The 110,289-nt window shown below is 68.0% G+C and carries 113 protein-coding genes and 1 tRNA gene (2 of these 114 running past the window's edge); 41 read left to right on the top strand and 73 right to left on the bottom strand.

Annotated features, from left to right (window positions below; all coding sequences use genetic code 11):
• On the top strand, nt 1-948 hold the 3' portion of the coding sequence (locus tag ACGFH6_RS32055) for an MFS transporter (protein ID WP_393391382.1). The gene continues 282 nt to the left of window position 1, outside the view; 948 of the gene's 1,230 nt are visible here — the last part of the coding sequence; its start codon lies off the left edge, out of view; it ends in the stop codon at nt 946-948.
• A 187-nt stretch (nt 949-1,135) separates the two neighbouring features.
• Here ACGFH6_RS32055 and ACGFH6_RS32050 read toward each other — a convergent pair whose 3' ends face one another.
• Nucleotides 1,136-1,894 (bottom strand): alpha/beta hydrolase, encoded by a 759-nt coding sequence (locus ACGFH6_RS32050; RefSeq protein ID WP_393391381.1) that lies wholly within the window; start codon nt 1,892-1,894, stop codon nt 1,136-1,138.
• A 217-nt stretch (nt 1,895-2,111) separates the two neighbouring features.
• On the opposite strand from ACGFH6_RS32050, the gene ACGFH6_RS32045 reads away from it, so the two are divergent.
• Entirely contained in the window at nt 2,112-2,996 is an 885-nt protein-coding gene (locus ACGFH6_RS32045) for an alpha/beta fold hydrolase (protein ID WP_393391380.1), read from the top strand.
• 11 nt (nt 2,997-3,007) lie between these two features.
• Here ACGFH6_RS32045 and ACGFH6_RS32040 read toward each other — a convergent pair whose 3' ends face one another.
• On the bottom strand, nt 3,008-3,874 hold the full coding sequence (locus ACGFH6_RS32040) for a phosphotransferase family protein (RefSeq protein ID WP_393391378.1): 867 nt from the start codon (nt 3,872-3,874) through the stop codon (nt 3,008-3,010).
• Nucleotides 3,875-4,002: 128 nt separating this feature from the next.
• Between ACGFH6_RS32040 and ACGFH6_RS32035 the strand changes: the two genes are divergently transcribed.
• A complete protein-coding gene (locus ACGFH6_RS32035; RefSeq protein WP_393391377.1) occupies nt 4,003-4,521 on the top strand; it encodes a hypothetical protein in 519 nt (172 codons plus the stop codon).
• 24 nt (nt 4,522-4,545) lie between these two features.
• Here the strand turns inward: ACGFH6_RS32035 and ACGFH6_RS32030 are convergent, their stop codons facing one another.
• The 5 genes from ACGFH6_RS32030 to ACGFH6_RS32010 form a co-directional block, all read right to left on the bottom strand.
• Nucleotides 4,546-6,369 carry an AMP-dependent synthetase/ligase gene (locus ACGFH6_RS32030; protein WP_393391375.1) on the bottom strand — a complete coding sequence of 608 codons (1,824 nt, stop codon included), beginning with the start codon at nt 6,367-6,369 and terminating at the stop codon, nt 4,546-4,548.
• 143 nt (nt 6,370-6,512) lie between these two features.
• On the bottom strand, nt 6,513-9,278 hold the full coding sequence (locus ACGFH6_RS32025; RefSeq protein ID WP_393391373.1) for a BTAD domain-containing putative transcriptional regulator: 2,766 nt from the start codon (nt 9,276-9,278) through the stop codon (nt 6,513-6,515).
• A 91-nt stretch (nt 9,279-9,369) separates the two neighbouring features.
• Nucleotides 9,370-10,395, bottom strand: a complete 1,026-nt coding sequence (locus ACGFH6_RS32020) for an aspartate-semialdehyde dehydrogenase (RefSeq protein WP_393391371.1) — start codon at nt 10,393-10,395, stop codon at nt 9,370-9,372.
• 96 nt (nt 10,396-10,491) lie between these two features.
• Nucleotides 10,492-10,677 carry a tautomerase family protein gene (locus ACGFH6_RS32015; RefSeq protein ID WP_393391369.1) on the bottom strand — a complete coding sequence of 62 codons (186 nt, stop codon included), beginning with the start codon at nt 10,675-10,677 and terminating at the stop codon, nt 10,492-10,494.
• Nucleotides 10,678-10,730: 53 nt separating this feature from the next.
• Nucleotides 10,731-12,233, bottom strand: coding sequence for a sodium:solute symporter family protein (locus ACGFH6_RS32010; protein ID WP_393391367.1), 1,503 nt, complete (start codon nt 12,231-12,233; stop codon nt 10,731-10,733).
• Nucleotides 12,234-12,373: 140 nt separating this feature from the next.
• On the opposite strand from ACGFH6_RS32010, the gene kduI reads away from it, so the two are divergent.
• The 3 genes from kduI to ACGFH6_RS31995 are packed head-to-tail and all read left to right on the top strand — an operon-like array spanning nt 12,374 to nt 14,766.
• Nucleotides 12,374-13,210: a 5-dehydro-4-deoxy-D-glucuronate isomerase gene (gene kduI / locus ACGFH6_RS32005; RefSeq protein WP_393391365.1), complete on the top strand. Its 837-nt coding sequence runs from the start codon at nt 12,374-12,376 to the stop codon at nt 13,208-13,210.
• Entirely contained in the window at nt 13,207-13,968 is a 762-nt protein-coding gene (locus tag ACGFH6_RS32000; RefSeq protein ID WP_393391363.1) for an SDR family oxidoreductase, read from the top strand. Before kduI ends, ACGFH6_RS32000 begins: the two co-directional genes overlap by 4 nt.
• Before the next feature lie 33 nt (nt 13,969-14,001).
• Nucleotides 14,002-14,766 (top strand): IclR family transcriptional regulator, encoded by a 765-nt coding sequence (locus ACGFH6_RS31995; RefSeq protein WP_393391361.1) that lies wholly within the window; start codon nt 14,002-14,004, stop codon nt 14,764-14,766.
• Here the strand turns inward: ACGFH6_RS31995 and ACGFH6_RS31990 are convergent.
• The 4 genes from ACGFH6_RS31990 to ACGFH6_RS31975 are packed head-to-tail and all read right to left on the bottom strand — an operon-like array spanning nt 14,763 to nt 17,136.
• Nucleotides 14,763-15,542, bottom strand: coding sequence for an ABC transporter permease (locus ACGFH6_RS31990; protein ID WP_393391359.1), 780 nt, complete (start codon nt 15,540-15,542; stop codon nt 14,763-14,765). The two genes, ACGFH6_RS31995 and ACGFH6_RS31990, sit on opposite strands and share 4 nt — an antisense overlap.
• A complete protein-coding gene (locus ACGFH6_RS31985; RefSeq protein WP_393391357.1) occupies nt 15,543-15,830 on the bottom strand; it encodes an ABC-2 family transporter protein in 288 nt (95 codons plus the stop codon). It abuts the gene before it with no gap.
• Nucleotides 15,782-16,309, bottom strand: coding sequence for a hypothetical protein (locus tag ACGFH6_RS31980; RefSeq protein ID WP_393391355.1), 528 nt, complete (start codon nt 16,307-16,309; stop codon nt 15,782-15,784). Before ACGFH6_RS31980 ends, ACGFH6_RS31985 begins: the two co-directional genes overlap by 49 nt.
• On the bottom strand, nt 16,306-17,136 hold the full coding sequence (locus ACGFH6_RS31975; protein WP_393391353.1) for an ATP-binding cassette domain-containing protein: 831 nt from the start codon (nt 17,134-17,136) through the stop codon (nt 16,306-16,308). The genes ACGFH6_RS31980 and ACGFH6_RS31975 overlap by 4 nt, the downstream gene beginning before the upstream one ends.
• 50 nt (nt 17,137-17,186) lie before the next feature.
• Between ACGFH6_RS31975 and ACGFH6_RS31970 the strand changes: the two genes are divergently transcribed.
• The gene (locus ACGFH6_RS31970; RefSeq protein ID WP_393391351.1) at nt 17,187-17,924 is read left to right on the top strand and encodes a MerR family transcriptional regulator; all 738 of its coding nucleotides are present in this window, start codon (nt 17,187-17,189) and stop codon (nt 17,922-17,924) included.
• Here the strand turns inward: ACGFH6_RS31970 and ACGFH6_RS31965 are convergent.
• The 4 genes from ACGFH6_RS31965 to lepA are packed head-to-tail and all read right to left on the bottom strand — an operon-like array spanning nt 17,909 to nt 22,579.
• On the bottom strand, nt 17,909-19,120 hold the full coding sequence (locus ACGFH6_RS31965) for an MFS transporter (RefSeq protein WP_393391349.1): 1,212 nt from the start codon (nt 19,118-19,120) through the stop codon (nt 17,909-17,911). The two genes, ACGFH6_RS31970 and ACGFH6_RS31965, sit on opposite strands and share 16 nt — an antisense overlap.
• The gene (locus tag ACGFH6_RS31960) at nt 19,117-19,743 is read right to left on the bottom strand and encodes an MOSC domain-containing protein (protein WP_393391347.1); all 627 of its coding nucleotides are present in this window, start codon (nt 19,741-19,743) and stop codon (nt 19,117-19,119) included. The genes ACGFH6_RS31965 and ACGFH6_RS31960 overlap by 4 nt, the downstream gene beginning before the upstream one ends.
• A 44-nt stretch (nt 19,744-19,787) precedes the next feature.
• Nucleotides 19,788-20,693: an aminoglycoside phosphotransferase family protein gene (locus ACGFH6_RS31955; RefSeq protein ID WP_393391345.1), complete on the bottom strand. Its 906-nt coding sequence runs from the start codon at nt 20,691-20,693 to the stop codon at nt 19,788-19,790.
• Nucleotides 20,693-22,579, bottom strand: coding sequence for a translation elongation factor 4 (lepA, locus tag ACGFH6_RS31950; protein ID WP_393391343.1), 1,887 nt, complete (start codon nt 22,577-22,579; stop codon nt 20,693-20,695). Before lepA ends, ACGFH6_RS31955 begins: the two co-directional genes overlap by 1 nt.
• A 114-nt stretch (nt 22,580-22,693) precedes the next feature.
• Here lepA and ACGFH6_RS31945 point away from each other — a divergent pair, with 114 nt between their 5' ends.
• Nucleotides 22,694-23,593: a hypothetical protein gene (locus ACGFH6_RS31945; RefSeq protein ID WP_393391341.1), complete on the top strand. Its 900-nt coding sequence runs from the start codon at nt 22,694-22,696 to the stop codon at nt 23,591-23,593.
• 123 nt (nt 23,594-23,716) lie between these two features.
• Here the strand turns inward: ACGFH6_RS31945 and ACGFH6_RS31940 are convergent, their stop codons facing one another.
• Complete coding sequence (locus tag ACGFH6_RS31940) at nt 23,717-26,707, bottom strand: S8 family serine peptidase (protein WP_393391339.1); 2,991 nt, start codon at nt 26,705-26,707, stop codon at nt 23,717-23,719.
• A 93-nt stretch (nt 26,708-26,800) separates the two neighbouring features.
• Between ACGFH6_RS31940 and ACGFH6_RS31935 the strand changes: the two genes are divergently transcribed.
• Entirely contained in the window at nt 26,801-27,253 is a 453-nt protein-coding gene (locus tag ACGFH6_RS31935; RefSeq protein WP_393391338.1) for an SRPBCC family protein, read from the top strand.
• A gap of 143 nt (nt 27,254-27,396) precedes the next feature.
• Nucleotides 27,397-27,657 carry a 30S ribosomal protein S20 gene (gene rpsT / locus ACGFH6_RS31930; protein ID WP_360447226.1) on the top strand — a complete coding sequence of 87 codons (261 nt, stop codon included), beginning with the start codon at nt 27,397-27,399 and terminating at the stop codon, nt 27,655-27,657.
• 386 nt (nt 27,658-28,043) lie between these two features.
• Here the strand turns inward: rpsT and holA are convergent, their stop codons facing one another.
• The gene (holA, locus tag ACGFH6_RS31925; RefSeq protein ID WP_393391335.1) at nt 28,044-29,042 is read right to left on the bottom strand and encodes a DNA polymerase III subunit delta; all 999 of its coding nucleotides are present in this window, start codon (nt 29,040-29,042) and stop codon (nt 28,044-28,046) included.
• 73 nt (nt 29,043-29,115) lie between these two features.
• Here holA and ACGFH6_RS31920 point away from each other — a divergent pair, with 73 nt between their 5' ends.
• The gene (locus ACGFH6_RS31920) at nt 29,116-29,679 is read left to right on the top strand and encodes an isochorismatase family protein (RefSeq protein ID WP_393391333.1); all 564 of its coding nucleotides are present in this window, start codon (nt 29,116-29,118) and stop codon (nt 29,677-29,679) included.
• 83 nt (nt 29,680-29,762) lie between these two features.
• Here the strand turns inward: ACGFH6_RS31920 and ACGFH6_RS31915 are convergent, their stop codons facing one another.
• From ACGFH6_RS31915 to ACGFH6_RS31905, 3 genes are all read right to left on the bottom strand, one after another.
• Nucleotides 29,763-31,682: a ComEC/Rec2 family competence protein gene (locus ACGFH6_RS31915; protein ID WP_393391331.1), complete on the bottom strand. Its 1,920-nt coding sequence runs from the start codon at nt 31,680-31,682 to the stop codon at nt 29,763-29,765.
• Between the two features lie 520 nt (nt 31,683-32,202).
• A complete protein-coding gene (locus tag ACGFH6_RS31910) occupies nt 32,203-33,120 on the bottom strand; it encodes a helix-hairpin-helix domain-containing protein (RefSeq protein ID WP_393391330.1) in 918 nt (305 codons plus the stop codon).
• 250 nt (nt 33,121-33,370) lie between these two features.
• Complete coding sequence (locus tag ACGFH6_RS31905) at nt 33,371-34,213, bottom strand: DegV family protein (protein ID WP_393391328.1); 843 nt, start codon at nt 34,211-34,213, stop codon at nt 33,371-33,373.
• Nucleotides 34,214-34,261: 48 nt separating this feature from the next.
• On the opposite strand from ACGFH6_RS31905, the gene ACGFH6_RS31900 reads away from it, so the two are divergent.
• Nucleotides 34,262-34,789, top strand: a complete 528-nt coding sequence (locus tag ACGFH6_RS31900; protein ID WP_393391326.1) for a pyridoxamine 5'-phosphate oxidase family protein — start codon at nt 34,262-34,264, stop codon at nt 34,787-34,789.
• 671 nt (nt 34,790-35,460) lie between these two features.
• Here the strand turns inward: ACGFH6_RS31900 and ACGFH6_RS31895 are convergent.
• From ACGFH6_RS31895 to ACGFH6_RS31875, 5 genes are all read right to left on the bottom strand, one after another.
• A complete protein-coding gene (locus ACGFH6_RS31895; RefSeq protein ID WP_393391324.1) occupies nt 35,461-38,022 on the bottom strand; it encodes an ATP-binding protein in 2,562 nt (853 codons plus the stop codon).
• A 169-nt stretch (nt 38,023-38,191) separates the two neighbouring features.
• Nucleotides 38,192-38,398, bottom strand: coding sequence for a hypothetical protein (locus ACGFH6_RS31890; protein ID WP_393391322.1), 207 nt, complete (start codon nt 38,396-38,398; stop codon nt 38,192-38,194).
• A gap of 100 nt (nt 38,399-38,498) precedes the next feature.
• The gene (locus tag ACGFH6_RS31885; protein WP_393391320.1) at nt 38,499-38,918 is read right to left on the bottom strand and encodes a secondary thiamine-phosphate synthase enzyme YjbQ; all 420 of its coding nucleotides are present in this window, start codon (nt 38,916-38,918) and stop codon (nt 38,499-38,501) included.
• Between the two features lie 48 nt (nt 38,919-38,966).
• Nucleotides 38,967-41,447, bottom strand: a complete 2,481-nt coding sequence (leuS, locus tag ACGFH6_RS31880; protein ID WP_393391319.1) for a leucine--tRNA ligase — start codon at nt 41,445-41,447, stop codon at nt 38,967-38,969.
• Between the two features lie 168 nt (nt 41,448-41,615).
• Nucleotides 41,616-42,230 carry a TetR/AcrR family transcriptional regulator C-terminal domain-containing protein gene (locus tag ACGFH6_RS31875; RefSeq protein WP_393391317.1) on the bottom strand — a complete coding sequence of 205 codons (615 nt, stop codon included), beginning with the start codon at nt 42,228-42,230 and terminating at the stop codon, nt 41,616-41,618.
• An 81-nt stretch (nt 42,231-42,311) separates the two neighbouring features.
• Here ACGFH6_RS31875 and ACGFH6_RS31870 point away from each other — a divergent pair, with 81 nt between their 5' ends.
• Nucleotides 42,312-42,770: a hypothetical protein gene (locus ACGFH6_RS31870; RefSeq protein ID WP_393391315.1), complete on the top strand. Its 459-nt coding sequence runs from the start codon at nt 42,312-42,314 to the stop codon at nt 42,768-42,770.
• A gap of 4 nt (nt 42,771-42,774) precedes the next feature.
• Here ACGFH6_RS31870 and ACGFH6_RS31865 read toward each other — a convergent pair whose 3' ends face one another.
• From ACGFH6_RS31865 to ACGFH6_RS31830, 8 genes are all read right to left on the bottom strand, one after another.
• Nucleotides 42,775-43,659 (bottom strand): LLM class flavin-dependent oxidoreductase, encoded by an 885-nt coding sequence (locus ACGFH6_RS31865; protein ID WP_393391313.1) that lies wholly within the window; start codon nt 43,657-43,659, stop codon nt 42,775-42,777.
• Nucleotides 43,660-43,809: 150 nt separating this feature from the next.
• Entirely contained in the window at nt 43,810-44,700 is an 891-nt protein-coding gene (locus ACGFH6_RS31860) for a helix-turn-helix domain-containing protein (RefSeq protein WP_393391311.1), read from the bottom strand.
• Nucleotides 44,697-45,464, bottom strand: a complete 768-nt coding sequence (locus ACGFH6_RS31855; RefSeq protein WP_393391309.1) for a phytanoyl-CoA dioxygenase family protein — start codon at nt 45,462-45,464, stop codon at nt 44,697-44,699. Before ACGFH6_RS31855 ends, ACGFH6_RS31860 begins: the two co-directional genes overlap by 4 nt.
• 97 nt (nt 45,465-45,561) lie before the next feature.
• The gene (locus ACGFH6_RS31850; protein ID WP_393391307.1) at nt 45,562-47,331 is read right to left on the bottom strand and encodes a GMC oxidoreductase; all 1,770 of its coding nucleotides are present in this window, start codon (nt 47,329-47,331) and stop codon (nt 45,562-45,564) included.
• A complete protein-coding gene (locus ACGFH6_RS31845; RefSeq protein ID WP_393391306.1) occupies nt 47,331-48,224 on the bottom strand; it encodes a hypothetical protein in 894 nt (297 codons plus the stop codon). Before ACGFH6_RS31845 ends, ACGFH6_RS31850 begins: the two co-directional genes overlap by 1 nt.
• A gap of 64 nt (nt 48,225-48,288) precedes the next feature.
• Entirely contained in the window at nt 48,289-48,558 is a 270-nt protein-coding gene (locus ACGFH6_RS31840; protein WP_393391305.1) for a hypothetical protein, read from the bottom strand.
• Nucleotides 48,559-48,572: 14 nt separating this feature from the next.
• Nucleotides 48,573-50,252 carry a sodium:solute symporter family protein gene (locus tag ACGFH6_RS31835; protein WP_393391304.1) on the bottom strand — a complete coding sequence of 560 codons (1,680 nt, stop codon included), beginning with the start codon at nt 50,250-50,252 and terminating at the stop codon, nt 48,573-48,575.
• A gap of 102 nt (nt 50,253-50,354) precedes the next feature.
• Entirely contained in the window at nt 50,355-51,350 is a 996-nt protein-coding gene (locus ACGFH6_RS31830) for an endonuclease/exonuclease/phosphatase family protein (protein ID WP_393391303.1), read from the bottom strand.
• Between the two features lie 151 nt (nt 51,351-51,501).
• Between ACGFH6_RS31830 and ACGFH6_RS31825 the strand changes: the two genes are divergently transcribed.
• Nucleotides 51,502-52,116: a hypothetical protein gene (locus ACGFH6_RS31825; RefSeq protein WP_393391302.1), complete on the top strand. Its 615-nt coding sequence runs from the start codon at nt 51,502-51,504 to the stop codon at nt 52,114-52,116.
• Nucleotides 52,117-52,145: 29 nt separating this feature from the next.
• Here the strand turns inward: ACGFH6_RS31825 and ACGFH6_RS31820 are convergent, their stop codons facing one another.
• The 5 genes from ACGFH6_RS31820 to ACGFH6_RS31800 are packed head-to-tail and all read right to left on the bottom strand — an operon-like array spanning nt 52,146 to nt 59,124.
• Complete coding sequence (locus ACGFH6_RS31820; RefSeq protein ID WP_393391301.1) at nt 52,146-53,162, bottom strand: ABC transporter substrate-binding protein; 1,017 nt, start codon at nt 53,160-53,162, stop codon at nt 52,146-52,148.
• 26 nt (nt 53,163-53,188) lie between these two features.
• On the bottom strand, nt 53,189-55,471 hold the full coding sequence (locus ACGFH6_RS31815) for a glycoside hydrolase N-terminal domain-containing protein (protein ID WP_393391300.1): 2,283 nt from the start codon (nt 55,469-55,471) through the stop codon (nt 53,189-53,191).
• A gap of 6 nt (nt 55,472-55,477) precedes the next feature.
• Entirely contained in the window at nt 55,478-57,136 is a 1,659-nt protein-coding gene (locus ACGFH6_RS31810) for an ABC transporter substrate-binding protein (RefSeq protein ID WP_393391299.1), read from the bottom strand.
• A gap of 48 nt (nt 57,137-57,184) precedes the next feature.
• On the bottom strand, nt 57,185-58,129 hold the full coding sequence (locus tag ACGFH6_RS31805) for a carbohydrate ABC transporter permease (RefSeq protein WP_393391297.1): 945 nt from the start codon (nt 58,127-58,129) through the stop codon (nt 57,185-57,187).
• Nucleotides 58,126-59,124, bottom strand: a complete 999-nt coding sequence (locus tag ACGFH6_RS31800) for an ABC transporter permease (RefSeq protein ID WP_393391295.1) — start codon at nt 59,122-59,124, stop codon at nt 58,126-58,128. The genes ACGFH6_RS31805 and ACGFH6_RS31800 overlap by 4 nt, the downstream gene beginning before the upstream one ends.
• Before the next feature lie 378 nt (nt 59,125-59,502).
• Between ACGFH6_RS31800 and ACGFH6_RS31795 the strand changes: the two genes are divergently transcribed.
• Nucleotides 59,503-60,276, top strand: coding sequence for a GNAT family N-acetyltransferase (locus tag ACGFH6_RS31795; RefSeq protein WP_393391293.1), 774 nt, complete (start codon nt 59,503-59,505; stop codon nt 60,274-60,276).
• Here the strand turns inward: ACGFH6_RS31795 and ACGFH6_RS31790 are convergent.
• Nucleotides 60,273-61,010: an SDR family NAD(P)-dependent oxidoreductase gene (locus ACGFH6_RS31790; RefSeq protein ID WP_393391291.1), complete on the bottom strand. Its 738-nt coding sequence runs from the start codon at nt 61,008-61,010 to the stop codon at nt 60,273-60,275. The two genes, ACGFH6_RS31795 and ACGFH6_RS31790, sit on opposite strands and share 4 nt — an antisense overlap.
• Before the next feature lie 344 nt (nt 61,011-61,354).
• On the opposite strand from ACGFH6_RS31790, the gene ACGFH6_RS31785 reads away from it, so the two are divergent.
• Nucleotides 61,355-62,617: an MFS transporter gene (locus ACGFH6_RS31785; RefSeq protein WP_393391289.1), complete on the top strand. Its 1,263-nt coding sequence runs from the start codon at nt 61,355-61,357 to the stop codon at nt 62,615-62,617.
• Here ACGFH6_RS31785 and ACGFH6_RS31780 read toward each other — a convergent pair whose 3' ends face one another.
• The gene (locus ACGFH6_RS31780; protein WP_393391287.1) at nt 62,618-63,604 is read right to left on the bottom strand and encodes a TerC/Alx family metal homeostasis membrane protein; all 987 of its coding nucleotides are present in this window, start codon (nt 63,602-63,604) and stop codon (nt 62,618-62,620) included.
• Between the two features lie 602 nt (nt 63,605-64,206).
• Here ACGFH6_RS31780 and ACGFH6_RS31775 point away from each other — a divergent pair.
• The 5 genes from ACGFH6_RS31775 to ACGFH6_RS31755 all read left to right on the top strand — a co-directional run bounded on the left by ACGFH6_RS31775 (nt 64,207) and on the right by ACGFH6_RS31755 (nt 67,009).
• Complete coding sequence (locus ACGFH6_RS31775; RefSeq protein WP_238162977.1) at nt 64,207-64,440, top strand: septal ring lytic transglycosylase RlpA family protein; 234 nt, start codon at nt 64,207-64,209, stop codon at nt 64,438-64,440.
• A gap of 12 nt (nt 64,441-64,452) precedes the next feature.
• A complete protein-coding gene (locus tag ACGFH6_RS31770; protein ID WP_393391285.1) occupies nt 64,453-65,055 on the top strand; it encodes a cell wall protein in 603 nt (200 codons plus the stop codon).
• A gap of 13 nt (nt 65,056-65,068) precedes the next feature.
• On the top strand, nt 65,069-65,905 hold the full coding sequence (locus tag ACGFH6_RS31765) for a MauE/DoxX family redox-associated membrane protein (RefSeq protein WP_393391283.1): 837 nt from the start codon (nt 65,069-65,071) through the stop codon (nt 65,903-65,905).
• A 154-nt stretch (nt 65,906-66,059) separates the two neighbouring features.
• A complete protein-coding gene (locus tag ACGFH6_RS31760) occupies nt 66,060-66,407 on the top strand; it encodes a helix-turn-helix domain-containing protein (RefSeq protein WP_393391281.1) in 348 nt (115 codons plus the stop codon).
• Nucleotides 66,404-67,009, top strand: a complete 606-nt coding sequence (locus tag ACGFH6_RS31755; protein WP_393391279.1) for a mobile mystery protein B — start codon at nt 66,404-66,406, stop codon at nt 67,007-67,009. The genes ACGFH6_RS31760 and ACGFH6_RS31755 overlap by 4 nt, the downstream gene beginning before the upstream one ends.
• Here ACGFH6_RS31755 and ACGFH6_RS31750 read toward each other — a convergent pair.
• Entirely contained in the window at nt 67,002-67,526 is a 525-nt protein-coding gene (locus ACGFH6_RS31750) for an NUDIX domain-containing protein (protein ID WP_393391278.1), read from the bottom strand. The two genes, ACGFH6_RS31755 and ACGFH6_RS31750, sit on opposite strands and share 8 nt — an antisense overlap.
• A gap of 41 nt (nt 67,527-67,567) precedes the next feature.
• Here ACGFH6_RS31750 and ACGFH6_RS31745 point away from each other — a divergent pair, with 41 nt between their 5' ends.
• Complete coding sequence (locus ACGFH6_RS31745; protein WP_393391276.1) at nt 67,568-67,963, top strand: VOC family protein; 396 nt, start codon at nt 67,568-67,570, stop codon at nt 67,961-67,963.
• Here the strand turns inward: ACGFH6_RS31745 and ACGFH6_RS31740 are convergent.
• Genes ACGFH6_RS31740 through ACGFH6_RS31725 form a run of 4 tightly spaced genes read right to left on the bottom strand, consistent with a single transcriptional unit; the run spans nt 67,948 to nt 69,984 of the window.
• Entirely contained in the window at nt 67,948-68,493 is a 546-nt protein-coding gene (locus tag ACGFH6_RS31740; protein WP_393391275.1) for a GNAT family N-acetyltransferase, read from the bottom strand. The two genes, ACGFH6_RS31745 and ACGFH6_RS31740, sit on opposite strands and share 16 nt — an antisense overlap.
• Nucleotides 68,490-69,356 (bottom strand): RNA polymerase sigma factor SigJ, encoded by an 867-nt coding sequence (gene sigJ, locus ACGFH6_RS31735; protein WP_393391274.1) that lies wholly within the window; start codon nt 69,354-69,356, stop codon nt 68,490-68,492. The genes ACGFH6_RS31740 and sigJ overlap by 4 nt, the downstream gene beginning before the upstream one ends.
• A gap of 23 nt (nt 69,357-69,379) precedes the next feature.
• Nucleotides 69,380-69,664 (bottom strand): hypothetical protein, encoded by a 285-nt coding sequence (locus ACGFH6_RS31730; protein ID WP_393391272.1) that lies wholly within the window; start codon nt 69,662-69,664, stop codon nt 69,380-69,382.
• A complete protein-coding gene (locus ACGFH6_RS31725; RefSeq protein WP_393391270.1) occupies nt 69,628-69,984 on the bottom strand; it encodes a hypothetical protein in 357 nt (118 codons plus the stop codon). Before ACGFH6_RS31725 ends, ACGFH6_RS31730 begins: the two co-directional genes overlap by 37 nt.
• 54 nt (nt 69,985-70,038) lie before the next feature.
• On the opposite strand from ACGFH6_RS31725, the gene ACGFH6_RS31720 reads away from it, so the two are divergent.
• Complete coding sequence (locus ACGFH6_RS31720) at nt 70,039-71,145, top strand: NAD(P)/FAD-dependent oxidoreductase (protein WP_393391269.1); 1,107 nt, start codon at nt 70,039-70,041, stop codon at nt 71,143-71,145.
• A 7-nt stretch (nt 71,146-71,152) separates the two neighbouring features.
• Here the strand turns inward: ACGFH6_RS31720 and ACGFH6_RS31715 are convergent, their stop codons facing one another.
• Together ACGFH6_RS31715 and ACGFH6_RS31710 are read right to left on the bottom strand one after the other, a co-directional pair.
• The gene (locus ACGFH6_RS31715; protein ID WP_393391267.1) at nt 71,153-71,797 is read right to left on the bottom strand and encodes a TetR/AcrR family transcriptional regulator; all 645 of its coding nucleotides are present in this window, start codon (nt 71,795-71,797) and stop codon (nt 71,153-71,155) included.
• The gene (locus tag ACGFH6_RS31710; protein WP_393391266.1) at nt 71,794-72,819 is read right to left on the bottom strand and encodes an NAD-dependent epimerase/dehydratase family protein; all 1,026 of its coding nucleotides are present in this window, start codon (nt 72,817-72,819) and stop codon (nt 71,794-71,796) included. The genes ACGFH6_RS31715 and ACGFH6_RS31710 overlap by 4 nt, the downstream gene beginning before the upstream one ends.
• A gap of 183 nt (nt 72,820-73,002) precedes the next feature.
• On the opposite strand from ACGFH6_RS31710, the gene ACGFH6_RS31705 reads away from it, so the two are divergent.
• Nucleotides 73,003-73,473, top strand: a complete 471-nt coding sequence (locus ACGFH6_RS31705; RefSeq protein ID WP_393391265.1) for an iron chaperone — start codon at nt 73,003-73,005, stop codon at nt 73,471-73,473.
• Between the two features lie 3 nt (nt 73,474-73,476).
• On the opposite strand, the gene ACGFH6_RS31700 is transcribed toward ACGFH6_RS31705, so the two are convergent.
• Nucleotides 73,477-73,962, bottom strand: coding sequence for a cupin domain-containing protein (locus ACGFH6_RS31700; RefSeq protein WP_393391263.1), 486 nt, complete (start codon nt 73,960-73,962; stop codon nt 73,477-73,479).
• A gap of 98 nt (nt 73,963-74,060) precedes the next feature.
• On the opposite strand from ACGFH6_RS31700, the gene ACGFH6_RS31695 reads away from it, so the two are divergent.
• From ACGFH6_RS31695 to ACGFH6_RS31685, 3 genes are all read left to right on the top strand, one after another.
• The gene (locus tag ACGFH6_RS31695; RefSeq protein WP_393391261.1) at nt 74,061-74,981 is read left to right on the top strand and encodes a LysR substrate-binding domain-containing protein; all 921 of its coding nucleotides are present in this window, start codon (nt 74,061-74,063) and stop codon (nt 74,979-74,981) included.
• Between the two features lie 14 nt (nt 74,982-74,995).
• Nucleotides 74,996-75,469 carry a GNAT family N-acetyltransferase gene (locus tag ACGFH6_RS31690; protein ID WP_393391259.1) on the top strand — a complete coding sequence of 158 codons (474 nt, stop codon included), beginning with the start codon at nt 74,996-74,998 and terminating at the stop codon, nt 75,467-75,469.
• Between the two features lie 130 nt (nt 75,470-75,599).
• Nucleotides 75,600-78,722 carry a BTAD domain-containing putative transcriptional regulator gene (locus ACGFH6_RS31685; protein ID WP_393391257.1) on the top strand — a complete coding sequence of 1,041 codons (3,123 nt, stop codon included), beginning with the start codon at nt 75,600-75,602 and terminating at the stop codon, nt 78,720-78,722.
• Nucleotides 78,723-78,750: 28 nt separating this feature from the next.
• On the opposite strand, the gene ACGFH6_RS31680 is transcribed toward ACGFH6_RS31685, so the two are convergent.
• Both ACGFH6_RS31680 and ACGFH6_RS31675 read right to left on the bottom strand, forming a co-directional pair.
• A complete protein-coding gene (locus ACGFH6_RS31680) occupies nt 78,751-79,500 on the bottom strand; it encodes an ABC transporter permease (protein WP_393391255.1) in 750 nt (249 codons plus the stop codon).
• Entirely contained in the window at nt 79,497-80,432 is a 936-nt protein-coding gene (locus tag ACGFH6_RS31675) for an ATP-binding cassette domain-containing protein (RefSeq protein WP_393391253.1), read from the bottom strand. The genes ACGFH6_RS31680 and ACGFH6_RS31675 overlap by 4 nt, the downstream gene beginning before the upstream one ends.
• A 305-nt stretch (nt 80,433-80,737) precedes the next feature.
• Here ACGFH6_RS31675 and ACGFH6_RS31670 point away from each other — a divergent pair, with 305 nt between their 5' ends.
• Together ACGFH6_RS31670 and ACGFH6_RS31665 are read left to right on the top strand one after the other, a co-directional pair.
• Nucleotides 80,738-82,024: an MFS transporter gene (locus tag ACGFH6_RS31670; protein WP_393391251.1), complete on the top strand. Its 1,287-nt coding sequence runs from the start codon at nt 80,738-80,740 to the stop codon at nt 82,022-82,024.
• Nucleotides 82,025-82,042: 18 nt separating this feature from the next.
• A complete protein-coding gene (locus tag ACGFH6_RS31665) occupies nt 82,043-82,627 on the top strand; it encodes a dihydrofolate reductase family protein (RefSeq protein WP_393391250.1) in 585 nt (194 codons plus the stop codon).
• 31 nt (nt 82,628-82,658) lie between these two features.
• Here the strand turns inward: ACGFH6_RS31665 and ACGFH6_RS31660 are convergent, their stop codons facing one another.
• The 3 genes from ACGFH6_RS31660 to ACGFH6_RS31650 are packed head-to-tail and all read right to left on the bottom strand — an operon-like array spanning nt 82,659 to nt 85,109.
• On the bottom strand, nt 82,659-84,140 hold the full coding sequence (locus ACGFH6_RS31660) for a serine hydrolase (protein WP_393391248.1): 1,482 nt from the start codon (nt 84,138-84,140) through the stop codon (nt 82,659-82,661).
• Nucleotides 84,141-84,156: 16 nt separating this feature from the next.
• Nucleotides 84,157-84,591 carry a VOC family protein gene (locus ACGFH6_RS31655; RefSeq protein WP_393391246.1) on the bottom strand — a complete coding sequence of 145 codons (435 nt, stop codon included), beginning with the start codon at nt 84,589-84,591 and terminating at the stop codon, nt 84,157-84,159.
• A 32-nt stretch (nt 84,592-84,623) separates the two neighbouring features.
• Nucleotides 84,624-85,109 carry a CGNR zinc finger domain-containing protein gene (locus tag ACGFH6_RS31650; RefSeq protein ID WP_393391244.1) on the bottom strand — a complete coding sequence of 162 codons (486 nt, stop codon included), beginning with the start codon at nt 85,107-85,109 and terminating at the stop codon, nt 84,624-84,626.
• Nucleotides 85,110-85,173: 64 nt separating this feature from the next.
• Between ACGFH6_RS31650 and ACGFH6_RS31645 the strand changes: the two genes are divergently transcribed.
• The 3 genes from ACGFH6_RS31645 to ACGFH6_RS31635 all read left to right on the top strand — a co-directional run bounded on the left by ACGFH6_RS31645 (nt 85,174) and on the right by ACGFH6_RS31635 (nt 87,689).
• Nucleotides 85,174-85,854 (top strand): hypothetical protein, encoded by a 681-nt coding sequence (locus ACGFH6_RS31645; RefSeq protein ID WP_393391242.1) that lies wholly within the window; start codon nt 85,174-85,176, stop codon nt 85,852-85,854.
• 104 nt (nt 85,855-85,958) lie between these two features.
• A complete protein-coding gene (locus tag ACGFH6_RS31640) occupies nt 85,959-87,092 on the top strand; it encodes an FAD-dependent oxidoreductase (RefSeq protein WP_393391240.1) in 1,134 nt (377 codons plus the stop codon).
• 210 nt (nt 87,093-87,302) lie between these two features.
• Nucleotides 87,303-87,689 carry an SHOCT domain-containing protein gene (locus ACGFH6_RS31635; protein WP_393391238.1) on the top strand — a complete coding sequence of 129 codons (387 nt, stop codon included), beginning with the start codon at nt 87,303-87,305 and terminating at the stop codon, nt 87,687-87,689.
• 103 nt (nt 87,690-87,792) lie between these two features.
• Here ACGFH6_RS31635 and ACGFH6_RS31630 read toward each other — a convergent pair whose 3' ends face one another.
• Nucleotides 87,793-88,461, bottom strand: coding sequence for a GPR1/FUN34/YaaH family transporter (locus ACGFH6_RS31630; protein WP_393391236.1), 669 nt, complete (start codon nt 88,459-88,461; stop codon nt 87,793-87,795).
• Nucleotides 88,462-88,823: 362 nt separating this feature from the next.
• On the opposite strand from ACGFH6_RS31630, the gene ACGFH6_RS31625 reads away from it, so the two are divergent.
• Genes ACGFH6_RS31625 through ACGFH6_RS31615 form a run of 3 tightly spaced genes read left to right on the top strand, consistent with a single transcriptional unit; the run spans nt 88,824 to nt 90,220 of the window.
• Nucleotides 88,824-89,276, top strand: coding sequence for a hypothetical protein (locus ACGFH6_RS31625; protein WP_393391235.1), 453 nt, complete (start codon nt 88,824-88,826; stop codon nt 89,274-89,276).
• Nucleotides 89,277-89,322: 46 nt separating this feature from the next.
• A complete protein-coding gene (locus tag ACGFH6_RS31620) occupies nt 89,323-89,748 on the top strand; it encodes a hypothetical protein (protein ID WP_393391233.1) in 426 nt (141 codons plus the stop codon).
• Nucleotides 89,749-89,776: 28 nt separating this feature from the next.
• Entirely contained in the window at nt 89,777-90,220 is a 444-nt protein-coding gene (locus tag ACGFH6_RS31615; RefSeq protein ID WP_393391231.1) for a hypothetical protein, read from the top strand.
• 103 nt (nt 90,221-90,323) lie between these two features.
• Here the strand turns inward: ACGFH6_RS31615 and ACGFH6_RS31610 are convergent, their stop codons facing one another.
• From ACGFH6_RS31610 to ACGFH6_RS31600, 3 genes are all read right to left on the bottom strand, one after another.
• Nucleotides 90,324-91,049 carry a DUF4395 domain-containing protein gene (locus tag ACGFH6_RS31610; protein WP_393391229.1) on the bottom strand — a complete coding sequence of 242 codons (726 nt, stop codon included), beginning with the start codon at nt 91,047-91,049 and terminating at the stop codon, nt 90,324-90,326.
• Nucleotides 91,049-91,435, bottom strand: coding sequence for a hypothetical protein (locus ACGFH6_RS31605; protein WP_393391228.1), 387 nt, complete (start codon nt 91,433-91,435; stop codon nt 91,049-91,051). The genes ACGFH6_RS31610 and ACGFH6_RS31605 overlap by 1 nt, the downstream gene beginning before the upstream one ends.
• Nucleotides 91,436-91,970: 535 nt before the next feature.
• On the bottom strand, nt 91,971-92,378 hold the full coding sequence (locus ACGFH6_RS31600; protein ID WP_393391226.1) for a hypothetical protein: 408 nt from the start codon (nt 92,376-92,378) through the stop codon (nt 91,971-91,973).
• Nucleotides 92,379-92,768: 390 nt separating this feature from the next.
• Here ACGFH6_RS31600 and ACGFH6_RS31595 point away from each other — a divergent pair, with 390 nt between their 5' ends.
• Nucleotides 92,769-93,164, top strand: coding sequence for a hypothetical protein (locus ACGFH6_RS31595; protein ID WP_393391224.1), 396 nt, complete (start codon nt 92,769-92,771; stop codon nt 93,162-93,164).
• Nucleotides 93,165-93,338: 174 nt separating this feature from the next.
• Here ACGFH6_RS31595 and ACGFH6_RS31590 read toward each other — a convergent pair whose 3' ends face one another.
• Together ACGFH6_RS31590 and ACGFH6_RS31585 are read right to left on the bottom strand one after the other, a co-directional pair.
• Nucleotides 93,339-93,704: a nuclear transport factor 2 family protein gene (locus tag ACGFH6_RS31590; RefSeq protein WP_393391222.1), complete on the bottom strand. Its 366-nt coding sequence runs from the start codon at nt 93,702-93,704 to the stop codon at nt 93,339-93,341.
• Nucleotides 93,705-94,106: 402 nt separating this feature from the next.
• Nucleotides 94,107-94,694, bottom strand: a complete 588-nt coding sequence (locus ACGFH6_RS31585) for a GNAT family N-acetyltransferase (protein ID WP_393391220.1) — start codon at nt 94,692-94,694, stop codon at nt 94,107-94,109.
• A gap of 272 nt (nt 94,695-94,966) precedes the next feature.
• Here ACGFH6_RS31585 and ACGFH6_RS31580 point away from each other — a divergent pair, with 272 nt between their 5' ends.
• Nucleotides 94,967-95,554 carry a GNAT family N-acetyltransferase gene (locus ACGFH6_RS31580; RefSeq protein WP_393391739.1) on the top strand — a complete coding sequence of 196 codons (588 nt, stop codon included), beginning with the start codon at nt 94,967-94,969 and terminating at the stop codon, nt 95,552-95,554.
• 265 nt (nt 95,555-95,819) lie between these two features.
• Here ACGFH6_RS31580 and ACGFH6_RS31575 read toward each other — a convergent pair.
• The 6 genes from ACGFH6_RS31575 to ACGFH6_RS31550 form a co-directional block, all read right to left on the bottom strand.
• A tRNA-Ala gene (locus ACGFH6_RS31575) sits at nt 95,820-95,892 on the bottom strand.
• Nucleotides 95,893-96,548: 656 nt separating this feature from the next.
• Entirely contained in the window at nt 96,549-97,196 is a 648-nt protein-coding gene (locus ACGFH6_RS31570; protein WP_393391219.1) for a histidine phosphatase family protein, read from the bottom strand.
• A complete protein-coding gene (gene rsfS / locus ACGFH6_RS31565) occupies nt 97,193-97,570 on the bottom strand; it encodes a ribosome silencing factor (protein ID WP_393391217.1) in 378 nt (125 codons plus the stop codon). The genes ACGFH6_RS31570 and rsfS overlap by 4 nt, the downstream gene beginning before the upstream one ends.
• 9 nt (nt 97,571-97,579) lie before the next feature.
• Nucleotides 97,580-98,191: a nicotinate-nucleotide adenylyltransferase gene (nadD, locus tag ACGFH6_RS31560; RefSeq protein ID WP_131349812.1), complete on the bottom strand. Its 612-nt coding sequence runs from the start codon at nt 98,189-98,191 to the stop codon at nt 97,580-97,582.
• A gap of 20 nt (nt 98,192-98,211) precedes the next feature.
• Nucleotides 98,212-98,370, bottom strand: a complete 159-nt coding sequence (locus ACGFH6_RS31555; RefSeq protein ID WP_393391215.1) for a hypothetical protein — start codon at nt 98,368-98,370, stop codon at nt 98,212-98,214.
• Nucleotides 98,371-98,447: 77 nt separating this feature from the next.
• Nucleotides 98,448-98,576 carry a hypothetical protein gene (locus ACGFH6_RS31550; protein ID WP_272949102.1) on the bottom strand — a complete coding sequence of 43 codons (129 nt, stop codon included), beginning with the start codon at nt 98,574-98,576 and terminating at the stop codon, nt 98,448-98,450.
• A 147-nt stretch (nt 98,577-98,723) separates the two neighbouring features.
• Here ACGFH6_RS31550 and ACGFH6_RS31545 point away from each other — a divergent pair, with 147 nt between their 5' ends.
• Complete coding sequence (locus ACGFH6_RS31545) at nt 98,724-99,173, top strand: Lrp/AsnC family transcriptional regulator (protein ID WP_131349810.1); 450 nt, start codon at nt 98,724-98,726, stop codon at nt 99,171-99,173.
• On the opposite strand, the gene ACGFH6_RS31540 is transcribed toward ACGFH6_RS31545, so the two are convergent.
• Entirely contained in the window at nt 99,106-100,305 is a 1,200-nt protein-coding gene (locus ACGFH6_RS31540) for an MFS transporter (RefSeq protein WP_393391213.1), read from the bottom strand. The genes ACGFH6_RS31545 and ACGFH6_RS31540 overlap by 68 nt on opposite strands.
• 90 nt (nt 100,306-100,395) lie before the next feature.
• Between ACGFH6_RS31540 and ACGFH6_RS31535 the strand changes: the two genes are divergently transcribed.
• Entirely contained in the window at nt 100,396-101,259 is an 864-nt protein-coding gene (locus ACGFH6_RS31535) for a winged helix-turn-helix transcriptional regulator (protein ID WP_393391211.1), read from the top strand.
• On the opposite strand, the gene ACGFH6_RS31530 is transcribed toward ACGFH6_RS31535, so the two are convergent.
• Nucleotides 101,246-102,133, bottom strand: a complete 888-nt coding sequence (locus ACGFH6_RS31530; RefSeq protein ID WP_393391210.1) for an alpha/beta fold hydrolase — start codon at nt 102,131-102,133, stop codon at nt 101,246-101,248. The genes ACGFH6_RS31535 and ACGFH6_RS31530 overlap by 14 nt on opposite strands.
• Before the next feature lie 66 nt (nt 102,134-102,199).
• On the opposite strand from ACGFH6_RS31530, the gene ACGFH6_RS31525 reads away from it, so the two are divergent.
• Nucleotides 102,200-102,778, top strand: a complete 579-nt coding sequence (locus ACGFH6_RS31525) for a helix-turn-helix transcriptional regulator (protein ID WP_393391208.1) — start codon at nt 102,200-102,202, stop codon at nt 102,776-102,778.
• Nucleotides 102,775-103,407, top strand: a complete 633-nt coding sequence (locus tag ACGFH6_RS31520) for a 4'-phosphopantetheinyl transferase family protein (protein WP_393391207.1) — start codon at nt 102,775-102,777, stop codon at nt 103,405-103,407. Before ACGFH6_RS31525 ends, ACGFH6_RS31520 begins: the two co-directional genes overlap by 4 nt.
• Here ACGFH6_RS31520 and ACGFH6_RS31515 read toward each other — a convergent pair.
• From ACGFH6_RS31515 to ACGFH6_RS31490, 6 genes are all read right to left on the bottom strand, one after another.
• Nucleotides 103,379-104,623 carry a glutamate-5-semialdehyde dehydrogenase gene (locus ACGFH6_RS31515; protein ID WP_393391205.1) on the bottom strand — a complete coding sequence of 415 codons (1,245 nt, stop codon included), beginning with the start codon at nt 104,621-104,623 and terminating at the stop codon, nt 103,379-103,381. The two genes, ACGFH6_RS31520 and ACGFH6_RS31515, sit on opposite strands and share 29 nt — an antisense overlap.
• Nucleotides 104,624-104,645: 22 nt before the next feature.
• Nucleotides 104,646-105,758 carry a glutamate 5-kinase gene (gene proB, locus ACGFH6_RS31510; RefSeq protein WP_393391203.1) on the bottom strand — a complete coding sequence of 371 codons (1,113 nt, stop codon included), beginning with the start codon at nt 105,756-105,758 and terminating at the stop codon, nt 104,646-104,648.
• A gap of 4 nt (nt 105,759-105,762) precedes the next feature.
• Nucleotides 105,763-107,346 carry a GTPase ObgE gene (gene obgE / locus ACGFH6_RS31505; protein WP_393391202.1) on the bottom strand — a complete coding sequence of 528 codons (1,584 nt, stop codon included), beginning with the start codon at nt 107,344-107,346 and terminating at the stop codon, nt 105,763-105,765.
• A gap of 163 nt (nt 107,347-107,509) precedes the next feature.
• On the bottom strand, nt 107,510-107,770 hold the full coding sequence (gene rpmA / locus ACGFH6_RS31500) for a 50S ribosomal protein L27 (protein WP_132405181.1): 261 nt from the start codon (nt 107,768-107,770) through the stop codon (nt 107,510-107,512).
• 11 nt (nt 107,771-107,781) lie between these two features.
• Nucleotides 107,782-108,099, bottom strand: a complete 318-nt coding sequence (rplU, locus tag ACGFH6_RS31495; RefSeq protein ID WP_131349790.1) for a 50S ribosomal protein L21 — start codon at nt 108,097-108,099, stop codon at nt 107,782-107,784.
• 137 nt (nt 108,100-108,236) lie between these two features.
• Nucleotides 108,237-110,289, bottom strand: partial view of a ribonuclease E/G gene (locus ACGFH6_RS31490; protein WP_393391200.1) — the 3' portion only. Its footprint extends 1,229 nt past the window's final position; 2,053 of the gene's 3,282 nt are visible here — the last part of the coding sequence; its start codon lies beyond the right edge, outside the window; it ends in the stop codon at nt 108,237-108,239.

Genomic DNA, 110,289 nt, shown 5'->3' with positions numbered 1-110,289 from the left:
TCCGCCGTGACCACCGCCGGGCTGACCGCGATCGTGCCGTTCCTCGGACCGCTCCTGGCCATCGTCGCGGTGGCCGGGCTCATCGGCGTGACGTCGCAGCTCTACCGGCCGGCCGCGGCCGCAGTACTGATCGACTCCGTCACGACCAACCAGCAACGGCTCGCCGCCGTCGGGGTGTACCGGTTCGCGATGAACATCGGCGCCGCACTGGGCGGCGTCATCGGCGGTGTGCTGGCCAGCACCTCCTACATGGGGCTCTTCCTGGGCAATGCCGCGGCGTGCCTGCTGTTCGGCGTGGTCGTGGCGGTGCTGCTGCGGGATGCGCCCCAGGTGGGGTCAGACGATGCGGAAAGGGAGGACGACCGGGCGGTCGGGTATCGACAGGCGCTGTCCGACCGCCTGCTGGTGCGATTCCTGCTGATGACCGTGGTCGCCGAGTTCGTCTACATCCAGTCGAGCGTCGGCCTGCCCCTGCATGTCAACGACGCGGGTCTGAGCCCGCGCGACTTCGGCCTCCTGATCGGGCTCAACGGTCTGCTGGTGCTGGTGCTGGAGCTGCCCATCACCGGCTGGGTCTCGCGGTACCGGCCGGAGTACGTCCTGGCGATCGGCAACCTGATCGTCGGGATCGGTCTCGCACTCACCGGGTTCGCGACCGACATGGTCCTGCTGTCGGCGACGGTGCTGATCTGGACCTTCGGCGAGATGGTGACCAGCACGTACTCCCAGGCGTACCTGGGAAGTCTGGCTCCGCCACAGATGGTCGGGCGCTACCAGGGACTGCACGGCGTCGCGTACACGATCGGTACGGGCGCCGGACCGCTCATCGGGGGTGCCGTGTACGCCATCGCCCCCTGGGCGCTGTGGGCCCTGATCGGCGCGGCCGGGCTGCTGTCCGCCCAGCTCTGCCTGCCGCGCCGCCGCGCGACGCCCGCGGATTGTCGGTGAGCTCACACACCAGACGGCCGGCCTCGCGTCCTGGAGCTGGGGGGGTGAGCTCTATCAGGGTTCGGCGAAGTCGGCCGTCCGTACATCCAGTGTTGCTCGTTGTTGGAGTAGAGACCCGCCTAGTGCGTGTCTGATCGAGCACAGCTGTACGGCGGCCGGGTATGAACCGGCCGCCGACAGCCTCAGGTCAGGCCGGTGATGGGACGGATCGGCCCAGATGGCGGGCGAAGAAGTGGCCCGAGATCTCGGTCTCGAACCAGGGAACTTCGTGATGGCCGCCGGGGTTGGCGTGCAACGTCTTCTCCTTGGAGGCGAAGGCGTCGAACAGGGCGAACCCGGATTCGCGGTCGATCTCCGCGTCGTCCCACGGGAGGATGAACTCGACCGGGATGGTGATCTGCCGTGCCGCCTCGGTCAGGGCGTCGTACACGAACACCCCACCGAAGACCGCGGCGCTGATCCTCGGCTCGATCGCCGTCCACATCAGCCCGATCGTGCTGGCCAAGGTCATGCCGCTGTAGCCGATCGGTGCGTCGGTGCCGATCTCGGGCAGTGCCTGGAGGGCGTCCAGGGTTGCCTGCCATTCCGGTACGGCGCGCTCCGCCAGCGACGAGTTGTAGTCGATGACGATCGGGCCGATCGGTTGGCCGGCCGCTCGAGCCTCGAGGAGAGCCGAGACCCACTTCCCGTCCTCCGCCGATCGCGGCCGGTCGCCGTGCCCGGGCGCGTCGATGGCGGCCACGGTGAAACCGCAGGTGGTCACGTAGTAGTGAGCCCGGGCCACGAGTCCCTGCGCCTTCTTGTGCAGGCCGCCGCCGTGCCCCATCAGGTGCAGTGGCGCACCCTCGGAGCCGGATTCAGGGGACCAGAGCACGCCGGTGACGTCGCCCAGGACGAAGTCGCGTTCGATGACGCCGTTCGATGAAGTCTGCGTAGTGAAATGCATGATGTGTCGCCTTTCGGAAGTGCCTTCAGATTGAGGCGCTCCCGGCGACACCTACGTCAGTCGCCCAACCGTGACCACGACCGGGGAGCACCCACGAGGATGCAGGTTCATGGGTCTCACCTCCTAGAGCAGTGTCACGTGCATCCGAGAACCTACCAGCCCTCGCGTCCCGGCGCCCAACCATTTTCCGACCGGGGCCGGACGTATGCTCGCGGGCATGTTGAGTGATGGGGTGCGGGTCGTGGTGGCGGGCGGGGTTGAGCACTGGGTCCGGGTTGTGGGGGCCCATCACGGCGGGGTGCCGTTGGTGATGCTGCATGGTGGGCCGGGCGAGAGTTGTTACTCGGTCGAGCAGTCCGTCGGGGAGGAGCTCGCGAAGGTCTCGACGGTGATCTTCTACGACCAGCGTGGGTGTGGACGCTCGGGCAAGCCGACCGAGCCGGATACCTACACCATGACTCGGTTGGTGGCGGACCTCGAGGAGATCAGGTCGGCGTTGGGCTTGGACCGGATCATCCCGTGGGGTGTCTCGTTCGGCTGCCTGCTTGCCGCGGAGTACGCCGTTGCCCACCCCAACAATGTCGATCGCCTGATCCTCCACGCTCCCCCGGTCGTCGGTCCGTTGCACCCGGGTCTCTGGTCGCTGCGGCCCAACGCCGTGGACACGCTCCTCGCGCCGGCCGAACGTACAGAACTCCGGACGCAACTCGACGGCCTGAGCGATCCGATCCAGCGGACTCTGACCGCGATCGGAGCAATCTCGTCGAGCGAGCACGCCGCCTGGTTCTTCTACTACGACCCGGCCAACATGCCTGAACCCGACCCTGCCGCACCCGAGATGAACATGGAGATGGCGCTCGCACTGGTCGGCACCGAACGTCCCGACCTCGCCGACGACCTGGCCGCGATCATGACGCCCGCGCTGGTCATGATCGGACTCTGGGATCGGCACGTGGGCTTCGACATGGCCCGTGACCTCGCCGACCGCATGCCCAACGCCGTACTGCGGATCTTCGACCGCAGCGGTCACCTGATCGACGAGGAACAGCCGGTCGAGTACGTCGAAGCCATCAGCACCTTCGTCCGCGACACCGCCAACTGATTCGGCGGTTTCTACAGACCGTCCAGTCGGCTGGCCATCCTGTCGAGTGTTGGCCACGGAGGACCCGTGCGAAGCGCGTGCAGGAATTCCTCGCCGAAGCGCCTCCCGTTCGGGAACTGGTCGCCGATGTCCCAACGCCACGCTGCGACCATCGCGAGCACGAGCTGCCGGCACTCGTCCAGCAGTCCTTGGTCGACGCCCGGGTAGTGCTCGCAGACCGCCTCGGGAACATGGGCGAGATCGAACTCGACTGGTCCACGGCAGCAGGTCTCGAAGTCGATGAACAACGGGCCGTTCTTCGTACTGAGCACGTTGCCAGGATGCGGCTCACCGTGGAGCAACTGCTCCGGGGCGCCGCGGTCGTCGATCGCCTGCCGCAGGCTTCCCAGTCTGCTGCTGAGGAATTCACGGTCCCTGTCGGCGAGCTTCGGCGAGCGATCCGGGTCGGCGACGATCTCCTCCGCCTCCGCGATTCGATCCGTGAACCGTGGGCTCGCCAAATCCACCTTGCGCATGCCGGCGTGCAGCCGCTCCAGCGCCTTGGCGTAGTCGGCCGGTGAGACGTGAGGTGTCACAGGCTCGTAGTAGGTCCACAGCGTCACTGCGAAGCCGTCGCGGGTGTACACAAGCGGTTCCACCCGAGGCTCCAAGGCGGCCACCGGGCTTCCGACCTCGGCGAGCCGTTGAGCGAGCTCGACCTCGAACTGTGCAACCTCTTGCCCAAGAGGCGCGACCCGGGCAAAGACGTCGCACGGCGTCAGCCGCAGCGCCAGCTTGTTCGAGTTGTGGAGAACAATCGCGTCGTTGACTGGAAGGTCGAGCGACGCGGCGATCGAAGTCGCAGCCGCGATCGCACGCGTGATGTCGGACATCTCCATGATCCGCTGAGGCTACCTGCGTGATCTTGTCCTGTCCTTCGTATTTGACCGGGCCGCACTGGCCGAGAGTCCCATGCAGCCGAGAAATCCGGTGGTACGCCGAGGTGCAAGGGTCCACTGTGGTGGGCATGCACCTGACGTTCCATCACGACCCGCGCGGCGAGTGCTTCACGCTGATCCGGCGAGCGGACGGCGCGGTGTTCACCCTGTCCTCGTACTCACGCAAGCATCGCGTCCCCCACGACCTCGCGCACGCCGTCACCGAACGCGAACTCGGAATCCCCGACGGCATCTTCGGCTGCATCGCGGCAGGTGCGGTGTTCGACAGCATGCAACAGACGGCAGGCAAGAAACGCCACGACGCCAAGGTCCGCAGCAGCCGGATCCTGAAGGCGGCGAACAGCATCGGGGTGAGCGAGGTCCTCACGAGCGTCATCCACGAAGCCGTCGAGAACGATCGACCGACGCCGTACGCCCAGGCCCGCGAGAGCTGGGGCATCACCCGGGCGGACGCCTGTCCCTACGACGACACCGACCTGGACCGCGCCACCAACACGCTCCGGGAACTGACCCACCTCTGGCAGTCGAGCCCCGACCCTCTCGTGTTCCCCTGGCCGAACAAGCTGCAGGCCGGCGCAGCACGATAGGCAGCGCCGGCGCGTGGGTGTGAGCTACTCGTACATCTTGTCCAGTACGTCGGCGTACTCGTTCTCGACGTGTTTGCGCTTCAGCTTCAGGCTAGGCGTCATCTCGCCGGACTCGACCGTCAGATCGCGCTCCAGGATCGTGAACTTCTTGATGGTCTCCCACCGGTTCAGCCCGGCGTTCAGCTCGTCGACGTACCCCTGGACCATCACCCGAGCTGCATCCGAGCTCACGATCTCCGCATAGGACTTCCCACCGAGACCGTTGGCCGCACCCCACCCGACGACAGCATCGGGATCCAGCGTCACCAACGCCGACACGAAGTTCCGCCTGTTGCCATGGACAACGAACTGGCTCGCGTACGGGCAGATCATCTTGAACCGCCCCTCGATCACCTGCGGCGCGACGTACTTCCCGCCCGATGTCTTGAAAAGATCCTTCTTCCGGTCGGTGATGAACAGATACTCGTCCTCGAAGTGCCCGATGTCCCCGGTGTGGAACCACCCGTCGGCATCGATCACCTCGGCCGTCTGCTCAGGCTGATTGTGGTACCCGCTCATCACGCCGTCGCCCTTGATCAGGATCTCGCCGTCCTCGGCGATCTTGAACTGCGTGCCGGGGAACGCGGGACCGACACTGCCGAGCCGGTACTGCGTCGGCCGGTTCAGCGTGGCCCCGGCCGCCGTCTCCGACAGCCCGTACCCCTCGAGAATCAGCAGCCCAGCGGCGTGGAACCACTCCGCCAGCTTCTTGTCCAGCGCCGCCGACCCGGACACGAAGAACCGGATCCGTCCACCGAAGCGGGCCCGGATCTTCGACAGCACGAGCCGGTCCGCGGCGGCGTACTGCGCCCCGAGCAGACCGCCCGGCTCCTTGCCCTGCTGGCGCAGCGCGGACACACGCGCGCCCACCCCGAAGGCCCAGTCGAACAGCTTGGCCTTCGGCCCACCCTCGGACGCGATCATCGTCACGATCCGGCCGTGCGCCTTCTCGAAGATCCGCGGCGCCGCGGCCATGAACGTCGGCTGGACGATGGCGGCGTTCTCGACGATCTTGTCGATCCGCCCGTCGATCGCGGTGGCGAACCCGAGCTGGAACTGCACGGCGAGCAGCACCTGACCGAACACGTGCGACAACGGCAGCCAGAGGAACTGCAGATCGTCCGGGCTGAGCACCCGCATCCCCTCGACGGCGGCGCCCTCATACGTCCACACCGAGTGCGGCAGCCGCACTCCCTTCGGCCGACCGGTGGTGCCGGAGGTGTAGATCAGCGTGCAGAGATCTTCCGGCTTGACCTTGGCGATCCGGCCGTCGACGGCGTCCACCTCGTCCGCGCCCAGCGCGTCCAACGCGGCAAGACTGATGACCCAGTCTCCATCGCTGTCCAATGGTTCCCCGTCGATCAGCACCACCTTGCGCACCGACGGAATCTCCGCCTTGCGCTCCCGCAGCTTGTCCACCTGGGCCGCGTCCTCTGCGAACACCACTTGTACGTCGGCGTCCGCGATGATGAAGGCGACGTCGACGGACATCGTGGTCGGGTAGATCGTGGTCGTCGCGGCCGCGGCGAGGACGGCGGCCAGGTAGCACTCGACCCATTCCATCCGGGTGCTGGACGCGATCGCGACGCGCTGCTCGGGCTGGACGCCGAGGGCGACCAGGCCGGCCGCGCGGCGGCGCGCCAGTACGTCCATGTCGCGCCAGCTGACCGACTTCCAGGCGTCACCCGACGGGTACCGGAAGGCCTCTCGGTCGGGAGTCGCGGCGACCCGGTCCAGGAACATCTGGGCCATCGTGTCCTTGCGGTTGCTGAGCAGCGCGAGCTGGCCGGAATCGGCGACAGGCGTCATAACTGGCCTCCATCGGGGGTCAAGTAACCGGAGAGTAATCGGTACCGGGCACCGCTGACCATGGGCACTCGCGTACCCACGTCAGCCTTCTGCATTACGTTTCCGCAACAGGTAACTGGTACCTACGGCCGGTGGCTCCAGTCTTACTGTCCGTTCAACCGCTGCTGATCCAGGGCATGCCGAGCAGCCTCGGCATCGGGGTGATCGAGCGCCTCGAGGATCTCCAACGCCTCGGTCCAACTGGCGTGGGCCGCGTCGTCGTACCCGGCTCGCTCCTCCACTCCGGCCCGCGCCATCAGGCACTCGGCCGTCTCCAGCCGGCGGCCCTGGGCACGCACGATGTCGACCGCGGTCGTGTAGCTGGCGATCGCGTCGTCGAGCCGTCCGGCCGCGGCCAGCGCGAACGCCATCGTGTCGCTGACGACGGCACGCCCGTACTCCGAGTCCTGCTCCTGGAAGAGCTTCAGCGCCTGCTGTGCATAGTCGACCGCGGCCTCGTACTCGCCGAGCTGCGCGTAGTACCAGCCGAGGTTGTTGAGCGCGGTCCCCCGCGCGTCGGTGTGCCCGGTCTGCTCGTAGATCCGCAGCGCCCGGATGGTCTTCTCGATCGCCTCCCGATGCTTCCCCATCCGCGTGAGCACCCGCGCGAGGCTCAGCGACCCGTGCGCGATGGCGGGCTGGTCGTCGAGCTCCTCCGCGATCCCGAGGGCGAGTTCGTGATGCCGGATGGCGTCGTCCCACTCCCGCATCGCCATGTGGCCGCGGGCCAGGTCGCGGCGCGTCTGGGCCTGCTTGCGCAGGTCACCGAGCCGCACGGCCGCCTCGAGCGCCAGCCCTTCGGCCTCCATGTACCCGGACCGGCCGCGGAAGTCGAGATAGTCCGCGATCGCCCACACATACAGCCAGAGCCACTGATCGGCCCGCCCGGCCGCGGATCGCAGTACGGCGAGATTGTTCGGCTGCTCCGAGTCGAACCAGGCGAACGCCTCGTCGCGACTGGCCGGCAGCACGAGCTCGACCGCCGGATCGAGCTCCGGCAACTCGACCGGCTCCCGGGTCGGAGCGAGGAGCAACGCTCCGGCGAACCCGGTGTGCACCAGATAGCCGAGCAACCGCGTGAACGCTTCCGCGGCCTCGCCGGGCCCGCACAGCTCGCGCGCATACGTCCGCAGCAGGTCGTGCAGCACGTAGCGATCCGGTGTGATCTCGACCAGCTGATGATTGGCCACCAGTACAGCGATCATGTTCCGGGCGTCGCGGATCGGCGTACCGGCCAAGGCGGCCGCGGCACCCGTGGTGATCTCGCTGCCGGGATGCTGCGCCAGCAGCCGGAACATCCGCGCCAGCTCGGGCCGCAGCTGCCGGTAGGACCAGGAGAAGATCGTCCGTACGTCGACCCCGTCGGTGGTCGCCAGCGCGTCGAGCGGCGCCTCGTTGACCAGTTCGACGAACGACTTCAGCTCTCGCCGCGGCCGCAGCGCGATCTGGGCCGCGAGCAGCGACAGGGCCAGCGGAAGACCGGCGCAGCGGTCGATCAGGGTGTCGACGCTGGCCGGATCCTCGCGCAACCGCCGCTCACCGACTCTTGCCACGAGCAACTGTCTTGACTGGTCCGGGTCGAGGACGTCGAGCCGGATCGGCTCGGCCTGCTCGGTGGCGACCAGGCCGGCGAGTTCGTTGCGGCTGGTGACGAGCGTGATGCACGTCGCGCCGGTGGCCGCGAGCGGCCGGACCTGCTCGGCCGTACGGGCGTTGTCCAGCACGACGAGAACCGAACGGTCGACGAGCAGGCTGCGGTACAACCCGACCTGTTCGTCCGCGGTCACCGGGAGGCGGTCGGCCGGGATTCCGAGGGCGGCCAGGAACCGGGGCAGCACCGAGAGCGGGTCCGCCGGCACCGCGGCGGGCGAGTAGCCGAGGAGGTCGGCGTACAGGATGCCGTCCGGGAACCGGTCCGCGACCTGCTTGGCCCAATGGATCGCCAGCGAGGTCTTGCCGATACCGGCCGGGCCGATGACGAGCGCGACCCGCGAGCCCGGCAGGAGGTCGTCGAGCTGCCGGAGGTGCTCGGTCCGGCCGGCGAACGCCGGTGCGACGGACGGCAACTGCCGCGGTACGACCATGCTCTCGGTGTCGGTCGCGGCGAGCAGTTCGGCGTGCAGACGTTGGAGTTCGGCACCGGGACCGACGCCGAGGAGATCGCGGAGCCGGCGCGACACCTCGCTGTACGTCGACAGCGCGAGAGCCTGCCGCCCGGCCGCGTGATGGGCGCGCATGAGCTGGACCCAGAAGCGTTCCCTGGTCGGGTATCGATGGACCAACTCGGTGAGTTCGGGGATGACGTCGGCCGCTGCGCCCTGGGCGAGTCGCGCGTCGAACGACAGCTCCTGCGCCCGGAGGTGTTCCTCGACGAGGCGCGGAGTCATCTCTCGAGTGAGAGCGCCCGTGTCGAGGCCGGCGAGCGGCTCGCCTCGCCAGAGCGCGAGGGCCTCGGTGAGGAGTTCGGCCCTGGCCGAGGGATCCGTCGTCTGGCCCGCACGCCGGACCAGCACGCGGAACACCTCGAGGTCGAGACGGGACGGGTCCGCCCGCAGCGTGTAGCCGCCGTCACCGGTCTGGATCATCGTCCGGTCGGTGTCGCCCAGCGCGGCTCGCAACCGGGACACGTAGATCTGCAGCGCCGCCCGCGGACTCGTCGGGAGATCGTCGTCGTCCCAGAGCACGTCGACGAGGTCGTCGGCGCGCACAGTCCGGTTGAGCCTGAGCAACAGGGCGGCCAGCAGCACCGCCGGACGGTGTGACGGCAGCGGAACGACGTCACCGTCGGCGGTCCGAACCTCCACCGTCCCCAGCAACCGGAACCGCAGATTCGCGGATCCGGTCACAGCCCCTTGCTCCAGCTCGGTCACCTCCGCACGAAGGAGACCTCACCCTATCCTCGCGGCTGGGCCATCGCGCCCCTTCGCACGAGGGCCGCAGATTCAAACGAATGCTCTCCGATCAGCGCCGGGCGAGGAGCTCCGCGATCTGGACGGCGTTCAGGGCGGCGCCCTTGCGGAGGTTGTCGTTCGACACGAACAGCACCAGGCCACGGTTGCCCGGGACGGACTGGTCCTGCCGGATCCGGCCGACGTACGACGGGTCCTGGCCGACCGCGAGCAGCGGCGTCGGCAGATCCGCGAGGACGACGCCCGCCGCGGAACCGAGGATCTCGGTGGCGCGCTCGGGGGTGATCGTCTCCGCGAACTCGGCGTGGATGCTGAGCGAGTGGCCGGTGAACACGGGCACCCGGACGCAGGTGCCGGCCACCGGGAGTTCCGGGATGTGCAGGATCTTGCGGCTCTCGTTCCGCAGCTTCTGCTCCTCGTCGGTCTCACCGGTGCCGTCGGCAACGATCGATCCGGCCAGCGGGAGGACGTTGAACGCGATCGGGCCGGCGTACACCTTGGGCTCGGGGAGGGTGACGCCGTCGGTGCCGCGGGCCAGGCGGCCGCCGTACTCGATCAGTGCCTTCGCCTGGTCCTCGAGTTCGCTGACGCCGACGCCACCGGAGCCGGAGACGGCCTGGTAGGTGGAGACGACGAGCCGGGTGAGCGTCGCCTCACGGTGCAGCGGGGCGAGGACGGGCATCGCGGCCATCGTGGTGCAGTTCGGGTTCGCGACGATGTTCTTCGGGAGGTGTTCGAGGTCACCCGGGTTCACCTCGGACACCACCAGCGGCACCTCGGGGTCCATCCGCCAGGCGGACGAGTTGTCCACCACGACAGCACCGGCCGCGGCCACCTTCGGCGCATACTCCTTCGAGGCTGTCTTCCCGTTCGAGAACAACGCGAGGTCGAGGCCGCTGAAGTCCGCCGTCGCGGAGTCCTCGACCGTCACCTCGGTATCCCCGAACGGCAGCTTGCTCCCCGCCGACCGGGCCGACGCGAAGTACCGCACCTCGTCAACCGGGAACTCGCGCTCGACCAGCAGCTCCCGCATGACGCTGCCGACCTGTCCTGTGGCTCCGAAAACTCCTACTCGCATACCCAAGACAGTAATAGGTGAGCCTGTCCGGGCACCGGGAATTCCAGGATGCGGCGGTCCGGCGCCTCGGGGCGGGCGAGGCGCCGGACCGGGCCCTCAGGCGTCGGCGACGAGGGTGCCGCCGTTGGCCACGTCGGTCTTCTCGATCTCGGTGAACACGATGCGGACGGACTCGCGCTTGGCGCCGAGGATGGCGATGGCGGATTCGGTGACGGCGGCGACGAACTCGCGGCGCTGGTCGAGGGTGCGGCCGGACAGGAGCTCGACGGTGATGTTCGGCATGCAGATTCTCCAGAGAGTTGGCGGTTCTGTGTTGTGGGACAGTGTTCCAGGGTTCAGCCGACGGCGGCGGCCCGTCTCGCGGTGACGTCGTCGGGGTCGGTGTCCAGCGACCCGACCAGCTCGTCCACCTCCGGGCGGCGCTCCGGGAGTAGCAGCCCGAGGCCGACGTACACCACCAGGGAAGTTGCCAGCGGCAACGCGACGACCAGCGTGGTGTCGGTGGAGTCGAAGCCCCACTTGGCGATCGCCCAGACCACCAGGCCGATCGCCCACGACGCCAGCGCGGCCCGCGCCCCGCAGCGCCGGAACCACGGCAGCAGACCGAGCATCAACGGGATCGAGATCGGCCCCATGGTCGCGGCCACCAGGTCGACGACGATCTTCAGCACCACACCTTCACCATTGGTCGCGATCGCGATCAGCATGCTCAGCGTGACGAACGTGAACGTGGTGATCCGCGCGAACTTCAACGCCCCCGCATCGGTCAGTCGCCGCACCTTCGGCACCAGCACCGGCGCGAGATCGCGGGTGATGACGGACGAGATCACGTTCGCGTCCGAAGCGACCATCGCCATCGTGTGCGAGAAGAACCCGGCCAGCACCAGCCCGATCAGTCCGGTCGGCAGCAGCAGTTGGGCGAGTTCGACGTACGACTGCTCCGGCTTGCCCGGGTGGACCAGCAGCGGCGCGGCGCACATCGGAATGAACAGGATCAGTGGCCAGACCAGCCACAGCACCGACGACAGCAGCGCGGACCGCTTCGCCTCGGACCCCGACGGCGCGGCCATGTAGCGCTGCGCCAGGTTCCACATGCCGCCGTTGTACTCGAACGTCTTGATGAAGAGGAACGCGATCAGGAAGATCGGCGTGTACGGCCCATTGAGCGCATCACCGTGACCGGCCGGCAACTGGTCCCACATCTTCCACAGCGTCGGTACGCCGTCCAACTGCGCCATCACGCCGACGAACATCGCGATCCCCGCCGCGAACTGGATGACGAACTGCCCGAAGTCGGTGAGTACGTCGGCCCACAGCCCACCGAGCGTCGCGTACAGCATCGTGACCACGCCGGTCAGCAGGATCCCCCACCGCATCGGTACGCCGGTGAATCCGTTCAGCAGTACGGCGATCGCCACCCACTTCGACGCGATGTCGACGACCTTCAGCGCGGCACCGGAGTACGCCAGGGCTTGCTGGGTCGGCAGGTTGTAGCGGCGGGCCAGGTACTCCAGTGGCGATACGACGCCGTGCTTGGAGCGCAGCCGGTTCCAGCGGGCGGCGAACAGGAACGCGCCGATGCCGACGCCGATCCCGATCGACACCGCCCACCAGACGTAGACGGTGATGCCGTAGCTGTAGGCGACCGCGGCGAAGGCGACGAACATGACCGCGCTGTAGCCGGACATGTGATGCGAGATGCCGGACAGCCACCACGGGATCCGGCCGCCGGTCGTGAAGTAGTCGACGACCGTTGTGATCTTGGTGCGCGACCAGACCCCGATCAGCACCATCAGCACGAAATAGCCGACCAGGACCGTCCAGTCCAGTGCGGTCATCAGAGATCCTCCCAGGGGCGATGGGCGAGTGACTGGAAGGTTCCACTGAACAGAACTGAGTGTCAAGTCACGGAACCCGGAACCTTTGGTGGTCCTGTTCCACGGTTGACAGGAGGTTCCGTCGATTAGAACCTTGTTCCGTGAATGCTCAGCCGCCCCTCCACATCAGGCATGCCACCCATCCCGATCAGGTGCCCGGCTTCGACACCGCCGCCTTGCGCTCGCACTACCTCGTCGACGACCTGTTCACGCCGGACACAGTCACCGCGGTGCTCACCCACCACGACCGGATCGTGCTGGCCGGCGCCCTCCCCGCGAACGGTCCGCTGACGCTCGGCACCTGGCCCGAACTGCGCAGCGACTACTTTCTCGAACGCCGTGAGGCCGGCATCGTCAACGTCGGCGGCCCGGGCACGGTCACCGCGGACGGCACCAAGTACGAGCTGCCCACCGCAGCGTGCCTGTACGTCGGCCGCGGGGTTCGCGAGGTCGTCTTCGAGGGCTCGGACGCGGCGTTCTACCTCTTCTCGGCCACCGCGCACACCGAGTTCCCGACCACGTTGGTCAATCCCGGTGAAGGCAACCGGCTCGAGCTCGGCGACCAGCAGACCGCGAACCGCCGCACGATCGACCAGTACATCCACGCCGACGGCGTCCGCAGCTGCCAGATCGTGCTCGGCGTCACCACCCTGCACGCCGGGAGTACGTGGAACACGATGCCCGCGCACACGCATGACCGCCGTACCGAGTGCTATCTGTACTTCGGCCTGCCCGAGACCGAGCGGATCGTCCACCTGCTCGGCGAGCCCGAGGAGACCCGGCACCTCCTGGTCGCGGACCGCCAGGCGGTCATCTCGCCCAGCTGGTCGATCCACTCCGGCGCCGGCACCTCGTCGTACAGCTTCGTGTGGGCGATGGCGGGCGAGAACCAGGCGTTCGGGGACATGGACGGCGTCGACGTCCGGGACCTGCGGTGACGGCTGACCCGTTCAGCCTCGGCGGGCGTACGGCGCTCGTCACCGGAGCCCGGCGGGGTATCGGGGCGGCGATCGCGGCCGGGTACGCCGCGGCCGGCGCCGAGCTGATCCTGATGGCGCGCGACGCCGCGCTCGAGGACACGCTCGAAGCGATCAAGCAGAACGGCGGCGGTGAGGCGACGGTCGTCATCGCCGACTTCGCCGACCCGGACGCGGTCGAGGCGACCGCGGTCGAACTGGCGCGGACGCGGCGGATCGACATCCTGGTCAACAACGCGGGCACGATCCGGCGCGGGCCGGCGGCCGAGACCGGCACCGCCGACTGGCGGCACGTGATCGACGTGAACCTCAACTCCACCTGGGCGGTGACCCGGCCGATCGGTGCCGCGATGGCCGAACGGCGTACCGGCAAGATCGTCACGATCGCCTCGTTGCTGAGTTTCCAGGGCGGGGTCAGGGTTCCGGCCTACACTGCCAGTAAGCACGCGGTCGCGGGACTGACCCGAGCCCTGGCCAACGAGTGGGGACCGGCCGGAGTCCAGGTGAACGCGATCGCACCCGGCTACATCAGTACCGACAACACCACCGACCTGCGCGCGGACCCTGCCCGCGACGCCGCCATCCGGGAGCGCATCCCGGCCGGTCGCTGGGGGCGGGCGGAGGATCTGGTCGGCGCCGCGGTCTTCCTGGCCTCGGCGGCGGCCGACTACGTCAACGGGCAAGTGCTCGCGGTCGACGGTGGCTGGCTGGCCCGGTGATGGGCGCAGGTAGGTGACGTGAGGAGTGGCAGGATGACCGACATGAGTTCGCCCTCGGCCATCGACAAGACGCTGATGGTGCTGGACGCCGTCCTGGAGCACTCGCGCTTCACCGACGTCGTGAACGCGACCGGCCTGGCCAAGTCGACGGTGCACCGGATCATGGCGTCGCTGGTGGAGCACGAGTTCGTCGCCCAGGCCGAGGACGGGTCGTACCACCCGGGACCGAAGGCGCTCCGGCTGGCCGGTCACGCCCTCACCAACGTCGACCTGGCCACCGTCGCCCGGCCGGTCCTCGCGGATCTCGTCGCGCAGACCCGCTGCACGGTGCACGTCGGACTGCTCAATGGTGACGAGGCGATCTACGTCGCACGTCTCGACGGCCCGAAGCCGTACCGGATGCCGTCTCGCGTGGGCAAAGCGTTCTGGCTGCACTGCACCGGCATCGGCAAGGCGCTCCTGGCCGAGAAGGACGACGAGGCCCTCGACGCGCACATCACCCGCACCGGTCTGCCGGCCCGCACTCCCCTGACCCATACGACCGCGGCCGCGCTCAAAGCCGACCTCGCCCAGGTCCGCACCCGCGGCTACGCGCTGGACGACGAGGAGAACGAACCGGGCATCCGCTGCGTCGCCTCGGTCATCCACGACCACACAGGTACGGCGATCGCCGCCGTCAGCATCTCCACACTGTCTCTGGAGCAATCCATCGCCCAGGTGGCCCTGATGGCTCCCGCCGCGATCGAAGCCGCCCGCAAAATCTCCGCAGCCCTCGGCTACCTGGAGCCCACCCGCTAACTCGTGGCGCTGGTGTAGCGGCGGAGTCCGCGGCGCCAGATCAGCCAGGCGATCCCGCCCGCGCCACCGGCAACGGCGAGCGCTGCCAGGACCCCTCCTCCCCCGCGCATCAGTGCCTCGACCGGCACGGTGGCGATCAATGCCACGGGCAGCGCGTAGGTGAAGGCAACCCGCAGTACAGGGCTGTAGATCTGGACCGGGTACCGAGCGAATTGCCAGACCGCGTCGTACAGCACATCGAGGTCGAGCCCGAACGCCCAGAACACCACTGACGCCAGCATCAACCGCGTCGCCCACATGACGACGGTCGCCGCGGCCACCACCACGAGCCAGCCGAGGACTCCGGTCGCCGTGATCGTGAGGCCTGCCTGCACGACACCGCCGGTCACGATGCACAGCCCGGCTCCGACCTGGATCAACGCCAACGGCGCAAAGGCTCCGAAGCTCGCCAGGAAGATGGCCGGCGCCGGCTGCAACAGCACGGCGTCGAACTGCCCGTTCTTCACCTGGCCGCCGAACCACGCCAGGTTCGGTTCAACGAAGGTACTGCGAAGTCCGGTGACGACCTGGAACGTGCCGAGCAGCACTGTCGCCTCACCCGCAGACCAGCCGCCCAGCGAGGCCGTGCGGCTGAAGACCATGCCGAGAGCGGCCAACGATGCGGCGGCGCCGATGCAGGTGGTGACGAGTTCGAAGAACATGTCCGCACGGAACGCCAAGGTGCGCCGCAGCGACAGGGAGAACAACGCTCCGAAGAGCCTGATGAGCCTGAACACCTATCCTCCGAAGGCAGTGAAACGACGGACGGCGCGCCGCCAGACGACGACGGCGATCACGATGAAGGCGACCAGCCAGCCGGCCTGTGTCGCGTAGACCTGGAGCGGCTCCCGGATGTTGCCAGCGGCAACCTCGGCGGGAGCGCCCAGCATCGACCAGAAGGGCAGGACCGCGCCGATCTCCCGGAGCGGACCGACCAGGTAGGTCAGCGGCGCCGCGGTCCCACCCAGCAGGAAGATCAACGTCTCCCCCACCCCGACCGCACCGTGCGCGCGCTGCATCCACACGGCCGACAGCGCCAGCGTGTAGGTGAAGACGAAGCGCAGGGCCGCGGCCAGTACGACGGCAGGCAACGCCAGACGAGATCGAGACCACGCAAGGACACGCCGGCGAACAGACCGACGATCACGATGACCGGCAGGCCGAAGAGCAGATGCCAGAACCGCAGTGCGAGGTTGGTGGCCAGGAAATCGAGGACCACCGGTCGCGGCTTCACCAGTTCGGCCGCGAAGTCACCGCCGTAGATCGCGTTCGCCAGCGTGTGGTGCTCGAACGAGACCGTCACCAGTTGAACGGCGAGGAGGACAACGTAGTACGTCGTGATCCCGCTGCTCCCGGGGACGGCCGAGGACCAGACGAAGAGACCGAGCAGCGGCGTCACCGTCTGGCCGGCCACCAGGGTGATCACGAAGGACCGGAAGCTCCACCACTCCACCGAGCTGCGCCAGATCCCCGCCCGGAGCAGACGAAGGGTGTGCCCGGTCACCGCGCTCCGTCCCGGTACAACCGGTCCAGTACGACGTCGAGCGCCGGATCCACGAGGTCCGGTGCAAGGGTCATGCTCAGCGCGCCGAGGTCGCCGTCGTACCGGATGCGGCCGTGGTCGATCAGGATGACCCGGCGGCACAACGCCTCCACGTCGGCCATGTAGTGGCTGGTCAGCAGGATCGTTGCCCCGGTCCGGGCGGCGTACTCGGCGACGAACCGGCGGAGCGTCGCGGCGGCCGAGACGTCGAGTCCCAACGTGGGTTCGTCGAGGAACAGGACCTTGGGCCGGTAGACCATCGCCATCGCCAAGCCGGCCCGCATCCGCTCGCCGAGGCTCAACGCCCGCACCTGGCGCGGCAGCAGCGCGCTGATGTCGAGCAGGTCGACGAGTTCGTCCACGGCGGTGCGGAAGTCCTCGCGCGGCACCTCGTACAGCAGTTGCTGATAGCGGAGCGAGTCCATGACTGTCAGCTCCGCGGGGCCGCCGATCGGCTGGCTTCCGCGGATCAGGGCGATCGTTCGCAGATAGCTTCGGCGCCGCTGCCACGGAACGGAACCGAGCACGCGGACGTCTCCGCTGGTTGGGTGCAGGATGCCGGCGAGGATCTTCATGGTCGTGGTCTTGCCGGCGCCGTTCGGGCCGAGGAAGCCGACCACCTCGCCCGCGGCCAGCCCGAAGGTCAGGTCCGTCACCGCGTCGATCTCGCGGTACTCGCGCCGTACCACCGAGCGGAGCGCCGCCCGCAGACCGGCCGGGCGGACCGGTGCGCGGTACCGCATCCCCAGCCGGTCGACCCACACTGTCCTCGCCTCGTCAACACTCATAAGCTCAACCTAGAAAGCTGATGCAAGCTGAAGGGTTTGGAGGGCTATGCGTGCCTGACCCAGGCGCTGACGAGCCGAAAAGCCTTCGTTTGCACTCGAAGCAGTACCTGCGCCCGATCGACCTGGCGCGGCTGGCCGGCCTAGGGGTCACGCAGATCCGGACCTACGAGAAGGTCGGCTTCCTGCCACCGGCTGAGCGCGGACCGAACGGGTACCGCCGCTACACCGACGTACACGTCGAGGCCTTGCGGGTCGCTCGCATCGTGATCGCCGGCTATGGCTGGCAGCCTGCCCTCGACGTCATGCGCGCGATCCACGCGGGCGACCGGACGGCGGTGCTCGACCTGGTCAACGCCAGCCACGGCGCCCTGGACCATCAGCGCGTCCGTACGCAGGCCGCGCTCGACGCGATCGAGTCAGCCCTTCGCCCGACCACCTCGCAGCTGCGCACCCGCCGTCTCCGAATCGCGGAAGCCGCCGCGATAGCCGGCGTCAGGCCGTCCGCGGTGCGGTTCTGGGAGCAGCAAGGGCTCCTGCAGCCGGAGCGCGAGGCGTCCACGGCGTACCGCGTCTACAGCCCGGAGCAGCTACGGCGGCTGACGGTCATCGCGTTGCTGCGCGACGTCGGGCAGCCGTTCGACGTGATCCGAGACGTCCTGGACGAGCTCTCACAGGGCCGCCCCGACCAGGTCAGACGTGCTCTGCACGAGCGCCTCGACATCCTCGAGGACCGAACGTGGCGGTGCATCGGAGCGACCGCCGCCATCCGCCATTACCTGACCAACTGAGCGGTACGTCGGGCGCCGGCCCAGCGGACGACGGGGACGAAGAGGATGCCGGCCGCGGCGAACCAGACGCCCAGGATGATCCAGCCGGGGACGCCGAGGCCGAGTGGGAGCAGGGCCAGGATGGTTGGGGCGACCATCGTGCTGATGGACATGCTGGTGTTCCAGACGCCTTGGTACTGGCCTTGGGCGTGCTCGGCGGCGAGTTCGAAGCCGAGCAGGAACGAGCCGGAGGACTGCAGGAGCTCGCCGGCCACCTGGACCAAGGCACCGAGGGCGAGCAGGCCGACCGCGACGGCGGCGTTCCCCCAGGAGGCTCCGGCGAACAGGATCATCGATGCCAGAAGCAACAGTCCGGCGGTCCGGGTGGCCCACGCGGCCGTGGTCAGATCCGAGATCCCGCGCGAGGACCGGACCTGGAAGAGCGCGACCACCACGGTGTTGATGATCAGCGTCAGGGCGACCATCCAGCGCGGCGCCTCGGTGTGGTCGACCACCCAGAGCGGGATCGCGACGTCGAAGATGGCGTAGTGGATCGACATCGCGGCGTTCAGCGCGGCCACCGCCAGATACCCACGATCGCGCAGGGCGACCCAGACCGGTCCGTCGTCGCTTCGTTCGAGCGGTGCCACAGCAGGCACCGCCAGTACGACGAACGCCGCGATCGCACTGAGCACCGCATCGAGCACGAACATCAGCCGGTACGCCGTAGCCGTGTCGAAGTGCAGCGCGAACGCACCGATTCCGGCGCCGGCCATGATGCCGATGTTGGTCACCGCCCGCAGGTAGGCACGGGCGGCAACCCGGCCTGCGCCTTGCGTGATGGCGGCGATCAGTGCGCCCCGGACGGCTCCCGCTCCCCGGTCGAAGGCAGTCAGCACGATCGACACGATCAGGAACTGCCAGAAGGTGTCCACCAGCAGGTAGAGCAGCGACACCCCGCAGAGTACGAGGCTCAGGATGACGAACAGGGTGCGCGGACCCCGGCGGTCGGCCACATGCCCCATCGGCACCGCTGACAACAGACCGAACAGGCCGGCGACGGTGAGCCCGAGTCCGACCTGTGCGATGGACAATCCGACGATCCGGGTGAAGTACAGCACACTGACCGTCATCAGCAGCCCGTTGCCGACCCGGCTGAGCAGGGTGGCCAGTGCGAGCGGGCGAAGTGGTCCAGGTGCGGGCAGCAGGCCGCTCATGCGCGCGCCGCTACGCGCTGCGCGGTCTCACGGAGCTCATCCATCAGGTCGACGCCGGAGTCCAGCATCCGCTGCATCTTCTCCGGTTCCTGCCGGCCGAACATGACGCCGATGGTGACCTCGTGCTCCGGCCGGCTCAGCACCTCGACCGGATCACCGGCACCGATCGATCCGGTCCGCAGTACCTTCAGATAGGCGCCCGGGCGGCCGGCCTGGTGGAATCGCTTGACCCAGTGCGGCTCCTGCATCCTGTGCTGGAACGTGATGCACGGGATCCGCGGCGCCCGGACCATCACCTCGACGTCGGCGCCGATCCGCCAGGTCTCGCCCAGCAACGCCCCGGTGATGTCGAGGCCCTCGGTGCGCAGGTTCTCACCGAACAGACCGGCCGGGATCTCCCGGCCCAGGTGCGCGGACCACCAGTTCGCGTCCTCGTCGGCGTACGCGTAGATCGCCAGGTCCGGGCCGCCGTGGTTCTTGGTGTCGCACACCCTGTCACCGGTCAGCCCGAGCTCGCCGACCTCTACCCGGCCCGCCTGCGGTCGCTTGTCGATGGCGGTGAGTCCGGTCTCCTTCGGACCCGGAATCAGTTTCTCCACAACGTTGACCGTCAGCACCCGCATACCGGGCATACTCTCTCGCCCGGCGTGCGGTCTCCACTGAATTTCTAGTCCTGGATGGCTTTCACGATCGCGATGTTGCGGGTGAGCCAGTCCTGAGGCAGGGACTCGTCGGCGTCCTCCAACGTCCACAGCACGTTGAGCATCTGCCGGACGATCACCCAGTCGCGGGCGCGCTCCTCGTCCAGGCCGGCGGCGTCGATCGCCGTGTAGAAACGCTGTTTGACCGCGAACCGAAGGTCGCCGGAGGCAACGATCTCGTCCCAGCGGTTCCAGATCAGCGGCGCGACCTCGAAGTGCGGGTCGCCGGACAGCGGCTTCGGGTCGATCACCAACCAGGGCTCGCGTTCTGCCGCCAGCATATTCTCGTAGTGCAGATCGGTGTGGATCAGCCGGCCGTCCGTCGCCGGGTCCGCGACGAAGTCCTCGGACAGCGCGATCGCCTGCTCGACGTACCGATGCGGCACCGGCGCCGAGGCCGGCAACTGCCGGAACCGCTCGAGCCACCGCTTCAGCTCACCCGACAGCGTCCGGAACTGCGGTCCGGCCGGGACATGCAACCGCTTGTAGGTGCTGCCAACGATCTCGCAGGCGTCGAGGGCATCGATCGTGGTCAGGTCCCGCGGTTCCAGCCGCTCGAGCAGCAACGCGAACCGCCGCGGATCGGCCCGCAGCAACTGGACCACGCCGTTCCCGGCCCACGCCCGCAGCGCGAGATGCTCGGTCTCGGCCTCCCAGTGCGGGAACTGCACCTTCAGTACGGCGCGCTGACCGTCCGCCGTCGTCACCGGGACGACCAGAGCACAGTTCCCGTACGCCGACGTACCGTCGACGCGCAACTGCCACTCGTCGAGCAGCTCGCGGGTCAACCGGGGCAGCCGATCGAGCCAGTCCGCCCAGTCCTGACCTCGCGACGCGACGACCAGTAACCCGGTGGGGATCTCGACCGGCACTACTTCTTGGCCTTCTCCCCGGTGTCGGTGGTGCGCAGGGCGGCGATGAAGGCCTCCTGCGGTACCTCGACCCGGCCGACCATCTTCATCCGCTTCTTGCCTTCCTTCTGCTTCTCCAGCAGCTTGCGCTTACGGGTGATGTCACCGCCGTAGCACTTGGCCAGCACGTCCTTGCGCATCGCGCGGATCGACTCGCGGGCGATGATGCGGGACCCGATCGCGGCCTGGATCGGCACCTCGAACTGCTGCCTGGGGATCAGTTCCTTCAGCTTGCCGGCCAGCGCGACGCCGTAGGAGTACGCGTTGTCGCGGTGCACGATCGCCGAGAACGCATCGACCGTCTCGCCCTGCAGCAGGATGTCCACTTTGACCAGCGCGGCGGCCTGCTCACCGGTCGGCTCGTAGTCGAGCGACGCGTAGCCCTTGGTCTTCGACTTCAGCTGGTCGAAGAAGTCGAAGACGATCTCGGCCAGCGGCAGCGTGTAGCGCAGCTCGACCCGGTCCTCGGACAGGTAGTCCATGCCCTGCAGGTTGCCCCGCTTGGCCTGGCACAGCTCCATGATCACGCCGATGAAGTCCTTCGGGCTGAGGATGGTCGCCTTCACCACCGGCTCGTAGATCTCGGCGATCTTGCCTTCCGGGAACTCGCTCGGGTTGGTGACGACGTGCTCCTTGCCGTCCTCCATCTCGACCCGGTAGACGACGTTCGGCGCGGTCGAGATCAGGTCGAGATCGAACTCACGCTCGAGCCGCTCACGGACGATCTCCATGTGCAGCAGCCCGAGGAAGCCGCAGCGGAACCCGAACCCGAGCGCGCCCGAGGTCTCCGGCTCGTACTGCAGGGCCGCGTCGTTCAGCTGCAGCCGCTCCAGCGCGTCCCGCAGCGTCGGGTAGTCGTCGCCGTCGATCGGGAACAGCCCGGAGTACACCATCGGCTGCGGATGCTTGTAACCGCCGAGCGCTTCCGTCGCACCGTGCACGGCCGCGGTGACGGTGTCGCCGACCCGGGACTGGCGGACGTCCTTCACGCCGGTGATCAGGTAACCGACCTCGCCCACACCGATACTCGGCGTCTTCATCGGCTCCGGCGAGATCACCCCGACCTCGAGCATCTCGTGTACGGCGCCGGTCGACATCATCTTGATCCGGTCCCGGTGGGTCAGCTCGCCGTCGACCACCCGGACGTAGGTGACCACGCCGCGGTAGGTGTCGTAGACCGAGTCGAAGATCAGGGCCCGCGGCGGCGCGTCCTTGACGCCCTGCGGCGGCTCGACCTGCGCGACGATCTCGCTGAGCAGGTCCTCGACGCCCTCGCCGGTCTTCGCCGACACCTTCAGGACGTCGGACGGGTCGCAGCCGATGATGTGGGCCAGCTCGGCCGCGTACTTCTCCGGCTGGGCGCTGGGCAGGTCGATCTTGTTCAGCACCGGGATGATGTGCAGGTCCGCGTTCAGCGCGAGGTACAGGTTGGCCAGCGTCTGCGCCTCGATGCCCTGCGCTGCGTCGACCAGCAGCACCGCGCCCTCACACGCCTCCAGCGACCGGGACACCTCGTAGGTGAAGTCGACGTGCCCGGGGGTGTCGATCATGTTCAGGATGTACGTCGTACCGTCCGGGGCGAGCAGGCCGCCCGGGGTGTCCGGTCCAGGCGCGAACGGCAGCCGGACCGCCTGCGACTTGATCGTGATGCCGCGTTCGCGCTCGATGTCCATCCGGTCGAGGTACTGCGCCCGCATCGAGCGGTCGTCGACCACCCCGGTGATCTGCAGCATCCGGTCGGCCAGCGTCGACTTGCCGTGGTCGATGTGGGCGATGATGCAGAAGTTCCGGATCAGCGACGGGTCGGTACGACCTGGCTGAGGCACGGTCGTGGGGCCAGCGGGCACGGAGGGGATCCAGTTCAGCTCGGGTGACGGACAATCGGTCAATCATCCCATGCAGGGCCAGCGGATTCGAAAACCGCGAGCGGTCCGGGGCCCGGCGACCTACCGTTTGTGGGCATGGCGCACGCTGCTGGGGTCCGGTTGCCCTTCGAGGAGGTGCCCGCCGGTGTGCGGGCGTGGGTGGAGCGCGCGCTCGGGTCGGCGGTGGTATCCGCCACGACCCAGCAGGGCGGGTTCTCCCCCGGCGTCGCCGCCCGCCTGGTGACCGCATCCGGCCGCCGCGCCTTCGTCAAGACCGTCGGTACGTCGCTCAACCCGAAGACCCCGACGCTGTTCCGCAACGAGATCGCCGCGATCCAGGGCGTCGGCCCGTTGCCGACGGCCCCGGCGCTTTACGACGTGTACGACGACGGCGACTGGGTCGGGCTGCTCCTGGAGGACATCGAGGGCTGGCTGCCGTCCCACCCGTGGGAACAGCACGAGGCCGACCGTGTCCTGGACGCTCTGGCCGAGCTGACCGCAGCACTCGACCCTTCGCCGTGGCCGGACGCGCCGGTCGCCGCCGTACGGAGTGAGGAGTTCTTGAGCCGGTGGGACAACGTCATCGCGGACGGGCTCGACGTACCCGACTGGGTGGCCGGACGCGAGGAAGAGCTGGCAGAGCTGTCGCGGACCGGGCTGCGGGCTCTGGCGGAGGGCAAAGCGCTGGCGCACTGGGACCTGCGGGCCGACAACATCATCCTCACCGACGACCGGGTGGTCTTCATCGACTGGGCACACGCGGCGTCGGCGCCGCCTTGGACCGACACGGTCATCCTGCACGCGGACATGCGTGAGTCGGTCCAGTTGCCCGAGCTGCCCGACGACGTGGGGATCACCGGGTTCCTGGCCGCCATCGCGGGCGGTCTGTGGTGGGGCGCGGCTCAGCCGGCCCCACCCGGCCTACCGACCATCCGGCCCTGGCAGCGCAGACACGCCCTGATCCACCTGGACTGGGTACGGGAGCGGCTGTCCTGACCCGGAACGCAGCGTTTCCCGAGGATGCGCGTCTCTGAAGGTGTGACGAATCTAGTGGTGAGTATCGAGCAGCATCCTCACCAGGTGGCGGCCGGCGACGAGGCACGTGATGCTGAGCCGATGTCAGCTGTCGACCCGGACCACGGTCGAGCCGGAGCCGTCGGTGCCGTCGGAGTAGTGCAGTTGGCCGAGGTACCGCATGCCGGCGGTCAGACCGGTCCAGGACGCGGTCACGCTGGTTTCGCCGGCCGTCTGGACGGGCTGCTCCGGTGGGCTGACCGTCAGGTTGCCCTGCGGGTTCTGGAGTTCCCAGTGGTTGAGCTTCACCTGTTGGTGGTCGGCTCCGGCGAACAGGTCGACGTACACGTCCACTGGTCCACCGGCGGGCTGTGCGAGGTCGACCTGTTCCTCGGCCGAGCCGCCGGTGCTGCTGCCGAGCAGCGTCGCCGTACTGGCCTTGTAGACGAAGACATCCAGGTCCGTACCGGCTGGGTAGTCCGCGTCGAACGTCGAGAACCGGGCGTACTTCACACCGGCCTGGACGTTCACCGTGAACTTGGCGACGTGGTCGTTGATCTGCGGGTTCGCGGTCGGGAACGACACCCCGCCCGGGTTCTTCAGGTCGGCCTCGGCGATGGTCGCTGCCGTCAGGCCAACCGCGGTCGTGTTGAGTGTGCCGGAGTACCCGGCGGTGATGGGCACCTGCACGGATCCTGCGGTCCCGGTCCCCGTGACCTGCGTCGGTGCCTTGACCGTGAGCGGCTTGATCGCGAGCGTACTGGTCACCGCATGCTGGTTCGACTTCCAGGTCAGCTTGCCGAACGAGTACTGCTCGAGCGGCGCACCCGTGTTCTCGAAGGTGACCTTGTACGTCGCCTTGTGGCCGGGCAGCGTGATCAGGATGCGCGGTGTCACGGTCACCTTGACCTTGGCCAGGCCTTCGACCTTCGGGACGTAGATCTCGGGGAGTCGGCCAACGTTCGTCACGGTGCGGGTCACGGTCTGCTTGCCGGCTAGGTCACCGACCGCGATCGTCGGGTAGTTCAAGTCACTCGGGTCGATCTTGCCGCCCACACACAGCTCGTGCGTCGCCGGCACCTGGCCGGACCCGCAGACGAACTTGGCCCAGTCGGCGTACGACGAGTCGTAGACCAGGCCGGGGTCCATCGCCTTCTTCGGCTGCACGAGGCCGGCGCCATACCCGAACGGGTTGGCCTCTGAGCCCGAGTCGTTGCGGATCGGTTTACCGCTGGTGTCCTGGTCGGTGCCGGTGGTCAGCAGCGCCGACTTGATCGCCATCGGCGACCAGCCCGGGTGCCTGCCCTTCAGCACCGCCGCGGCGCCGGCGATGTGCGGCGACGCCATCGACGTACCGCTCATGAACGCGTACTCGCCACCGGCCGCGCTGAAGGCGGTCGTCGCTGCGAGCACATTGGTGCCCGGCGCCATGATGTCCGGCTTGAGCAGGTCACCGTTGCCGGCCGGGGACGGTCCGCGGCTGGACGAGGTCGCGACCTTCGGTGCGGTCACGCGGACCGGCGTACCAGGGCCGATCGTGGCGGCCGGGTTCGCCGTACCGCCGACGTATTCCTTGACCGCGGGCGCGACCTTGTCGCCGAGGTGCACGGTCGGGACCGTGTGCAGGTCAGCGTCCTGCGTGCCCGGGGTGATGTTGAGCAGGATCATGCCGACGCCGCCGGCCTTCTTCACCTGCGCGCTCTTGTCGACCCGGTCGTTCACGCCGCGGTCGCAGACCACGATCTTGCCGCGAACCTTTGCCGGGTCGAGGGTGCCGCCTTGGCACAGGCTGCTCTCGTTCACGCCGTCGGGGCCGGCGTCCTTGGCCAGGATCACGGGGGCTGACGGCGCACCGGCGCCGATGCCCGCGCCGGTGTAGGACTTGCCGTCGCCGAGGGTCACGGTCGTCTGGATGTCGCGGTCATGGGTGCCATTGGCAACCGTCGTCACCCAGGGGTAGTTCTTGCCGACCGTGCCGACGCCCGGACCGGTGTTGCCGGCGCTCGTGGCCACGAACACGCCCGCCTTGGCGGCACGCAGGAACGCCAGGCCGGTGGCGTTCACGTACGTCGAGCCGGAGCCGGAGACCGAGTAGTTGATCACGTCCACACCGTCCGCGACCGCTGCGTCGATACCGGCCACGATGTCCGCGTCGGTGCCGCTGCCGCCACCGCTCTGGTCGACGGCCCACAGCACCTTGTAGATCGCCAACCGTGCCTGCGGGGCGATGCCGGAACCCTTGCCGTAGTCGCGGCCCATGACGCTCATCTCGACGTCGTGGTTGCCGCCCGCCGTACTGGCCGTGTGGGTGCCGTGACCGCCGTAGTCCCGCGGCGACTTGAACTCCTCCGCGATCGGGCGGCTGCCGATGCCCTTGTCGAAGTACCGGGCGCCGATCACCTTGTTGTTGCAGGTGACAGGCGCCTCCTCACCGGCCTGGCAGGTGCCCTTCCACTTCTTCGCGACGATCGCGTCCGACCGCTTGCTGGTCTTAATCGGCGCGAAACTCGCCCGCTCGGGGACGAAGCCCGAGTCGATGACGCCGATGATCACGCCGTCGCCGGCCCGGTCGACCCCACCGGCCTGCTGCCAAGCTCCACCCTTGCCGGACATCCCCAGGAAGCGCGGGGTGTCCACGGTGTCCTGCCTCTGGAGCTCGCTCGGCTCGACGCTCTTCACTCCGGACGACTTGGCCAGCTTGACGGCTTCGTCGTACGACATCTGCGCGGAGAAACCGGAGTACGTGTAGCTGTAGTCGTACAGCTTCTTCACCTCGGGGACCGTCTCCAGAAGCGCTTGGCGCTCCTCGGCCAGGTGCTTGACGTACCCGACGACCTGGCTGGCCGTCTTCACCAACTTCCCGCCCGGCAGCACGCGTGTGGCAGGCAGTCCGGCGATGTCACCGCCGTACTCGGCGACCGGTGCGTCATCGAGCTGGACGATGTACGAGCCGGTGTCGGACCGCTTGACCAGCGGATCAGCCGCCGCCGGTGTCTCACCACTCTGCAGTGCGTTGGCCGCACGGGCGATGAGCGGAACACCAGCCAGCGACGCAACAAGCGCGGTGACCACGACGATCGGCGTACGACGAAACACAAATCTCCTCCGGGAGCGACGGAGCGCCCGAGTATGCCGCCCGGTAGTCGCTATGTCACGCTCGGGCAGAATATGTGGCGGAGGAGGAGACTTATGGCGGACTTGGCGGAATCCATTGCGGTGGGCGCGTCGGCGGAGCGGCTTTATGGGCTGGTCAGTGATCTGCCTCGGATGGGTGAGTGGAGTCCGGAGTGCACTCGGGTGAGGTGGTCCTCGGGTACGGCGGGGCCGGTGGTGGGGGCGCGGTTCGTCGGGCACAACCGGGTGGGTGCGGTTCGGTGGTTCACGCAGGGGCGGGTGGTAGAGGCTGAGCCGGGGCGGCGGTTCGCGTTCTGGATCCACTTCGGGCCGGTACCGATCTCGCTGTGGGCCTACGAGTTCGCGGCGACCGCCGACGGGTGTGAGGTGACCGAGTCGTGGACGGACCGTCGGCCGGTGGTGATGCGGACGGTGTTCCAGCGCGTGTTCGGGGATCGGACGCGGCTCAACCGGCGCGGGATCCGGGTGACCCTGGAGCGGCTCAAAGCCGCGGCAGAGGTGGACTGACGTCGCCGCGGGGGTGGTCGGGTTTGGAGCTGACGGTGGCTTGTTGGTAATCTGGCTCTTCGCGCACCCACGGGTGGTGTACAGCCGTGCGCGCGACACCTTCCTGTTAATGACCGCATACTCCTGATCGAGGCTCTGCTCACGTGGCGAACATCAAGTCCCAGATCAAGCGCAACCGCCAGAACGAGGCTGCGCGACTTCGCAACAAGTCGGTGAAGTCGACCCTCAAGACGGCTGTTCGCCGCTTCCGCGAGGCCGCCGAGACCGGCGACTCCGCGAAGGCGCAGGAGCACGCCCGCGTGGCCGGCCGCCTGCTCGACAAGGCCGTCAGCAAGGGCGTCATCCACGCCAACCAGGCCGCCAACCGCAAGTCGGCCATCTTCAAGAAGGCCGCCTCTCTCTGAGGCAGCCCGCCAACGATCGGCCCGTCCAAGACCGGCCGATCGTTTTTGCGTTCCCAAACCCTCCAGGTTCGGGAGCCGCCCGGGGATTCCTCGCCTTGCGTGCTCGGCCCTCCAGGCTCGCGCGCCCTCCACTCCTCGGCTTGCCTGCTCGGACTCGATCCGCGGCCGGAACTCCTCACCATGCGTGCCCGAACTCGGCTCGCGCGCCCGGCACTCCTCGCCTCGCGTGCTCGGACTCGGTACCGCGCCCGGCACTCCTCGCCTCGCGTGGTCGGACTCGGTCCGCGCGTTCCGGGGACTCCTCTGGCTTGCGTGGTCGGACTTGGATCGCGCGCCGGGGATTCCTCGGCTTGTGTGGTTGGCGGTGCTCGGTTGATCGGCTGGGGTTAGCGGCGGCCGTGGGAGCGGCTGACGGTGATGACCATCCGCTCGAGGGCGTAGCCGGCGTCGCCTGAGGCGCCCTTCACGTCGGCGTCGGCCTGGGCCACCGCCTTGATCGCGGTAGCCAGCCCACCCGGGGTCCACCCGCGGACCTGCTGCTTCAACTGCTTCAGCTTCCACGGCGGTACGCCGACCTCCCGGGCCAGGTCCGCCTCGCGAAGCCCGCCCGGGGCACTCGAGAACTTCGCCAACCCGCGCAGACCACCCGCCATCGCGCTCGTCACCAGCACCGGCGCGACGCCACAGTCCAGCGCCCACCGCAACTGCTCTAGAGCCGGCTCGGTCCGGCCCGCGATCGCCGCATCCGCGACCGCGAAGCTCGTCACCTCCGCACGACCACCGAAGTACTGCCCGATCAGCTCGGCCGTGACCGCCTGCCCGCCCGAGTCCGAAACCAACTGGGAACAGGCCCCCGCCAGCGCCCGCAGATCGTGACCGACCGCGTCGACCAGCGCCGACGACGCCCGCTCGTCCACACTGCCGCCGAGCAGCCGAATCTCCCCGGCTACGAACTGCGGCAACTCCCACGCCTTCGGCGCGGTCGCCACGACCTCGCTGACCGATGCCTTGCGCAACTTGTCGAGGACGCCTTTGCCCTTCTGGCCGCCCGAGTGCACGAGCACGACCAGCACGTCGTCCGACGGGCTCCCGGCGTACTCGAGCAGGTGCGGGACCATGTCGGGCGGCAGGTTCTCCAGCGCTCGCATGACCAGGACACGCTCGCTCGCGAACAGCGACGGACCGGTCAGCTCCGCGAACACCCCCACGTCCAGCCCGGTCGCGTCGACATCCGTCACCTCGATGTCGGCCTCGCCTTTGGACGCCGCCTCCTTGGACACCGCGGCGATCGCCGACTTGACGGCACGGTCCGCGAGGAACGCCTCGGCACCGGTCACCAGCAGTACGTCGCCCAGCTTGGGCGCGGAACCCCTACGAGCAGCCACCCGGCCAGCATCCCATGTCGCGTCGACAGAAACTCGCTGGAGGTCGCTTGCACCGACCGGCAAGGATGGCGGCATGACCGACCCTGTTGCCCCTGTCGACGCCCTGATCCTGGTGGACCTGCAATCGGCCTCCGTCTCCGGCGAGAACGCCGTACCTGGAGCCGATCGTCTCCTGGACCGGACGACCGAACTGCTCGACCGTGCGCGGGAGGCTGGGGCGGTCGTTGTGCATCTGCAGAACGACGGTGCTCCCGGCGCGGCCGACGAGCCGGGGACGCGGGGCTGGGAGTTGTACCTGCCGGTGAAGCCGGGTCCGCGTGAGCAGGTGATTCGCAAGCCTCGTGACGACGGCTTCGACGCGACACCGCTCGGTCAGCTCCTGGTCGCCGCCGGCGTGAGGTCGATTGCGATCTGCGGCGTGATGTCCGAGATGTGCGTACAGGCCACCGCGCGGACTGCCCTGGCCCGCGGCTACCGCGTCGTCCTCCCGTACGACGCGCACGGCACCTACGACATCCCCGCTGTCACTGGCATCAGCGACGAAGTCCCGGCGCAGGTGGTCTCCCGAGTAGCCGCGTGGTCCCTCGGCGACGAACCTGAAAGCACAGTCCCCGCCGCGGCCGTCACGTTCTCCTGACCTCCTGGCTCCTGACCCTCCTGACCCTCCTGGCTCGTGGCTCCTGCCGGTGGCCTCCTGATCCTGGACGACCTGGCTCGTGGTCATGGGTCGTGGGCGGTGGTGAGGGTCAGGTGGTTGGCGGGGTTGGTGACGGTCAGGGGACCGTTCGTGCTGGTGGTGGCGGTTCGGGTGGATTGGTGGGCCAGGAGCGACAGGGTCCTGGGCGCCGGGTGGCCGTAGTCGTTGTCGCGGCCGACCGAGATCAGGGCGAGGCGGGCGCCGGTGGCGGCGATGAAGGCCGGGTCCTGCTGGGCCGAGCCGTGATGCGGAACCTTGAGGACGTCGGCTCGGAGGTCGGCACCGGAAGCGAGGATGGCTCGCTGGGATTCGGGTTCCAGGTCGCCGGTGAGGAGGATCCGGAGGCCGGACGCCTCGACCATCATCGCGATGCTGGCGTTGTTCTCCGGTGAACCCTCGTCGCTGGAGGTCGCAGACGACGTACCCGGTGGCGGAAGTGCCGGAACCCGGGCCGGCCAGAGCGTGGTCCAACTAAGTGCGCCGACGACGCGCTTCTCGTGGTACGTGACCGTCCGCAGGCTGATGCCGTGCTGCGCCGCGAGGTCGACGACGCGGTCGTACTCCGCGCGCGGCGAGAAGTACGGCGTCACCTCGATCTCCGCCACGCGCCGATCCTTCAGTACGCCGGCCAGTCCGCCGGCGTGATCCGCGTGGAAGTGCGTGAGCACCAGCACCGGGATGTACTCGACACCGAGATCCCTCAGGCATCGATCCATCGCGGCCGGATCCGGGCCGGTATCGACCACCACCGCAGCGTTCTCACCTGCTCGTAGTGCCAAGCCGTCGCCTTGTCCGACATCGCACATCACCAGCAGCCAGTCGCCTGGTGGCCAGCCGATCGAACCCACCGGACGCAGTACGACGACTGCCAGCAGAACGACCGCGAGGAGCGCCGCGATCGGGCGAGCCAGGATGCGGTGCAGGCCGATGACGATGGCCAGGCAGAGCACCGTGAGCACGGCGACGCCGATCATCGTGGCCGGCCAGGGACTGGCTGCGCCAGGGAGGTCGGCGCCTTCTCGAGCTATCAGGATGATCCAGCGGGCCGGCCAGCCGGCGGCCCAGCCGACGAGATGGGCTACGTCTGTACTCACGAGTGCGACGCCGGCGGCTGCGAAGCCGAGGATGGTTGCCGGACCGACTGCGGGACCGGCGAGCAGGTTCGCGGCGACAGCGACTAGCGAGACTTGGCCGGAGAGCCAGGCGACGATCGGCGTACACGCGAGTTGGGCGGCGAGTGGGCACGAGATCGCCTCGGCGAGCCAGGTCGGAAGCCATCGGGCGAGCGCGTCTCGCCAGCGTGGACCGAGCAGCACGATGCCCGCGGTTGCGAGCACGGACAGCGCGAACCCGGCTGATCGTGCGAGCGAGGTGTCGAGGAGCAGGAGCACGATGACCGCGACCGAGAGGCTGCGTGCCGCGCGGCGTTGGCCGCCTCCGCTGGTCATCGCGGCCAGCGCGATCAGGCCCATCGCGGCTGCTCGCAACACGCTCGGCTGAGGGCGCGCCAGGATGATGAACACGACGACCGTCATCAGGCCGACCGCAGTCAGCCCTCGCGCCCGTACGCCGATCAGCCGACTGAACGGCAGGACGAACGCCAGCAGCAACGTCAGGTTGGTGCCCGAGACTGCGGACAGATGGGTCAGCCCGGTCGTTCGGAAGTCGTCGGCAAGTTCGTCGGAGAGCCCGGACTCGTCACCCATCACGAGTGCGGGGACCAGGCCCTTCACGTCATCCGGCTCTCCCGCCACCGCTCCCCGCAGGCCGGCCCGAACCCGCTCGGCCGCGCGCAACCACCAGGCTGGCTCGTCCACCACTCGCGGCTCTCCGCGAACCGACAGCATGGCCGCGACATCACCGCCACGCTCGGCCGCCTCCAACCGCCCCCTGCCGTCCACCCGCTCCCCGAACCGCACTCCTCGCCAGGCCTCATCACCCACCACCAACACCCGAGTCCTCACCCGGGTAGTCACTTCACCACCAGCCTGCGGACTTGAGGTCCCGTTCCCGGTCGAGGACGTCGTACTCCGAGTTCGGACCTCCTCGATGGTTGCCTTCACCACCACATACGGTGGGCGTCGGTTGCCCGGACTCCGGCGTACGGCAGGATCCCCGTCGATCTTCAACCGGACGCCAACCGTTGCGCCCTCCTCCGCCAACCCCTGGACCGGGCCGGCCTGCAATCCCTTCACCTGCAGGGCGGCTCCCACTCCCATCCCTGCGACCACCACAAGCGCGCCCACGACAGCCCAGACCGCGCGCCTCCCGACGGACCTGGCGGAGTTGAGCCGACCTCGCAGGAACACGGCGGCCACGCAGGCGAGGGCAAGTGACACGGCTGCCGTCACCACACCTGCGAGTGGCTGTTCGCCGATCAGTACGACGGCCGCCAACCAACCCGCGCCGGCCGGCACCAAGAGCCTTAGATCAAGCGTCTCCCCCGGCTGGTCGGGAGTCTCGTCAGATGCGGACATGGGACTTCAAGGAGTCGAACTTCTTGGGGCCTACGCCGGGGACTTCTTGGAGTTGGTCGATGGTCGCGAAAGGGCCGTTCTGGGTGCGGTAGTCGAGGATGCGTTGGGCCAGGACCGGGCCTACGCCGGGGAGGGTATCCAGTTGGGTGAGATCGGCGGTGTTGAGGTTGACCGGGGAGTTGGCGGCGGCGGATGGGGACGTTGGGGTGCTGCCTGGGGCGGTGGTGGCGCCGGGTGGGGTGGGGATGCCGACGAGGATTTGTTCGCCGTCGGCGACTGGGCGGGCGAGGTTGAGGGTGGTCAGGTCTACGCCCGGGAGTGGGCCACCGGCGAGGGTTAGTACGTCGGCCACGCGCGAGCCGGTGGGTGCTCGGACGAGGCCGGGGCGGCGGACCTTGCCGGCGACGTCTACAACGACCACGCCGGCGGGCGACTGGCCGGTGCCCTGGGCGGCGGCCGACGGCAAGCCGGCACCCGAAGATGGCTGGCCCACACCGGCAGACGGCTGCGCGGCTCCGGGTGAGGGGTTCGCGCCTGGCTGGCCGCTGCCGGGTGAGGACGCGGCGCCGGGTTGGGTGACGGGTGAGCCGGAGGTGACGGTCGTGGGTGGGCGGGTGTCGGGGAGGGTTTCGGGGCGGGCGCGGAAGACTTGCCAGGCGGCCCAGGACAGGCCGATGGCCAGTACGGCGGCCAGGACCACGACGTGCCGTGGGGACAGGGTCCAGCGGGCGTCTCGTAGTCGTTCGGGCCGGATCGATTCGGGGATCCATCCACCGCGCACGTCCTCATCACGCTCCTCCAGGTGTTCGTCGGGTGCGTGCTCGCGTGCGTTGGCGGCGAGTCGCGCCAGCGCACGCTCACGGGCGCCCGGGGCGGGCGCCGGAGCACGACGTGTGACTTTCACGCCAGAGAAAGTACGAGTCCGCCGGCCCCAGAAACCCCCGAGTTCGAAGCTGTGGAAAACCCCAGGCGGAGCCCGTCCGCTGCGCGGGCGGGGCGGGCGCCGAGGCGTGAGGCGGTGGCGGGAAGCCGAGGCGGGAAGCGGTGGCAGGGTGGCGCGGCGCGAGGCGGTGGTAAGAAGGCGGGACGCGGTCGCGGGAAGCCGAGGCGGGTAGCTGCGGCGGGAAGCCGGGGCGGGCGGTGGAGGGCTGGGGTTAGCGGGGGGCTACTACTACGGCTAGGAGGCCGGGGCCTACGTGGGCGCCTATGACGGCTCCTACTTCGCGGAGGACTATTTCTTCGGCGGCGGGGAGGCGGTCGGAGAGGCCGTCGGCGAGGGTTTGGGCTTTTTCGAGGTTGGCGAGGTGGTGGACCGCGATCTGCACGGGAGTGTCGCCGGCGCGTTGGACGGCGATGTCGGCGAGGCGAGCGATGGCTCGGCTGGAGGTGCGGACCTTCTCGAGCGGGACGATCCGGCCGCCGCTGATCGTCAGCAGTGGTTTGACGGCGAGCGCCGTACCGAGGAGGGCCTGAGCCGCGCCGATGCGGCCGCCGCGGCGGAGGTACTCGAGGGTGTCGACGTAGAAGTACGCCGAGATCGACGCCATCCTCGCGCGGGCCGCCGCCTCGACGCCGGCCTGGTCCTCCCCCGCGGCGGCTGCGGCGGCCGCGGCCAGGACCGGGAACCCGAGGCCCATGCCGAGCGAGCGGGAGTCGACCACGCGGACCGGGATGGGCGACTCCTTGGCGCCGATCATGGCGGCCTCGACGGTGCCGGACATGTCGCCGGAGAGGTGGATCGACACCACCGACTCCGCTCCGTCCTTCGCACAAGCGGCGTACGTGTCCGCGAAGGTCTGCGGCGCCGGACGGCTGGTCGACACCGGGGTGAAGGTCTTGAGTGCCTCGGCGACCGCGTCGGTGGAGGTGGCGCCGTCGTCGTACGACGTCCCGCCGATGACGACCTGCAGTGGTACGACGGTCAGCGGGTGGCGGAGCACCTCGTGCGTGGCCAGCCCAGCCGTGGAGTCGGTGACGACGTGCACGCGGGCTGACATGAAGCGAGGTTACCGGACAGTTAAGTGCGTGTCTGCCAGACTGCGGAGATGAAGGAGACAGCGGCAGAAGTCACCGAGCTGCAGCAGCTCCTCGACGCGGCGTACCAACGCTCGACGGAGCACCTGCACAACATCATCACGGACTCGCGCCGGCTGGACGCCGGCGAGCTGGTGCGGGTTCTGACCGGCATGTGCACGCTGAACCTGGCCACCGTCACCGCCCGCGGCGAGCCACGGATCAGTGCGGTCGACGGGCACTTCCTGCACGCGCGGTGGGTGTTCACGACCTCCGGGTCCGCGGCCAAGGCGCGCCATCTCAAGGTCCGGCCCGCGGCCAGCGTCTCGTACGTCGACGGCGAGCGGATCGGCGTGTTCAGTCACGGTCAGGTGGAGACGTTGACACCGGACCACCCGGACTTCGCGGAGATCGAGGCGCATCTCACCAAGCACTACGGCAGCTCACCGTCGAGCTGGGGCGACGACATCGTCTACTACCGCCTCCAGCCGACCTGGATGGTCGGCTACGCGTTCGACAAGAAGGCGGTCCTCGAGCAGGCGGACGCCCCCAAGCGCTGAGACAAGCGACGAGGTGGAGGCCAACCCCTCCGGTGGCCTCCACCTCGTTGTGCCGGCGCCCCCCACTGGACCGGCCCTCACCGCGTCACGCTGACTCCCCTCGTTGCCAGCGTTCCAACTTCTTCTGCTGACTCCCCCTTGTTGTCAGCTGAGCTCAGAAACCTCGGCGAGCTACTCCCCGTGCCGGTTCCGCGAAGTACCGGTCTGACCGCGAGCCCGTCGAGGTCCCGGGAGGCCCCAGCAGCCGACCCACCGCGGCGGGTGACCAAACCCGCCACTCCCCGTGTCAGCCGGACCGGCACTCGTCCCCTGTGTCGTGTGCCCGGCCCAATACTGGGACCTCGCCCCGGGTCCGGTGCCCTGACGGCGCACGGCACCCGGTTCAGGCAGGACAGATCCGCACTGTGCAGCACTCCGGAGCTCTCGGCAGCCGATCGGCGCCCCCACCACTCGGCCACCGGATACCCTCCGCGTTGCCTCTCCCGAACTCGACGGCAGTGCTGCGGTGAACCAAGGCCTCGTCATGGCTCACCACCCCTTCCCTGCCGCCGCTGCCGGTGTCGGACTCTGCTTCGTGGAACCTGTCCTACGGCTGTAATTCTTGGTCCGGCAGCCATGTCAGGACGAGGCAGAAGAACCGGCAGTTGTCCGGCAGCTTCAGCGGATCGGCGTCACGAAAGCGCAGCGAGTACGTCGTTCGCCAGCCGCAGCACCGCTGCGGCGGGGTCGGGCTCCGGCCAGCCAGGAGCCACCGAGGCACTCTCGCAGGACTCCTGCAGCACCGCCCACGCGGTCGGAAGCATCGGCGGGTCCATGGACCGCTGCCAGGCCAGCAGCTGGCCACACAGGGCGTCGCCGTCCTCGGACTTCCCCAGGGCGTGCAGGACGGCCACGGCCTCCGGCAGGACCTCGAGCAGGTACACGACCCGTCCCTCGACCAGCAGCCGGTTGACGGCGTCGCGGATGCAGATCCGGGCCTGCTCCGCGTCGCCGGTGTCCCGGGCCATGCGGCTGCGGTACCGCATGACCTGGTAGTCGAAGTACCCCCGGTGCCCGCGGATGTCGGCATCCGCCTCGTCGAGCAGCGCCCGCGCCTCGTCGTACTGGCCGTCGTGGTACTCGACCATCGCCAGGCAGCCTGCCACCTTGGTGCGCTCCGGGTCGTCGGAGGCCTGACTGCCGCGGGCGAGCAGCGCCCAGCGCCGCGCCTCGGACAGGTTGCCGAGCTCCAGCTCGACGCGGCTGAGCGCCATGTACGCGATCTCGTCCGGGTACACGCCCGGGTTGACCAGTGCGGCCTCCCAGGCGAGCAGCAGCTCCTTGGCCTCGGGCAGGCGACCCCACCGCAGTAGGGCGAGTCCGCAGATGGCCTGCACAGTCGCGGAGCGCTGCACGTCGCCGTGCTTGCGCGCGTCATCCACCAGCGCCGGGATCTCAGCCAGGCTCTGCGTGTCGAGTAGATGCGAACCGGACGACACCCACCCGCCACGGGCGACCAGGCCCATCTCGGTCTCGCCGGGGATCAGTGTGCGGGCCTCGCCGTAGTGCCGGCGCGCGCCACGGACGTCACCGGTCAGGCTCGACAGCCGCCCGGCGATCGCGCGCAGCATGCCGCTGACTTCCTTGTCCGCGACGTTGTCCGCGCACAAGGTCGCCCAACGGATCCCGCTCTCGGCCACACTCGCCTGGTACTGCCACGCGATCCGGAACCCGAGCACGATCCGCGCGGCCACGTCCCACTGTCCGAGCTCGGCCGCGCGAGCCAGCGCCACCTCGAAGAGCGCCGAGTTGGCGTTCGCAGCCCGGTAGCGCCGTTCCCGATCGGGCGAGGACCACGCGCCCTCGAGCCCGGAGACGTAGTTCGAGCACCACGCCACCGCGCGGTCGCGGAACTCGACCAGGTCGTCCCCCTGCGACGACAGACCGGCGTACGCGTGCTCGCGGATCGTCTCCAGCAGCTTGTAGCGAGCGCCGTACAGCTGCTCGAACTCGTGCACCGGCTGCAGCAGCGACTTGTCCACCAGCTCGGCCAGCAGCATCGGTACGTCGGCCGCGTCGATTGGATCACCCGTACACACGCCGGCCACCGCATCCAGCGTGAACGGCGACCCGAGCACCGAGGCGCGGTAGAGCAACTGCCGCGCGGCATCGGACAGCGCGTCAACGCTCCACGCGATCGTGTCCGCCAGCGTCCGCTGATGCGGCGCCCCGAACCGCCTCGGCCCGGACAGCAGCCGGAACCGGTCGTCCAGCGCGGCCAGGATCGTCTCCACCGACAGCGAACCGGCCCGCGCAGCCGCCAGCTCCAGAGCCAGAGGCAGCCCGTCCAACCGGCGACACAGCCGCGCGACGATCGGCGCGTTCTCCTCAGTCAGCACGAAGTCGGGCCGCACCCGAGCCACCCGCCGGCAGAACATCTCCACTGCCGGGCTGGCCGCGATGTCCCCGAAGTCCCTGTCGTTCTCCGGTACGCCGAGCACCTGCACCCGGCGGACCACCTCGTCCGGCAGCCCGAGCGGGATCCGCGACGTCACCAGCACGCCGATGCCCGGGAAGCTGCGGACCATTCGGTTCGCCACCGTCGCGACCCCGTCGAGCACATGCTCGGCGTTGTCCTCGACGATCACCAGGTCACCCGGCCGGCGGCCGGACAGTACGTCGTCCAGGTCCGACGTACCGGGAGCCGTGCCGAAGGCGTCCAGGATGGCCGACGGTACGGCGGCATCCCGCTGGACGGTCGTCAGGTCGACAACCACCACCGTCGTGTCAGCACCGGAGAACTTGTCGGCCGCAGCCAGCGCGAGCTCGGTCTTGCCGACTCCACCAGGGCCGACGAGCGTGACCAACCGGTTCTGTCGCAGGAGCCCTTCCAGCTCCAGCAACTCCTGCTCACGGCCGACGAGGCCGTCCGGGATCGGCCGCGTCCCGCGCCAGCGCAGTCCGGTCGGTGCCGGGTCGGCCACCGAGATCACCGGTCGTACGGCGCCGTGCCCGGCCGCGGCGAGGAAGCGGTCCGCGTCGCTGGGTCCGAGCCCCAGGCCCTCGGCGAGCAGCCGGACGGAGTCCTTCCGGGGACGCGCCACCCGGCCGGCTTCCATCTCGCGGATGCTCCGCACGCTGAGCCCGGCCCGGTCGGCCAGCTCCTCCTGGGAGAGGCCCGACTGGACTCTCAAGTCGAGCAACAGATCGGCGAAGCCCCGCCGCCCCTCAGCCCGGCCATCCGTGTCCGACAAAGCCCGTCACCCCTCTAGAGCCTCACGTTCCTGTCACAACATAGCGTGACTGAGCGATCGGTGCCGGGTGCGTCCAGTGAGCGGCATCACACAGAACTGTTGACCAAGGCAACGGGTTTACTTCAGAACGCAATTACTGAACGCGCAGAAAATCATCCGGCCCGGTGATTCAAGCACTTGCGCGAACCGAGGCGGATTCATTTTCGCCGGCATAGAGGGAAAGGATTCCGGCCCAGTCGTCGAGCCGGGCCCGGGTGTCCGCGCGGCCGGAATCGGCATTCGTCAGGCTGCCGTCACAAATACCGCGGGTGGCGCGGATCAGGAGTTCGGTGCCGAGGCCATGCCAGTGGTCCCGCAGAGTCTCAAGGGCTGCCATGCGGACAATTCAATCGGAGCCGTGTTTCGCGAACGTAACGCGATCGGCAACATCACGATAAGTCACCGAAATCCCTCCCGGCGAGTTCCCTGGTAGTCCGTTAACCGGGAAGCCAGGAAAGCCGGACCTGCCGCCGGGGATTGTCGACATTGGTGTCGACCAGGCAGATCGACTGCCAGGTGCCGAGCATCATCCGCCCGTCCAGCACCGGGATCGTCGCGTACGGCGGCATCAGTGCGGGCAACACGTGGTCGCGCCCGTGCCCCGGCGTACCGTGCCGGTGCTGCCAACCGGCGTCGCGCGGCAGCAGTCGCTCGAGCACCGCGAGCAGGTCGGTGTCGCTGCCGGCCCCGGTCTCGAGGATGGCGATCCCCGCCGTCGCGTGCGGGACGAAGATGTGCAGCAGTCCGTCGCCCTGCGCCTGATGAGCCTCGGAGTCGACGAACTGCTCGCACCTGCTCGTCAGGTCGAAGACGACTTCCGCACCGCCGGTCGTGACATCGATCAGCTCAGAACGCATCTGAGCAGCCTAGCCCGTGTCACCTCGGCACGGGCCAGGCCGCAACGATCAGGCCGGAACGATGTTGACGAGCTTCGGCGCGCGGACGATGACCTTGCGGACACCCCGACCGTCCAGCGCCTTCTGGACCGCATCGGAGGCCAGCGCCAGCTGCTCCAGGTCGGCGTCGCTGATGTCCGGCGCGACCTCCAGCCGGTCCCGCACCTTGCCGGCGATCTGGACCACGCAGGTGACCGTGTCCTGGACCAGCAGCGCCGGGTCGACCTTCGGCCAGCCGGCCTTGGCGACGGTCGGCTCGTAGCCCAGCGTCTCCCACATGTCCTCGGCCGTGTACGGCGCGACCAGGCTCAGCAGCACCGCCACCGTCTCGACCGCCTCCCGGACCGCCGGGTCGGCCGCCCCCGGTCCGGCGTCGATGGCCTTCCGGGTGGCGTTCACCAGCTCCATGATCCGGGCAACCATCACGTTGAAGCGCATCGAGTCGATCAGCTCGGCCGAGTCCGCGATCGTCCGGTGGGTGATCCGGCGCAGCTCGACATCACCGGTCGAGGGATCCGAGCCCAGCGGCGCCTCGACCGCTCCCGCCAGCCGCCAGGCCCGTTGCAGGAACTTCAGCGCGCCTCCCGGCGACATGTCGGCCCAGTCGATGTCGTCGGCCGGCGGACCGGCGAACACCATGGTCAGCCGGACCGCGTCGACGCCGTACAGGTCGATCTGGTCGCCCAGGTTCACACCGTTGCCCAGCGACTTGCTCATCGACTTGCCCTGGTTGATCACCTGGCCCTGGTTCAGCAGCCGGGTGAACGGCTCGACGACGCTCAGCATGCCCATGTCGTGCAGCGCCTTGACGAAGAACCGCGCGTACAGCAGATGCAGTACGGCGTGCTCCTTGCCGCCGACGTACTGGTAGACCGACATCCACCGCTCGGCGGCGGCCGGGTCGTACGGCCCGTCGGCGTACTCCGGCGACAGGTAGCGCAGGAAGTACCAGGACGAGTCGACGAAGGTGTCCATCGTGTCGGTGTCACGCTCGGCCTTGCCACCGCACTTCGGGCAGTCGACCTCGACCCACTCGCGGTCCGCGGCCAGCGGCGACACGCCCTTCGGCGCCAGATCGGCACCGCGCAGGTCGGGCAGCTCCATCGGCAGCTGGTCGTCCGGGACCGGCACCTCGCCACAGGTCGGGCAGTGGATGATCGGGATCGGCGCGCCCCAGAACCGCTGCCGGCTCAGCAGCCAGTCGCGCAGCCGGTAGTTGATCGTCCGCTCGCCCAGCCCCTTGCTGTCCAGCCAGTCGATGATCCGGGCCTTGGCCTCGTCGACGCCCAGTCCGTCCAGGCTGATCTCGTCGTTCGCGCTGTTGATCGCCGGGCCTTCGCCCGTGTACGCCTTGCCCTCGAAGTCGGGTGTCGGCTGCACGGTCCGCACGATCGGCAGGCCGAACTTCTCCGCGAACTCCCAGTCCCGGGTGTCCTGGCCGGGCACCGCCATGATCGCGCCGGTGCCGTAGTCGGCCAGCACGTAGTCGGCGGCCCAGATCTGGATCCGCTCCCCGGTCACCGGGTTGATCGCGTACGACCCCAGGAACACACCGGTCTTGTCCCGCTCGGTGCTCAGCCGCTCGATCTCGGTGGTCGACTTGACCGCGGTCAGGTACTCGTCGAAGGCGGCCTGCTGGTCAGGGGTGACCAGCTCGGCGGCCAGCTTCGCATCCGGTGCGACCACCATGAAGGTCGCGCCGAACAGCGTGTCCGGCCGAGTCGTGAAGACCCGGATCGGCTCGTCCCGGCCCTCGACCTGGAAGTCCGCGAACGCGCCCTCGGACCGTCCGATCCAGTTGCGCTGCATCAGCAGGATCTCTTCCGGCCACTGCAGCAGCTCCATGTCGTCCAGCAGCCGCTGGGCGTACTCCGTGGTCTTGAAGTACCACTGGGTCAGCTCGCGCTTGGTGACCTCGTGCCCACAGCGCTCACAGCGGCCCTGGATCACCTGCTCGTTGGCCAGGACGGTCTGGTCGTGCGGGCACCAGTTCACGAACGAAGCCTTGCGGTACGCCAGCCCGCGCTCGTAGAACCGCAGGAACAGCCACTGCGTCCACTTGTAGTACTCCGGGTCGGACGTGTGCAGCCGGCGCGACCAGTCGAAGCTCATGCCGTAGCGCCGGATCGACTCGGCCTGCGTCTCGATGTTGGCGTAGGTATAGGTCGCCGGGTGCTCGTTGCGCTTGATCGCCGCGTTCTCGGCAGGCAGCCCGAAGGAGTCCCAGCCGATCGGGTTCAGCACGTCGTACCCCTGCTGGAACCAGTACCGCGACAGCAGGTCGTGCAACGCGAAGACCTCGGCGTGGCCCATGTGCAGGTCGCCGGAGGGGTAGGAGAACATCGTGAGCGCGTAACGCCGCTCGGCCGAGCCGTCGTCACGTGCCTTGAACGGGTCCAGCTTCTCCCACACCGGCCGCCACTTGGCCTGCATGACGTTGAAGTCGTACCCACCCCGGTCGATAGGGGCGTCCTCCACCTGCTCGCTCACGGTCCTACTCCCGCACTCGTGTGTTGTTGAGCCTAAATCTGCCAGACGGCGTTCCCAGAAATGAAAAAGCCCCTCACACAGGAGGGGACGCCGCACTGACCGGCGCTCATCGGCGCCTGGATGCCAGTACGGCTAAATAAGGAGCAGGCTCACTCGCATGGGACCATTCTAGCGCCTCGAGCCGAGACCGGACACCAGGGCGTCCAGCGCGAACACGAAGCGTGCTTCCGCATCTCGGGGTCCCTGCGCCGCCTCGGCCAGCAACGGGAACTCGGAGAGGTCGAGCGGCGCCAGCTGATCGACCGGATCGCCCTCCGATGCGGTGACGACCTGTCCGACGACGAAGCCGGTCACCGCGTAGATGACATCCAGTGCGTCAGCAGGTGCGAGACCAGCGGACCGCAGGCTCTCCAACGCGGTCTCCAGCGCCAGGAGGTTCTGTGTGGTGACGGCCGGCCGGGACGCGATCAGCGGGACCAGATTGGGATGCGCGAGGAGTGCGGCCCGCAGACTCCGCGCATAGTCGCGGATCCCTTCCTGCCAAGGCGTCCCGAACACCGGAGGGGCGATCGAGGCGACGAGTTGCTCGACCAGGCCGTCCAGCAGGGCGTCCTTGTTCGGCACGTGGTGGTAGATCGTCATGGCCTCGACGTCCAACTCGGCGCCGAGCCGGCGCATCGACAGCGCCTTCAGCCCTTCGCGATCGGCCAACGCCAGCGCGGCCCGCAGTACTGCCTCACGGGTCAGCCCCACGCTGTGGCCACGGGTACGGCGTGCAGTCATCGGGACCCTGATTCTCGTTTGATGATTCTTACGGCGTAAGTATACCCTGAAACATACACCGTAAGAATCAGGAGGATCGCGATGACCACCATCGCCGCACCACCCCGCTCACCGGCGTACCTCAGACCGGCTCTGTACGCCGGCCTGCTGCTGACCGTTCTGGCCACGCTCGCGCCGCTGATCGACATCGTCACGATCGACGCCATCGCCGACCACGTCCGGGCCGCGTACCCGGAATGGCCGCAGAAGTCGGTCCGTGCCGACCGCAACGCGATCGCCATCTACCTGGCCGCCGTCGGAGTCGTCGGCCTCGTCGGCTGGCTGTACGCGATCCGGGGCGTCGCCCGGGGCAAGCGCCGGGTCCGCGTGGTCAGCACTGTGTTGTTCGTTCTCGGCGCGACCATCCAACTCATCGGCCTGTCCGTCGGCGGCGAGGCTTACACCACGATCGTGCCGCCACTGCACGGCATCATCGGCGCACTGCCGTCCGTGGCCGGACTGGTCGCCGTTGTGGGTCTCTGGCGCCGCCCTCGGGACTGACCGGTCAGAGCAGTGCGCGTACGGCGGCGAGGTGGTCGACCTGGGCGCGCCAGTCGGTGCCACCAACACCCAGTACGGCGTGACTCGCCCCGGCTTCGCCGTACCGACCGAGTCGATCGGCCGTCTGCTCGGCAGTGCCCGCGAGCGGCAGGGACAGCGCTCGGTCGTACGGCATGCCATAGCCGCCGGCGATCCCCGCTGCCAGCCCTCGGATGGCAGCGTCGTTGGCGCCTCCGGCTGACACCCCGCCGATCGCGATCGTGGGCACGGGCCTCGCGTACCGGTCCGCGAGTTCCTCGAGATGGTCCCGGCCGGTGGCCACATCCTCGGCCGGCACGAGCGAGGGGAACCAGCCGTCACCCAGTTGCGCCGCCCGCCGCCGAGCCACCGCGGAGTCGTTGCCGACCCAGAACCGCGGTCTGGCGACGGCGGGCGCCAACCGCACCCCCGGCCCGTCGGCACCGAGGTCGGCGGGCTTCCCGGCCAGCAGGTCGGGCAAAGCGCGCAGTGCCCGGTCGGTACGTCGCCCGCGCTCGGCGAACGGAACCTCGGCCGCCCGCCACTGCTCCTCGCCACCACCCGATCCGACCCCGAGAATCAGTCGTTCACCGGAGACGTACTGCAGCGAGGCGATCTGCTTGGCAGCCCAGGCCAGCGGGCGGATCGCCGGCACGAAGACGCTCGCTCCGATCGCGACCCGCTCCGTGACGGCTGCCGCGGTCGCCAGCCCGATCGTCGCCTCCAGCGTCGCGGCACCGGTGGCGAGGTGGTCGCCCATCCAGACGCTGTCCAGCCCCGCCTCCTCGGCGTACCTGGCGGCCGCGCGCAGGTCGAGCTTCTCGCTCTGCTGGACGGCCACGGACGGGAGGATCATGCCGATCTCGATCATGACGGCCATCCTGGAACGTCAACCAGAGTTGAGGTCAGCAGGCCGTTCAAGCGAACAGGAGGTGTCACCGACGGCCTGGACATGTCACGCTCGTCGGCGCCGCCCCATCGACGCTTTGAGTGGACACCTCCTGTCGAGCTGCACAGGGGTCTAAGCGAACTCGGTGCCGCCGGCGCGGCGGTGCTCGCCAGGAGTGCGGCCGTAGTGGCGGCGGAACGCAGTGGAGAACGGGCGTACGTCGGAGTACCCGCAGGACCGGGCCACCTCGGTGACGGTGACCGTGGGATCGAGGAGTAGCTGGGCGGCCAGTTCCAGGCGGAGTCGGCGAAGAGTGGACATGATCGAGGCGCCGGTCTGCTGGTGGAAGAGTCGCTCGGCGTGGCGCTCCGAGAGGTGTGCGGCGGCTGCCACATCCCGCACGGTGATCGGGCGGGACAGGTTGTCGCGGAGGTGACGCTGCATCGCCTCCACGACCAGAGGGCCGCGGTCACGTCGTACCGGCTCCACTGTCAGGTCCTCGTCGAGGGCGAAGGCTCGAGCGGTCTCCATGACCAGAGTGGCACCGAGCGCACCCAGTGCGGTGCTGTAGCCCGACACCGGTGCAGCCGCTTCAGCCGCGAGCGCTGTGATCAGTGCAGGGAGTGAGCCGGTCCGGTCCGACATCACAGGCCCGTCCGAACGTGTCAGTCCGGACCACCAACCGGGTTCATCGGAGCCTGGCCGGAACGTGAAGCCCCAGAAGGCGATGCCGAGGGGCTCGGTCCGGCTGGACTCGATCTCGTGGACGTCGCCGGGGCGGGCCAGGAACACCGAGCCCGGCTGGACGTCGTACCTCAGGTCTCCTGAGTTGAAGCGGCCCGCGCCGGAGTAGGCCAGGCAGACCTCGTGGAACGAGTGGCTGTGCCAGTAGTTGCGCCAGTACTCCGGCTGGTAGTGCCCCCAACTGAGGAAGTCAGCGCGGAACCCGTCGACCTCGCAGGACTCGAGCAGTCCGGCGAGGTCGACGAAACGGTCCGCGATCGCGACATCCGCGAGGGTCAAACAGCGCTCCTGCCGGTCGGGTCGACTCCTCGCAGCATCATGCCCTGCCCGAGCGAGTGATCGTGCGTCTTCACCGTCGGCGGGTCGGCCGGGTCGCGGTACTGGATCAGCCAGGTCGTCCGGGCCTCGTCGCTGGTGTTCACCCCGGACCCGTGCACGGTCAGATAGGTGAAGAACAGTACGTCGCCCGCCTCGGCCGGCTGCGGAGTCGCCGCCTCGAACGGTGGGTCGATCAGATGGTACGAACCCTCCGCCTCGTGCTCGCGCGGCCCGTCCTTGTGGCTGCCCGGGATCACCCGGACGCAGCCTTTCTCCACCGGTGCGTCGTCGAAGTGGAAGATCGCGGCGCCGACCCGGTGGTACTTGTGCGGGAAGAACGGGTAATCCTGGTGCAACGGGAACGGGGAGCCGTTCTCCGGCGGCTTCACGAACAGCTTGGTGTGGTGCAACTGGACGTTGTCCACCCCCATCACCGCGGCGGCCACGTCGGTGAACCGCGGGTCGATCACCAGCTTGCTGAACTCGGCGTCGTAGAACTGCGCGTCGTGCAGATGCTGCAGCCGGGTCGCGCCGTCGGACAGTCCCATCGCGGACTTCCAGGTGGCGTCCTCGTTGCTGTTCAACTGGGCCAGCAGCTCGTGGCCGCGCTGCCGGTAGTAGGCCGCCTCCTCCTTGCTGAGCAGGCCTTTCACCAGGACGAAGCCGTCCTCGGCGTACTGCTGCGCCAAGGTCGACAGATCGGGCTTGGCAGAGGTGACAGTCATCTCGAAGTTCCTCCTCCTCGGGTACTTCGAGACTACGAACACCGGCGCCCGGACGGCAGGACCGGACCGGACGCCGATGTTCGTCAAACGGACATGACTACAGTCCGAGCTGCCCCAGCCGGACGCTGATCCGCGGGTCGGTCGACACCACCGGAGAGCTCGAACGCACCCACGGGTCGCCGTCGAAGTACGTCTCGAAGATCTTCTCCGCGGTCCGCGTCGCCAGCGCCTGCGAGGTCAGCGTCGGGTTCGGGCCGCCCAGACCGTTGGACAACGCCGAGTTGTCCGCGATGAACAGCCCCTTGACGGCGCGGGTCTCGCCACGCGGGTCGACCACGGAGTTCTGCGCCGACGAGCCCATCCGCATCGACGACTGGACGTGCAGGATCAGCGGCGCCCAGTCGATCCGGTACACCTTCTTCGCGCCGGCACCGCGCAGCAGCTCGGCCGCCTTGCGGGCCATGAACTCGCGATTCCTCAGCGTGCGCGCGGTGCGCTGCCGCTGCTTGAAGGTGACCTTCGGGATCGGCCCGTTCTCGTCCGCCGGCAGTGCCGACAGCGTGACCCGGTTCTGCGCCTCGACGTCGTCGTCGGTGATCACCAGCACGCTGAGCAGGCGGTCCATCCCGTGCGAGAGGACCTCCTTGAGCTCCGGCCCCATCACCCGTCCGGCCGGACCGTCCCACGGACCGGTCCGCCCACGACCGTTCTTGTAGTGCCCGCGGATCCCGCTGTCCGACAAGGTCCCCGCAAACGCCGCGAGCGCCGGTGGCAGGCCGACGTTCTCCAGGCCGCCGTACGGCGGGTAGTCCAGCCGGGCACTCGAGCCGACGCCCTTCGGGTTGCCGGTGTAGTCGTCGAAGACGCCGAACACCCAGTCGAAGAAGTGATCGGTGTAGCCGCGCCCGACCCAGCCGTTCGGGTTCGGCAGGCCGCTGTTGAACCAGAGCCGCGGGTTCTCGGTGCAGCCGCCCGACATCACCACGACGCGCGCGTCCTCGCGGTGCTCGGTGTCACCGGAGCGCCACGTCACCCCGGTGGCAGTCAGTACGCCGTGCCGTTTCTCGGTGTGCACCTGGGTGACGAAGGCGTCGGCGATCAGCTCGACCGGCTTGCCGCCGCGCGACCACACCTCCGCCGTCAGCGCCATCGGCACGTAGCTGTTGTCGGTCGAGCGCTTCGCGAACTGGTTGCGCGGGGCACCGTTCGGGCGCATGCAGCCCTGGAAGCAGTAGCCGCAGAAAGTACAGCCGGTCGCCTTCGGATAGACCAGCAGATCCTTGTCGGCGGTCTTGCCTGCCGTCCCGCCCGGTTGCAGGATCGCGTTCTCCTGCGGCCGGTACGACGGCCGATGCGTGGTCTTGGTGGTCTGCACCGGCAGCCCGAGCGTCTCCGCGCCGCGGAAGAACGTCTGCTCCTTGTGCCCCATCGCGGCCGTCATCACCGGCATGGTCGCCTCGACCCATTCGAAGTACGGCACCAGCTCGGCGTACGTGAACGGGAACCGGTGGTCGACGTCGTAGCCGTTGCGGTCCGGGCCGTCGTACCCCTCGAAGACGCCCGGGTAGGCGCGTGGGTAGTTGCCGTAGAAGTGCTGGGTGGTGCCGCCGACGCCGGACAGCTGCCAGACGAACGAGTTCTGCGGCCATTCCCGGTACCAAGCCGGTTTGTCCCGGTCGGACGGACCCCAGCGCAGGTACCCGGTGAGTGGGTTGTTCGCGTCGTCCTCGAACGTCGTCCACTCCTCGCGCGGCTTGGCGTGCCGCGGGCCGGCCTCGAGCAGCAGGACGTCGAGGCCCTGCGCCGCCAGCTCCTTGGCCAGCACCGGGCCACCGCCGCCGGCCCCGATCACGATGACGTCGCGCATCAGTCGCTCACCTTCTGCCGACCCTGGTAGTAGCCGATGAAGTCGTCCCAGCCCTCGACCGGTCCGCCCGGCTGGTAGCCGGTGTGGTTCCAGCCGACCGGCCGCTTCCGCAGCGTGCGGGTCACCTTGTCGTAGACAGCCGATTCGCCGTACGCGCCGAAGGTGGCGAACTCGATCAGCGCGCCGCCGACGAACTTCAGCAGCCCGGACACCGACGCCTTGAGCGGCTCCGGGAACTGCACGTCGAGCAGTTCCACGAGATCCGCGTCGGTCCGCTCGATCAGCTCGAACGCCGCCGCCTTCTCGGCGTACGAGAGGCGGGCGAACGGCGACAGGTGCGGCCCGTTCACCGCGAGCGGGTTGACCTGGGTCGCCATCAGGTTCAGCAGGCCGGCGATCGGGAACGACAGCGGCAGCGCCTCGTCGCTCTCCAGGTACGCCGCCAACGCTCGATCCAGCCGGCGGAGCTCGACGGGGAGCACCTCGAGTCCAGGCAGTGCGATGCCCGAGTCAGCCAGGCCGGTCACCAACGCGGCCCCGACGGGCTGGGCGATCGCGTCCGGGAACGGGACGAAGTTGTCCAGCGAGTTGATGATGAAGTCGGTCGCGCCCGCCTCGATCGCCCCCGGCGTCGGACTCGGGGTGCCCTGGGTCCGCGAGTACGGATCCCGGCCGGGCATCGCGAACACGGTGAGCCCGTTCAGCGTGTCCCGGGCGAGCTCCGCGAGGACCGGCCGGATCAGGTCGACGGCCGGCGGGAGCAGCGAGTCGGTCGCCGCATCGGCCGGAGCGAGCAGGCTGCGGGTGAGCAGGCCGCCGCCACCGACCGCCGCGCCGAGCACGCCGACCCGAGCCAGGAAGGCTCTTCTGGAATGTACTCGAGCACCGACCATGCGACGTCCTCCGTTGTGGGACCAGTTGCCCTGTTGGTCCCACAACGAGCCGCCTGGATCGGGGTTACTCCTCGGACTTGGCCGCCTCGGCCCGTGCCTGCTCCTCGACCGGTACGACGATCGGCCGGAGCCGGGCCCAGAGGACGAACAGGGCCGCGAACACGAGCATGGCGAGGCCGCCCCACAGGTTGATGTTGATGCCGGCCGCCTTGGCGACCTCGTGCGGGTCGGCGATGATCCCGAGGATGGTCAGCACCAGTCCGTAGATCCCGACCAGTGCCGCGATCACCACCCGGATGTCGAATGCTCCGGTCTTCTTCTGCTGCTCAGCCATTTCTGTACCTTCCGTCAGCCGAAGGCGATATTGAGGGCGATGACCAGGACCAGTGAGATGCCGGCCAGCAGCACCGGCTTGCGGTACCAGCCCTCGTCGCCTGCCTGCGCCACCTCGGTCCGCTGTTCCTTGGGCGTCAGCGAGTAGACCAGGCCGGTCAGTTCGGAGTCCCGCTTGGGCACCGTCGCCAGGCTGACCAGCACACTGACCAGGATGTCGACCACGAAGGCGGCACCAGCGCCGACGAAGCTGGCTCCCTGGCCCGGCAGGTCGATCACGCCGTTCTCGGACAGGATGAAGACCAGGATCGCCGTCGCTGTACCGCTGACCAGACCGGTCCACCCGGCGGTCGCGGTCATCCGCTTCCAGAACATACCGAGGATGAACGTCGCGAACAGCGGTGCGTTGAAGAACGAGAACAGCTGCTGCAGGTAGTCCATCAGGTTGCTGTAGCCGGACGCGATCGCCGCCGTCCCGATCGCGATCACCGTGCCGGCCACGGTGATCCAGCGACCGGTGCGCAGGTAGAAGTCGTCGCTGCGTTCCTTGACGATGTACCGCTCGATCAGGTCGTAGGTCATGACGGTGTTGAACGAGCTGAGGTTGGCCGCCATACCGGCCATGAAGGAGGCCAGCAGACCGGTGATCGCCAGGCCGAGCATGCCGTTCGGCAACAGGTCGCGCATCAGCAGCAGCAACGCGTCGTTGTAGGTGACCTCGCCACTGCCGTTGGCCTTGAACTGGGCCAGCTCGGGCACGAGCACGGCCGCGATGATGCCGGGGATGATCACGATGAACGGGATGAACATCTTCGGGAACGAGCCGATGATCGGAGTACGCCGGGCCGCCGACATGTTCTTCGACGCCATCGCCCGCTGGACCTCGACGAAGTTCGTCGTCCAGTAGCCGAAGGACAGTACGAAGCCGAGACCGAAGACCAGACCGATCACGGAGAGGAAGTCCGAGGTGAACCCGCTCAGCGCGTTGCCGGGCCAGGCGCTCATCTGCTCTGCACCGCCCGGCGACGCGCTCACCTTGTCGACCAGACCCTCCCAGCCACCGACCTTGTGCAGGCCGACCAGTGTCAGCGGCAGCAGCGCGGCCACGATCACGAAGAACTGCAGCACCTCGTTGTAGATCGCCGCGGACAGGCCGCCCAGGGTGATGTAACTGAGCACGATCGCCGCGGCGGCGAGCACCGACACCCAGATCGGCCAGCCGAGCAGCACGTTCACGATGGTCGCCAGCAGGAACAGGTTCACACCGGCGATCAGCACCTGGGCGACGGCGAAGCTGATCGCGTTCACCAGGTGCGCGGGCTTGCCGAAGCGGCGCAGCATGAACTCCGGCACGCTGCGCACCTTGGAGCCGTAGTAGAACGGCATCATCACGACGCCGAGGAACAGCATCGCCGGGACCGCGCCGATCCAGAAGTAGTGCACGGTCGGCATGCCGTACTGCGCGCCGTTCGCGGACATGCCCATGATCTCGATCGCGCCGAGGTTGGCCGAGATGAAGGCCAGACCGGTCACCCAGGCCGGCAGCGAGCGGCCGGACAGGAAGAAGTCCAGGCTGTTGGAGACGGCGCGTTTGGCGAGGTACCCGATCCCGAGCACGAAGACGAAGTACGTCGCGATGATGATGTAGTCGATCGCCGTGGCATCCAGCCTCAGGATGGATTCAAGTGCAAGCATCGGCCCTCCGGTCCTCGATGTGACGCATCGTGGTATTACCGGTGAGGAACGTTACTCCTGCTTTCAACTACAGTCGCGCCGACGCGCTCCCGACTCAGGACGCTAGATGCGGATCTCGGCGACGACGGGCCGGTGGTCGCTGCCGGTGGAACTCATCACCCAGGCCTTGGTCGGGGTGACGCCGCGCACCATGATGTGGTCGATCCGCGCCATCGGGAACTTGGCCGGCCAGGTGAAGCCGAACCCGTAGCCGGCCGCGCCCTGGGCCGAGCGCAGTCCGGTGGTCAACGGGGCCAGGCTGCGGTCGTTCGCCGTACCGTTGAAGTCGCCCATCACGATCACCCCGGCGAGCTTCTCGTCCGAGATCTGCCGGCCGAGCGCCTCGATCGTGTCGTTGCGCTGGCCGGAGGTGAAGCCGGTGGTGCCGACCCGCACGGAGGCGAGGTGGGCGACGTACACCGCCACCTTGCCCTCCGGGGTGCTCACTTCGGCCCGCAGCGCGCGGGTCCACTTGAAGCCGACGTCGACCGACTCGCTCTGCGCCACCGGGAACTTCGACCAGAGCGCGACGGTGTCGCGGGCCACCTCGTACGGGTACGTCTTGGCGAACGCCGCCTTGTAGACCTTCATGTCCGCCGCGGTGACCTCCTCGAGGGCGATCACGTCCGCGTCGGCGGTGAGCAGATCCTGTGCCGTCGCCTTCGGGTTCGGGTTGTCCGCGTCGACGTTGTGCGACAGGACACGCACGTCGTAGGCACCGCCACCCTTGCCGGGGATCAGCAGGTTGCCGAACATCAGGCCCCACACCACCGCGGGTACCAGCAACGCGACTCCGGCGGTGGCGGAACGCCGTACCAGGGCCGCGATGCCGAGGATCGGTACGGCGACGCCCACCCAGGGCAGGAAGGTGTCGAGCAGACTGCCGAGGTTGCCGACCGAGTTCGGGACCCAGCGGTGGAAGAGCAGTGGAAGGGCGGACAGCACCGCGAGGACGGCGATGAACCAGCCGCGACGCCACTTGCCGTTCTTCCGGCGCCCACGGCTGTTGGCCCGCGGCGGCGGTTTCGGTGCTGCGACAGCGGTCTGGCGGTCCGACATGCAGCGATTGTTGCGGACAGACGGTCCGGACCAAAGCCGCCGCAGTGTCCGGCGTGGCTTTTCATCCCTAGGAAGGACCGGTCCGGACCGAAATGATTAGCGTTCTGTGAGGACGGTGGTGCGAAGGGCTGAGAGCCCCGACAATGCGACTATGCCGTCTGTGCAGACCGCCGAGCCGTTCGTCGTCAAGCGTCGCGGACTCGGGACGACGAAGACTGTCCTGTACCTCGGCACGGTGCTGTTCGCGCTGATGGTCCTGCTCACCGTGCTCTGCGTCGTCGTGCAACTGATCAGGGGCGAACCGGTCCGCGACCCGCTCGAGGCCATCTGGCTGTCCTTCGGCGGGACACCGCTGATCTTCGCGGTCGGGCTTCCGGTGCTGCTGGCGGTCGGTGCCGTGACAACGATCGAGGAACGGCGCGAGGCCGACTCCGACGACGTCCTGCTGTCGATCGACGCGGCCGGGATCCACTTGGGCGGTGAGCAGCGCCGCATGATCGCCTGGCCCGACGTCCACGGTGTCTGCCGGGTGGAACGGCACGAGGTGAACGCCGAAGGCGACGAGGTCTGGGAGCCGTACCTCGTCGTCCTGGTGCACGACGAGACCTCGCTCGCCCGGAGTTCGAGGACCTGGGGTCCGTCCTGCCGCTGGCCCGGCACCGTCGAGATCCTCGGCCGGCCCCTCCCCTACGACGACCTCGTCGCAGCCGTCGCCCGCTACGCCCCTGACGTCACGGTCACCGACCGCGGCCGTGCCCTGGACTGATCCCGGACCGGGCGTGCGGGTCCAGGTTCTCAGCCCGTCGGACCCAGGAGCTTCTCGAGGTCGGTCAGGACGTCCATGGCGCCGAGGGGGCCGAGACCGAGGAACCAGACTTCGTCGTCGACGCGGGCCACGTGACCGTCCTTCACCGCCGGCAGCGCCTTCCAGAGGTTGCCGTTGACAACGGTGTTCTCGGCGGTGGTGTCCGGCTTGCCGTAGCTGGAGTAGAAGATCCAGTCACCAGCCGCCTGCGAGATGTTCTCCTGCGACACCTCCACCGCGAGGTCCTGCACGTCCTGGATCTTCGGCCGCGGCAGCCCGATGTCCTTCAGGATCACGCCGATGAACGACAGGTTGCCGTACAGCCGGATCTCGGCCGGACGGAACCGGACCAGCGAGATCGTCGGCGAACCGTCCACCTTCGACTTCACCTCGTCGGCGCGCTTCTGGTAGTCGTTCAGGATCCCGGTGGCCTTGTCCTCCTCGCCGACCGCGTCCGCGACCAGCAGGAAGTTCTCCTTCCACGGGAACCCGGGCCGGATGCTCATCACCGTCGGCGCGATCGCGTTCAGCTTGTCGTACAGGTCGTTCGCGCGCAGCTTGCTGCCGAGGATCAGGTCCGGCTTGAGCGCCGCGATCGCCTCCAGGTTCAGCTCGCTGATCCCGCCGACGGTCTTGATCCCCTGCGCCTTGTCCGCGAGGTACGACGGTACGCCGGACTGCCCCGCGGTCGTCGCCATCCCGACCGGAGTGATGCCGAGCGCCAGTACGTCGTCCAGTTCACCGCTGTCCAGTACGACGACCCGCTCGGGCTTCTTGTCCAGCTTCGCCTCGCCGAGTGCGTGCTTGACCGTCCGCGGGAAGACGCCCGGCTGCGCGTCCGAGCCGAGCTTGGCGGTGTCCTCGTCGGCGGTCTTGAACAGCCGTCCGCCGGTCGCGACGTCGGTGTCACCGACGCCGGTGTCGGCACTGCCGGTGTCGTTGCCACCACCACATCCGGCCAGCACCAACAGGGCTGCCGTAACGACTACTGCGATGCGCGTCTTCACGGACGTTGAGACTACAACAACTTTGGTTAGGCAGTCCTAACCAGGTCCACTTGTTGGGCGGCCGGCAACTCCACAGTCACCTCACCGTCAGGCCACGCGATCCGGTATGTACCGCCCCGCGCCGCGACCACGGACGCGGCCGTCAACCGACCACCACTCCAACTGACATCGAAGCTCAGACCACCCCGAGCCCGCAGGCCGCGGAACGATCCATCCGGCCAGTCCGCAGGCAGCGCCGGCAGCAGCCGAATCGTGTCGGTGTGACTCTGGATCAACAGCTCGGGGATGCAACCGGTCATGCCGAAGTTGGCGTCGATCTGGAAGATGTCGCCGTCGCGGTGCAGCAGGTTGCCCGAAACCAGTCGACTCAGATAGTCACGGATCACCTCCGCCGCCTTCTCCGGGTCGAACAGCCGCGCCCACAACGCGACCAGCCACGCGGCCGTCCATCCACCGTTGGTCGCACCCGCGGTCCGCAATTCCAGCGAAGCACGAGCGGCCGCGGCCAGTTCCGGCGTACGTGCCGGGTCGATCTCCGCGCCCGGGTAGAGCCCGTAGAGATGCGACTGATGGCGGTGGTCGGGCTCGGACGGCGGCCAGTCGGTCGGCCACTCGAACAGCCGCCCGTCGGGCGTGATCCGCACCGCGGGCAGACGGTCTCGTGCGGCCGCGGCTCGTACGGCGAGCTCCGAGCCGAGCCCCAGTACCTCCTCGGCCTCCTGCAGGTTCGCGAACAGCTCGCGGATCAGCCAGAGGTCGTACGTCGAGGTGAGGTCGACGGACGCCTTCTCGCCGGACGGAAGGACGAAGTGGTGCTCCGGCGCGGTCGACGGGATGAACTGCAGCCGGCCGTCGCCGTCCTCGACCAGCATCGACAAGACGAACTCGGCCGCGCCCGCGATCAGCGGATACGCGCGGTCCCGGAGGAAGCCGAGATCCTGCTGGAAGCGGTAGTGCTCCATCAGATGCGCGGTCAGCCAGACGCCACACGTCGCACACATCGACCACACCGGGTCGTCGCCACCTTCACCGACCGGCCAGGTCGCACGCCAGATGTCCGCGTTGTGGTGCGACACCCAGCCCGGCGCGTCGTACAGGATTCTCGCTGTCCGCGCACCCGAGGACGCCAGGCCCTCCATTAGGTCCGTGAGTGGGTCGAAGCACTCCCCCAGGCCGGTCAGATCCGCCGGCCAGTAGTTCATCTGGGTGTTGATGTTGTTGGTCCAGTCGCTCGCCCACATCGGCCGGCGGTCCTGGTTCCAGATGCCTTGCAGGTTGGCGGCCTGCGTCCCGGGCCGGGACGACGCCATCAGGAGATACCGGCCGAAGCCGAACATCAACGCGACCAGGTCCGGATCGTTGCCCCCGGCAGCCACCGCCTTGATCCGCTCGTCGGTCGGCAGTTCGCCAGGCTCGCCCAGGACCAGCTCGGCGCGGTCGTACAACGCGACGTGGTCCTCGACGTGCCGCTCACGCAGCTTGTCCAGGGCAACCGCCTCCAGTAGGCCGATTGCCTCGCGCAACGCGACCAGCGGATCACGGCCGGGCGGCACCGACCAGCCGGCGAACGTACTTGCCGCCGACAACAACACCGTCACGCTGTCGGCGCCGCGGACCACGACCCCCTCGTCGATCACGTCCACGACGCCGCCCAGGTTCTCCACGCGAACGGCGACACCGAAGCCGATGCCGTGACCGTCGCGGTACCGGATCGGGTCCGGACTCTGCCGGTACTCGATCGTCAGATCCGACGGCGCGTGGCCGACGACACCATAGGTGCCGTCGGCAACTTCCACGCGTACCGGATGCTCACTCTCCAGGCTCAGGTCGAGGTCGATCGCACCCGGCCGGTCGGCCGTGATCGTCCACACCATCACCTGATCCGGCGTGGACACGTACGTCTCCCGCCGGAACCGCACGCCGTCGACCGTGTAGTCGACGGCGGCGATCCCGGTCCGGAGGTCCAGACTCCGTCGGTAGTCCTGTGGTTCTCCGGGCGCTGTGATCAGCAGGTCGGCGAGCGGCTGGTACGACTCCACCAACGGACCCTGCAACGCACGGGTCTGCTCCGTCGCAGCCAGCCGATCACCGTCCTCCAGCAACAACCGTCGTACGTCGGCCAGCACCTCGGGACCGTCCGCCACCGTCAGCTCGCGCGGCCCGTCGCCGGACCACACGTCGTCCAGGTTGAGGGCGATCCGCTCCACACCGACCCGGCCGAACACTTTGGCACCGAGGTGACCGTTGCCCAGCGGCAACGCCTCGAACCAGTCCGGCGCGGGGGTGCGGAACCACAGTTCGTGGGACATGGCGGGCTACTTGCTCCCGGACTTGTACTTGTCGTACGCCTGCTGCTGGATCTCCAGGTACCGGGTCATGCCGGTGCTGTCGAGACCCTTCACGTAGGCGTCCCAGTCGGTGTCGATGTTCTTCGACCCGGTGATGAAGGCCAACTGGTTCTGGTTCACGTAGGTGCTGAGGTTGGTCTGCAGGGTCGCGGTCTCACCGCTCAGGCTGGGGTCCGGCCAGACCGAGGTCTGCGGGAACCACTGCGCCTTGTCCTCGTGACCCTCGTACTGCTTGGTCGCCTCGAACAACCGCCGCTCCAGGCCGGCACCGGTGTAGATGTCCTTCGGAACCACCTGCGCGTTCCGGTAGGCCAGAGTGTTGTTGTACTGCCCCAGCGCGCCCCAGCTGATGTTCTTCGGAGCGTTCTGGACCGGGTTGTACAGCGGCTTGGTGCTCGCGTCGAGCGCGATCTCACCGGTCTTCGGCTTGTTCCAGCCGACACCCTCCGGACCCATGTTGGAAATCATCTGGCCCTCGTCGGTGAAGATGTAGTCGAGCATCTTGACCGCGGCGACCTGCGCCTCCTTGCTGGCCTTGTTGGTCAGCATGAAGGTGTAGCCGGTCGAGGTCGGGTGGTTGTAACCCGTGTAACTCTTGCCCTCAGGACCGGTCAGCGGCGGCACCGAGTCGTACTGCTTGTCCCGGCCGTCCTTGGAGTCGAGCTGGACGAAGATGCCCGGCCACAGCACCGGCACGGATCCGAGCACGACCGCCTTCGGGTTGTTGCCCTGGGCCTGCAACGCCTGCGCGTTCTGGGTGAACGCGGCCTGGTCGATCAGGCCTTCCTTGTAGAGGGAGGCGATGTACTTCAGGCCTTCCTTCCACTGCGGGCTGCTGACCGGGGTCACGACCTTGTCGCCGTTCAGGGTGAGCAGCGAGCGCTGACCGTTGTTGGCGCCGACCGGGTCGTACGCGAACGCGTTCATCAGGTACGCGATCAGGCTGCTGTCCTGGACGTCGGTGGTCATCGGGATCTCGTCGGCCTTGCCGTTGCCGTTCGGGTCCTGGGTCTTGAACGCCTGCAGCACCTTGCGCAGGTCCTCGGTCGTCTTCGGCGGCTGCAGATTGAGCTTCTTCAGCCAGGTGCTGTTGATCCACAGCTTGTCCGGGTAGGTGCAGTGGAAGCAGTCCGCCCACTGCGGCAGCGCGTAGATGTGACCGTCCGGCGCGGTCGACATCTCCTTGTACTCCTTGTTGGAGTCCAGCACCTTCTGGATGTTCGGCGCGTTCTCCTTGATCAGGTCCTCGAGCGGGACCGCGACACCCTGCTGACCGAGCTTCAGTACCTCGGCCTGGGTGAACGCGTCCACCCACGGGATCAGGAAGAACAGATCCGGGTAGTCGCCACTGGCCAGCGAGATCTGGCGCTTCTCCTTGGCAGGACCCGCGTCGTACGTCGTGGTCTGCCACCGGAACTGGATCTTGAACTTGTCGCTCATGATCTTGGTGACCTGGTTGGTGTCCAGGTTGGTGCTGGAGTCGGACGGGGTGAACGTGTCGATGACGACCTTGCCGTCGGCCGAGGTCTCGTTCGCCACACCCTTGTCCTTGTCCGAGCTGCACGCCGCCAGGGCGAGCAGACCGGCCGCGGCCAGCGCAACGACCTTGCTCACGGATGAGCGCATTGCTGTGTTCCCTTCTGAAGTGGGCCCATTCAGCCCTGAATGGACCCGTTAGCCCTTCACCGCGCCGACCATCACGCCCTTGGTGAAGTGGCGGGCGACGAACGGGTAGATGATCAGTACGGGCAGGCTCGAGATGACGATGAGCGCGTACTTGAGAACGTTGGCCAACTGCTGCTGTTCGAGCTGCTGGGCCAAGCTGGTGGTCGTGGTCGAACCGGTCATCGTGTTCAGGATGAGCACGTTCCGCAGCACGATCTGGAGCGGATACAGGCCCGGGTCCTTGAGGTAGACCAGAGCGTCGAAGTAGCTGTTCCACTGGAAGATCGCGTACATCAGCGCGATCACCGCGATCACCGGTTTGGACAGCGGCAGCACGATCGACCAGAGGAACCGCAGATCACTGGCCCCGTCGATGGTGGCCGCCTCGTACAGCTCGTCCGGGATCGTGCTCCGGAAGAACGTGCGCGCGATGATCACCTGCCAGACCCCGATCGCGCTCGGGATCACCATCGCCCACCGGGTGTTCAGCATGCCCAGGTCCTGCACCACCAGGTACGTCGGAATCAGGCCGCCGGAGAACAGCATGGTGAAGATCAGCAGACTCATGATCACGTTGCGGCCGAAGAACGTCCGGCGCGACAACGGGTAGGCGATCGCGATGGTCAGCGTGACGCTGATCAGGGTGCCGCCGATCGCGTAGATGAAGGAGTTCAGGTAGCCCTTCATGATCAGCGGATCGCTGAAGGCCTCTTTGTACGCACGGATGCTGGGCTCGACCGGCCAGAGCAGGACCCGGCCGGCACTCACCGCGGACGCGCTGCTGAACGAGTTCGCGACGATGTAGATCAACGGCACCGCGACGATGATCAGCGCGATCCAGAGCATGATCTTCACGCCGATCAGGAAGATCCGGTCGGTCCTGGTCTCCTCGATCGCGGTGCGCTCCGACCGCCCGGACGCCGTACGCCGGAATCCCTGCAACGTAACGCTCATGACCAAAGTCCGTTCCCTGTGATGCGCTTGGCGACGAAGTTCACGCCGAGCAGGAGGAAGAGGTTGACCACCGAGTTGAACAGCCCGATCGCGGTGGCCATGCTGAAGTCGGCGTTCAGCAGTCCGGTCTTGTAGACGTAGGTGGCGATGATCTCGGACTGCGCGGTGTTCAGCGGGTTCTGCAGCAGGAACGCCTTCTCGAACCCGATCGACATGATGTTGCCGACGCCGAGCACGAGGATGATCACCGCGGTCGGCATGATCCCGGGCAGGTCGACGTGCCGGATCCGCTGCAGCCGGCTGGCCCCGTCGATCCGGGCCGACTCGTGCAGCGCCGGGTCGATGCCCGAGAGCGCGGCCAGATAGATGACAGCGGAGTAGCCGGTGGTCTGCCAGACGTCGGACCACACATAGATGTGCCGGAAGTAGTCCGGCTTGCCCAGGAAGTCGATCGACGGTACGCCGAACAGGCCGATCGCGTCGTTGACGAATCCGAGCCGCGGCGACAGCACCAGGATCGTCATCGAGACGACGACCACCGTGGAGATGAAGTACGGCGCGTAGGTGACCAGCTGGACGGTCTTCTTGAACCGGCCGTTGCGGATCTCGTTCAGCGCGATCGCCAGGATGATCGGGATCGGGAAGCTCGCGAGCACGGTGTAGGCGGCCAGGAAGAAGGTGTTCTTCACCAGCGTCCAGAACACCGGGTTCTGGAAGAACAGCTCGAAGTTCTTGAAGCCGACCCAGTCGCTGCCCCACGGGCCCTTGATCGGGCTGTAGTTCTTGAACGCGATCACGCCGTTCGCGATCGGGATGTACTTGAAGATCACGAAGTAGGCCAGCGGCACGACGATCAGCAGATAGAGCTGCCAGTGCCGGCGCAGGCTGCGGCGGGCCGCGGTCCGCCGGCTCGGGCGAGGCGGCGGGGTGCGTTTCACCGCCTCGGTCCTGGCCGGTGCCGCCGGCGCCGGTTTCACCTCGAAGGTTGCGCTCACTCCGCATCCTTTCCGTCACGCGCTGGAGTGGAACCGATATCCGATAGGATCTCGGGTTTCGCTATCCCGGAGAATGACACAGAACATCCGGCAGCGGAAGACTTCTGCACCGGGTCGATACCGGACCTTGACCGATGCGCTCAGATCGCTTGCCCACAAGGGTTTTCCCGGGTTGCTGAGAGCAACGACTATCGGCGAACGCCGAATGATCCACTGGCATCGCCAGTGGATCCGGGCAGACAACGGTCCCGGCAGAAGTCGCTCTGAGCCAATGACTTCGGTCCGGACCAGAATTTGTTTCTCCTGTGAACTATGTCGAAGTCAACCCGCCGTAACCCGCCTATGTCAAGACCTGGCCACAGTTGCGATAGTGCGGGTATGGAGCTGGTGGTGCGGGGTGGGCTGGTCGAGGTTGGTGGGGCCGTGGTGGGAGCGGCCCGGATGCGGTGGTGGGACGAGGCGGACGGGACTCGGCTGTACCTGCTGACCGGATCGGTGGAGCCGGCGTGGCAGGGGAAGGGGATCGGGCGAGAGCTGCTGGCCTGGCAGGAGGATCGCGCCCGGGAGCATGCGGCGGCTGACGCGGGGATCGGTACGCCGATGTTCGGTGGGAATCCGGAGTCGGAGCGGCAGTTGGCGTTGCTCGAGGCGGCCGGGTATCGGGTCGCCTTCACCAGGGTCCGGATGACGATGCCACTCAGTGCGCCCACAGAAGTCGCGTTGCCGGCCGGGGTCGAGCTGCGGCCGGCGTCGGCGGCCGATCCTCGGGCGGTGTTCGAGGCGAACGCCGAGGTGTTCGGCGGGAGCTCGCTCGGGTACATCCAGGACACCTTCGAGGAGTTCGAGGCCGATGTGGCCGAGGATTTCCCGGAGTACGCGCTGTGGACGCTGGCCTGGGACGGCGATCGCCTCGCCGGATGGGTAATCAGCGGCGTCGACGACACGCCCTGGGTCGGAGTCCGCCCCGACTGGCGCCGACGCGGCTTCGCCTCCGCACTCCTGCGCGCCAACCACGCCGGCCTCTGGGCGTACGGCGTACGCACGGCGTCCCTGTGGACAATCCTGGAGAACCCAACCGGCAGCGTCGCCCTCTACGAAAGCCTCGGCTACCGCATCGCGGACCGGCAGCCGAGGTATCGCAAACCGTTCTAGTCGACGATCGAGCCGCAGCTGAGGTTGAGGACGGCGCCGGTCATCGGGCCGGCGTGGTCGGAGGCGGCGAAGGCGGCTGTCCGCGCGACCTCAGCCTTCCGCGGGAGCCGCCCGAGCGCGGTGCGCTCGAGCAGGTGGTCGAGGCCGTCCTCCGGGATGTCCCACTCCGGGTGTGTGTCCGGGGTGAAGTTCGGCCGCAGCGCCACCACGCGTACGCCGTACTTGCCGACCTCGCCGGCCATGGACCGGGTCAGGCACTCGATCGACGCGCACGCCAGGCTGAACCCGCCCATCTCGAACCCGGACTCCCGCGCGGCCGACGAGGACAGCAGGATGATCACGCCGGAGCGCTGCGCGATCATCCGGCGGGCGACCGCCGTCGACGTGACGAAGTTGGTCCGGGCCGCGTCCTGGACCGGGCGGACGAAGTCCTCGACGTCCATGTCGACCAGCGGGATGTCCTGCTTCACGCGGATGCTGACGCCGTTGAAGACGACGTCGATCGGGCCTTCGATCGACGCCACGTGATCGTTCACCGCCTGGACGTCGTACGCGTCCAGCACCGTGACCGAACCGACCGCCGCACCGATGTCCGCGGCGACCTTCTCCAGGTTGGCGAGGGTGCGGCCGGCCAGGTGGACGGTGGCTCCTTCGGCAGCGAACGCCCGCGCGACCGCGCCACCCATCGCACCGCCGGCGCCGTACACGATCGCGACCTTGTTCTCGAGCAGCATGGCTCTTCCTTCCGGTAGGACTGACTGTCTACCGGGGGACGAAGCCGACGTGTCGTTCTCGACATCTCCGACACAAGAAAAACCTGACCCGACCATCACGGGGGAACGGCCGGGCCAGGCATTACTGATGGTACTCCTCAACACCACTCTGAGGCGGGAAATTGAGCGGCGGACTCGCCGCCGGTGACCTACTCTGAGCCCCATGCAACGTAGCTCCTGAAAGCGCACCACCGCCGCTGTTCCGGGCCACTGCCGGTAGGCCGCCGTAGTGCGTCACGTCAAGCGTTTGACCTACTCGGGTCACGCTTCGTCATGCCCGCACACGCTTTCGGGAGCTACCCGCGATGTCTCACCCTGTCTTCCGGTCCGCCGACCCCGTTCGGACCTACTACGCCTACAACGCCGCCTGGGCGTTCTTCGGCGCGCTGACCTCCACGCTCAGCATGGTGTACTACGTCCGCGAAGCCGGACTGGACCCACTCCAGATGGTCCTGGTCGGGACCACGCTGGAACTGGCCTGCTTCCTCTTCGAGATCCCGACCGGCATCGTCGCCGACCTGTACAGCCGACGGCTGTCGATCATCATCGGGGTCGCGCTGATCGGCGCCGGCTACGTGCTCCAAGGCCTGGTGCCGGCCTTCCTCGCGATCCTCGCCGCCCAGGTGCTCTGGGGCCTCGGCTACACCTTCACCTCCGGCGCCGACCAGGCCTGGATCACCGACGAGATCGGCACCGACCGGGTCGGCTCGGTCATGGTCCGCAGCCAGCAGGTGAGCCTGGCCGCCACGATCGCCGGCATCGTCTCCGCGGGAGCGCTCGGCCTGATCAGCCTGCCGCTCCCCCTCGTCCTGTCCGGCGCCGGAATGATCCTGGTCGCGCTGGTCCTGGCGGCGTTCATGCGCGAGGCCAACTTCCACCGCACCCCGGCCGCGGAGCGGGAGACCTTCCGGGAGATGGCCGACACCTTCAAGCACGGTCTTTCGGTCGCGCGGCGGCGTCCCGTCGTCCGGACACTGGTCCTGATCAGCCTCATCTCCGGCCTGTCGAGCGAGGCGTTCGACCGGCTGTGGTCGGTGAAGATCCTGGACTTCAGCTTCCCGACGGTCTTCGGTACGTCGGACCCGGCGTTCTGGTTCGCCGTGCTCGCGCTGGTCGGGACACTGCTGTCACTCATCAGTTCGCTGGGGTTGAACAAGCTGTCTCCCGAGCGGGTCGGTGCCTCGCATCCGAACGGCGTACTCGCGCTGCTCAGCCTCCTGCAGGTGGTCGGCGTGATCTCGTTCGCGCTGCTCGACCACCTCTGGCTGGCGCTGGCCGCGATGTGGCTGCGGACGATCGCCGACACCCTCGCCTGGCCGATCGAGTCGGCCTGGCTGAACCGCCACGTCGACTCCCGGTCGCGGGCGACGGTGATCTCGATGGTGTCCCAGGCGAATGCGATCGGTCAGGTCGCCGGTGGCCCGCCGCTCGGTGCGCTGGCGGGCCGGTCCGGCCTGCGGACCGCACTGGTCACCTCCGGGCTGATCCTGACACCGATCCCGGCCCTCTACCTGCGCCTGCGCGAGGTACGCCGTACCGACGCGGACAAGCAGGTGGATCCGGTCTGATCAGTCGTCGATCCGGACCTTCACCTCGACCCGGCGCCGGTCGTACGACGACTTGATCAGGCTGGCGACTGTGGTCACGAACAGGGTGCCCGCGATGAAGCCGAGCGAGGTCAGGATGCCGATGTGCGGCAGGTGGATCGCGCCGATGTCGTCGATGTGCGAGCCGTGCAGCGCCTCGACGATCAGCTTCACGCCGATGAAGGCGAGGATCACCGACAGGCCGACGTTCAGGTAGATGATCCGCTCCAGCAGACCACCGATCAGGAAGTACAGCTGGCGCAGGCCCATCAGCGCGAACGCGTTGGCGGTCAGCACGATGTAGGCGTCCTGGGTGAGCCCGAAGATCGCCGGGATCGAGTCGAGCGCGAAGATCACGTTCGCCATCCCGATCGCGGAGATCACGATCACCAGCGGCGTCAGCATCCGCCGGCCGTCGACGCGGGTGGTCAGGTTGGAGCCGTCGTAGTCGTGCGACAGCGGCAGGATCCGCCGCAGCCCGCGCAGTATGGCGTTCTCCTGGAAGTCGGCCTCGTCGTTCTCACCCTCCAGCGCCAGCCGGATCGCGGTGTAGACCAGGAACGCGCCGAAGATGTAGAACACCCAGCTGGCCGCGGAGATCGCGGCCGCGCCGGCCAGGATGAAGATCGCCCGCAGCAGCATCGAGACCACGATGCCGATGTAGAGCACCTTGTCCTGGGCCAGGCTCGGTACGGCGAACCGGGCCATGATGATGACGAAGACGAACAGGTTGTCGACACTCAGGCTGTACTCGGTGATGTAGCCCGCCACGAACTCGCCGCCGGTCTGGCCCGGACTGAACACGAACAGGCCGACCGCGAACAGCGCGGCCAGGCCGACGTAGAACAGCACCCACCGGGTCGCGTCCTTGATCGTCACCGTGTGATTGCGACGCGCGATCACGATCAGGTCGAAGGCGACGATCGCCAGCAACCCGATGATGGTGAAGACCCAGACAGCAGGGGACATGACAGAGACCATGACTAACCTCCGGACGACGGCACACAGCTTGGTCCGGAGGTCTCTTCCGCCCGGAACTCCGGGCCGGCAGCACCGGTTCGGCCGCCCAGGCCTCCCGTGATGACGACGCTGCCGCTTCGGGCGCACAGGGGGCGGCGCCCGAGAGGAATACTCCCCTCCACAAACGCACCAATCCTATCCGGTACCGATGCATCGCACCGTGCACCAGGTCACAACCAGCGCGTTCGCCAGGATCGTATACCGCATACAGACTCCAGCGCCAGGGGTTGAAGCATTCGACTCCGATCGAATACCTACCCCGGGTTCCGGGCAAAAAGTTTCCGTTTCGACCTGAGCTCTGGGAGATTCCGCCTGGGCAGAGTACAAAGTTTCTGTAGGTCTTACCGCCCCTAGACCTGGAGGAATCTGTCATGGCCGGACTCAACGGCGAAGTCTCATGGTTCTGTTGCGGCAACGCATGGGGACCCTGCGCGAGCACCGGACGAGGTGCTTGCGGAACCTGCCACTCGGGCAACTTCCAGCACGCGTGGCCGAACGCCTCGGACGCCTGTTTCGCGATCACCCACCCCGACACCTGCGGAGTCACCGGGATGTCCCGGCGGACCTGCGGGTTCCGCCACTCCACGACCAACCTGTGCAACGGATCCCGGGTGGTCACGTCGATCGCGGACTGCGGTCCGCAGACCGACCTGTTCTGCGGTGAGCGTGCCTGCTGCGGCGGCACGTGCGCCTCCAACCGGATCGTCGACCTGACTCCGGCCGCGTTCTCCGCGATCGCGAGCCTGAGCGCCGGCCTGATCCCCTGCACGATCGACGTCGGCTGAGAGGTGAGTGAGATGACCACAACGATGGACCGCAGGTCCCTGCTCACCCGCGCCGCACTCGGCGCCACCGGCCTGGTCGCCGCCAGCGCCATGGGCTCGCTCGCCCCCGAGACCGCGTTCGCCGCGGCCACGCAGTACCCCGAACCCGGACAGCCGGACCCGAACTTCGCCGAAGGCCTGATCATCGGCCGGAACCAGGATCTCCTGCAGGTACAGGGATCCGACGGCCGGCTGCACCGGATCCAGCTGACCGGAGTCACCAGTGTCTGGAAGCTCCGGCCCACCACGCTCGACCAGGTCCGGGTCGGCGACGGCCTGTACGCCCGCGGCGTACTGATGCCGGACGGCACCCTGGCTGCCGAGTCGGTCTGGGTGAACATCGTCAACCTGACCGTCAGCATCACCTCGATCGGGCGGTCCGCGCTGCAACTCGAGCACCACGGCCAGAAGGTCGTGGGACATCTGCAGCCCGGGCTCACCGCGGCCGTCTACAACGGCACGCCCGCGGTGTCGGACCTGTCGATGCTCAAGGTCGGCCGGCATGCCCAGGTGATCGGTGCCTGGCGACCGGGCACCAACGAGATCGACATCGCGACCGTCTACGCCTCGAATTGACCGGGAGGCCGTGATGTTCGCACATCAGGTGGCGGCTGCCCAGCCGCTGCTCATCGGACTGCTCCTGCTCTGGTCGTCGTACGGGAAAGTCGCCGGCCGGGACAGCGCGGAGCAAGCACGACGGACCGCCTTGCCCCGGCTGGTCGGCGAGACGCGCGCGGCACCGGCGTACCGCGCGGTCGGTGCGATCGAAGCCGTGATCGCGTTGGCCTTGTTGTTGCCGCCGGCATGGATTGTCGAGACGGTGGCGGCTGTGGCGCTGGCGGCAGGGTTCACCGGGTACTTGATCTACGCCAAGATCGTCGTTCCGGATGCGTCCTGTGGTTGCATCGGTGCGTCGGCCAGACCCGTTGGCCGGCGGGCGATCGGGCGCGCGGTGTTGCTGCTGGCAACGGCTTTGGCGGCGACGACTGCAGGTGACGGGTGGTGGTCGGTCGGCTCCGTCGCGGTTGTGGCGGTGCTGGTGCTGGAGGCTGCCGTGTTCGTCATGCTGTCGGCCGAACTGGATCGGTACTGGCTGCTTCCGCTCCGTCGGCTGCGGGTGGAGATCACGCATCCACTCGCCGGCACCGCGACCAACGACGTACCGCTCGCCGCTACTCAGCGACGGCTGTTGCTCAGTCCGGCGTACCGCGCGGTCAACGGGCTGCTGCGATCCGACATCCACGACTACTGGGACGACGAGGACTGGCGGTTCGTCAGCTACACCGCCAGGTACGACGGCCGCCCGGCGACCGCCGTCTTCGCCGTACCGCATCACGACAACACACCGGAAGCGGTCCGGGTCGCCGTCGTCGACGAGACATCGGGTCAGACGCTGTACCGACCGACCCTGCTCACCACCGCCTAGAAGATCACCCTCGAGCCCCCGCGGGGACGGCGGCACCCCAACCACCATCGACAACGACATCATCCGCTTGGTGTTCCCTGACAACGCTCAGTTGTGACGGTACTGTCACAGCAGCTAGGCTGTGACAGTACCGTCACACAAGAGAGGCGCTGAGATGGCGATCGGGCAGATGGACGACCTCGGTGCGGCCGTTCGGGCCGAGCGACGGCGGCGGCAGCTGTCGCAGGCTGCCCTCGCGGCGCAGGCCGGAGTCTCGCGCGAGTGGCTCAGCCGCTTGGAGAACGGAGCCCCTCGGCTGGAAGCGGACAAGGTCATCAGGGTCCTGCAGATCCTTGGTTTCAGCCTCCTCGCGCAGGACGAGCAGCCGACCCAGTCGGACATCGCGAAGGCGCAGAAGGTCGCCTGGACGATGGCCCTGGAGGCTCAGCCGCTGACGAATGACGCCTTCCAGCGCGTGCTGCGCAAGATCGTCGCGCATCGGATCGGTCGCTCCGCAGCGTGACGGAGGTCGGCGGCTCGGAGGACGGCCAGACGCCGGTCGACGCCGACGATGCTCAGCACCTGACCGAGGAGTTCTCGTGGATCCGAACCCGGGACGAGCTGAACGAGGCCGAGGCGTCGAACATCGCCGACGGGCTGCTCTGGCTCGGCGATCAGGACTTCGAGCCGAGGGATCTGCTCAACCACACCTTCCTTCGTGAGACTCACCGCCGGATGTTCGGTGATGTGTGGACCTGGGCGGGACGGCTTCGTCAGCGCGACACCACCATCGGCCTACCACCGGCGCGCATTCAGGAGGAGTTGCAGGTCCTGCTTGGCGATGCCGGATTCTGGATCGAACAGGGAACCTTCGGTTCTTCGGAGACCTGCGTTCGATTTCACCATCGGCTTGTGTTCATCCATCCGTTCGTGAACGGCAACGGCCGGCATGCCCGACTCGTCGCGAGCACACTCGCGGATTCCCTGGGCCTCGGTCCGGACCATCTCACCTGGGGCGCACGCAGCGGCCTCCCGGCGAGCGAGGCCCGCCGCCACTATCTCGATGCTCTGCGTGCTGCGGACGGTGGAGACTACGCAGCTCTCCTCGCAAACGCTGTCAGCTGAAGGTTGTGCGGCCGAAGTTGGCGTAGGTGGGGGTTTGGTGAGTGAGGGCTTGGAGGGCGAGGGTCAGGCGGCGGGTCATGGAGGGGCGGAGGTTGGGGGTGGCTTCGGGGAGGGTGAGGAAGTGGTGGGTGCGGACCTCGGTGGGGTCCGGGGTGAGGGCGGACAGGTGGTGGTCGTCGAGGGTGCCGCCGTCGAAGACGAAGGCGAGTGCATCGGTCCAGACGCCGAGGACCGGGACCCAGTCGACGACGAGGAGACGGCCGATCTCCAGGTCCAGGCCGATCTCCTCCTTGACCTCGCGACAGCAGGCGTCGTACGGCGATTCGTCGTACTCGGCGATGCCGCCGGGGATGTCGAGGGTCGGTTTGTAGGTCGGTTCGAGGAAGAGGATGCGGCCGGCCCCGTCGCGGATCAGCGCGCCACCGGCCACAGTTTTCCGCGGCAGCCGTGCCGCGATGCCGGGGTTGAACTCCTTCTCCGGTTCACCTTCGGCGGCCAGGTCGTCCTGTCGGTTCACGGGTCTAGTGTCCTGTACAGACTGCAGCAGGAGGAGGACACATGCTCAGGGGACGTTCGCCGAAGGGCCACTGGTTCGGGACCGTGATCGACGCGCCGGATCCACAGGCGCTCGGGTTGTTCTACCACGCGGTGCTCGGCTGGGAGATCCACAAGAACGAGCCGAACGAGTTCACCCTGGCCGTGCCGGGGAACTCCGAGACCTACCTGGCCTTCCAGTCCCAGACGTCGGCCGAGTGGGTCCGCCCGACCTGGCCGGCCGAGGACGGCAAACAGCACATGATGATGCACCTCGACATCGAGGTCGGCGATCTCGAGGAGGCCGTCGCGCATGCCCTGGAGCTCGGTGCCACCCTGGCCGAATTCCAGCCGCAGAAGGACGTGCGCGTCCTGCTCGACCCGGCCGGCCATCCGTTCTGTCTCTACGCCGACGGCTGACCGAGCTCGCGGGTCATCCAGATCAGGTCGCCGCGTTCCGGGTCCTCGGTGACCCGGTCGCTGCGGTGGAAACCGAGCTTCTCGAGCACCCGGAACGACGGCCCGTTCCACTCCCGCACGGTGGCCCACAACCGCCGCCGCCCGGTGGCTTCGGCCGCCTCGACGACCGCTCGACCCGCCTCGGTGGCGTAGCCGTGACCGTGCGCCCGCCGGGCCAGCTCGTAGGCGATCTCGGGCTCGTCGAACGACCCCTCCCCCACCGTCAGCCCGCAGTACCCGACGAACTCGCCGGTGTCGCGCCGCTCGATCGGCAGCAACCCCAGCCCGGGCTCGGTGCCCAGCGGGTTCGCCACCAGCCAGTCGCGCATCTCCTCGACCGTCGGCCGTCCGTCGGCGTCGATCCGGTGTGCCGCTCGAGGATCGCGCTCGGTCCACAGTCCGCGGTGCTCCTCGGCGTCCGACGGCTTCCACCGCCGCAGTCGCAGGCGCTCGGTCAGCAGTTCGGCCGGGAAGTCGCTGTACGTCGTCATGCGGCGAGCTGTCCTTTGACATAGGCGAGCTTGTCGGGATTCAGGACGGCGCGGATGGTGCTGATCCGGTCGTCGCGGATCTCCGGGACAAGTATGACGGTGAGCTCGCCGGACTCGTGGACCAGGATCGCGGGCTCGCCGTTGATCTCGCGCACGGCAACGGTCGCGGCCAGCGCCCGCCGGGTCTTCCCAAGGCCGGTCAGGTAATGAGCGGCGTCGACGCGGCCGAAGATCGGATGGCGGGCAGCGGTTGCCTTCCCGCCGCCGTCGGCCCACACCGACGCGTCCTCGGTCAGGATCTGCTCCAGCCCGGCCACGTCGCCCTCGACGGTTGCGGCCAGGAAGCGCTCCACCAGCTTCACCCCGTCCGCGGGACTCGCGGAGAACCGGCGCCGCGCATCGCCGACCCGGGCCAGCGCGCGGTGGTACAGCTGCCGGGCGTTGGCCTCGTCGATCCCGAGCACCTCGCCGATGTCGCGATGCGCGTAGTCGAATGCCTCCCGCAGGACGAACACGGCCCGCTCCGGCGGCGTCAGCTTCTCCAGCAGCACCAGGAAGCCCATGGTCATGGTGTCCCGGCGTTCCGCCAGCTCCAGCGGGTCATTGCCCGTGGCAACAGGTTCCGGCAGCCACGGGCCGACGTACCGCTCCCGCCGGGCCCGGGCCGACGTCAGCCGGTTGATGCACAGATTGGTGACGACCGTGGTCAGCCAGGCGGCCGGCGTACTGACACCCTCGGCCGACCGCCAGCGCAGGTACGCGTCCTGTACGACGTCCTCGGCCTCACTCGCCTCACCGATGATCCGGTAGGCGATGCCGAACAACCGGGGTCGCTGGGCCTCGAACTCGGCCAGGTCATCCATGAGCCCGATTGTGCCGGTCGGCATCAGTTCTCCGGGAAGGGGATGAGCTGCCGCCGCTCACCGTCCCGTACGGCGAGCTCGTGCCGCCACACCTCATTGTCGACAAAAGTATTGTCGAACCTCTCCGCCGTCGCGAGCACCTCGGCCGGTTCCGCCTGACCGCGCCGGATCCGGTCGCCCAGCCGGAAGTAGTCGAACCGGTTGTTCCCGGGCGCCTTGACGATCAGCACGTCCGCTCCGACCTCCAGCGGCGTACCCCAGGCGTGCGGCATCAGTGGCGGGACGAGCAGGTAGTCGCCCTTCTCCACGTGACGATCCGGTCGCCGGCCAGGATCCGCAGCGCGCCGTCGAGCAGGTAGAACATCTCCGGCGACTCCTGGTGGAAGTGCGGCGGCGGACCGTCCACGCCGGCTCCGAGCGTGGTGCGGACGACGTTCATGATGCCGTCGGTGTGCTCGGCGTCGGCGATCAGCCAGGTCATGTTCGGCGGATCGCCGAGCCGCTCGGCCTCCGCGCCGCGCATCAGGACAGCCTTCTGCTGTGGCATGTCTTCCTCCTCGTAGACGATGCCGACCTGACCGGACAGCCCGCGGAGTTCGTGACGGTCCGTGGACGTGACCGTCGTCACGTCACATTCGGGCCGCCTCGAGGTGTCAGGAGTCATGTCGAGAGGAGTGCGCACATGTCACCGCACATCGTCGTACTGGGAGCCGGGTACTCCGGGATGATCGCGGCCAAGCTGGCTGCTCGCCGTACCGGTGCGCCGGTCACGCTGGTCAACGCCCGCGACACCTTCGTCGAGCGGGTCCGGATGCATCAACTGGCGTCCGGCCAGGAGCTGCCGGAGCGCCCGATCAAGGAGCTGCTTGAAGGCACCGGGGTCGACTTCGTCGCCGATCGCGTCATCCACATCGACGCGGACCGGCGGACCGTCGTACTGACCGGGCAGGAGCTGCGGTACGACGTACTGATCTACGCGCTGGGGAGTCGTACCGACCTGAGTTCGGTGCCTGGGGCACGTGAGTACGCCTACACCGTGGCGGATGTCGACAATGCGAGGCTGCTGCGCGAGCGGTTGGAGAAGGAGGGGTCCGTCGCGGTCGTGGGCGGTGGGCTGACCGGCATCGAGGTCGCGACCGAGATCGCCGAGACCTACCCGGGTCGGGAGGTGCGGCTGGTGACGAGCAGCGAGCTCGGCGCCGGGCTGTCGGATCGCGGGCGACGCCATCTGCACAAGACCTTCCAGCGTCTCGGGATCTCGCGCGTCGAAGGTGTGCGGGTGACGTCGGTCGATGGTTCGGGCCTGCCCCTGGACGGCGACGATCGGCTCGAGGCCGATGTGGTGGTGTGGACGACCGGGTTCGAGGTGTCGAGGCTGGCTGCGGAGGCGGGGTTCGCAGTCGACTCACGGGGCCGGATGATCGTGGACGGGACGTTGCGGTCGGTGTCGCATCCGGACGTCTACGCGGTCGGCGACGCGGCCGCCGTACGACGGACCACCGGCCAGGAACTGCGGATGGCCTGCGCAACCGGGATCCCCGCTGCTGCGCATGCGGTCCGCGCCCTGACCGATCGTCTGGCCGGGCGCGAGCCGCGGGATCTGCACTTCCGCTACTTCAACCAATGCATCAGCTTGGGTCGCCACGACGCACTGATCCAGTTCGTCCGCGCAGACGACTCCCCGCTCGAGGCGGTCCTCACCGGGCGGACTGCCGCGAAGTACAAAGAAACAATTGTCCGAGGCGCCTACCTGACTCAACGCCACCCAGCCCTCGCCGCCTTGACCTGAACGTCGGTCAGGTGCGTTTGCCGGCGCGGAGGATCTGGTTGAGGGACTCCACGGGAGGTGGGGGGACGGGGAGGGGTGGGTGGTTCGCGGGGCGGAGGGCATCGAGGAGGAGGGCCAGGTAGCGGCGCCACAGGTCGGGGTCGATGGCGCGACTCATCTCGAACGCCGGTCCGAGCAGGGCGAAGATCGCGGCGATGTCCTGGACCGCGACGTCGGGGCGGATCGCGCCGGCGCGGTACGCACGGTTGAAGAGTTCGGTGACGGCGGCAACGATCTCGGGCCAGATGCGGGCCTGGACCTCGTCATCGCCTTGTCCGGTGAGGGTCTCGTACAGTCCCCGGTCGGCGGCCTGCCGGGCGCCCGTGCGCTCGAAGAACTGCACGAGCGCATCCCATGGGTCCTCGATCTCGAGCGCCTCCCGTGCGTCGACCGCGATCTGTTCGGTGGCTTCCCGCAGTACCTCGGCGGCGATCGCGCGCTTGTTCGGGAAGTTCCGGTACGCCGTCCCGGTGCCGAGGCCCGCGTGCCGGGCGATGTCGTCGAGCGTGGCGCCGAACCCGTGCTCGGCGAACACCTCCCGCGCGGCATCCACCAGCCGCTCACGGTTCCGCACGGAGTCTCGCCGGGCGCTCCTCGGGGTGGCGTCATTCATGCGGCAACCCCGGCGGCCACGTCGGGTACGACGCCGTGCGCGATCAGGCTCCGGGCACACTCCACGACCGTCTGGGCCGCGGGGCGGGCCTTCCAACCGAGCACACGCTCAGCCTTGGCCGTGCTGTGCCGGTTGCGGCGTCCGAGCGAGATCGTGATCGCCCGCAGCGATGGGTCGGCAATCGCGGCAAGCCGCACCATGAAGTTCGGGAGCCGGCGGGTGGGCACCTTCGCTGCCTGCGGGCCGAGCGCGTCCTTGAGCGCCGCCGCGATCTCGCGCATCCAGACGAACTCGCCGGTGCCGAGGAACCGCTGACCCGCCGCCTCCGGCGTCACCATCGCGCGGAGGTGCAGCTCCACCAGGTCGCGAACGTCCACGACCTCCAGACCGATCTTCGGCGTACCCGGCATCTTGCCCGTCAGCATCCGCTGGATGATCTGCGTCGTACCGACGGTGTCCGCCGTCAGGATCGGCCCGAACACCGCACCAGGGAGCACGGTCGTCAGCTCGGTCGGGCCGTCGTACCCCTCCATGAAGTCCCAGACCGCCTTCTCCGCAAGGGTTTTCGAACGCCGGTACGCCGGCAGCGACGGCGAGTCGACGGTCCACAGCGTCTCGTCCGTGACGCCCTCGTCGGTGTACGACGCCGGACTCGCGGCGTTCGCGGCCGAGGTCATCACCACGCGCTTCACCCCCGCCCGGGTCGCGGCCCGCAACACCCGCAACGCCCCATCGCGCGCCGGCACGATCAGCGCATCCGGATCCTTCGAACCCTCGTCCCCGAGCGGCGAGGCGACATGCAGCACATAGTCGACACCCCGCATCGCCGCATCCCACCCGTCATCGCGCATCAGATCCGCAACCGCGAATCCCACCCGCTCCCCCACCACATCCCGGACCGACTGCTCCTTGCTCGCGGCACGAACCGTCGTCCGTACGTCGTACCCGGCGTCGAGCAGCGCGACGATCGCCCATCCCCCGACGTACCCCGTCCCACCGGTCACGAGCACCGTCTCAGCCATCTCCACCCTCCAGCTCCCTTAACGGAGATCCCGTCTCCGGTTCTACCGTACCACGAACCGGAGACGACCTCTCCGCTTACCCAGGAGCCGAAAGCGGAATCGATCAGTTTTGAAGAAGCTCGGGGGCGGGCCGGTTCCTAGCATGGGGAGTGTTCTCAGCGGATCTCGTAGACAGGAACTCCTATGAACGGCACGCAGAAGCGGACGGCGAAGAAGGCCACGGCCACGCAGGGGAAGTCGTACGACGGGTTCACCGACGAGGAGCGGGGCGCGATGAAGGAGCGCGCGAAGGAGTTGAAGGCGGCCTCGGGTGGCGCGGTGGACGACGCGGAGGCGGCCTTGCTGGAGAAGATCGCCGAGATGCCGGAGGCGGAGCGTGCGATGGTCGAGCGGATCCACGCCATCGTCAAGGAGAATGCGCCCGAGCTCAAGCCGAAGCTCTGGTACGGGATGCCCGGGTGGGCCAAGGACGGCAAGGTCGTCTGCTTCTTCCAGAACGCGGGCAAGTTCAAGTCGCGGTACAGCACGTTCGGCTTCAACGACTCGGCGAACCTCGACGACGGCGAGATGTGGCCGACCGCCTTCGCGTTGACGAAGCTGACCGCTGCCGGCGAGAAGCAGATCACCGCCCTCGTGAAGAAGGCCGCGAGCTGATCCCTAGGGCTCGGGCGGCGGGGCGAGAATCGTGATGCCGTGCCGGGCGGCTGTCTCGGCCAGCGCAGCCAGATCCGGCGGTACGGCGGGTGCCGGCGGCAACGTGAGCGTGTGAGCGGGCACTCCAACCTCGGCTGCGAACTGCTCGAACCCGCCAGGCATGTGCAATGTGATGAACCGTGCTGTCGGGGACATCACGACGTACGCGTGGCTGATCCGCCGCGGCAGCACCGCTACGGTGCCGGGTCCGGCGGCGTGTTCCTCTTCGCCGGCGAAGACGCGCAGGTCGCCGTCGAGGACGAAGATGGTCTCGTCCTCATGGTCGTGGAAATGGACCGGGCTGCCGTTGCCGCGCCGGGCGAGGTTCTCGGTCAGAGAGAAGACCCCACCGGTCTGTTCGCCACTGACGCGCACCTGCGACAGGACGCCAAGGAACCAGAGGGCCGTCTGGGTGTCCTGACTGGAGATCACACCTCCTGGCTGGGTCATGACTGGGGATCCTTTCGGGCATCGCGGGGATCACCAGCCAACCGTGCCGCATCGATGTTGTCCAAGGCCGATCTGTTCTTGATTGATAACGTCAGTGCATGGATGTGGACGCGCGGTTGTGGCGGTCCTTCGCCGCGGTGGCCGACGAACTGCACTACGGCCGGGCCGCCGAGCGCTTGCACATCACGCAGCCCGCACTCTCGCGGCAGATCCGCGACCTCGAACGGATTCTGGGCGTCAGGCTGTTCGACCGGACCAGCCGACGGGTGGTCCTCAGCCCAGCCGGGCAGGCCGTGCTCGGGCAGGCACGGCGCGCGCTGACCGAGTCCGACCGCGCAGTTCGGCTGGCCCGACTCGCCGCCGAGGGTGACTGGGGTGAGCTCGCCATCTCGGCGCTTCCGGCGGTCACGCTGGTGCTGTTGCCCGCGATCATCCGCTCGTACCGTGACGCCCACCCTGCGATCGAGGTCCGGATCAGCGAGAGCTTCGACGACGAGCAGTTGGCGGCGCTGACGGCCGGGCGGATCGACGCCGGGTTCCTGCGGGCGGCGGCGGCTCCGCCGGGCATCCAACTGGAGACGTTGCTGACCGAGCCGGTCCTGGCTGGGCTGCCTGCCGATCACCGGCTCGCCCGACGCGATCGGATCGACTTGTCCGAACTCGCTGACGAGCCCTTCGTGTTCTTCCCGCGTCACCGCTCGGTGCTCGCGTACGACGAGTTCATCGCATCCTGCCGAGGTGCCGGCTTCAGCCCTTCCATCGTGCAGGAGGCGAGCGGCATCTCCGCATTGGGGCTGGTCGCGGCCGGACTCGGGGTGACCATCGTGGCGGCGTCGTACCAGGCGGTGTCGCTGGAGGGCGTCCGGTTCGTACCAGTCGTCGGGCACGAGCTCACGCTCCAACTCGCCTGGGCCGCCGACAACGCGAACACCGCCCTTCCCAACTTCCTGGAGACGACCAGACAGATTGTCGGTCCTCGCCCTCATGATGGGCTTGATCATGATCGTGCCCCAACTTGACGTGAGGAGGAGACGTGGCAGTTATCGCGCTCCGGATGATCGAGGACTCAGATCTCGACCGACTCTTCGACCAGATGCGAGACCCTGAATCGGTCCGGATGGCTGCGTTCACGGCGAAGGACCCGGACGACAGGGCGGCGTTCGACGCGCACATGGCCAAGGTGAGGTCCTCGACGACCAACACCACACGCGCGATCACCTGCGACGGCCAGTTCGTCGGCACCACCGCTGCCTTCGTCATGGACGGCGAGACCGAGGTCACCTACTGGATCGACCGGGCAGTCTGGGGCCAGGGCATCGCGACCCGGGCACTGGAACTGCTCCTGGACCTGGTCCCCACCCGGCCTCTGTACGCCCGCGCGGCCAGCGACAACGCAGGCTCGCTGCGGGTTCTCCGGAAAGCAGGCTTCAAGGCCATCGGCACCGACAACGGCTTCGCACCCGCCAGAAACACCACCATCGAAGAGACCATCCTCCGCAAGGACTAGTTCTCCTCGGTCAGCAGTTGGCGCGCCCGGCACCTCTTTGTTTCCGTTGATCCCACATCTTTGTTTCCGTTGATCCCACATCGCGAGGCGACCGGCCGCCCATGGCAAGATCGGGCGGGTGCAGATCGGGATGCTGGGATCATTCGAGGTTCGTTCGGACGACGGGGTCGTCGCCGACGTGCCGGGCGCCCGGTTGCGCGGGCTGTTGATCGCCCTCGCGCTCAGCCCGGGGCAGGTGGTTCCGAAGGCGACGCTCGTCGACTGGATCTGGGGTGAGCAGCCGCCCGCCGAAGCGGCGAATGCCTTGCAGCGCTTGGTCTCCCGGCTCCGGAAGGCTTTGCCGGACGCGTCGGTGGAGGGGCAGACCGACGGCTACCGGCTGATGGTGGAGCCCGACGCCGTCGACGCCATCCGGTTCGAACGGCTCCTCAACCGGGCCCGCAACGACCAGCCGGCTCAGATAGGACTATTGCGGGAGGCCCTCGCCTTGTGGCGCGGCGCGGCCCTGCAGGACGTCGGTTTGCAGGACAGTACGGCGTACGACGCGGCAGTCACGCGGCTCGAAGGGCTGCGCCTGACCGCCCTCGAGGATCGCTTCGACGCGGAGATCAGCCTCGGCAACGGCACGGAGATGGTCACCGAACTGACCGACCTGGTTGCCGCGCACCCGGTCAGGGAGCGGCTCGTCGGTGCGCTGATGCGGGCCCTCGCCGCGGCCGGCCGCAATGCCGACGCGCTCCTCCTGTACGAGAGCACGAGAGAAGCCCTGGCGGACGAGCTGGGCGTCGACCCCTCCCCCGAGCTGTCCGCCGTACACGTCGCGCTGCTGCGGGGCGAGTTGGGACGGCGGGAGGACACCCGGACCACGAATCTGCGCGCCGAGCTGACCAGCTTCATCGGCAAGGACGCCGACGTCGCCACGGTGCGCGATCTCGTCGCCGGCCATCGGCTCACCACCTTGGTCGGGCCGGGCGGCGCGGGGAAGACCAGACTCGCGGCCGAAACCGCGCGCACGCTGGTCGGTGACCTCGCCGACGGCGTGTGGTTCGTGGAACTGGCGCCCATCGGCGCGGACGGCGACGTGGCGCAGGCGACGCTCGCAGCGCTCAGCCTGCGGGATGGGCTGCTCACCGATGCGCCGGACACGGAGCCGACGGATCGGGTCATCACCGCGTTGCGCGAGCGCGAGGTGCTGCTGGTCCTGGACAACTGCGAGCACGTGATCGAGTCGGCCGCGACGTTCGCGCATCGAGTGCTCGGGGAGTGCCGGCGGCTGCGGATCCTCGCGACGAGCAGGGAGCCGCTCGGCATCACCGGTGAGGCGCTGTGGCACGTCGTACCGCTGGCCCTGCCTACAAGTGACGCGGACCTGGACGCGATCGAGGCTTCTCCGGCCGTCCAACTGCTGCGCGACCGGGCGGCCGCCGTACGCACGGATTTCGCGGTGGATGCCCACACGCTGTCGACCATGGCGCGGGTCTGCCGCGCGCTGGACGGGATGCCGTTGGCAATCGAACTGGCCGCGGCCAGGCTCCGCACCATGTCCCTCGATCAGCTCGCCGACCGGCTCGACGACGTCTTCCGCTTGTTGACCGGCGGCAGCCGTACTGCGCTGCCGCGGCAACGGACGCTCCGCGCGGTGATCGACTGGAGCTGGGAACTGCTGTCCGACGCCGAACGGACGGTCCTCCGCAGGCTCTCGGTGTTCTACGGTGGTGCGAGCCTGGAGGCGGCCGAGCGAGTCTGCGCCGGCGATGCGGTCGAGGCGGGTGAGGTGCTCGAGCTGCTGACAGCCCTGACCGAGAAGTCGCTGCTGGTCGCGGACACCAACAAGGCGCCGCGGTACCGGATGCTCGGCACCATCAAGGAGTACGCCGCGCAGCGGCTTGCGGAGGCGGGCGAATCGGAGCTGGCGCGTCATGCGCACCTCGCCTACTTCACCGAACTCGCGGAGACCGCGGAGCCGCATCTTCGCCGCGCTGAGCAGCTGGAGTGGCTTGCCACACTCGCGGCCGAGCACGACAACATCAGTGCCGCGATGCGTGCCGCGGTGGCGGCCGGCGAGGCGCAGGGGGCGATGCGGCTGGCCGCGTCCGCCGGTTGGTACTGGTGGCTCGCCGGGCACAAGACCGAGGGCAACGAACTGATCATGGCGGCCATCGAGACGCCCGGCGAGGTGACCGACGAGATCCGTGCCATGGTGTACGGCCTGGTCGTTCAGTTCCTGACCTCCGGGCCGGGCGACGAGCACCAGGTCGCGGAGTGGATCCACAAGGCCTACCGATACAGCCGGCAGAGTAAGGATCCTCATCCGGTGCTCGGGTTGATCGCGCCGCTGGAGAGGATGCTGGAGGCTCCGGACCAGATCCTGCCCGCGTGGGAATCGCTGCTCAGCCACGAGGATCCCTGGGGACGCGCGATGGCCCGGCTGCAGCTGGGCAAGATGAGGATCATGCTCGGGCGCGACGGGCGGGATGCGGACAAGGATCTCGAGCTGGCGCTCACCGAGTTCCGGGCGGTCGGCGAACGGTTCGGGATCTCGTTCGCCCTGGCCGAGCTGGCGGACCGCTTCGCCACGCGCGGCGAGTTCGCCGCCGCGTGCGAGTACCTCGAACAGGCGGTCGGGGTCGTCACCGAGTTCGGTGCTGTCGACGATGTCATTCGGCTGCGCGCGCGACAGGCTCAGCTGTACTGGCTGCTCGGCGACGAGGAGTCCAGTGAGGTCGCAATGGCGGACGCGCAACGCTACGCGGACCGGATCCCCTGGCCCGGTGCGCTGGCCGTGCTGGCTCTCGCGAAGGCGGAACTGGCCGGCTGGCGCGGAGATGCCGAGGAGGCACGCCGGCAACTCGAGGTCGCGACGACCGTTCTGGGAGACGAAGCGGATCAGGCGAACATCCGCGCGGTCGTCGAGAGTCAGCTCGGCGACTTCGCCGACGATCTCGAGCAAGCCCGCGGACACCGAGCCGCCGCCTTCCGGGCGGCGTCCGAGGCCGGTCACGCACCCTCGCTCGCGCACGCCATCGTCGGGGTCGCGGATCTGGCGATGCGCCGCGAACAGTACGAGCAGGCAGCGCGGCTGCTCGCGGCGAGCAACGGCGTACGCGGTCTGCCGGATCTTTCCAACCCGGCCGCGGTCAGGATCGAGCACGACGTACGACGTCACCTCGGCGACGCACGGTTCGCCGAGGTGACGCAGGAAGGTACGGAGTCGAACTGGTCTGAGCTGGTCGAGGTCACACTCGCCTCGTGAGGGTGCGGCATGGCACCGCCCCGGTTCGTCAGGCTCGCTTCGCGAAAGTGGAGCGCGCCCACAGATAGCCGACCAGTGCGATTCCGACGCACCACGCGAGGGCGGGGATCACGTCGCTGGCGGCCGGTGCGCCGTTCAGCAGCCCACGCAGGGTTTCGATGATCGGGGTGAAGGGCTGGTACTGCGCGAACTGCTTGAGACCGGCCCCCATCTTGTCCGCCGGGACGATCGCGCTGCTGAAGAACGGCAGCATGACCAGCGGCACCGCGGCGATGCCCGCGGTTTCCGGAGACTTCGCGAACAATCCCAGGGCGACGGTGAACCAGCCGGCCGCGAATCCGAGCAGTACGACCAGACCGATCACACCGAGCCAGTCGACGAAGCTCGCCGACGGGCGGAATCCCAGCAGGAACCCGACCCCGACGACCGCGGCGATGGCGATCAGATTGGTCAGCAGACTGGCGATCACGTGACCGGTCAGCACCGCACCACGGGAGACGTCCATGACCTTGAACCGGTTGATGATGCCCTTCGTCATATCGGAGTTCACCGCGGTCGCGGTGGCCCCCAGGCCGTAGCAGACGGCCAGCAGCATCAGTCCCGGTGTCGCATAGTCGACGTAGTCGACGCCGACGTTGAAGGCGTCGCCGAGCATGTACACGAACATCAACATGATGACGACCGGCATCAGGACCGCGTTGAACACCGAGGTCGGGTTCCGGGTGATGTGCTTGAAGTTGCGACGCAGCATGACGATCGAGTGGTTCTGGGCGCTCATTTCGCGACTACCTCCGTGTTGTGGCCCGTCAGGGCGAGGAAAACGTCATCAAGATCGGGTGTGTGGACGGAGAACTCTTCGGCGCTGATCGAGTACTCGTCGAGCCGGTCGAGCACGGCCCGCAGTGACTTCGTCCCGCCGTCGCTCGGAACCCGCAGGTCCATCGCTTCGTCGTCTCGCGTCGAGTCGGTGAAGATCCGCGCGGCCGCGTCGAGTTCCTCGACGGTGCTGAACCGGAGCCGGACGTGCGTCCCGGGCAGCTGGCGCTTGAGCTCGTCCGGGGTGCCCTCGGCAACCAATCGGCCCTGGTCGAGGACGGCGATCCGGTCGGCGAGCTGATCGGCTTCGTCGAGGTACTGGGTGGTCAGGAAGATGGTCACGCCGTCGGCCACCAGCCCGCGGATGATCGTCCACATCGTCCGCCGGCTGCGCGGGTCGAGGCCGGTGGTCGGCTCGTCCAGGAAGATGATCTTCGGGTTGCCGACCAGCGTCATCGCCAGGTCCAGCTTGCGGCGCATACCCCCGGAGTACGTCGACACCGGCTTCTGCGCCGACTCCACCAGATCGAACCGCTCCAGCAGCCCCGCGATGAGCTGCTCGCCGGAGTTCACCCCGAGCAGATCGACCATCAACTGCAGGTTCTCCTGCCCGGTCAGCAACTCGTCCACCGCCGCGAACTGACCGGTGACCCCGATGACCGACCGCACCGCCTTGGCCTCGGTGTCGATGTCGTGGCCGGCAACCCGCACCGTCCCACCGTCCGCCTTCAGCAAGGTGGTCAGCACGTTGACCGTGGTCGTCTTACCCGCTCCGTTCGGACCGAGCAGCGAGAACACCGTCCCGGCCCGAACCTCCAGATCGATGCCGTCGAGCACGACCTTGTCCCCATAAGCCTTACGCAGTCCCGAGACTGCAATCGCTGAGCTGTTCATGCAGCAACCATCGCCACCCGCCCAGACACCCCCCTGACACGCCCCTGACACGCCCACTGACACGGCTTCCAGGCGTGCGTCTTCACGGAGCGTAGGGACGTGATCGAGATCTGGTCATGACCGTTCCGCCTGAAGGCCACTGAAAGGTTGTTGAAAGCGGGAGTGCTCACGATCGGGGTACGAGCCGGGTCATCCGCGATGGGGTGTCGGATCGGGGCGGTGGCGTTCGTGGAAGGGATGTGCGGCCGCACAGGAGGGGCAGCCAGCGCCAGCTGGACCAGACGACCGACCGGTAGGAGTGAGACATGAAGCAGGGATTGCGGAAGCTCTCCAGAGCCAGACAACTGCTGACCATCCTGTCAGCGCAGTCAGCGTCCACGTATGCCAACCAGGTGATCGCCCTGGTCATCCCGTGGCTCATTCTGACGCGCACCGGTAGCGCCGCCAGTGCCGGCACCATCGCCTTCGCCATCGGGATCGCCGCGGTAATAGGCACCTTGGTCGGAGGTTTGGTGACGGACCGGATCGGTGGTCGGCGGGTATCGATCCTGGCTGACGGCCTGAGCCTGATCACCGCATTGACGCTGGCGGTGGCGCTGTGGTTCGGCTTCTTCTCGCTCTGGTTCGTCGCCGTCACCCAGATTCTCGGTGTCTTCTTCGATGGGCCGGGACAGATCGCCAAGACGACGAGAGTGCCGGCAGCCGCCAAGGAAGAAGACGTCCCGATCACCCGCGCGATGGGGCTGACGCAGACGCTTCAAGGGGTGGCGATGTTCATCGGACCGATCACCGCCGGTCTGCTGATCGCCGCCTTCGGCGAGGCCAACACGCTGTTGGTCACGACCGTACTTTTCCTCCTGAGCATCATGCTTGTTTCACGTCTGCGGAAGCAGGTCATGACGCATGAACATCCCATGTCGGCCCGCCAGACGTACCTCGACATGCGTGAAGCGGTGCACTTCCTCATCAAGGAACCTTTCCTTGGCAAGATGCAGCTTCTCGGGCCGCTCATGGGCGCGGTGATCGTGCCGATCTCGGCGCTGATCTATCCGGCCTGGTTCGTCTTCGCGCACCAGGACTCCCGGTCTCTCGGCATCTTCTTGGGTGCGGGTGCGGTTGGCGGCATGGTCGGAGGTGTCAGCTTTGCCGCCTTGGCGCAGAAGCTGCCTCAACGGACCTGGCTCGTCGGCGCGACCGCCCTGTACGCCGTGGCTCTGCTGGGCATGCACTTCCTGCAGCCCGGTTCGATACCTGCGATCGGCGTGAGTTTCCTGGCCGGTTCGATGCTGAGTGTGATGTTCTCGGTTCCGTTCACAGCCTTCTACAGTCGTACGCCGCAGAACCTGCTGGGTCGCGTAGGCAGCCTGGGAGCCGCTTACGGCACCCTGATCGGTGCACTGTCCGCACTCGGCTTCGGTTGGCTGATCCACGCCGTGTCCGCACCGAGCGCCCTCTTGGTCTCCTCCCTGGTCATGGGTGCGATTGCGGCATCGTTGGCCCTGGCGCCGTTCATGCGCCTGCTGGACAGCCCTTCTGAACAGGCCGAGACCGAACCCGACACCACTGCCGTCCCGGCAGCAACCCAGCTCTGACTATTCGAGGAGAACACCATGACCGCCATCTACACCTTCGACGTCTTCGCCACCCTCGACGGCTTCGGCTCTTACGGCGAAGGCGGCGACTGGGGCGGCTACTGGGGCAAGCAGGGCCCCGAGTTCCTCGACCGCCGCCTCGCCCTGTACGGCGAGCAGCCGCGATTGGTGCTCGGGGCAACCACCTACCGGCAGTTCCTGGAGATTCTGGGCCCGAGCATCGAGGAGTCCGAAGTACGTGACCCGGTGAACACCATGATGAGGAGCCTGCCGACGACGGTGGTGTCGACGACTCTGGAAGGACCGCTCGCCTGGAAGAACGCGACCCTCGAGAACGGCGACGCCGTCGACGTCGTCGCCCGGCTCAAAGAGGAGTCCGACGTACCGATGTGCTCGGCCGGCAGCCTGTCGCTGAACCGGTCGCTGATGGCCGCCGGCCTGGTCGACCGCGTCCAACTGACGATCTTCCCTGTCATCTCCGGCCAGACCGGAGTCGACCCCGTCTTCCAAGGTGCAGCCGACTTCGACCTCGAGCTGATCGAGCAACGGACCCTCGACGGCCACACCCAGGAGCTCACCTACCACCCCACCCTGCACACCTGAGCCGGCCTCAGCCCACTCTGATGCTCGTCGGTCACTCCGGCGGGAGGCTGCTCATGATCTGCGCGGGGTCGTCGTTCTCGGGGTCGAGGTCGACGGCGCGTCGGAGGGCACTCCTCGCCAGGTCGAGCTGTCCGTCCTGCTGATGGGCCCATCCGAGCATCGTCCAAGCGGCGGATGAATCCGGACGCAACTCGGTCCACACTCGCAGCAGTGGCCAGACCAGGTCTGTGCGGTGCAGCTCGATCGCTCCCCACACAGCGTCGTCGAACCCCTCGTCGTCGAGGTCGAACTCGGCCGGCTCGAGCGCGGCCAGTCGGTGGTACGCCGCCTCTGCGGCGTCCGGACCCGAGGTTTTCAGCGCCTCGGCGACGGGGCCGACGACCGAGGGCAGCAAGGCGCGCATGGCCGTCACGCCCTCGGACGTCACCCCGGAGATGTGGTGATCGGCGAGGGCGATGTCGAGTGCTGCCTTCGCGATCAGCGAGGCGGGGATCGTGTTGGAGTTCGCGAGTACGACGACGCCGGTACGCCGCTCCGGAACCAGCACGAGCCTCGACCCGAACCCAGGGTCCAGGCCACCGTGACTCACCGTTCGGTGCCCGCGGTAGCTGCCGATGGCCCAACCGAGTGCCCTCGCTTCGTCCGACGGAGGGTTGCCCACCGACACCACGCGCTGCCACATCAGGTCGAGCACTCCAGGATCCAGCCGCGCCCACCGCGCGTCGGAAGCCACTGCGGCGGGCTCGAAGTGCGCCACCATCCAGCGACACATCTCGACCAGGTTCGAATGCAGGGTCGAGCTCGGGGCATGGCGCCTGGTGTACGGATAGGCGTCACCGGGCACCGACAGTGGCATCCCCACGTGCGGTGCAGCGACCAAGTGCGCGGGCACCTCGGCACGCAGGAAGGTGCTGTTCCGCATCCCGAGTGGCGCCAGGACATCGCGCCGTACGGCGTTCTCGAACGTCGTACCCGTGACCCTGGACAGCAGGAGGCCGAGAAGCTCGAACCCGGCGTTGGAGTAGGAGAACGCCGAGCCGGGCTCCGCCTGCAACCGCCAGTCCGACAGGCTGCGAGCGAACTCGCTGAGGGCGTCGTCGCCGAGCTGAGGGTCGTGCCAGCCGTAGTCGGTGACGTCGGGGAGACCGCTCGTGTGGCTCAACAGACGCCGGGCTGTGACGTCGCCTGCCCGACCGTCGGCCAGCGTGAACTCAGGCACCCAGTCGGTGATCGGAGCATCCAGATCGAGCACCGGTTCGCCGGTGTCGCGAGCGATCGCCAGCGACACGATCGCGGTCGCGACGAAGGGCTTGGACACCGACGCGAGATGGAACATCGTCTCCGGTGTGACCGGCGCACCGGTGCCGACGTCACGAACGCCGAACCCACGGGCGACGACCTCCTCGTCGCGCACCACCGCGACGGCCAGGCCCGCCACGTCGTGCGAGCCGCAAAAGGACTCGACCAGCGGCCACAGCCCTTCCTCGACGCTCCCCCGAAGGCCTGTATCCATGCTCACCCCCATCGACTCAGTCGAGACAGAACTCGTTGCCCTCGACATCCAGCATGGGAAGGCACGACTCGTTGAAGCCGTCGGCCCGCAGTAGCTGCACGCGTGTCGCGCCGAGCGCGACCAGCCGTGCGCATTCGGCCTCGAGGACCGCCACGCGCTCTTCACCCACAAGCCCGGTGCCGACCCGCACGTCGAGATGCACCCGATTCTTGACGATCTTGCCTTCGGGAACGCGCTGGAAGTACAGCCGCGGGCCTACCCCTGTGGGATCGCCGCAGGAGAACCCCGCCCCCTGACGCTCAGGCGGCAGCGAGCGATCGAAATCGGCCCAGGTGGCAAACCCCTCCGGTGGCGGCGGTACGACGTACCCCAGCACCTCGCACCAGAAACGAGCCACGCGCTCAGGATCCGCGCAATCGAAGGTGACCTGGAACTGCCTGACCGATGCCATCCGTCCATCGTGCTGGACATCGCGAGACTCTGCTAGGAGTTATTCGCCGCCCGGGCTCGGTACGCCGCGACCGTCGTACGGCTCGCGCACGCGTTCGAGCAGAACCGGCGCGTCCGGTTCCGTGACTGGTCCACGAAGTAGTTGCCGCATCCGGCAGCGGCGCACCGCCCCAGCGTCACCGCCGGATCTCCCGCCGCGACAAGGGCGAGCTTGGCGGCGATCAGTTGGCCGGCCCAGCGCTTGGCCGGGGTGCCGTTCCGACTGAAGTGGATGTGCCAGCCGCCGTCGTGGTCGGACAGGTGCATGTCCGGCGGGTAGTCGCGCAGCAGGCGGTGTACGGCGTCCGGGGCGGCCCCGTCGACCGACTGGGCCAACGCCGTACGCACGAGATCCGGCAGGTCGCCGTAGTCGCCGTCCGGCGGCGGAGTGATCTCGTGCTCTGCGAAGAACACGGCGACCAGCTCACCGTCCTGGTTGAGCGTGCCGGTGTTGGCCAGCTCGACGGCCAGCCGCGTCACGTTCCCAATGTAGTCGCCGTATTCCACTTGACCACCTACATCATCGATTCCTAGGGTAGGCGTCATGCTAACTGATGACGCCTACGTGGCCCGACGCCTGCACCTGCTCGGGGAGTGGGATGCCGCACTCGCCGTCGTGGACCCGGACGCCGAGCCCGAACTACACGCCGAGATCGCCGTCGACCGCTGGTTCTTCCGGATCGAGGGTCATGACGAGGCCGAGAAGGCGGTCGCGGCACTCGATCCCGCGTCGCCGACGGCGCAGTTGCTCACGGCGCGAATGGCGTACAGCCGCCTGCTGTTCCAGCGCGACCCCCGCGCCGACGACCGCGCCGTGGCCGAGGCCGGCTACCGTGCGGCGGCACAGAGCGACGACGAGAAGCAGCGGGGCTGGGCGGAGTACCACTGGGGCGTGTTGCTGGACAACATCGACGAGGACCCGGCCGGCGCCCTCGCACGCTACGAGACAGCACTCGAGATCGCGACGAAGTCCGGCGACGGCTACTTCGAGTCGTACATCATCCGGCACCTCGCGCATCTCAAGGAGCCCGCGGAGCGGATCGCGATGCTGCGCCGCTCACTCCACCTGCGCGCCGCGCTCGGCGCCAGGCCCCAGACGATCGCCGCCCAGGCCGCCCTCGCCGAGGACCTCCCCGAAGACGACCCCGAACGCGCCGAGCTGATCCGGACCTTCCGCCCGGGCGCGGAAGAACTACGCATCGGCTGGCTCCTGGCCAAGAACTGATCCGCCCTGGGGTGACCTCCTGGCGCCAACGCATCAGGTGGAGGATTGTTGGCCTCACCGCCCACTCGTTCTCGTTGCCACCGGCCACACCTTCAGGAGGCACGATGCCGGACCGGACGGATCTGCTGGTCGTCGGCGCGGGGCCTTATGCCTACTCTGCAGCGGCCCTTGCCCGTGACAACGGCATCGAGACCCGGATCGTCGGCCACCCGATGGCGTTCTGGCGGAAGAACATGCCGGTTGAGATGTTTCTGCGGTCAGGTCCCGACTGGCATCTCGACGGGAACGGCGAGTACACGTTCGAGGCCTTCTTCGAGGATCGCGGCCTGCGCCCCGAAGACTTCGACCCGATCCCGATCTCGGTCTTCCTCGACTACACGGAGTGGTTCCGCGAGTGCAAGAGGCTCGACCTCGACGAACGCCTCGTGACCGGCCTGACCAATCCGCACGCGGGCTTCGTGGCAACGATGGACGACGGTACGACGATCACCGCGGACAAGGTACTCGCCGCACCCGGCATCGGCTACTTCCTCAACCTGCCGGAGTGGTACGCCGACGTCCCTCCGGCTCGCCGCTCGCACACGTCTGAACTGGTCTCCTTCGATGCGCTCGCCGGTGCGCGGGTCGTGATCATCGGCGGCCGGCAAAGCGCCTACGAATGGGCGGCTTTGCTGTGTGACCACGACGCCGCGCAGGTGGACGTGGTGCATCGCCACAGCACACCGACGTTCGCCAAGGTGAGTTGGCGCTTCGTCGACCAGTACGTGAATCAGACGCTGACACACCGGGGATGGTGGCGAGGTCTCTCGGTCGAGCGGCAGCGAGCGATCGCCGCCGAGTTCTGGCAGGTCGGTCGTCTCACCCTCGAACCTTGGCTCGTACCGCGGATCCCGGAGGCTGTCGTGACCAGTCATCCGGGGTGTGCGGTGGTCGGCACGGCAGTCAGCGAATACGACGTGACGCTGACTCTGTCCGACGGCGCGGCGCTGACAGCCGATCACGTGGTCTTCGCCTCCGGCTATCGGGCCGACCTTGCTCGCGTGCCTTACCTGAGCGATGTTGTGGATCGGATCTCGGTCGCCGAGGGCTTCCCCGCCCTGTCCGAGGGCCTCGAGACGTCCCTGGCCGGGCTCTACCTGACCGGGTTCGCGGCGACCCACGACTTCGGCCCCTTCTACGGCTTCACCAAGGGCTGCCCGTCAGCCGCCCGCATCGCCGTCGACGACATGCTGGGATGACCTCCCTGCCGATGGCAACGAAGTTCATCCGCCATGGGTGACGCGTCTGCCGATGGCAACGGAGTTCATCCCCCATGGGTGACGCACCGGACAGTCCGGACCTGCTGCAATGCGACCGAGACGCCCATCGGAGGCGCAGGTCATGAGGCTCGACCTGGGTGAGCCGGCTGGCGCGTCCGCTCATCTCTGGAGGGAATGACCGTGGACGCAATGACGAACGACTTCGGGGAAGTGCTCCTGTGGAGCTTCTGGTTCTTCATCTGGATCGCCGCACTGATGGTGTGGTTCCGTTGTCTGTGGGACCTGTTCAGCGACCGCTCGCTCAGCGGTTGGGCGAAGGCCGGCTGGGCGATCCTGCTCATCTTCGTGCCGTGGGTTGGGGCACTGATCTACCTCATCGCTCGGGGCCGGAGCATGAACGAGCGCCGGAGGACGGCGTTCGAGGAGCAGCAGGCCGAGCAGAAGAAGTACATCCAGGATGTCGCAGGCACGTCCAAGAGCCCGACCGACGAGATCGCCAGCGCCAAAGAGTTGCTCGACTCCGGAACGATCACACAGGAGGAGTACGACTCCATCAAGACCAAGGCACTCGCCTGACCACGTACCAGCACGAGGCTTAGCCAGCCCCGGCGTACAGGTCGGAGGCCCTTTCCCGAACGGGACAGGGCCTCTGACCTGCGGTGAGGCTCAGGGGCAAGGCTCAACCATGGACGAGCGGTGGTCCGAGCGGAAGCGCGCTACCGCCTGTCGCCTGCGAAGCCGAGTTGAAGAACAGGTAGACGCCCACCGCGGCGAAGAGGAACACCACCACACCTGCGATGTGGAGCACGCCTGCTGAGTCCTGCAGCGTGCCGACCAAGACCAGCACCAGGGCGATCTCGATGAGCGCGAAGAGCACCGTGTACGCGCTCGGCAGCCGGAGTGTGGCCAGGGTCAGCATCCCGATCACGACCAGCCACGAGATCAGGAACAAGCCTTGCGTGTCGACGGCGTCCGCGGCGACGATGCCGAGCCAGTTGTGGGTGAGGCCCAGTACGAGCATCGCGTAGCTGAGCCAGAATCCCGCGAAGATGCCGAACACGCCGGCTACCGCGCTCTGACCGACGCCTGCCGCCCAGACGGCCGCGATCACCAGGCCTAGCCCGGTAGCCGCGACGATGATGGAGAGCGAGGCCCCGACCGCGGCCGCAGGCACGTAGCCGACCAGGACGAGGCCCAGCGCGACCGATCCCACGATGAAACTGGGGAGACCGATCAGAGACGGGTCTCCGGTCACCGCTGGGACCGCGGCCTCAGCCGCAGCGGCCTCAGCGACAGGTTGGGCGCGTTCCTCGTGGGCGGCGTACGCATCGGCGTCGATGGTGGTCATGGCGAACTCCTTTCGGGCGGATCCCGGGTGCGATCAGTCTCTCCACTTCGCACCCGGCAATCTGTCTCGATTTGAGGCACTGCCCCACCCCGGCGCTCACGCACCGCCGATCGCCGCGCGGTTCCAATCTGGTCAAGCTGTGGCCGGATGGAAGCTATGCGTCTCACCCCCACCCACCACTTCGTTCCTGCCGCACACTCGGCGCGGCCGGAATGCGGGAGCTTCGTTGTCCACAGCAAGCAATCCGGCCAGAGTCTGGCAGATCTGTTTCGAGGACCGGATCGCACCCGAGTTCACCAAGTCCGCTAGATTCACCGGTCAGTTGGGGATGGCCCAAGATCGAGAATCGGAGTTCGCAGACGATGAACGGCCGAATCGACTATCACGAGGTGGAGCCGCTCACGGTCTGGCTCGACGGCAAGGAACAGCAGTGCTCGGTCGACGAGACGTCCACCACCGACTCCCACTGGACACTGGTCCTGACAACACCGGACGGCAGGACCTGGACCGGCTCCGGCCAGGGTCTGTGGACCGCGTTCGTCGAGCTGCGGCGTCAGCTCGAACCACTCGGCCACCGGTTGTGCTGCGCGGGCGCGAGGGCCGACGCGTTCATGCGCCGCGGCCGATCGTACGACGGCTACATCGTCGACCTCTGGACCCGCCGAACCTTCTTCGGCATCCGGCACGAGGCCTCGTTGTTCGACGACGCCCCCGCCGGCAAGGTCACCACCGTCGATCAGCAACTGGCCCGCTACGACCGCTGGACAGACATGCCTTGGTGGCGAGCCCTCCTCCCCGGCGACCCAGTCCGCTGATGTCACTTCGCGCAAATGTCGATGGCCGATGATCGACTATCACGTTGTGGAACCGATCACCGTCTCGATCGACAACATCGAGACGGTGTGCCTCCTGGAGCAGACCTCGACGCCGGAAAGGCAATGGACGCTGGTTCTGACGACGTCTGACGGTGCAACCTGGACCGGAGCGGGGGAGGGCTTGTGGACCGCGTTCCTCGAGCTGCGACGTCAACTCGAGCCGGTCGGCTACAAGTTGTGTTGCGCGGGGGCCAGAGTCGATGCCAACATGCGCGGTGGCCGATGGACGGGCGGCGATATCGTGGACCTTCTGAGCCGGCGGACTCTGCTCGGGGTCCAGCGCAAGGCTTTCATGTTCGACTACGCCCCGCCCGCAAAGACCGCCACCGTCGATCAGCAACTGGCCCGCTACGACCGCTGGATAGACACGCCTTGGTGGCGAGCCCTCCTCCCCGGCGACCCAGTCCGCTGATGTCTCTTCGTGTAGATTTCGGTGGCCGATGAGCGACTACCGCGTTGTGGAGCCGATCACCGTCTCGATCGACGGTCTCGAGACGGTGTGGTCCTTGGACCAGCGGGCGGATCAGGACTCGCAGTGGACCCTGGTCCTGACGGCTCCGGATGGTGCGACCTGGACCGCGACCGCACAAGGTCTGTGGAACGCGTTCGTCGAACTCCGTCGGCAGACTGACCCACTCGGCTACAAGCTGTGCTGCGCGGCCGCGAGGATCGACGTCATCATGCGCAAAGGCCGCGACTGGAACAACGATGTCGTCTACATCCTCAGCCGGCGAACGCTTCTCGGCATTCACCACAAAGCCCTGATGCTCGACCACGCCCCCGCCAGCACAATCGGCACCGTCGACGAGCAGGAAGCCCGCTATGACCGATTCCTCGCGACCCCCTGGTGGCGAGCCCTCCTCCCCGGCGCCCCTGTCCGCTGAGCCAAACAACAACTCGCGGCACACCACCGAGAAGGCCGAATGGACCGATCAGCCCGGATGGGGACGTCCCGCTGAATGTGGTGGGAGTCGCGGTCGACCAGACTCAGGCCGGTTTCGGTCGACGGATCAGATGGTAGGCCTTGCAGCCCAAACACAGCCCGGTGAACGCGTTGAGGGCTGCCACGCCGAAGGCGAGAGCGGTGAGGCCGTAGCCGGCGACATCGACGCCGAGTACAAAGGTGATCAGCGCCAGAGCGGTGAACACGAAGCCGACGAACTGGGCGAATCTCGGCGGCCGAGCATCCTCCAACTCGGCTGGCGCCCCGATCCGCGGCCAGATGACACGGGCGAAGATCTGCGCCCACAACGACCACTGAAAACTCACGAACGCGGTGAACGCAAACACCGCGACCTGGGAGGCGAGCAGGCCGAGACCCAACGGTCGAGCAACGTCGACGATCAGCAGCACGACGGCGAGCACACTCGCTGTGGCCCCGGCGCTGAATCGCAAGAGGCGCGGATCGACATGGGCGCGGAGCGGGCACGCGCCACTACTCGTGCTGCGCATGTGGTTCTCCAGAGTGAGATGCCACCTAGTTCGATCCAGGTCAGGATACTCGGCCCACCCCTGCATCTGTTCGGACCAGTGTTTGAACCACGGACGCCGCCAGATGCGAGCCGCAATTGGCAAGACCGCAGTGCAGGCGCCCACTCTCGCACCTTGCTCGCGTCCGACACGACCCTGTCCGTCGAGCTGCCCGGCAACGACGACCTGGTCGAGCGCACCACCAGCCTGCCGGTCCGCAACATCAAAGCCGACCGGCCACATCACGTCTCGTCGCAGTAGACCTCGACCGCCGTCGGTAGGACCGACTCCAGAACAGCCCACTCCGGACGCTGGTTCACCGCGTCGACCCACTCCGGCAGCTGTCTGCCGTCGCCTCGGAACCACCACTCCGAATGTGAACCCAGCACCTCGAGCCGAGGCGTCGGCAGGTACTGGAGATCGCAGTGGAACTGCAGATACTCGTCGGAGCCACGCAAGCCGAACTGCCTGGTCAGATCGAAGTGAAAGCGTGGCTCGCCGGAGAAGTCATAGATCCCGAACTGGTACAGGAGACCATCGGACTCCGGCTCCCACGGCACATCGAACTCGATCCTGCTGAACGAGCCGAACACCGACCACGCGCTCGCCGCGGTCAACGACCCCACCATCAGGCCCGCCTGACGCACAAGGGTGCGAAACACCTCGGGCGAACCCCACGGACTCGGCCGCCGACCATCCATCACAAGACCCCAATCCCACGCACCAGTCGACCAACCTATGGCACCGGGCCAACCACGACGGGAGTGCGCTCAGGGTGTCCTCCGTCGGCTGATGCGCGACACTCGTCCGACAGGTGATCTGCGACAGCGCGGACGCGCGGATCGCGGGCTCATCCAGAGACGCGCGGCTTGTTGCTCTGCAACTTTCTCTACAGCAGATCCAGCAGCGCTTCTATCTGTGTTGCCAGGACCAGATCGATGGTGCCTTCGACGCGCACACTGACCACTGCGCTGTCCGGTGGCCGCGCCAGCCGGAGTACGCAGCGTGGGCGTGCCTGCCAGCGGGTACTCGAACCAGCCGTCGACTGCCTCGTCGTTCGTGCCGTCGAGCACGCCGGTCAGCGCCGCCTCGCCCAGATCGTCAGACGCGCAGCCGATGTTTAGGCACTGATCTGCCGAAACAACTGCACGACGTGTTCCTCGGTCACCCATCCGTCGATCTGGGCAGGGCCACGTCGCCGAGAACTCCCCCGTCCTGTGGCCGCGCCCCGGGCGCAACCAGCTGTTCCGATTGCGCGTCGTACGCGTCGAGCCCATACGCAGCGGCCAGTGCAGGGAGTGCGCCGGTGCTTCCGCAGCCGTAGGGCAGAGTGACCCCGACGAATCGATCGGCAAGGTCGGTGCGGCCCCATGGCTTTCGCCAGCCCAGATCGTGATGCCACGGAGCGATCATGTCGGCAAGGTCCGGCCAGCGGCGTAGCAGCTCGGCGCGGAAGGCCAAGACCCTCCTATCCGGTACAAGACCGTCGGCCTGCTCGTCCGCGAGCCGATCAGCCAGCAGGCGAGGGCTCTTTGCTGCCCCGGACGGCCAGAAGTACAAGTCGTAACTCACACGCAGCAGCGTAGTGATCTACATGTCGGCGCACTCTTCGCGGCATGAACGCGGATCGCGGCAGCTGCGGATCATTCGGGTGATACAAGCTTCCGGTGGGAGACGGTCGGACTCTGGCGAACTGTTGCGCAGCACCTCGACCAGGCGTATGCCGAGAAAGGGGCTGCCATTCGAAGTACGTCGCGTCAATCACCAGGGGGCATCATCATGAGGCGATCTCGTGCGATGACAGTTGTGGGGGCCGTGTTGGTCGGCATGTCCGGGCCGTCGGTCTGGACTGCGGGTTCCGCCTCGGCGGCGCTAATCGAGCAGGGTACATTCCACGATGAGTACTCCCAGCTCTCCGAGGACTACTGTGACGTTCCTGGCCTAACGGTCGCGGAAGCCGGCATGGCAGACACCCGGTACAGGATCAACTCACACGGCCCCGACGGCCTGGTGTACAACTTCGATCACTCAGACTTCAAAGACTCCGCCACCAACGTGGCGAACGGAGAGTCGGTCACCTCGGTCGGGTCGTACAACGGCGGTGACCATCGCATCACGGACAACGGCGACGGCACTCTGACCTACCGGGTCAAGTTCATGGGCAACATCGTCTGGTACAACGAGAACGGCGAGCGGATCGCCCGCGTGACTGGGCAGACGGTCGTCGAGTTCTTGTTCGACAACGGCGGAACCCCGACCGACCAGTCCGACGACCAGCTCGTGCGCAGGATTGGCGTCGTCAAGCAGACCGGCCGGACCGACGATTTCTGCGCCGCGGTGGTCGCGGAGATCGGCTGAAACTGGATGGCTGAACATCCGCGCATCGGCATGACCGCACGGATCGAGGTATGTCCGGGCGTTCCGTGACAGATTGAGCCCGAAAAGACTGCACGTCCGGACAGGCCTTCTCTTCCAACCGCGTTGCCCAGTCGATGTGGATGCCCGCAGGAACTTGGGCTCAGATCATCGCTATCAGGGCGTGCACCAGAGCGCGTTCGCGATCTTCCAACCGTCGCGGGTGCGGACCAGGTGAAGGTACTCGTGGTACGGCTCAGAGCGGACGAGCACTGAAGCGATGTCGTGCTTGACGTCGAGCACGTCGACCTCAATCGTGCGGTCCACGAGACCACTGGCGACCTCTACACCCTCGCCCTCGCCCGTCCAGGTGATCATCTGCTCGGCCGTCACGAACGGGAGCGTGGATGCCTGATCCTCCCCGGGCGACCGCTTGACGAGATCGCGGTGAAGCGCTCGCTCCATCCGCGAAACATCACCCTCGAACCACCCGTCGAAGTAGTCATGAACCGTCGCGACGATCAGTGCTGTGTCGTCCTCCATGACGGTCCCCCTTCAGCGATCACAGCAGCCAAGACACCTCAACCCTATTCGTCACCACGCAACGAACACACGCCACAGAGCACACTCATCCGCATCCAGGTCTTCACCATCTGCCGCAGATCCGGACGGTGTCACGTCACCCCCGCCTCTAAGCTCCGGCTAGACCAACCATGGAAGGACCGCTTTGACGGCGTCCATGTTGATCCCTACCGCCGCTTTCATCCCTGACGTTCCATGCCATTCAAGCGACCGGTGGGCGTCCGGCTTGTGGATCAGTCGCGAGAGCCCGCCACAGGTCCCGCGAAAGTGTGCGCGTACGCGCAATCGTGAAGAAGCCGAGCGACTCGTAGAGACGGTGTGGTGCTGGGTAGCTGTTGTTTCCGGGTGGAGCGAGGGAGCGGGTCAGTTGCGTGTGCTCGGGGGGACCTCGCGGACCATTACGCAGTTGCCCAGGCCCTTGGGTCGGTCGTAGGTGAAGCCCTCGCGCTCGTACATCGTGCGGGTGCCGTTGTAGAGGAACGACGAGTTCTTCTTCCGGACCCCGCCGGTGTCGTGCGGGTAGCCCTCGACCAGTCCGCCGCCGGCCTGCGCGATCAGCTCGACGGCTCCGCGCAAGGCGATCGCCGCCAGGCCGTGACCGCGGAAGCCGCGCTCGACCAGGATGCAGGTGACCCGGTAGTCGGGCAGTCGCTCGGCAGTGGCGACGTACTCCTTGCGGTGCTGGATGTTGGGCAGCTCCTCGGGTGATCCGTACTCCGCCCAGGCGACGGCCCGGTCGCCCTCGTAGACCAGCGCCGCGTGCGCGATCCCGTCGGCCACCAGACGTTGCTTCAGCGCCCGGTTCCCCTCGGCGGTCTGGCCCTTCTCCGCGCAGTCGGGATGGAAATGCGTACACCAGCAACTGGCGAACATGCCCTTGTTCCGCTCGACGAGGGCGGCGAAGTCGTCGAACGTCTCCGGCGTGAGCGCCTTGATCATGAAGTCGGACATGCCAGCAACGTACTCCCGATTGCGGACGTTCTGCGTCCGGTAGCGAACGAGATTCTCCCCGAGCCGGTAGTCCCTCAACTGGACACTCAGGTCATGCAATTTCTCGTGCGTTGGGGCGGTTGGGCTGCCCATCATCTAAGTCCACCTGCGTCCAGCAAGGTCCAGGCTGGCGGCGGTGAGCCCCGAGGAGGCTCGGGTAACCTCCGAGTTCGACATGTGCAAACCGGAAGGAGCCGATCGACTTGCGTGAAGCGGATGCCGACATTCCGGTCGTGTCGCTCTCGGATGGTGTGGTCACTCTCCGACCCTGGTCGAGAGATGACGCCGGGTTCATGGTGGAAGCGTTCGCCGATCCAGCGATCCGACGCTACAACGGGGCCCACGACCGACTCGGACGGCCGGCTCCGCCGCTCTCGATCGAGGACGCTGAAGCGATCAGCGACGAGTTCGCGTCGAGCTGGCGGGCGTTCGGCGCGGCGAAGCCACCCTCTGGTGTTGCATTCGCGATCACGGACGCAGCCTCCGGTGACTTGGTCGGCTGCTGCGGCGTCGATGAATGGTCGAAGGAAGACGTAGCGCAGTTCGGCTACTGGATCGGGCCGAGTGCGCGAGGGCGCGGGTACGCGACTCGGGCGGTGGTTCTGCTCACCCGATGGTTGTTCGAGCTCGGCGCAGCCCGCGCCTTCCTGACGGTCGAGGCGGACAACGAAGCGTCAGCTGCGGTGGCCCGCCGAGCGGGGTTCGTGCACGAGGGAACGATGCGCGCACACAGCGTATGGCAGGGCGAGCGCATCGACGTGATGTGGTTCGCGGCGCTGCCGCACGAATGGACGATGCGCGAGCCGGACGAACCAAGGTGATGTCGCACGCGATCGAAGCCGGGCTTGTCGAGTTCTTCGGCTAGGGCAACGAGTCGGTGATTTGGGCCATGGCCCGGAGCTTCCGCAGGCCAGTTCGACGGCGAAGGCGACCCCTACCGTCTGCAAGCTCAACCTCCTGGAGCACTTCCCCCGGCGAAGATCGCCAGCGACGTGCCCGCAACTGGAAGTCATAGCCTCCCGTTTGGCCTCCCGGGATCAACTAAAACGGCCCCCTCCCGACCGGGAAGGGGCCTCTGACCTGCGGTGGAGCTTAGGGGATTCGAACCCCTGACCTCTTCCATGCCATGGAAGCGCGCTACCAACTGCGCCAAAGCCCCGCGGTGTCTTGCGACTCCGGAAGTTTAGCGGATACCGGGTGCCAAAGAAAAATCGGATACCCCTCGCTCGCAGGCACGCCGGAAGCAGGCTGTACACAGGCGGATCCGGCCCGCAGGCGGCGGCTGAACCTCCTCAGGTCGCCGCTGGGCGGAGCCTCAACTCTGACTCATGTCATCCAGCTGATGCGCCGAGTCAGCAAGCCTGACGCGGCCGGCAACAGTCCCGGCGACGGAGCAGCCCGAGTCCTTCTGAATTGACTACGAAGAAACCCGTCGACTGCGGTACGCCGGAGCGTCTGAGCGACACCGCTGCGCGCGGCCAACACCCCACAGCGGTACCAACCAACCGCGTTAGCTGGCCCGAGTGCAGTAGGCCGAGACGCGCTGTCGGAGGCCGCCGAGACGAGTACCGCTGAGCAGCGACGTCCGACTGCCAATCACCGGACTCACCCGCCGAGTGCACTACGCCGGAGGGCGTCCCGCGGCGCCGCCGAAGCGGCCAACAAGACAGCCGCCGCGCAGCGGTGACCGATCGCCTCCCCCACCCCAGCTCACCCGCCGAGGGCACTACGCCGGACAGCACTCCGCGGCGCCGCCGAAGGCGGCCAACAAGACAGCCGCCGCGGAGCGGTGTCCGATTTGGGTGTTCCAGGGGATCAGCGTTGGGGGTCGTCGCTCATGACTGGTTCGGGGAGGGAGCCGGCGTTCCATTCCTCGATGCGCCAGCCGTTGTTGCGGCTCGGCAGAAGCGAGATCCAGTTGCAGTTGGCGAGGCCGCCGAACGCCGACCAGTGTGCCTGCGGGATGCCGAGGAACTGGCAGATGCCGACGCGGGCGGCGAAGCCGTGGGTGGTGATGACGATGGTGTCTTCCGAGGTGCCTTCGGCCGAGATCCGGGTCAGCGCGGCGCTGAAGCGGTCGGCGACTTCTTCGGTGGTTTCGCCGGCGGCACCGCGGCGCTGGGTTTGGCCGGCGCGGACGCGGGCGAGGGCTTCGGGTTGGGTGGCGGCGATTTCGGCCGAGGTCTTGCCGGCCCAGTCGTCGACGTGGATCTCGCGGAGGGCTTCGTCGTACTCGATTTTGAGGCCGGTCAGCGCTGCCAGTTCGCCGGCGGTGGCGGCAGCGCGCTGGAGGTCGCTGGCGAAGAGGCGGGTCGGTGCGAGGGAGGCGAGCCGTGCGGCGGCCACGCGGGCCTGTTCGATGCCGACCTCATCGAGAGGAATGTCGGCCTGGCCTTGCATCTTGTCCTGCAGGTTCCACTCGGTCCGGCCGTGCCGCCAGACGATCAGTCGCCCCGCGCTCATTCAGCCGAAGGGATCGGGGACGGCAGCGGGATGGCGGGGCAGTCGCGCCAGAGTCGCTCGAGGGAGTAGAAGCTGCGCTCCTCGTCGTGCTGGACGTGGATGACGATCTCGAGGTAGTCGAGGAGCACCCAGCGGCCTTCCCGGGCGCCTTCGCGGCGGACCGGCTTGGCGTCGAAGTCGAGCCGCAGCTTCTCCTCGACCGCGTCGACGATGGCCCGCACCTGGCGGTCGTTGGACGCGGACGCGACCAGGAACGCGTCGGTGATGGCGAGTTGTTCCGACACGTCGAAGGCGAGGACGTTCTCGGCCTTCTTGTCGTGTGCGGCCTCGGCGGCCGCGGTGAGCAGCTCGATGGCACGATCGCTTGCTGGCATAGGTTCCTTCTAACGGTTGGTGTAGAGCTCGCGCTTGGCGATGTACTGGACGATGCCGTCCGGCACGAGGTACCAGGTCGGGTTGCCCTTGGCGACCCGGGCCCGGCATTCGGTCGAGGAGATCGCCAGCGCCGGCACCTCGAGCAGTGTGATCCGATCCATCGGAAGCTTGTCCAGGGGCAGCTCGAGGCCTTCGGTCCCGGGCCGGGTGCAGCCGACGAACTGCGCCAGCTTGAACATCTCGTCCACGTCGCGCCAGGTGAGGATCTGGGCGAGCGCGTCGGCACCGGTGATGAAGAACAGCTCCGCGTCCGGGTACAGCGCGGACAGGTCGCGCAGGGTGTCGATCGTGTACGTCGGCCCGGGCCGGTCGATGTCGACCCGGCTGACCGAGAACCGCGGGTTCGACGCCGTCGCGATGACCGTCATCAGGTACCGGTCCTCGGCCGGGGAGACCGCCCGGTCGGTCTTCTGCCACGGCTGGCCGGTCGGGACGAAGATCACCTCGTCCAGGTCGAAGTACGCCTGCACCTCGCTGGCCGCGACCAAGTGGCCATGATGGATCGGGTCGAACGTGCCGCCCATCACGCCCAGGCGACGGACCCGCTCGACGGAAGCCATATCAGCCAGTTCTCAGCCGCTCAGGAGTGCGGCCGGCCCTTGCCCATGATGACGGTGACGAGGAGCAGCAGGACCAGTACGAACAGGGCGAACCCGCCGTACCACCACTCCGAGATGTGCTTGGCCTCGGAGCCGGCCTCTTCGGCGGCCGCCAGCAGCGGCAGGATGTGCGATTGCATGCCCCAGAGCCTATCTCGTGGCCGGACACAGAAGCGCGACCGGTGGCCTCATCGGCCGGCCGGTCGCGCGGAGGACGTCAGCTGTGGCGGATGTGACGGGTCAGCAGCCGGCGCCACTGGGACGGTACGGCGTGCGCACGCCGGGCCTGCGCGGCGGCACGCTGGCGCTCGTCGATGTGGGCACGGGCAACTTCGGGGGTGATCATGAGTCCTTCACTGGGTTGTACGGCGGGATCGTGGCGGGCTGGCCTCGACACTTCAAATTGTACGGCGTCAGTTACGCTCACACAAACGAATTAAAGGCAGATCGAGTGATGTGCCTACGAATCTGCGGTGAACGGGAGGTTCGCGCCATGGACGCGATCGATCGGCAGCTGATCGAGGCACTCCGCCTGAACGGCCGGTCCAGCTGGGCCGAGCTGGGCCGCGTGGTCGGTCTGTCCGGCCCGAGCGTGCAGGAACGGGTCCGGCGGCTGGAGGAACGCGGCGTACTGCTCGGGTACCGCGCCGTGGTCGCCCCCGAGCACGTCGGGCTCGGGACGAGCGCGTTGATCGGGCTGTTCCAGCGCGACGACGTGGAGACCGACGACATCGTCGACCAGGTCCGGGAGATCGAGGCGGTCGAGGACTGCTGGTTCGTCGCGGGCGACCAGGAACTGGTGGTGAAGGTCCGGGTTGCCGACGTCACCCACCTCGAGGCGGTCGTGGGCACACTGCGCCGGGTGAACGGCGTGGTCAGGACCCGGACGACTGTCGTGCTGTCGACCCGATGGGAAGGGCGTCCCGCGCCGCTGCCCGAGTGAGCAGCAGTACGACGGCCGCACCGAAGGCAAGCGCCGCCGCAACCGGGTAGAGCAGGTCGGGAACGTGCTGATAGGCCGCACCACCGAGAGCGGGCGCCAGGAACATGCCACTGATGGACGCGGCGGCGTACAGGCTGGAGTAGCGCCCGACCATGCCTTCCGGGGCCGCATCGGCGACGTGAGCCGTCGCAGTCGGCTTGTAGAGCATCTCCCCCGCCGTGATGACCACCATCGCAAGCGTCGCCCCCACCAGCGCCGGCCAGACGCCCAACACCGCCAGCCCCAGACCCACGAGCGCGAAGCCGACTGCGATCACCCGAGTCGACCGATGCGCGCGGAGACGTACGGCGAGCGGCGCCTCGCAGCACACGATGACGGCAGAGCTCAAGCCGATCAGCAGTCCGTAGGCGACTGCCGGCGTACCAGCGTCCCGGAGCAGTAGCGGCATGGTGGCGAACAGCTGCCGATACACGGTGTCGATGACGACGATCGCCGCCAGCAGAATCAGCACCTGCCTGTCCCGCAGCAGGGCCCGCCACAGTCCACGAGCCACAGCCGAGCCGGCACGCGACGCCTGCGGCACCCAACGCCAGATGACCGCCGCCAGCACCAGACTGGTGACGGCGTCGATCACGAACACCAGCGAGAAGTTGTACGCCGCCAGCAACCCTCCCAGCGGAGGCCCAATCGTGAACCCGGCGTTGCTCGCCGTCCGCGACAACGCGATCCCCTCGCGTCGACGTTCAGCCGGAAGCGCAGTCGCGACCAGCGCACTCATGTTGGGCCGGCCCGCCCCGCCGAAGAGACCGGCCAGCGTCCCGACCACGATCAGCAGCCCGCCTGGCACGAACGGCATGGCCAAGCAACAGACCGACCAGGCCAGTTGGCTGCCCACCGCGGCCCGGCGGAGGCCGAAGCGGTCGCCGAACCATCCGCCGCCCAGATTGCCTCCGAGCAACCCCACGCCGTACGCCGCCGCGGCGAAGCCGGCCGCCTGCGCGGACATGCCGCGATCCTCAACCAGGTAGAGCGTCAGGTAGATCCACGCCAGCGCGCCGGCCGCGCTGACCAGTTGGCCGACCATCACGGCCTTGAGCCACGCCGGCAGCTCAGCGATCCGACGCCAGTACATGCGGCCCCCAGCCAGAGCACAGTAGAGTGAGTTCCTAACAGGAACTTAGTAGGCCAGCTAGCGTGGTGGCAACCGGATTGGGGGTTCGACGTGCGGCGGAGCAGCTTCTCCCCCGAGCCCGACTGTGCGATCGCGCAGTCCCTCGGTGTGATCGGCGACGGCTGGGAACTGCTGATCGTGCGCGACCTCGCTCGCGGCCTCGACCGCTTCGACCAACTCGCCGACTCGCTGCACATCTCCCGCAAGGTCCTGACCGAACGGCTCACCGGCCTGCTCGAGAGCGGGATCGTCGAGCGAACGGCGTACCAGGATCGCCCGACGCGCTACGCCTACCGCCTCACCCCGCGCGGCCGCGCGCTGCTGCCGGTGCTGGTGGCGCTGCAGGACTGGGGTGACCGCTGGCTGCTCGGAGACGGTTCGCTCACCGGCACGAACGACGCCGACGAGCCGCCCGCGCACCGGATCCACGAACTGGTGGGTCGGCGCGTCCCCGAGATCGCTCTGCCCTCCGTCAGCGGTACGACGATCGACGTGGTGGACGCGGACGCCCGCGCGACTGTCCTGTTCGGCTACCCGGCGACCGGTCGGCCGACTCCGTTGCCGGAAGGCTGGGGCGAGATCGCCGGTGCGAACGGCTGCACGCTGGAGAACCGCCTCTTCGCCGCGCGGTACGACGAGTTCGTCGCCAAGGGAATCGCGGTGCGCGGAGTCAGCACCCAGCGCACCGACGAACAGCTGGCGTTCGCCAAGTCCGAGGAGATCCCGCATGCCCTGCTGTCCGACCTGGAGCTGGAGTTGACCGCGGCCCTCCGGCTGCCAACCTTCCGCGCGGGCGGATACGAGCGACTCAAGCGCGTCGTACTCGTGATCGGAGCCGACCGCGTGGTGAAAGCCGCGCGATACCCGGTGACGGACATCGCCGACGCGGTCGATTGGGCCTTCAAGACCGCTTGAAGAACGTCTTCAGCTCACCGGCCACGCGACCGATCGCCTGAGCACTGCCGCCCGGATTGATTCCACCCGGGTCACTGGACCCACCATGGTCGAGGCCGTCGAACTCGACCCGTCGGCAGTGTGGAAGAACCTGCTCCAGCGTGTCCCGCCAAGGCTTCAACGCCGCGAGACCCTTGCTGCCACCCATCAGCAGCACGTCCGCCGACACGTCGCGGAATGCGTCGAACGTCCCAGCCACCTCGGCGATCAGCGCGCCTTCGTAGTGAATGGTCGGCGCGAGCTTGCGCATCGTGATGGCGTCCGCCCCAGCCTGCCGCTCCTCCTTGACCAACATCTTCTCGGTGATCCGCGTCATCAGCCGCCGCGGCACGACCTTCAGGAACGCCGGCGCCAACTGCAACCCGTACATGCTCGTCACCATCGCACCGGCAAGATTGCCCTCAGCAACCTCCCTGTCGAAGCGGATCAGCCACTCCCGATGCGCCGTGGGATTGTCGACAATCGCAGGCTCATACAATGCGACCTTCCGCAGGCCCGGCAGTGTGCGCGCCGCCTCCAGCACGACAACGCCGCCGGCGCTGACACCAAAGGCGAACTCGGCACCCGCCGCGGTCAGGACCGCCTCGAGATCCTCGACCTCGGTACGCACGGAGTGGTCCGGCCGATGCGGACCGGACAACCCACGTCCGCGGCGATCCGGGAGGTAGACGGTGAAGTCGCCGGCCAACGCCTCGGCGAGCAGCGTGTGACTACGGGCCGACTCCATGCTGCCGTGCAGTACGACGACCGCCGGTCCCTGCCCGGTCTTCCAGTAGCCGATCTCGGTGCCGTCGCGGGACTCGACCGCACCCTGGGTCAGTTCTGCTGTTCTCATGGTTCGATAGTCACACATGCTCTAGTTGCATTGCAACTAGTATCTCTGACCCCGTAAGCTGACGGCGTGACCTTCCGACGCTCACCCCTCGCGCTCGCGATCCTCGGCCTGCTGGAGAACGGCCCACTGCACCCGTACGGGATCCAGCGGCTGATCAGGCAGTGGGGCAAGGACCAGGTCGTCAACGTCGGCCAGCGCACCAGCCTCTACAGGATGATCGTCCGGCTGGAGGAAGCCGGCCTGATCACGGCCGGCGCGACCGAGCGGGACGAGCGCTATCCCGAGCGGACCGTCTACCACCTCACCGAGGACGGGCGGACGGTCTGCCGGGAGTGGCTGGCCGAGATCCTGACCACGCCGCGCAACGAGTTCCCCGAGTTCCCGGCGGGACTGTCGTTCGTGATGCTGGTGCCGCCGGAGACCGCCGGCGAGCTGCTGGCACATCGGCGGGACCATCTGACCAAGCGTGTGGCGGAGCTCGACGCCGAGCTGACCCTGGAGGTCGAGGGCGCGCCGATCCCCCGTTTCGCGGTGCTCGAGACGGAGTATCAGCGGGCCGTCACGGTGGCCGAGGCGGAATGGATCGACGGGATCCTCGAGGACCTCCGCAGCGGGAGCCTGATCTGGACACCCGGACCGGTATGACGGTCGACGTCTGGTGGGCCCGGATCGACCAGGCCCGCGACGAGTTCGCCGCGGAGCTGGACGAGGTCGAGCGCGAGCGGTTGGCGGCCTACACCCAGACGGAGGCACGGGCCCGGTTCCTGCTCGGGTGCACGATGGTACGGCGGTTGCTCGCGGCCCGGTTCTCGTTGCCTGCAGCAAAGATCCGGCTGGACCGCACCTGCCCGCGCTGCGGCGAGCCGCACGGCAAGGTGCGTGCCGCCGGCGTCGAGCTGTCCGTCACCCACGCCGGCGACCTGGTCGGTGTTGCGATCGGTGACCGGCCGGTCGGGATCGATGTGGAGAAGGTCGACCCCCACCTGGACGTCGACGGGCTCGCGCACGTGGCGCTGACTCCTGAGGAGATCCACGAACTGAACGGCGTCGACGGAGGCGAGAAGGTGCACGCGTTCCTCACGTACTGGACGCGGAGGGAGGCCGCGGTGAAGGCGACCGGCGAGGGTTTGCCCGCCAAGCCGCGCAAGATCACAGCGGGGATCCAACTCCAGGAGCTGGACGTGGATCCCGGCCACGTGGCGGCTCTGGCGGTGGTGTCCGCCGAGCCGCCCGTCGTGAGGACGTTCAGGTTCGGATCTGACCCTCGCCGGTGACGACGTACTTGGTCGAGGTCATCTCGGGCAGCCCCATCGGGCCGCGGGCGTGCAGCTTCTGGGTGGAGATGCCGATCTCGGCGCCGAAGCCGAACTCGCCGCCGTCGGTGAACCGAGTGCTGGCGTTGACCACGACCGCGGCCGAGTCGACCGCCTGCACGAACCGGCGCGCGGCGGCCTGCGAACGCGTGATGATCGCATCGGTGTGACCGGAGCTGTAGCGGCGGATGTGCCGCACCGCGGACTCGAGCGAGTCGACCACCGCGGCGGACAGATCGAGCGAGTTGTACTCCGCGCCGAAGTCCTCGTCCGTCGCCGCGACAACATCCTTGCCCGCAGCAACTACAGCGGGATCGCCGTGCACGGTCACGCCCGCTTCGGCCAGCGCAGGCAGGGCCTGCGCCAGGAAGTCCGCGGCCACCGCCGAGTGCACCAGCAGGGATTCGGCCGCGTTGCAGACACTCGGACGCTGAGTCTTCGCATTGAGCAGGATCGTCAGCGCCAGGTCGAGGTCAGCGTCCTGGTCCACGTAAACGTGGCAGTTGCCGACTCCGGTCTCGATCACCGGCACGGTCGACTCGCTGACCACGGTCTGGATCAGGCCGGCCCCACCGCGCGGAATCAGTACGTCGACCAGCCCACGCGCCTGCATGAGCTCCTTCACCGCGGCCCGCTCGGTCGGCACACCCTGGACCACGTCCGCGGGCAATCCGGCTGACGAGGCGGCGGACCGCAGTACGGCGATGATCGCGTCGTTGGACGCGGCGGCCGAGGACGATCCGCGCAGCAGCACCGCGTTACCCGACTTGAGGCAGATGCCGGCCGCGTCGGCGGTCACGTTCGGGCGCGCCTCGTAGATGATCCCGACGACGCCGAACGGCACACGGACCTGGCGAAGCTCCAACCCGTTCGGCAGCGTGTAGCCGCGCACGACCTCACCGACCGGGTCGGTCAGTCCGGCAAGCTGCTCCAGCCCCGCGGCCATCGCGTCCACCCGGCCCGGGTCCAGCGCCAGCCGGTCCACCGTGGACTCCGGCGTACCAGCCTCACGGGCCGACGCGACGTCCTTCGCGTTCGCCGCGACGATCGCGTCCGTGTTCGCCCGCAGGGCCGCCGCCATCGCGTGCAGCGCCGCATCCTTCGTCGCCCGCGAAGCCTCGGCCAACGCGTACGACGCTTCCCGCGCCCGCCTGGCCAGCTCGATGATCTCGCTCATGGTTCATCCTAGGTTGATCGGTTCACAGGAGGACCAGGTCGTCTCGGTGGACGACCTCGCGTTCGTACGCCGCTCCGAGTTCCCGCGCGAGGTCGCGTGTCGATCGGCCCAGCAGGTCGGGGAGTTCGGCCGCGTCGTAGTTGACCAGGCCGCGCGCGACGACCGCCCCGGAAGGCGACACGAGGTCGACCGGATCGCCGGCCGAGAACGTGCCTTCGACCTTCGAGATGCCGGCAGGCAGGAGCGACGTACGGCGCTCTGTCACCGCTCGTACGGCGCCCTCGTCCAGGTGGAGCCGGCCCTGACCCGAGGTGGCGTGCGCGAGCCAGAGCAGGCGGGTCTTGCGGCGACGGCCGGTGGGGTGGAAGAGGGTTCCGACGGGCAGGCCCTTCAGTGCCTCCCCCACGCGACCGGCAGACGTGAGGACGACCGGAATCCCTGCCTCCGTGGCGATCGCGGCCGCCTCGACCTTCGTCTGCATGCCACCGGTGCCCACGCTCGACGACCCGGTACGACCGATCCGCAACGGCGCCAGATCAGCGGGACCACGCACGTCGGTGACCATGGACGTCCCCGGCTTGCGCGGATCCCCGTCGTACAACCCGTCGACGTCGGACAACAGAAGCAGCAGATTCGCGTGCACGAGGTGACTGGTCAGCGCGGCGAGCCGGTCGTTGTCGCCGAACCGGATCTCCGTGGTGGCGACCGTGTCGTTCTCGTTGACGATCGGTACGACGCCCAGCTCGAGCAACCGCGCGAACGTCCGGTAGGCGTTGCGGTAGTGGCTCCGCCGGGTCACGTCGTCGACCGTGAGCAGCACCTGGCCGACCCGCAGACCATGCGCCGCGAAGGCGTCGCTGTAGCGGGCCATCAACAGCCCCTGCCCGACCGATGCCGCCGCCTGCTGCGTCGCCAGGTCACGCGGTCGCGACCGCAGGCCCATCGGGGCCAGGCCGGCGGCGATCGCGCCGGACGAGACGAGCACGACCTCGGTCCCCTCCACCCGTCGCGCCGCGATGGCGTCGACGAGCAGCCGGAGCCGTTCGAGGTCGATCTTGCCGCGCTGGGTCAGCGACGACGAGCCGACCTTCACGACGATCCGCGTGGCCTCGACGGCCTCCGCGCGTTCCTTCATGAAATCAACCGTTCTGGTCGAGTTCCTTCTGCAGTTCGAGCTCGCGCGCTTCCTTGCGCGCCAGCTTCGCCGCAGCTTCAGCTGCTCGTTTGGACTCGGCCGGGGACAGGTCCACCTCGTCCTCGACCCAGCCCGCGCCGTACTCCGACAGGTCGGACGTCGACTCCCCCGCCCGGTGGGCGTGGTACTCGGTGTCCTTCGCGCGCCGCCGTTGAACCGCGGGACGCGTCTCCTCCAGCCGGTGGTCCTCGCCGCGGCGGGCCAGAATCTCGGCGCCGGCCTGGACCTCGGGCGCGAAGTCGAACACGATCGCGTTCGGCCCGTCGCCGATGACGACCGCGTCGCCCTCGACCGCACCCCGCTCCAGCAGTTCCTTCTCCACCCCGAGCCGGTTCAGCCGGTCGGCCAGGTAGCCGGTCGCCTCCGCGTTCGCGAAGTCGGTCTGCTTGACCCAGCGCTCTGGCTTCTCGCCCTGCACCAGCCAGCCGCCGTCGTCCGGCAGCTTCTTCACCTTGAACTCGGGCCCGCCCTGCACCTGCGGCCGGATCACGATCCGCGTGGTGTCGGGCTTCTCCTCCTCGGCACGCCGCCGCATGACGATCTCCGCCATCGCGAACTTCAAGGCTTCCAGACCCTCGTGCGACGCGGTCGAGATCGGGAACACCCGCAGCCCGCGCTGCTCCAGCTCGGCCTGCACCATCTCCGCGATCTCGCGCGCGTCCGGTACGTCGATCTTGTTCAGGGCAACGAGTCGCGGCCGGTCCTCCAGGCCGCCGTGCGCCTGCAGCTCCGCCTCGATCGTGTCCAGGTCACTCAGTGGGTCCCGGCCAGGCTCGTACGTCGCACAGTCGATGACGTGCACGAGCGCCGCACACCGCTCCACGTGCCGCAGGAAGTCGTGCCCGAGTCCGCGGCCCTCGCTCGCACCCTCGATCAGCCCGGGTACGTCGGCCACGGTGAACGTCGTGTCGCCCGCGACGACGACCCCCAGGTTCGGGATCAGGGTGGTGAACGGGTAGTCGGCGATCTTCGGCCGGGCTCGGCTGATCGACGCGACCAGCGACGACTTGCCGGCGCTCGGGAACCCGACCAGGCCGATGTCCGCGACCACCTTGAGCTCGAGGACGAGCGTCCGCTCCTCGCCGTCCTCACCGAGCAGCGCGAAACCGGGCGCCTTGCGGGCGCTGCTGGCGAGCGCCGCGTTGCCGAGACCACCCTTGCCACCCTGCGCCGCGACGAACTCCGCGCCGGTCCCGACGAGATCCGCGAGTACGACGCCGTCCGCCGTACTGATGACCGTGCCGTCGGGGACGCCGAGGACGACGTCGCCGCCGTTGCTGCCGGCCTGGTGGTCACCCTTGCCCTGGGCACCGTTCGTCGCGGTGCGGTGGCTGGAGCGGTGGTAGTCGACCAGCGTGGTCACGTCCTGGTCGACGCGCAGGATCACGCTGCCGCCGTCGCCGCCGTTGCCGCCGTCCGGACCGCCGAGGGGCTTGAACTTCTCCCGGTGCACCGAGGCGCAGCCGTTTCCGCCGCGGCCAGCGGTGACATGCACCGTGACCCGGTCGACAAAGCTGGGAATCGCCATCGGTGTCTCAACTTCCTGTCTTCGCCTCCCGCCCCGAGCGGAGCTTGAGGCGAGGTTCTTGTCTTTCCCTTACACAGCAGCTGTCTTACACAGCAGAAGGGCGGGTCCGCGGTATTCCGCGACCCGCCCTTCTCAGAGCTCGTGAAACGTCCGGGTGGCGGTGTTACTCCGCCGGGGCCGGGACGATGTTGACGACGCGGCGACCGCGCCGGGTGCCGAACTCCACCTTGCCCTCGGCCAGCGCGAACAGCGTGTCGTCGCCGCCACGGCCGACCAGGTTGCCCGGGTGGAAGTGCGTGCCCCGCTGGCGCACGATGATCTCGCCGGCGTTGACCAGCTGACCGCCGTACCGCTTCACGCCGAGGCGCTGCGCGTTGGAGTCGCGACCGTTACGGGTCGACGCCGCTCCCTTTTTGTGTGCCATCTCAGATCAGCTCACTTCTTCTTCGCGTCGATCGCGGTGACCTTGACCTGGGTGTAGTGCTGACGGTGCCCCTGGCGCTTGCGGTAACCGGTCTTGTTCTTGTACTTGAGGATGTGGATCTTGGGACCCTTGGTACGACCCAGGACCTCGGCCGAAACGGCCACCTTGGCCAGCGCCGCGGCATCGGTCGTCACGGTGTCGCCGTCAACGACCATGACCGCCGGGAGGGACACGGTGTCGCCCACCTCGTCCGTCAGGCTGTCGATCTCGATGACATCGCCGACGGCGACCTTCTGCTGGGTGCCGCCACTGCGCACGATCGCGTACACCGTGGATCTCACTCTCTGCTGGTTCGGAAAACTTACGGGGGCCTGCACAGACCTCTAGCGGCCCACACAAACATGGCACGCGGAACGCGCGCCGAAGCTCAAGTTTACGGGTCGGCTCACAGACGGGTCAAACCGGGTCAGCTCCCCGTGGAGACGAGCTCCGTGGCGTCGCTGGTCGCACCGGCCTCGGTGTTACCGGCATCACCCTCGGTCGCCGCCTTGCCACGGCCCCGGCTGCTCCGCCGGCGCCTGCTGCTCCCGTTCTTCGCCGCCTCGGCCGGAGCAGCCTCGGTCGGAGCAGCCTCGGTCGGAGCAGCCTCAGCCGAAGCCACCTCGGCGCCCACCGTGGTGGTCGACTCAGCGGTCTCGGTCGGGAATCCGGTCGCCTCCGGGCTCACCTGTACGTCGTCCGCCCCGGAGACCGGGTACCCGGTCGGAGTCTCCGTCGTACCGGCCTCGTCGGACTTCTTCGCGTCGAGCGCCGAAGCCGCGGCGATCTGCGCCAGCCGCTGGGCGGCGTCGGCGTTGTGCTGCGAGGTGTCCTCGGCGGGCTGCTCGTCCTCGGCGCGGCCCTTGCCCCGCCTGCGGCGCGAGCTCTTGCGGCCACCGTCGTCAGCCTGCGCGGCCGCGGGCTTGTTGCTGTCCTGGCCGTTGCCGTTGCGGCTGTCCCGGCGACGGGACTCCTTCGGCTCGTCGTGCAGGATCAGGCCGCGGCCACCGCAGTGGTCGCAGTTCTCGCTGAACGCCTCGAGCAGACCGGTGCCGATCCGCTTCCGGGTCATCTGGACCAGGCCGAGCGAGGTGACCTCGGCCACCTGGTGCTTGGTCCGGTCCCTGCCCAGGCATTCGACCAGCCGGCGCAGCACCAGGTCGCGGTTCGACTCCAGCACCATGTCGATGAAGTCGATCACGATGATGCCGCCGATGTCGCGGAGCCGGAGCTGCCGGACGATCTCCTCGGCCGCCTCCAGGTTGTTCTTGGTGACGGTCTCCTCGAGGTTGCCGCCGGAGCCGGTGAACTTGCCGGTGTTCACGTCGACGACCGTCATCGCCTCGGTCCGGTCGATGATCAGCGAACCACCGGACGGCAGCCACACCTTGCGGTCCAGCGCCTTCTTGATCTGCTCGTCGATCCGGAAGCTGGCGAAGACGTCACCGTCGCCGCTCCACTTCTCCACCCGGTCGGAAAGATGCGGCGCGACGCTGGTGACGTACTCACGGACCTGGTCGTACGCCCGGTCGCCGGAGATCACCAGCTTGGCGAAGTCCTCGGTGAACAGGTCCCGGACGACCCGGATCAGCAGGTCGGGCTCGCCGTACAGCAACTGCGGGGCCTGGCCGTTCTTGGACTTCTTCTCGATGTCCTCCCAGAACGACTGCAGGCGGCTGACATCCGCGGTCAGCTCCTCCTCGGACGCACCCTCGGCCGCGGTCCGGACGATCACGCCCGCCTCGTCCGGGACGATGTCCTTGAGGATCGTCTTGAGCCGGTTCCGCTCGGTGTCGGGCAGCTTGCGGCTGATGCCGCCGTTGCCGCCGCGCGGTACGTAGACGACGTACCGGCCGGGCAGGCTGATCTGGTTGGTCAGCCGGGCGCCCTTGTGGCCGATCGGGTCCTTGGTCACCTGGACCAGCACCGCCTGGCCGGACTTCAGCACCTGCTCGATCTTGCGCGGGCCGTTGGCCCCGCCGAGCGTGGCCCAGTCGACCTCACCGGCGTACAGGACGGCGTTACGGCCCTTGCCGATGTCGATGAACGCGGCCTCCATGCTGGGCAGCACGTTCTGCACGCGGCCGAGGTACACGTTGCCGATCAGCGAGGTCTGCTCGGCCTGGGCGACGTAGTGCTCGACCAGGACGTTGTCCTCGGACACGGCGATCTGGGTCAGGTCCTCGCGGGACCGGATCACCATGGTCCGCTCGACCGACTCGCGCCGGGCCAGGAACTCGGCCTCGGTGACGATCGGCGCGCGGCGGCGGCCGGCCGCCCGGCCCTCACGGCGGCGCTGCTTCTTCGCCTCCAGGCGGGTCGAGCCCTCGACCGCGGTGATCTCGTTCGCGGTGTTCTTGCTGCGCGGCTCGCGCACCCGGACGACGGTCTCGTCGGGGTCGTCGGGCGACGTGGCGCCCTCCTCGCCCTTGCGGCGGCGACGGCGGCGACGGCGCCGGGACGAACTGCCCGAGCCGTCC

The organism is Kribbella sp. NPDC049227 (assembly GCF_043197265.1).
Lineage (GTDB): Bacteria > Actinomycetota > Actinomycetes > Propionibacteriales > Kribbellaceae > Kribbella.
Note: the sequence above shows the minus strand (reverse complement) of the source record. Positions and strands in the feature narration are given on the sequence as shown.

What these genes read in the sequence shown, in the direction of transcription:
- ACGFH6_RS32050 (WP_393391381.1), bottom strand. Translation starts at nt 1,894, where the DNA reads ATGCATTTCACTACGCAGACTTCATCGAACGGCGTCATCGAACGCGAC.
- ACGFH6_RS32045 (WP_393391380.1), top strand. Translation starts at nt 2,112, where the DNA reads ATGTTGAGTGATGGGGTGCGGGTCGTGGTGGCGGGCGGGGTTGAGCAC.
- ACGFH6_RS32040 (WP_393391378.1), bottom strand. Translation starts at nt 3,874, where the DNA reads ATGGAGATGTCCGACATCACGCGTGCGATCGCGGCTGCGACTTCGATC.
- ACGFH6_RS32035 (WP_393391377.1), top strand. Translation starts at nt 4,003, where the DNA reads ATGCACCTGACGTTCCATCACGACCCGCGCGGCGAGTGCTTCACGCTG.
- ACGFH6_RS32030 (WP_393391375.1), bottom strand. Translation starts at nt 6,369, where the DNA reads ATGACGCCTGTCGCCGATTCCGGCCAGCTCGCGCTGCTCAGCAACCGC.
- ACGFH6_RS32020 (WP_393391371.1), bottom strand. Translation starts at nt 10,395, where the DNA reads ATGCGAGTAGGAGTTTTCGGAGCCACAGGACAGGTCGGCAGCGTCATG.
- ACGFH6_RS32015 (WP_393391369.1), bottom strand. Translation starts at nt 10,677, where the DNA reads ATGCCGAACATCACCGTCGAGCTCCTGTCCGGCCGCACCCTCGACCAG.
- ACGFH6_RS32010 (WP_393391367.1), bottom strand. Translation starts at nt 12,233, where the DNA reads ATGACCGCACTGGACTGGACGGTCCTGGTCGGCTATTTCGTGCTGATG.
- ACGFH6_RS31995 (WP_393391361.1), top strand. Translation starts at nt 14,002, where the DNA reads ATGACCGACATGAGTTCGCCCTCGGCCATCGACAAGACGCTGATGGTG.
- ACGFH6_RS31975 (WP_393391353.1), bottom strand. Translation starts at nt 17,136, where the DNA reads ATGAGTGTTGACGAGGCGAGGACAGTGTGGGTCGACCGGCTGGGGATG.
- ACGFH6_RS31965 (WP_393391349.1), bottom strand. Translation starts at nt 19,120, where the DNA reads ATGAGCGGCCTGCTGCCCGCACCTGGACCACTTCGCCCGCTCGCACTG.
- ACGFH6_RS31960 (WP_393391347.1), bottom strand. Translation starts at nt 19,743, where the DNA reads ATGCGGGTGCTGACGGTCAACGTTGTGGAGAAACTGATTCCGGGTCCG.
- ACGFH6_RS31945 (WP_393391341.1), top strand. Translation starts at nt 22,694, where the DNA reads ATGGCGCACGCTGCTGGGGTCCGGTTGCCCTTCGAGGAGGTGCCCGCC.
- ACGFH6_RS31935 (WP_393391338.1), top strand. Translation starts at nt 26,801, where the DNA reads ATGGCGGACTTGGCGGAATCCATTGCGGTGGGCGCGTCGGCGGAGCGG.
- ACGFH6_RS31920 (WP_393391333.1), top strand. Translation starts at nt 29,116, where the DNA reads ATGACCGACCCTGTTGCCCCTGTCGACGCCCTGATCCTGGTGGACCTG.
- ACGFH6_RS31905 (WP_393391328.1), bottom strand. Translation starts at nt 34,213, where the DNA reads ATGTCAGCCCGCGTGCACGTCGTCACCGACTCCACGGCTGGGCTGGCC.
- ACGFH6_RS31900 (WP_393391326.1), top strand. Translation starts at nt 34,262, where the DNA reads ATGAAGGAGACAGCGGCAGAAGTCACCGAGCTGCAGCAGCTCCTCGAC.
- ACGFH6_RS31890 (WP_393391322.1), bottom strand. Translation starts at nt 38,398, where the DNA reads ATGGCAGCCCTTGAGACTCTGCGGGACCACTGGCATGGCCTCGGCACC.
- ACGFH6_RS31885 (WP_393391320.1), bottom strand. Translation starts at nt 38,918, where the DNA reads ATGCGTTCTGAGCTGATCGATGTCACGACCGGCGGTGCGGAAGTCGTC.
- ACGFH6_RS31875 (WP_393391317.1), bottom strand. Translation starts at nt 42,230, where the DNA reads ATGACTGCACGCCGTACCCGTGGCCACAGCGTGGGGCTGACCCGTGAG.
- ACGFH6_RS31870 (WP_393391315.1), top strand. Translation starts at nt 42,312, where the DNA reads ATGACCACCATCGCCGCACCACCCCGCTCACCGGCGTACCTCAGACCG.
- ACGFH6_RS31865 (WP_393391313.1), bottom strand. Translation starts at nt 43,659, where the DNA reads ATGATCGAGATCGGCATGATCCTCCCGTCCGTGGCCGTCCAGCAGAGC.
- ACGFH6_RS31855 (WP_393391309.1), bottom strand. Translation starts at nt 45,464, where the DNA reads ATGACTGTCACCTCTGCCAAGCCCGATCTGTCGACCTTGGCGCAGCAG.
- ACGFH6_RS31850 (WP_393391307.1), bottom strand. Translation starts at nt 47,331, where the DNA reads ATGCGCGACGTCATCGTGATCGGGGCCGGCGGCGGTGGCCCGGTGCTG.
- ACGFH6_RS31845 (WP_393391306.1), bottom strand. Translation starts at nt 48,224, where the DNA reads ATGGTCGGTGCTCGAGTACATTCCAGAAGAGCCTTCCTGGCTCGGGTC.
- ACGFH6_RS31840 (WP_393391305.1), bottom strand. Translation starts at nt 48,558, where the DNA reads ATGGCTGAGCAGCAGAAGAAGACCGGAGCATTCGACATCCGGGTGGTG.
- ACGFH6_RS31835 (WP_393391304.1), bottom strand. Translation starts at nt 50,252, where the DNA reads ATGCTTGCACTTGAATCCATCCTGAGGCTGGATGCCACGGCGATCGAC.
- ACGFH6_RS31830 (WP_393391303.1), bottom strand. Translation starts at nt 51,350, where the DNA reads ATGTCGGACCGCCAGACCGCTGTCGCAGCACCGAAACCGCCGCCGCGG.
- ACGFH6_RS31825 (WP_393391302.1), top strand. Translation starts at nt 51,502, where the DNA reads ATGCCGTCTGTGCAGACCGCCGAGCCGTTCGTCGTCAAGCGTCGCGGA.
- ACGFH6_RS31815 (WP_393391300.1), bottom strand. Translation starts at nt 55,471, where the DNA reads ATGTCCCACGAACTGTGGTTCCGCACCCCCGCGCCGGACTGGTTCGAG.
- ACGFH6_RS31810 (WP_393391299.1), bottom strand. Translation starts at nt 57,136, where the DNA reads ATGCGCTCATCCGTGAGCAAGGTCGTTGCGCTGGCCGCGGCCGGTCTG.
- ACGFH6_RS31805 (WP_393391297.1), bottom strand. Translation starts at nt 58,129, where the DNA reads ATGAGCGTTACGTTGCAGGGATTCCGGCGTACGGCGTCCGGGCGGTCG.
- ACGFH6_RS31795 (WP_393391293.1), top strand. Translation starts at nt 59,503, where the DNA reads ATGGAGCTGGTGGTGCGGGGTGGGCTGGTCGAGGTTGGTGGGGCCGTG.
- ACGFH6_RS31790 (WP_393391291.1), bottom strand. Translation starts at nt 61,010, where the DNA reads ATGCTGCTCGAGAACAAGGTCGCGATCGTGTACGGCGCCGGCGGTGCG.
- ACGFH6_RS31785 (WP_393391289.1), top strand. Translation starts at nt 61,355, where the DNA reads ATGTCTCACCCTGTCTTCCGGTCCGCCGACCCCGTTCGGACCTACTAC.
- ACGFH6_RS31780 (WP_393391287.1), bottom strand. Translation starts at nt 63,604, where the DNA reads ATGTCCCCTGCTGTCTGGGTCTTCACCATCATCGGGTTGCTGGCGATC.
- ACGFH6_RS31775 (WP_238162977.1), top strand. Translation starts at nt 64,207, where the DNA reads ATGTCCCGGCGGACCTGCGGGTTCCGCCACTCCACGACCAACCTGTGC.
- ACGFH6_RS31770 (WP_393391285.1), top strand. Translation starts at nt 64,453, where the DNA reads ATGACCACAACGATGGACCGCAGGTCCCTGCTCACCCGCGCCGCACTC.
- ACGFH6_RS31765 (WP_393391283.1), top strand. Translation starts at nt 65,069, where the DNA reads ATGTTCGCACATCAGGTGGCGGCTGCCCAGCCGCTGCTCATCGGACTG.
- ACGFH6_RS31760 (WP_393391281.1), top strand. Translation starts at nt 66,060, where the DNA reads ATGGCGATCGGGCAGATGGACGACCTCGGTGCGGCCGTTCGGGCCGAG.
- ACGFH6_RS31745 (WP_393391276.1), top strand. Translation starts at nt 67,568, where the DNA reads ATGCTCAGGGGACGTTCGCCGAAGGGCCACTGGTTCGGGACCGTGATC.
- ACGFH6_RS31740 (WP_393391275.1), bottom strand. Translation starts at nt 68,493, where the DNA reads ATGACGACGTACAGCGACTTCCCGGCCGAACTGCTGACCGAGCGCCTG.
- sigJ (WP_393391274.1), bottom strand. Translation starts at nt 69,356, where the DNA reads ATGGATGACCTGGCCGAGTTCGAGGCCCAGCGACCCCGGTTGTTCGGC.
- ACGFH6_RS31720 (WP_393391269.1), top strand. Translation starts at nt 70,039, where the DNA reads ATGTCACCGCACATCGTCGTACTGGGAGCCGGGTACTCCGGGATGATC.
- ACGFH6_RS31715 (WP_393391267.1), bottom strand. Translation starts at nt 71,797, where the DNA reads ATGAATGACGCCACCCCGAGGAGCGCCCGGCGAGACTCCGTGCGGAAC.
- ACGFH6_RS31710 (WP_393391266.1), bottom strand. Translation starts at nt 72,819, where the DNA reads ATGGCTGAGACGGTGCTCGTGACCGGTGGGACGGGGTACGTCGGGGGA.
- ACGFH6_RS31705 (WP_393391265.1), top strand. Translation starts at nt 73,003, where the DNA reads ATGAACGGCACGCAGAAGCGGACGGCGAAGAAGGCCACGGCCACGCAG.
- ACGFH6_RS31700 (WP_393391263.1), bottom strand. Translation starts at nt 73,962, where the DNA reads ATGACCCAGCCAGGAGGTGTGATCTCCAGTCAGGACACCCAGACGGCC.
- ACGFH6_RS31695 (WP_393391261.1), top strand. Translation starts at nt 74,061, where the DNA reads ATGGATGTGGACGCGCGGTTGTGGCGGTCCTTCGCCGCGGTGGCCGAC.
- ACGFH6_RS31685 (WP_393391257.1), top strand. Translation starts at nt 75,600, where the DNA reads ATGCTGGGATCATTCGAGGTTCGTTCGGACGACGGGGTCGTCGCCGAC.
- ACGFH6_RS31680 (WP_393391255.1), bottom strand. Translation starts at nt 79,500, where the DNA reads ATGAGCGCCCAGAACCACTCGATCGTCATGCTGCGTCGCAACTTCAAG.
- ACGFH6_RS31675 (WP_393391253.1), bottom strand. Translation starts at nt 80,432, where the DNA reads ATGAACAGCTCAGCGATTGCAGTCTCGGGACTGCGTAAGGCTTATGGG.
- ACGFH6_RS31670 (WP_393391251.1), top strand. Translation starts at nt 80,738, where the DNA reads ATGAAGCAGGGATTGCGGAAGCTCTCCAGAGCCAGACAACTGCTGACC.
- ACGFH6_RS31665 (WP_393391250.1), top strand. Translation starts at nt 82,043, where the DNA reads ATGACCGCCATCTACACCTTCGACGTCTTCGCCACCCTCGACGGCTTC.
- ACGFH6_RS31660 (WP_393391248.1), bottom strand. Translation starts at nt 84,140, where the DNA reads ATGGATACAGGCCTTCGGGGGAGCGTCGAGGAAGGGCTGTGGCCGCTG.
- ACGFH6_RS31655 (WP_393391246.1), bottom strand. Translation starts at nt 84,591, where the DNA reads ATGGCATCGGTCAGGCAGTTCCAGGTCACCTTCGATTGCGCGGATCCT.
- ACGFH6_RS31645 (WP_393391242.1), top strand. Translation starts at nt 85,174, where the DNA reads ATGCTAACTGATGACGCCTACGTGGCCCGACGCCTGCACCTGCTCGGG.
- ACGFH6_RS31640 (WP_393391240.1), top strand. Translation starts at nt 85,959, where the DNA reads ATGCCGGACCGGACGGATCTGCTGGTCGTCGGCGCGGGGCCTTATGCC.
- ACGFH6_RS31635 (WP_393391238.1), top strand. Translation starts at nt 87,303, where the DNA reads ATGACGAACGACTTCGGGGAAGTGCTCCTGTGGAGCTTCTGGTTCTTC.
- ACGFH6_RS31630 (WP_393391236.1), bottom strand. Translation starts at nt 88,461, where the DNA reads ATGACCACCATCGACGCCGATGCGTACGCCGCCCACGAGGAACGCGCC.
- ACGFH6_RS31625 (WP_393391235.1), top strand. Translation starts at nt 88,824, where the DNA reads ATGAACGGCCGAATCGACTATCACGAGGTGGAGCCGCTCACGGTCTGG.
- ACGFH6_RS31615 (WP_393391231.1), top strand. Translation starts at nt 89,777, where the DNA reads ATGAGCGACTACCGCGTTGTGGAGCCGATCACCGTCTCGATCGACGGT.
- ACGFH6_RS31610 (WP_393391229.1), bottom strand. Translation starts at nt 91,049, where the DNA reads ATGTGGCCGGTCGGCTTTGATGTTGCGGACCGGCAGGCTGGTGGTGCG.
- ACGFH6_RS31605 (WP_393391228.1), bottom strand. Translation starts at nt 91,435, where the DNA reads ATGGTGGGGTCGTTGACCGCGGCGAGCGCGTGGTCGGTGTTCGGCTCG.
- ACGFH6_RS31595 (WP_393391224.1), top strand. Translation starts at nt 92,769, where the DNA reads ATGGCAGACACCCGGTACAGGATCAACTCACACGGCCCCGACGGCCTG.
- ACGFH6_RS31590 (WP_393391222.1), bottom strand. Translation starts at nt 93,704, where the DNA reads ATGGAGGACGACACAGCACTGATCGTCGCGACGGTTCATGACTACTTC.
- ACGFH6_RS31585 (WP_393391220.1), bottom strand. Translation starts at nt 94,694, where the DNA reads ATGTCCGACTTCATGATCAAGGCGCTCACGCCGGAGACGTTCGACGAC.
- ACGFH6_RS31570 (WP_393391219.1), bottom strand. Translation starts at nt 97,196, where the DNA reads ATGAGCGCGGGGCGACTGATCGTCTGGCGGCACGGCCGGACCGAGTGG.
- rsfS (WP_393391217.1), bottom strand. Translation starts at nt 97,570, where the DNA reads ATGCCAGCAAGCGATCGTGCCATCGAGCTGCTCACCGCGGCCGCCGAG.
- nadD (WP_131349812.1), bottom strand. Translation starts at nt 98,191, where the DNA reads ATGGCTTCCGTCGAGCGGGTCCGTCGCCTGGGCGTGATGGGCGGCACG.
- ACGFH6_RS31555 (WP_393391215.1), bottom strand. Translation starts at nt 98,370, where the DNA reads ATGCAATCGCACATCCTGCCGCTGCTGGCGGCCGCCGAAGAGGCCGGC.
- ACGFH6_RS31550 (WP_272949102.1), bottom strand. Translation starts at nt 98,576, where the DNA reads ATGATCACCCCCGAAGTTGCCCGTGCCCACATCGACGAGCGCCAGCGT.
- ACGFH6_RS31545 (WP_131349810.1), top strand. Translation starts at nt 98,724, where the DNA reads ATGGACGCGATCGATCGGCAGCTGATCGAGGCACTCCGCCTGAACGGC.
- ACGFH6_RS31540 (WP_393391213.1), bottom strand. Translation starts at nt 100,305, where the DNA reads ATGTACTGGCGTCGGATCGCTGAGCTGCCGGCGTGGCTCAAGGCCGTG.
- ACGFH6_RS31530 (WP_393391210.1), bottom strand. Translation starts at nt 102,133, where the DNA reads ATGAGAACAGCAGAACTGACCCAGGGTGCGGTCGAGTCCCGCGACGGC.
- ACGFH6_RS31520 (WP_393391207.1), top strand. Translation starts at nt 102,775, where the DNA reads ATGACGGTCGACGTCTGGTGGGCCCGGATCGACCAGGCCCGCGACGAG.
- ACGFH6_RS31515 (WP_393391205.1), bottom strand. Translation starts at nt 104,623, where the DNA reads ATGAGCGAGATCATCGAGCTGGCCAGGCGGGCGCGGGAAGCGTCGTAC.
- proB (WP_393391203.1), bottom strand. Translation starts at nt 105,758, where the DNA reads ATGAAGGAACGCGCGGAGGCCGTCGAGGCCACGCGGATCGTCGTGAAG.
- obgE (WP_393391202.1), bottom strand. Translation starts at nt 107,346, where the DNA reads ATGGCGATTCCCAGCTTTGTCGACCGGGTCACGGTGCATGTCACCGCT.
- rpmA (WP_132405181.1), bottom strand. Translation starts at nt 107,770, where the DNA reads ATGGCACACAAAAAGGGAGCGGCGTCGACCCGTAACGGTCGCGACTCC.